Source organism: Myroides sp. DW712 (assembly GCF_046557355.1).
Lineage (GTDB): Bacteria > Bacteroidota > Bacteroidia > Flavobacteriales > Flavobacteriaceae > Flavobacterium.
Map to the genome: position 1 here is coordinate 1 of NZ_JBKFDO010000017.1, position 105,001 is coordinate 105,001.

Consider the following 105,001-nt stretch of genomic DNA (forward strand, 5'->3'; position numbering starts at 1 on the left):
CCCATTTCGAACAGAGAAGTTAAGCCCGCTAGCGCAGATGGTACTGCCACATGGTGGGAGAGTATGTCGTCGCCCTTCTTTTAAAAGCCTGATTACGCAAGTAGTCAGGCTTTTTTTGTTTACAGTTGACAGTGAACGGTTTACGCTAGAGAAGGGAAATGGGAGATGAGTGTTTTCCTCACCTAACCTCACCCAATCTCACCCAATCCTCACCCAATCTCACCTAATCCTCACAAACAACAACTCACCACTTACTATTCACCAATTTCTCCGTTTTCTCTATAATATCCGACATTGCGTATCCCTTGCGGAATAGATAAGCTTGAAATTTCTTTTTCTTCTTTTGGATATCGGAGTCTGTTAATTGATTCCATTTGTTTTCGCTGATACGATCAAAAGTTTGGTAGTATTCTTCGTCGTTGATTTCCGCCAAGGCAATGGTGATTAGTCGACTGTTGATATTTCGAAATTTCAATTCTGAAGTTATTCTGTTTTTCCCCCAAGCACTAAGTCGATGTTTTCCTCTTACAAAACTTTTGGCAAAGCGTTCTTCGTTGAGAAAGTTTTGGGCAATTAAGTGAACGATGATTTCATCGTGAATTTGAGGCGTTATACCCAAAGAAAATAATTTATTGACTACTTCTGCATGACAGCGATCTTGATAAGCACAATAGTGCTCTAATTTGCGTTTAGCGTCATCAAAAGATAGGTAGGTAGAATCTTGCTTCAATTTATTTGTTTTTTACAAAGATAAAAAACCTTAGCGAGAGCGCGTTGTCTATCTTGTGTTCTTTATGGAAAAGACCAAACTATATTCCTTAAATAAATTGATTATATGCGTTTGGTTTTGTAGCTTTCCTAAAAGAAAAATAACAACAAATAGTATGAGTATTAATACAAGTTTTTTAGTGGAGTTGCAACATGAGTTAGCAAGTACCAAAAAGATTATCGCTTGCGTGCCAACAGATAAATGGGATTGGAAACCCCATACAAAGTCAATGAGTTTAGGCGATTTGTCTAAACACATTGTTGAATTGATTATTTGGACTGAGTTTATTACGAAGCAAGGTATATTGGACTTCCATGTGGATTATAAGCCTTTACAAGCAAGAAATACACAAGATTTATTACAATTACTTGATTCGTATGAGAAACGCGTTGTAACGGCTTTAGAAGGAATGACTGATGAAGAGTGGATGCAGACTTGGGCATTGAAAGCTGGAGAACATACCATTATGGAAATGCCAAAGGTAGGGGCAAATCGCTTTGTAGTTAATAACCATATTTATCATCATAGAGGACAACTGTCTGTTTATTTGCGTTTGCTAGATATTCCGATTCCAGGGATGTACGGACCATCTGCTGATGAGGCGAAGTAGGGTGATAGTTAGAAAGAGATGATGAAGTGTTATTTTCTTTCACCTGGTTGATTTTAAAAATTAAATTGAATATAAAAGGCTAACAGATGAAGTTAGCCTTTTCTGTTTTATTGAATGATTAGGTTGTTGTCCTATTTCTCGTATTGAATTTGTATTGATTGTTTCTATAGTGTGCTAACCTCATTTTAAAACCTATTGTGAGGCGTAATAGTAGACAATAGATAACGTAAATTTTGTAAAATTTAACGTTGTATTTTGTCTATTTTCGCAGAATAAAATTTAATGTATGCGATTTAAAAAAATATTTTTTGTTTTTATATGCTTGTGCATGTATATGTCATCTTTTTCTCAAAGTAAGAATAATACAGTTTATGTTACTTTGGGTGGGCAAGGAGTGGAGACTTCTTTTAAAACCCGATTGACGTATGATATTCACCTCGAAGCTTTCGCAGGTATTGGTGCGGGTTATAGCTTAGATGAAACTAGTGGGTATTCTTTTGAGTATGGTTTTATTCCTTTTACGAAGGCCAATTTGAAATGGCATTTTGTCAATGAAGAAGAACGAACGTTTTATCTCGCTACTCAAGTAAAATATTCTTTTGGAAAACCTTCGGATTCAAGCTATAATCAAGTGTTGATTACAGAAGGTCACATTGGTAATGAGCAGTATTTTACTCCTCGACTCATCTTCAATATTCATGTAGGTGGAGGGTATATTCAAGATTTCGATGTTGAAAGAGGAGAGTTCTTATTTACTTTTGGTGTTACCTTGAAGTATGCTATTTTTAAATTTTAAAGCTATAAAATAAAAAACCCCGACTACAATGTAATCAGGGTTTTAGTACCCGGAGTGGGAATCGAACCCACACAAGTAACCTTTAGATCTCTATAAAATGTAATTGACTGATATTTAGGGTTTTTGTATTGAAAATCAACTAGTTGTGTGTTGTTTTTGTATGTGCTTGTGATTGATTTAGATGCAATTAAATCTAATAAGATTGCAATAATGTTGGCTAAATGTTGGCTAAATAAATCTGTTCTATTATTTTTGGACTATTAAATAGGATCACAATATAACTATAATATGGCAAAAATAAGATTTATACTACAAGCCAAAAATGACAATTCACAAATTCATGTTCGTCTTTCCAATGGACGAAATTTGGATTTGAAAAAAAGTACAGGCTTCTCTATCGATGTAAAAGATTGGAGTGATAAGACAGGTTTACCTAAACAAAACAAAGCAGAAAATAAACTGTTGATTCAAAATTTGAATAAGCTTTCAGGGCATTTATTTAGCGCTTTAAACGAAGATTCCTCTAATGGAGTATTGATAAATAGTAGTTGGCTAGAAAATCAAATTAATACGTGTTTTAATCGTGTCAATATTGCGGATCAAGATATATTTGTCAATTATATTCAATACATAATTGATCATGCTTCTACTAGGGAAACAAGAGGAGGGAAAATAGGGTTGAGTAAAGGAACGATTAAAAACTATACTTCATTTAAAAACATTATCATTGGATTTGAACAACATCTAAAAACAAAGATATTATTTAGGGATATTAATAAAGCATTGACAGATAAGTTTAAAACGTGGTTATTGAAAGATAAAGGCTATACAGTTAATTATGCGGGTAAACAATTTGAATTCATTAAGACGGTGTGCCATGATGCACAAAAGAATGATGTGTTTGTTACCCCATATTCCATAACGATAAAACCTTTTAGACAGCAAGATAAGGATCGATATATTCATACGTTATCCTTTGAAGAGATTGATAAAATCTATCACACACCAATGCCAACTCCACATTTAGAGAATGTAAAGAAATGGATTTTGATTGGTTGCTATATCGGTCAACGTGGTGGGGATTTGTTGAAGTTGACTCCAAAAAATCTAAGACCAATTGAAGGTGGAGTTCTTATCGATTTAATTCAAGAAAAAACGGAGAAGGACGTTACGGTTGGGGTAAATAAGGAATATGTATTGAATATTTTGTTACATGATTTCCCTGAAAGCGTTTCAATCAACAAAATAAATACCCATATTCAAAAGGTATGTGAAATTGCGGAAATTAATGAAGAAGTAGAAGGCTACTTTGTGAATGAAGCTACTGGAGTAAAAGAATTGGTTCAGTTGCCAAAATATAACTTTATTACCTCACATTGTTTTAGACGTTCGTTTGCTACTAATTTTTATGGTAAAGTGCCTACACCTATTTTAATGGGAATCACAGGACATTCCGAGGAACGTGTTTTTTTGAAGTATATCAACAAGCGTCGTGATAAGGATGCAAATGCAAGATTGTTTTTGGAGTTTTTAGAGAAGATGAATTAAAAGGCAGATTAAATTAAAAAGCTTGGACTAGCTAAAAAAGACTACTCCAAGCTTTATTTCTTTATGCCTTAAAGCGATAAATATCTCCATTTCGTCTAAACTCTTCTAAGACGTTCATCGCTTCAGTATGAGATAGGCTATAATATTGAATCAGCATTAAATAAACATTGGCATATTCGTTATAGATATTCGTTGCGAAAATCCCAGTATCGTCGCTTCCTATAATGATAGGAGGAATACCGATACCTTCTTTTTTCCACTTAATCCAATTCCAGAGATGATATGTGCTAAAATCTTGATGAAATCCAATGCGGACATTACTCATTGGCAATGTTTCTATGACGATCTCTTTTCTATTCATCATTTCTAACAAAGCTTTCTGGATAATAGGTATGCTATCTAAAGCTATAAATTCGTCGATTTGTACATTAATTTTATGTTCGTATTTTTCTCTATACGTTTTGTTGTGATACTTTTGATAGACCGAAATAGTTTTTTTATTTACATTTTTTTGGGTTTGTTTGTACAAATTAGATTCTTCATCTTGCTCTATAATCAGAGTGCTAACATCATCGCTATTAAATTTAAAGTGTATGGGGCAAAACTTTCTTAACTTCCACCCATCTATGATAATTTCAATCGGTAGATAATCATCATAGATCTCAAAATACAAATGCTCTACTCTGCTTTTAATTAGGTTTAAAGTAGAATAAAACTCTTCTATTTTATACGTTTTAATTACATAAAATAAAAAGGCTAAATCGTCTAAGTATTCACCTTGTCTCATCTTGATGTTTTGCCCTATCACATTACCCCATTGTGATGGATCTAAACCTAGTGCAACAGCATGACCAATTCTATCTCCATAAGTTAAATCACAGAATAGGATAGCTTCATAAATAGCTCTCATCCCAGTGAAAATATGATAGAAGTCTTCTCCAGCGTGATAAGTAAAATAACGAATTCCAGCATTTCTCATCATTCGAAATACTGGTGCAAAAACCTCAGGAGGGGTATCAAATTCACTTGATGCTGCATCTACAGCATTTAGTAATGCCCTATATTTTGGCTTAGCATTAAACACTCCTCGTATTAAATGACCTTGTCGATATAATTCTTTCCGAACAGCGTAATAGCGAATAAAACTATTTGGTTTTTTATCTATTTGTTTAATAAAATGAACAACTAAACGAATATCAGAATCTACTTTAGTTACATCTTTAAATTTATTCCATCCAGCTTGAAGTGATTCTAATGTATCGAACCATTTATCCATTGTTTTTTTTGGAGAGATCCTTCCTTCTATAAATCTCAAATAAGATAAATTATTACCTGCAAATTGCTTGAATCTTCTATCAAACTTTTCTTCACTGAATTCCCTTAACTCATTTAGTGTTATTTTTTGAAATTGTTCAAAGCCGTTTTGGTGTAATTGATGAGATAACAAGCGATTAACTAATCCATAAATCAATAAATAGAAATATAGAAATTCTGCTAACACTTCATTTTGATGTTTTTGCAATTCTTTAAACAGCAAAACAAACATAAAGCACTCCAAAGAAGGATATTGTTCAGTATTAATTTTTACACCTTCTAGTATTGAATCGAAAGGAGAATCATATTTGCTCCAATTTTCCTTACTGTATGAAATTACTTCACTCAGTAAATGTTCCTTGTTAACAAATTCTTTTTCAAATGGTAAAGGCTCTTTTCCCTCCTCTTGGCATGGTTTACTTTGATTGCTCCTGTTCAAATAGGAATAAAAATATTGACGAATACTTTTTGCTATACACAGATAATTAAAAATACTATCGGGAGTTAATAAGAATCCCTCTTGACTAAACTGCTCTAAAGGTTTATCTAGTGTTATCTTTTTTAGGTATGCTCTAATTTTATCTGGATGTTTTAAATAATCTTGCCAAACTTTGTCTACCTCTAGGCTACCATTTAAGTGAATATGTAATTCATCTAGTCCTCCCCATTCTTTTACCTTGTTCTCTAATTGAATAATATGAGGAGATAACAGCATTGTTTGTTCCGTATTTGGAAGAATGAAATCCTTCCAAATACGTACTTTATCTTGGGTACACTCTCTACTTATTTTAGAGGCTATTAAGACGGAGGGGGGAATCAAAGTAATGACTTCTTGCCATTTAAAAAACACATCCTTCTTAATAAAATATTGACTATTCTTTTCTTCAAAAAAATCAACACTAAAATCACCTATACCTTTTAAAAACAAAGTAGAAAAACTCGTGAAATTGTCTTTAATTTCTTCCATTTGCAAACGATATAAATGATCGGGTTTTTTTACATCATTTTTCCTTAACTCTAATAATACGGTTCTTTTAACTTGGCTAATGTTTGGAAATTTGTAATTTAAAAAATCAATAAGAGCTTCATTGTTGTTGAGTATGTACTGTATCATTCTTTGAAATTATTGATTTATTATTTTTCGCTTGACAAATCATCATCTCCTATAGTGTCATCGTCATTTGCAGTAACCTCATTTTCTGTTGTACTATCCTCATCTCCTATAGTGTCATCACTATTTGTTGTAGTATCCTCATCTCCTTTAGTGTCATCGTCATTTGCAGTAACCTCATTTTCTGTTGTACTATCTTCATCTCCTATAGTGTCATCGCCATTTGCAGTAACCTCATTTTCTGTTGTACTATCCTCATTTCCTATAGTGTCATCACCATTTGTTGTAGTATCCTCATTTTCTACTATTTTATCATCGCCTACTAAAGTATGATCTATATTAGCTGTAGCATTATCGCTGTTAATGTTAGGATCATTTTCATTTGGTTGAGTTTCGTTTGCGGAGTATTCAGAACATAAATCTTCATCAATAATATCTTCTCCACATCTTTTGACTGCATATATTACAAAATCTTTTTGTTCATTTTGTTTGAGTTTACTTTGTGCTATTGGAAATTCATCTAAGAACATTTCAATGGCTTTGCTAACATATCTTTTCCTCTTGAAATTGAGATATTTATTATCATGTAAAAGCTCGCATTTAATTTTTTGATAAAGATTTTCATATTTATCTAGTAAAGGTCTCTCTCCTTTTCCACCTTCTAAATAAACATAGTCCAAAATGTTGCCTATGTAAAGGTCATTATATAATTTATCTGATAAAAGTCCGTTTGAAAATTCTGTTTGAGAAACAAAGTCACGAACTTTTAATCTGATCCTATTTTTAGTATAAATAAGTAATAAAGGACATGAAAGCATCCACATTGAAAATTTCATTTGATCCTTTTTATCACTCTGTGTTATGTGATGGATATTATTTATAAAAGCTTTATCGCTGGAGACAATATTATCGTTATTTAAGTTTACAACTATTTCTAATTCTCGCGCTTCCTCAATTATTACTGCATTCATAAATGCAACTATTTGTAAATGAAAAGATTGTCCTAGGTTAATGGATTTGTCAATTCCGATCCTATTTAACGAATAATAAAAACGTGTAAATATTTTACCTAACATGTATGGAGAGACAGCCTTCAAATCCTTATCAAACCATTGTTCTAAGATATCATAAAACTCATTTATATTATTTTCAATAAAAAAGTCATTTTCAAGTTCATATCCAGTATCAAATTCTTCTTCTTCAAAACTCTTGTCTTTTTTCTCAGTAGTAAAAGTTTTAGATACTTCTTCATTTTCACTTGTTGTATAGTATCGTAACTGACCTAATTCAGCTAAAACACTTAAAAAGTTTTCTTTGGTTAGACTTTCTTCATTATATCTTCGTATTAACTCTCCTATTGATGAAAGAAGAGATAGAACTGAATAAAATAGTTTACTAGCGTTTTTAGTTGATGACTGTCCTATAAAACAAGGTAAATATCCTAGATAAGATTGTAGTTGATTGCATTTTACATCTTCTCTACCATTCTCTAATATATAATCAATTCGAAATATTTTTTCCGATGTGTTTTGTTTAGCAATTTTTGCTAGGCCATATAACAAGAGCATTCCAAATTCATTAACTTCTTTTTTGTTGCCAAATTGTCCAAAAAGACTACTCTGTAATTGATTACAACTATCTCTGAAAATATTATCTGTTAGTAGTCCAGAGGTCTTGGTAATGGCTTTTATTAATTCATAATCATTTTCTCTATCAATGAAATTTCTTAAAAAAGCTATTTTGAAAAAATATTCAAAAATGAGAAACTTATGATTTTTATTTATATGATTTGAAAACAGAAGACTACTTGTGAACAATGTAGCATTAAAGCTATTATCTAATGTTGAGGGGATTAATTGATAAGATTCTCTTAATCTTTGCTCTTGTATTAAAACTTGCAAAATAGTTGGTAAAAAATATGTTACAGAATTTTGCAGTGTATTTATATCCACGTGTTTTTCATATAAATCTGATAGAAAAACACTTGTAAAGTCTGTGTTTATATCTGTTGTCTCCTTATTATTTGCTCCTTCAAAATATTGTAAAAAATGTAATACAGAACGTAAAGGTTGGTGTAATAGAAATTCCACAAAAGCAGTACGTTGTAAGTTGCTTTTTATTCCATATATTTTAAATAGTTGTTTTAAAAATTTTTTTAATTTTTTTGGCGTTTGCTTTTTATTTTGGTCATCATTTTTATTTGCAATAAATACTCCCGTCTCTTTATTTATATAATAATCATATAAGGTTGATAAATGAACTCTATATTTTGGTTGCATGATTTTAATCAGATACTGAGAAGTTAAATCTGTAACCATATCGTTATAATGATTCATATTAACGATCCTTCTCGTTTTTTCTTGAAAATCTTGAGAAGTCTCGAACGTAATTAGTTTGGATCCAAAATTATTCCATTTTTTATCTCTCACTAAAGCATCATACAATTTCAAATCTCCACTTAGAAAAGAAATCAACTGATCTGTAACAAAGTATTTACGAATTGTTTCTAGGACTGCGTATCCTTTAGATGAATCTACATCAATGTCATCAAAGAATAATACAAATTGTTTTTTATCTAATATTTTTAAAGATTGTTCTACAAATTCCGCAAAATATTTGGCTAAATTTCGTGCAGAATGTATGGCTTGTAATTCATTTTGCATCACAAATTCCGCATCTTGCCACTCGCCAAATTTTCCATTTCCTATCCCATCGATAGAAGGTAACCCTTTAGCAAGTTTATTCATTGCTTCTTTCCAGTGTTTTCTCGTACACTCTACATCATCAGATTTATTGGCTTCTTCTTTTGCTAGTACTGTTTTTACCTCATCACAAATACTCGAAATAATATTTAGAAAAACATGACCTTTTTCTTCTACTAAAGTAGGATCGATCATATCTAAAAATAATAAATCATCATATTGTTGTTCTTTATTATTTGTAATTAATTCTTTGATAGATAACAAAAATGAAGTTTTACCACTTCCTCTAGTTCCTAGTATAGTAATTGTATTGTGTTTATATGATAATTCTATTTTCCCTTTTTTTTTGAGGGGTCTTTCGGCTAAAGCAATTTTATTGGCTTCTATGAATTGATCAATAAATTCTTTTACTTTTTTTAATGCGTCTTGATGAATTACATTATCTGATTTAAAACTTTTAGCATTGGAACTATTTGCTAAATCAATGTATATTTTTGTTTTTGGTTCTAATTCGGTATTATTCATATTGGTATATAGTTAGTAACCTACAAATCTATCCATTTGGGATAAATTAACACCAATTAAATTTGTGAATGATGAGAATACTTGAGTAAAATATTTAAAACGATAGTTATTTAAAGTTTATTTTTGCAAAAACCTTTTAAATTATGGCAAGCCCATCCAGCGAATCTTTCACTTATCAAAATAAAACAGATGAAGAATACTTTATCTATTTCTATGAAGAAGTTTTAAAAGCATTCTTACCACCAAGATACAAAGCCACAAAATTAAAAGAGTTACCCGAAATTGATCTGAGAAAGGTATTGGATAAATGCTTTTTAGATAAAGAGTTTAATGAAAATATGATTGATCACGATAGCAAAAAAACCGAAATAGCTTTTCGTTTTCATTTGAGAGATCTTTTAGAGTTAATTACTAATATGCAACTTGAAAAGATTAAGATAGATAAGATCACTGTGTCTCATTATATGCACGAAATTATTAAGACGCAATTATTAAAGTTCCATCAAGAGCAGTGCATAAAAATTCTTTACTATATAAAAAATTTTGATTCAATAGAAACGAGAGCTATTACATTGTTTAATAAAAGAAAGAATATTTTTGTTAATGAAGAGGCTAGTAGTTGGTTTTTAAAAACATTGGAACACAAGTTTGACGTAAAAAATGGACGTGTTTGGGGATTGAATGCTTTTGTCAATGCGCTTATTAATAATGATGATGTTAAAAACCATATACTAATAAAGAGTTGTACCCAAAAGAAGGTAGTAGAATATCTAAACGTTTTTTACGAAAAAGAAGTAATTAAAAATAATACTAGATTATCGGATCCTAAGAGATATATTACTGAGGTAAATGAGTTAATAAAAGAGCACCTTAATACCAAGAAATGGCGTTACTAGACGGTTTTTTTTTAATCTAATTAGATTTCGTTTTCAAAAAATGCTTTTTTAATTAGTTTAGTTATTATTTCTTGTTTTGTTTTGATTTTTGCGTTTAAAATTCATTTATTTTATTTTTTATTAGTATAATTATTTGTTTGATTGTTAAAAAAATAATATCGACTATTTTTTAAATTATTTTTTACCGAATGTTTTGCGAATAAATATTGAAGGTACTTGCGACTATAATTTTAAACCAAGAAATCATGGAAGCAGTACAATTCATTACTTACACACCACAACAATTAGAAGATGTTATTATTAAAAGACTTGACGAATTATTAGAATCATATTTCAAAAAGGCGATGCAAAAACAACAAGGGGATTCTTTATTAGGTCGTAGTGAAGTTGCGGATCTTTTAAAGGTAAATTTATCTACTATTCACAATTGGTGTAAGAGTGGGAAACTTAAACCTTATGGAATGGGAAATCGCGTATATTTTCTAAAATCGGATATAGAGAAATCATTGATCCCTCTTCATCTATAATCTCTCTAATAGCAACTACTTTGCGATATAATTTAATCTAGGAATCTATAAATTAGTACCCGCCCCTCCCTCCCCTAAGGCTGGGAGGGGGAGATAGATTTAAGTTTTTTTAAAATTATGTATCCGCTTAGTGCTATTCTTTAGAAAAATTAAGACCCATATTCACCAATCGACCTTGTTTAAAAAATTTTTTAAAATTTTTCATCGCACTTTAAACTGGTAAAGGTAAATCGTTACATTTAGTCGCTATGTGTTGATATTCAATTCGTTGTAGGTGTTGGATAGTTAGTCCTATCCTAGCGAGTTGAACTAATCTCCTTTCATTTCCGAAAATTATTTTTTGAACCTTCTAGTTGTTAGATAGATACTCTACTTTTTACGCAATTTTTTTAGTTGAATGTAAAGAAGATAATGTGTATCGCGATTAGTTTGAAGGGGGTGCATAAGTTTTTCCTTTTAATCCTTGAATTTTATACCTAAAGGATAATTTTTTCTAATTAACTGTATTTTTTTACTAATGCCCTGTAGGGTGTAATCAATTGAAAATAAGTTAATTATTTGTTTTTTGAATTGATCGATTCAAAATAAAAACTCAATCCATCTTTACTTTTTCATCTAATGATACTATTTATAATACAGGTGCTCAAGCTTAAATGGGCGCATTATATATAGTTACTAAATAATACAATATGAAAACAATAAATAATATAGATTATAACATCTATTTACCAATAGATTTTTACATAAGAACTAAAATAATTGATCTTTCAAAAGATACAATTAAACGAAGAATTAGAAAATTAAAAAATAATAGCGGAAGTATTATTAAATTAATGAGAATTAATAAAATTGAGCGTTGGACTATTAATTACAATGGGTTAAAGCACTTCAAACGAATACGTAATCATAAGAAGACAACTATCCCATGTCAGCAGCAGAAAACAAAAGTTATCTCATCTAAAGTAGATAGAAATTATAAATATGAATTTGAATTAACAATCAATTTACTTGATGGGTGTGGTATATCTAATGCTAAAGGAGGATCTTACGACATAGAATATTACAAATATTTAGTAACTAAAATTTATGAGTTAAACCGTAGAGATATGTTTTTTGTTGTTGAAAAGGATAAAAGCAATATTTTTCATCTTCATGTTGGGATCAATGGGAATAAAGGCGAATTACTTGTAATTATTGACCATATTTTACAACAAATAGCTCAAGACAATGACATAAATAGCCTAAACCTCAAGAAAGAGGTTCATTTTTCTAAGGTCATTGATGCATTTTTGTTTAAAGAGTATATGAAGAAAAATGATGGACTAATAGGACAACATGAAACAGTTAGCTTTATTTATGAAGATGAAAACAAGGGTATTTGAGGCTTCAAAAATGTTTTTTAATCCTGAGTTAGGATAAACTATATTTCATTGAATCAGTCGTTTCTATTAACCTTAAAAGCTTTGTCTATTCTCAAGATGGCTTACGTATATGGTAAAAACAAAAAAGAGGTTTTTTATAACCTCTTTCTTATCTATTAATTTGCAATTCCTAATAACGTAAAGGTTTATTTTACTTTAATCCCATCCTTCGGAAAGGCATAACGAACTATGCCCTATTTTTAAACAACCATTGGCTACATATAAAGCGTTATCTCCCATCATCCCTAAGTTTTTCCCTTGTATTACTAGCAATCTATATTTACGTCCATCATATTCCGTTTTGACCGAACCAAGATAGTAGTCGTATGTAGTTGGGGAATTTGACCAGTCGTGTTGTCCAAATTTTTCCCAAACACGTATTTTACTGTCTGTAAGTTCATACCTAACATACCATCTTTCTCCAAGACTATAATATTCTGTACTCCATCGACCTATAATGAATTGTTGTACTTCAGTAGTATTATTTATATCATTTATTGTCTTTCCATTATTGTCTCCAGACCCGAAAGCCAAAAATATAAAGGCACCAACAATTGCCGAAGCACCAATACTTTTAAAAATTTTATTTTTCATATTTACTTAAGTGTTTATTCGTTATAATGATACTTGCTGAAAAACTAATAATTGAAATGATTAAATCAATCCAATCAAAAGTCCCTGGAAAAAGTTTAATGCCTTGTAAGATTTCAACACATATTCCAAGTACGAAAGGGATTATTAACCAATATCTACCAAACTTTAGGTTATCATGCCAATAGATGATCAATGCTGAGGTCAAACTGTAAATCCAAAGACCATCAGGTATTGAATAGTATATCCATTGAGGTAAAAATGCCTTAAAACCTATTAAATGAGCTCGTAATGAATCTAACAAACGATCTAGTTTTAGGTATGTAAACCATTCAAACATTATTAGCGATTTAGATCTAAATAAAATATAGACTAGACCACCTAAGAAGAGCGGTAGAAAGGAATGAATAATAGCGAGATTGAGTAGATGTCTTTTAGTCACTTTGCTTTGAATTATTTTCACTTAACCCAACAGAAGTATTAATTAAATTGCTTTTTAGTAGTTGAAATTCTTCGTTGGAAATTATGCCCTTATCAAGTAAGCTTCTTAGTTCATTTAGTTTTGTATTTATCTTATCTAGATCAAAAACATTGTCTTCCTCTTTTAACCTATTTTGCTCAAAAGAATTGGTGCTAACTTCTTCTAGTTTATATTCAATTAGTTCTTTAGCTTGTTCTAATTCTTCCAGATTGATGTAAAATTCAATGTGTTGACCATTAGATTTATTTTGAATGACAATAAGATATAATTCCTTTCCGAATAGATACTCACAGACGCGTCGATCCCAATTTGTATCAAAGAAAATTGTAGTAAATAGGCTGAAAATAATGGTAATAAAGAAAATCGCACAAGCCAATAATGTGATTAAAAACATTACATATATACTATTGCGCATTATACTTAATACAACATATAAAATGAGGGATATAATACCTATAACCATGGAAATATTTGCATATCCAAGAGGTGTCCGCTTTAGATATATCTGTTTTTGGTAGTTGACCCCTCCGATGAGTTTTCGTTCCATTACTTGATGAGAAGAAGCTATATTTCCTTGATTAATTCCTTGAAACGAAATAGTAGTATCATCGATGTTTATTGTACCACTTTTAAAATTTATTGTTTTCATTATTATTTACAAATTCATTAAACCTTAAACAATCATATATGATTGTATTGATGCAAATATAATAAAAGTCCTTTACTGTCAATCATAAATGATAGTAATATGGATCAAAATGAAATAATAAGAGAAATTGGTAATAAGATTAGAGCACAGAGGGAATTAAAAGGATTAACCCTTATGCAATTCGCAGACAGATTAAATATTGAGTATAATAACTTAATACGAATCGAAAAAGGACGTACAAATCCGACTATTGGAACGCTAATCAATATCTGTAATTGTTTAGATATTAAGTTGAAGGATTTGGTTGATGTTTATTGATAATTATTAAAAATATTGATTTTATTGATTTATCGAAGTGCTGTTTTGTGTCTCGATCTTTAATAATTACTTGTTTTTTAGATTTTGATGAGATTGAGTTTATAGATTTGCGTTATGTTGTAGTAATCAATTATTTGTGTGAAATTTTTTAACTATTCGTTATATTTGAGATTAGTATGAAAATAAATACATATTATGAACGAAGTATATCAAAATAAAAGATTTGTTCTCTACTCAGAAGAGAATATAAACGATGAGGGGGCAAATGAGAATAAATTCTATCGTAAAGATTTAGAGGATGAGGATAAAAATAACCTCATTCATATTTATTCAATTATATGCACTGATCTTGAGTGTTATTGTGAATATTATTTTGAAGGTGATAGTATAAACAAAGTTATTATTGAGCTTTTTATTGAAGAGGGATATGATGTTGAACTTCCTAAATTTATTAGTGACCTTGGATTTGGATTTACTAATCCAAATGTTAATAGATTTTTTAAATATAAATTTCCTATTTATGATATTGATACTTTGGTAATTTCAATTGAAACGGAGTCTAATAAAATTGATAATCAATTAATGATAAATTATGCAGATTTAGATGTTTTATTAGGTAATTTAAATCAAGAAAAACGAGCGCACTCTGATACAAATAAAATTTTATTAAAAAACTTTTTAGTTGAGATATGTCCTGATGTTAGCTTTGAGTATGCTGAAACGAATAATAATAAGGATTTGATCTTTAGGAATCTTAATGATAAAATGATTAGTAATCTCACAGCAGAAGAAGTAGAAAGATTAGGTGATTTTTATGTCAAAGCAATTGCTAAATTTAAGAGGAAAGATATTGTAGATAAATTGAATACAGGTTTATTGAAAAATGCACAATTAATTACTCTAAAAGATATTATAAGGCAATATGAGAAGCATTTGACTAATGATCCATTAGAAAGTGTTTGGCAAGGTTTTTTCGATAAATATATAACCTTGTTTGATAGTCGTTATGTCAATAAAATAGATTTTAAAAATATTGCTACAGGAATTACAAAATATCCCGATTTAGTTTTGATGGATATTTATGGTTATTTAGATTTCTATGAATTGAAAAGATGTGATACTAAATTATTAAGCGAGGATAAAAGTCATAAAACATTTTACCTAAGTACAGAAGTTTCCAAAGTGATTGCTCAAGTATCTGATTATTTGCAAAAAGTTAGAGATAATGCTGTTACTTATGCTAAAACTATTGAGGAGGAAAGTGAAAATGATACTATTTCGGGCTTAGATGTCAAGATTATAAATCCTAGAGCAATTATAGTAATTGGACATTCAAAGGAATTAAATACTCAAAAGAAAAGAAATAGTTTTAAAAGTTTGCGAGAAGGGTTTAAAGATATAGAGTTTGTATTATATGATGAATTATTAGAAAGGTTAAAGAATTTATTAAAAATTATCGAGGAAGATAAGAACTAACACGAAGCAAAATGAAGGAAGAACTTTTGGATTATATAAGTGTATATACTAGACTGAAAAATATAGAAAAAATTACTAGTGATGAGCTTTATTCGATAGAAGAAGGATTAAAAATAGAAAAAGAAACTCTCGAAAATAAGCTTCTTACTTATCAATATGATGATGAAATGAATTGTTTAATTCAGGCTAATCTAATAGATTTCTTTGACACTTATATCCATGTTATAAATGAAATGAAAATTGAACATTTAGGAACAGGCGTTGGTTTAAGTATAAATCAAGGATTATATCAATGGGCATATCTATTAACAGATTTTGGTAATCAAGTATATGGAATTATAGTTAATGGCAATAAAGGGCATGCGTCTAGAACTTTAAAAGTTGATTATGTAGATGTAGTAGATTTCGATGTGTATTTGGAGTTTTTAAGAAAGGAGTATTTTGAATTAAAAAATATGCACTTCAATAATCTACTAGAGGTTATTCAATATTATTTGTTATTAGTGATGCGATTATCTAATCTTAAAGAGCAAGAGAAATAAGTGTGTTTTAAGGATGTGAGTAATGCGTGAAATCACTTGAATCAAAGTGTTTTTAATGTATAAATATTTTTCTATTTTTGGAATATAATTCAATGATTATTATGGCGTTAATAAATTGTTCGGAGTGTAGTAAAGAAGTTAGTGATAAAGCAAGTATTTGTCCTAATTGCGGTAATCCAATAAATGATATTATTGGCGTAAATAAAGAAAAGGGTTCTAGTTGGGGATGTATGAAAACCTTTTTCTTTTTGTTGGTTCTTTTTGGAATAGGTGTTCCTGTTGTTAATTGGCTGACTAGTGATGGTAAAGTAGAATCTTCAACGGTAAATCATTCTGAACTATTAGCATTTATTTATGCTGAGGATTGTGTGAAAAGTAGATTAAAATCTCCTAGTACAGCAAAATTTCCTAATGCAAGAGAGAGAAAATCTAGTACCACATATAAAGGAAATGGAAGTTATGAAATTAATTCTTGGGTTGATAGTCAAAATGGTTTTGGTGCAACAATTCGTTCAAATTTTACTTGTGTAGTTAAATTTGATGGTACTAAGGTGAGATGTGAATCGGTACTAGTTTACTGAAAATGGATGTTATACTTGAAAGGTAAATAAGGATGAACTGCACCTTTCTTTAATATGATAAATCAATTGATTTAATAAAAGGAGTTCTATAAAAATCCAAAATGTCGGCTAATGGTTGGCTAAAATATAAATAAAAAACCCTGACTACTTAGTAATCAGGGTTTTAGTGCCCGGAGTGGGAATCGAACCCACACTCCTAGGAACACGAGTTTGAGTCGTGCGCGTCTACCAATTCCGCCATCCGGGCATTTGGTGTTGAATTGTGAGTGCAAATTTACAGAAAAAAATAAGCTATCAAAGAAAAAAAGCAAAAAAATCGTTCTAGTCAATTAATATTTTATAAATTTGCATCGCGGAATTACAATAAGGAAGCGATAACTAACAACATAACAACTAATTAGAAAAAATGTTAAATCCTGAATCAGAAGCAAAAATTTTTGCTTGTTCGCAAAGTATTGAATTAGCGGAGAAGATAGCAAAGGAATACGGTGTAGAATTGGGGAAAGTTACGCTATCACACTACAGTGATGGTGAATTTCAACCCTCTTTTGAAGAATCTATTCGTGGGAGACGAGTTTTCCTTGTTTGTTCTACCTTTCCATCATCAGATAATTTAATGGAGCTATTGTTGATGTGTGATGCAGCAAAAAGAGCATCTGCAAGACATATTACAGCGGTAATCCCTTATTTTGGATGGGCTAGACAGGACAGAAAGGACAAACCAAGGGTTCCGATTGGGGCTAAATTAGTGGCTAAGTTATTAGAATCAGCTGGAGCAACGAGAATTATGACTATGGATTTACACGCAGATCAAATCCAAGGATTCTTTGAAAAACCAGTGGATCATTTATACGCTTCTACGATATTTTTACCTTATGTAAAAAGTTTAAATATCGAGAATTTAACGATTGCATCTCCAGATATGGGAGGTTCAAAACGTGCTTATGCATATTCGAAGTTCTTAGAATCTGATGTGGTCATCTGTTATAAACAGCGAAAACAAGCGAACATCATTGAGAAAATGGAGCTAATAGGTGATGTTACAGGTCGCAATGTAATCTTGGTAGACGATATGATCGATACAGGAGGAACATTAGCCAAAGCTGCTGATATGATGTTGGAAAGAGGAGCATTAAGTGTACGCGCAATTTGTACGCATGCTATTCTATCTGGAAGCGCTTATGAGAAGATTGAAGAATCTTCGTTAACTGAATTAATCGTAACCGATTCAATTCCGTTGAAAAAGCCATGCAGTAAAATTAAAGTGTTAAGTTGCGCACCTTTGTTTGCAGAAACAATGCACAACGTGCAATCGAATTTATCGATTAGCAAGACATTTGTGATGTAAATTATTAATTAATAAATATTTAAAGTAATGAAATCAATTACAATTAAAGGATCAGAAAGAGAAAGCGTAGGTAAAGTGTCTACTAAAGCCTTACGTAATGCTGGAATGGTTCCTTGCGTAGTATACGGAGGAGAACAATCAGCAATCCACTTCACAGCAGAAGAGAAAGCATTCAAAAGTTTAGTTTACACTCCGAATGTACACACTGTTGTGATTGAATTAGAAGGTGGTAAAAAAATTAATGCAATTTTACAAGATATTCAGTTCCACCCGGTATCTGACAAAATCTTACACATCGATTTCTACCAATTATTCGACGATAAAGAAATCACGTTAGAAGTGCCTATCAAAATTTCAGGTAACTCTAAAGGAGTTATGGCTGGGGGTGTATTAAACATCAACAACCGTAAATTAAAAGTTAGAGCTTTACCAGCAAACTTACCTGACTTCGTAGAAGTAAACATTTCTGACTTAGAAATGGGGAACAAATTATACGTTACAGACATCAAAACGGATAACTATAAATTATTACACCCAGACAACACAGTAGTGTGTCAAGTGAGAATTTCTCGTGCAGCGATGAAAGCAGCTCAAGAAGCAGCAAAAGCAGCAAAAGCTCCTGCAAAGAAAAAATAATTATAGCTCGCTATAGTATATTGGAAAGCGCTTGTATTCGTACAAGCGCTTTTTTTTGTTTGAAATAACCTATGGAATGTCTTGGGTTTGCGTTATTTTTGTACCTTGAAAATTAGTAACATCATACCATGAAGAAGTTTTTAATTGTAGGATTGGGAAATATAGGTGCTGAATATATTCATACGCGTCATAATATTGGATTTAAAATTGTTGATCAAGTAGCTCGTGATTTGGGCGGCGATTGGCAAACGGTTAAATTGGGAAGTTTGGCGGAAGTAAAGATCAAAGGAAGAACCTTGTTATTGTTGAAACCTAATACCTATATGAATTTAAGCGGAAAAGCTGTTCAATATTGGATGCAAAAAGAAAATATTCCATTGGAAAATATTTTAGTCGTTACGGATGATTTAAATATTCCGTTTGGGACGATTCGCATTAAGGCTAAAGGGTCTGATGGAGGACACAATGGGTTGAAGAATATTCAGGCGGTATTGAATAATACCAATTACCCTCGTTTTCGATTTGGAATTAGCGATGAATTTAAGAAAGGACAGCAAGTGGATTATGTTTTGGGTGAATGGGGTGAAGAGGAGAAAGAAAGGCTCGTAGAGCGACTAGAAATGTCTTCTAAGGCGATTCAGGAGTTTGCTTTGGGCGGATTAAACAATGCCATGAATATGTACAACGCGAAGTAAGTCAATTGTACTATAACAATGAAAAAAATACTCGAAACGCCACGTCTCTTTTTAAGGGAATTAGAAACAGCAGATGCATCTTTCTTTTTTGCGTTGAATGCCAATCCCAATGTAATTCGCTATACAGGAAATACGACTTTTACTTCTATTGAAGAAGCTCGATTATTTTTGGAAAATTACAGTGATTATCAGGAAAATGGATATGGCCGTTGGGCTGTTATACTCAAAGATTCTGGACGATTCCTAGGTTGGTGTGGATTAAAGTTTGATGCGGAAACGCAACAAACGGATATTGGTTTTCGATTTTTTGAAGAAGATTGGGGCAAGGGATACGCTACAGAAAGTGCACAAGCCTGTTTAAAAGTTGGATTCGAGACTTTTCAGTTGAAAGAAATTGTAGGGCGTGCGATGAAAGCGAATATTGCCTCGATTAGAGTCTTAGAAAAAGTAGGGCTGCATTATGTAGAAGATATGGTATTAGATCAACAAGAGGCAGTTTTATATAAAATAATGCAATAAAAAAGGAATGAGTTTCATAAACTCATTCCTTTTTTATTTGATCTACTGTTACCTGTACACCGTCAACTGTAAACAAAAAAAGAGCCATTGGCTCTTTTTTTTATGGTTTAATAGCGATGTGTAATTCTTCTAATTGTTCTGGACGGATGGCACTAGGCGCATCGATCATTACGTCTCTTCCTGAGTTGTTTTTAGGGAAGGCAATGAAATCGCGAATCGTTTCTTGTCCACCTAAAATAGCTACTAAACGGTCCAATCCGAAAGCTAATCCTCCGTGTGGTGGTGCACCATATTGGAAGGCATTCATCAAGAATCCGAATTGTTTTTCAGCTTCTTCTTTTGAGAAACCTAAGTGCTTAAACATCAATTCTTGTGTTGCTTTATCGTGAATACGAATAGAACCTCCACCAATTTCATTTCCGTTTAAAACCATGTCATAGGCATTTGCGCGAACCTTTCCTGGATCTGTATCTAACAACGCCATATCTTCCTTCTTCGGTGATGTAAATGGGTGGTGCATGGCAAAATAACGCCCAGATTCTTCATCCCACTCAAATAATGGGAAATCAATTACCCAAAGTGGAGCAAACTCGTCCGATTTTCTCAACCCTAAACGATTTCCTAACTCCATGCGAAGTGCACTTAATTGCGCTCTTGTTTTGTTTGCAGGACCAGAAAGGACAAGGATGATATCTCCCGTTGTTGCTCCAGTGATGTTAGCCCATTGTTTCAAATCTTCTTGATCATAGAATTTATCTACCGATGATTTGAAAGAGCCATCTGCTTCGCATTTGCAGTATACCATGCCCGATGCTCCAACTTGTGGGCGTTTTACCCAATCAATCAAGGCGTCAATTTCTTTTCTTGTATAAGCTGCTCCACCAGGAACGGCAATACCCACTACTAATTCAGCGCTGTTGAAAACACCAAATTCTTTGTGTTGAGCTACTGCATTTAACTCACCGAATTTCATCCCAAAACGAATGTCTGGCTTATCATTTCCATAGGTACGCATAGCTTCTTCATAGGTCATTCTTGGGAATTCTTCAATTTCAACCCCGTGGATTGACTTCAATAAATGTTTTGTCATTCCTTCGAAAGTATCCATTACATCTTCTTGGTCTACGAAAGCCATCTCACAGTCAATTTGCGTAAATTCAGGTTGTCTATCTGCACGTAAATCCTCATCGCGGAAACATCTCACGATTTGGAAGTAACGATCCATACCACCTACCATCAACAATTGTTTGAAGGTTTGTGGTGATTGTGGCAAGGCATAGAATTGGCCTGGGTTCATGCGAGAAGGAACAATAAAATCACGAGCTCCTTCAGGTGTAGAGCTAATTAAATAAGGCGTTTCTACTTCACAGAAGTCTTGAGCAGAAAGGTAATTTCTCACTTCCTGTGCTACTTTATGTCTGAAAAGTAAGCTGTTTTTTACTGGATTTCTACGAATATCCAAGTAGCGATATTTCATTCGAATGTCTTCACCTCCATCTGTTTCATCTTCAATCGTAAAAGGAGGAACACTTGATTCGTTTAAAATAGTTAGTGACTCAACTAATATCTCAATATCCCCTGTTGGCATATTTGGATTTTTTGATGCGCGTTCAATTACCGTTCCCGTTACTTGAATCACATACTCACGACCTAAGTTTTTTGCTGTTTCAAAAACAGTTTTATCTGTTCTTTCCGCATCAAAGATCAATTGTGTAATACCATAACGATCGCGTAAATCAACCCAAATCATAAAACCTTTATCACGGTGTTTGCTCACCCAGCCTGAAAGGGTAATTGTTGTATTTATATCAGAAGCGCTTAATGCTCCACAAGTATGAGTTCTATACATGGTAAAAATTATTTCTGCAAATTTATAAACTTATTGTGAATCGCGGGTCTTTTGCCAGAAGAATGTAGTTCTAAACTACTGAATTTCTTGTGGCAAAGCCGTTTCTCTTTTTTTAAATTGAATAAATAGATAGGCGAGTAAAGCACCGCATAGAGCCATTGCTGCTCCTACCCATTCGGGTGAATTGTATCCCAAGCCCATGGTGATAGGAATTCCCCCTAGAAAAGCTCCCAATGCATTCCCGATATTGAAACACGCTTGTCCAGCAGAGGCGGCTAACATTTCTGAGCCTTTGGCATTTTTTATTAGCAACATTTGTAAGGGTGATCCGATGGTAAAAGCGACTAATCCGGTAACTAGGGACATTACATAAGCCATCCATTGAATGTGTACGGTGTAGTAAACAACAATTAAACATAAAGCCATTAAAGAGAACGAGAAAATAACGGCTTTTGCAGGTGAAAAAGTATCTGCAATTTTTCCGCCTACAAAATTACCTAAGAACATTCCTAATCCTACTAAGGTCATAATTAGGGGAATATTCGACTCTGGAATTAAGGCAATATTGGTCATCATGGGAGCAATATAGCTAATCCAAGCAAAAAGTCCGCCTGTTCCAATGGAAATTAGAGCAACTAAAATCCAAGCAATGGGCGTTTTGAAAAAAGCCAATTGTTTTTTGGTATTCGTTGTAGTATCCGCCTGTAATTTGGGAATCCACAAGTAGATGGCTAGGGTGGTGATCACTCCTAAACAAGCGATGAGCATATACGCTTCTCGCCAGGTATAATGTTGTCCAATCCAGGTACTTAGGGGAACCCCCACGAGGTTCGCTGTGGTTAATCCGGCAAACATAATAGAAACCGCTTGAGCTTCTTTTCCTTTTTGCGCCAATTGTGTGGCTACAACTGATCCCACACCAAAAAAGGCACCATGCGGCAATCCTGACATAAAGCGTGTGGCAATTAAGATGGGATAAGAAGGAGATAGTACAAAAAGAACGTGGAAAACGGAAAATAACAGCATCAAGGCCATTAATGTTTTGTGTGGAGCAAATTTATTGGACGACATGACCAATAAAGGAGCGCCAACCACTACACCTAAGGCATAGGTGGATATAAAGTTTCCTGCTTTTGGAATGGAAATTTGCAAATCTCTTGCGATTTCAGGTAAGAGACCCATCATCGAAAATTCGGTCATACCGATGGCTAATCCACCAACAGCTAAGGCTAATAAGCTTTTATTCATTTATTATTGTGCTAAAAATTTAATTATTCTTTTCCTCTTTCATATTGGGGTGCCCAGGGAATTTCAATATTTAATTCACGAGCAGCTGTCATTGCAAAGTGAGGATCTCGCAAAAACTCGCGGCCGATAAAAATTAAATCGGCTTCACTTTGCTGCAAAATGGCCTCGGCTTGTGTCCCTGTTTTGATTTCTCCTACTGCGCCGACTACCAAAGTTGTATTACTTTTGATTTGTGCAGCAAACGGAACCTGATAGTTCGGTCCAGTTGTAATCTTTTGATGGCGTACCGCTCCACCAGTGCTAACATCGATTACTTCGACTCCTTTGTCTTGTAATATTTTGGCAAGTGCAACACTTTCTTCTGCATTCCAACCTCCTTCAGCCCAGTCTGTTGCAGAGATTCGAACCCACAAGCTTTGAGACGTGAGTAAGGGTTGTATAGCATCTATAATTTCCAGTAAGAATCGAATACGATTTTCGAAACTCCCTCCGTACTCATCGGTTCTATTGTTGATTAATGGAGAGAAGAATTGGTGAATGAGGTAGCCATGAGCCCCGTGTAATTCAATGATTTCATAACCAGCTTGAATGGCACGACGCACCGCTTGTTTAAATGCATCCACTATTTGGGTAATTGCTTCTTTGGTTAGCGCAACAGGCGGATGATCTTTTTCGTTAAAGGGAATCGTTGATGCACCTACTGTTTGCCAACCATTGGGCTGATTGGGAGCGATTTGGTCACGCGTAATCCACGGTTTTTCACAGCTGGCTTTGCGGCCTGCATGCGCCAATTGAATCCCTGGAATGCTGTTTTGACTTTTGATGAATTGGGTAATTAGTTGTAGTTTTTCGATGTGTTCATCACTCCAAATGCCCAAATCACCGTAGGTAATGCGCCCCTCAGGAGCCACTGCTGTTGCTTCTTGAATAATAGCTGCAGCCTGTCCAATGGCAAATTGTCCCAAATGAACCAAGTGCCAATCGGTTGCAAAACCGTCAGCTGCTGTGTATTGACACATGGGAGAAACAACAATTCTATTTTTTAAGGTGTGATTTTTGAGTTGTAAGGGGGCGAATAACTTCGTCATACTATAGTAAGTTTAAAACGTTGATAAAAAAAAGCTTACCGGTTAGAGTAAGCCTTAGGTCTATTTTACTTGTACAAAGAGATTATTGGCAATCTTCTTCGTAATGGTGATTTTAGTTTGGTTGACTTCGATAACGTATGACTGATCGAAAGGTTCAATCTCTAAAATCTCAATTTCACTGCCTAAAGCGATTCTTTGTTTATCTAAATATTGCAAAAATTCTGCTGAAGAGTCTTTAACTCCCACGCAAATCACCGTTTGGTGTACTTTTATTTCTGCTAATAACTTTTTCTTGATTTGTTTAATCTCTCCTTTTGCGTTGGGAATCGGGTCTCCATGCGGATCTTCAGTAGGATACCCTAAATAAGCCTCTAGTTTGTTGATTAATTTTTCTGACTTAATATGTTCCAACTCTTCTGCTACGTCGTGAACTTCGTCCCAGCTAAACCCAAGCTTTTCTACCAAGAAGACCTCCCATAAACGGTGCTTGCGAACAATCATCTTAGCTGCTAACAATCCTTCTGCTGTAAGGCGAACTCCCTGGTATTTCTGGTAAGTAACTAATTTTTTCTCATTCAATTTTTTAATCATATCTGTCACAGAAGAGGCCTTGGTTTCTATTCTTGCCGCAATGGCATTGGTCGAAATACCGTCCTCTTCTCCTTGAGATAAGTGAAATATAGTTTTTAAATAGTTTTCTTCTGAATACGTAAGCATGGAGTTCTTTTTTATAAAATACAAATTTACATCTTTTTTTATTTAAATAATATTTTTAGCTTTGCCTAAATTTTAATTTAATATAATAGTAAATAAATATTTATGCGTGTACTAATAAGTTTTTTGTGCTTCCTGTTTTTTTATGGCGTCAGTGAGGCACAAACAATTCAGGGAAAAATCACTGCTAAAGGTGATATCTTGTCTTATGCCACTGTTTCGGTCGAAAATACCTCGAAGGGAACTACGGCGGATGAGCATGGAAATTATAAAATTGATGGATTAAAACCGGGAAACTATGTGGTTCATGCGGAGTTTGTTGGTTTTAAAAAAACATCGAAAAAAATAAATCTAAAAGAAAATCAAACAGCTACGTTGAATTTTGAACTAACAGAAGATTCAAATTTAGAGGAGATTGTTATTTCGGGGTCTTTAAAACCAGTTTTAAAATCGGATGCGGTTACACCTGTAGAAATTTATACACCTGCTTTTTTTGAAAAAAATCCAACAGCGAGTTTGTTTGATGCGGTACAGATGATTAATGGGGTACAACCTCAATTAAATTGTAATGTTTGTAATACGGGAGACATCCATATTAATGGAATGGAAGGACCTTATACCATGATTTTGATTGATGGGATGCCGATTGTTTCTTCACTTTCAACCGTGTATGGTTTGTTTGGTATTCCGACGAATATGATTGAACGTGTAGAAGTAGTCAAAGGTCCTGCTTCCTCTTTGTATGGGACAGAAGCTATGGGAGGGATTATCAATGTAATTACCAAAGATCCAGAACATGCAGCTAAGCTTAGTGTTGATGCTTTTTCAACTACTTGGTTGGAGAATAACTTAGACTTAGGGGCAGGATATAAATTAGGAAAGAAAGTCAATGGATTATTTGGAGGGAATTACTTCAAATTTGGGGAGCGCAAAGATAAAAATGGAGACGGATTTACGGATGTTACCCAACAAGAGCGCGTGTCTTTATTTAATAAATTCAGCTTGAAGCGCCCAGAAAATAAAGTAGCGAGCTTAGCCTTGCGTTATGTGTATGAGGATCGTTGGGGAGGAGAAACCAACTGGAAGCGCAAGCAACATAGAGGAAGTGAAGAAGTTTATGCGGAAAGTATCTTTACCAATCGCTTTGAGGCCATTGGAATGTACCAATTGCCAACAACAGAAAATATTTACACCCAGTTTTCGTATATCTATCACGGACAAAATTCCATGTATGGACCAGAATCCTATGATGCGAAACAGCAAGTGGCTTTTGCACAAGCCTATTGGGATAAAACAGTTGGGAACCACAGCTTGTTAGTGGGAGGATCGTTTAAATATACCTACTATGATGATAATACAAGAGCAACAGGTATTTACGATGAAAATGGCTTGGTAAAAAATCAACCCGAAGAAACGCCAATTCCAGGACTCTTTGTACAAGATGAATGGTCGTTAAACAAGGCGAATAAATTATTACTTGGCTACCGTTTTGACTATGATAAAACACATGGTGGGATTCACTCTCCTCGTGTTGGATATAAATTTGCACCAAATGCCAACCATGCCTTGCGCGCAAGTTTTGGAACGGGATTCCGCGTGGTGAATGTATTTACAGAAGATCACCGTGCCCTTACAGGAGCGAGAGAAGTGGTTTTTGCAGAAGATTTAGATCCAGAGAAATCGTACAATGGTAACTTGAATTATACGGTAAAAGTACCTACTAATTTTGGGGTATTTAACTTTGATGTAAACGGATTCTATACGTACTTCACCAATAAAATTGATGCAGATACGGATACGGATCAAACAAAAATTATCTATGCCAATTTAGATGGACATGCTATTTCGAAAGGAATTTCACTAAATGTAGATGTGACATTCGATTTTCCACTGAAATTGATGGCTGGAGCTACCTATATGGATGTGTACCGAAAGGAAGAGGGAGAGCGTGAACAAATTTATCACTCACCAAAATGGTCAGGGAATGTATTGGCTTCTTATAATTTCGGACGAGGATTTTCGGCAGATTTAACCGCAGATTGGAAAGGCCCGATGCGATTACCACGTGTTGAAAATGACTATCGACCAGAATATTCACCTTGGACGGTAATTGCCAATATCCAAGTAACCAAGAAATTTGGAGATAAGTTCCAAGTATATGGAGGAGTGAAAAACTTGTTCAATACGCTACCTAAAGAAGATGCAATCGCAAGATGGTGGGATCCATATGGAGAACCAGGTAATGGGGTAACACCACCTCCAGGAAGAACAGATGTGATTTTTGAACCGAATGATTACAGCTATACGGCTTTACAGGGAATTAGAGGTTTTATCGGTGTTCGATACAATATATTTTAAATTAGTTAGTGAAAAATGACTGTTAATTATCGTTATATTCTGTGTTTATTAACGTTGCTTGTCGGAGGATGGGGATTCGCTCAATCGAGTACCAGCACGTTTTCTACTGTAGAACAACAGATGAAACAAGAGCCTAGGCCTCTTGTGGTCTTTCTACATACGGATTGGTGTAATTACTGTGCATTGATGGAAAAGAAAACTTTTTCCAATTCTGCTGTTCAAGACCTGCTAAAGGAGAAAGTCTATTTTATTTCATTCAATGCTGAAACAAAAGAAACGATTACGTTTCAACAGCATCCTTTTGTTTTTAAAAAGAAAGGATTGAATGGAGGTGTTCACGAATTAGCCGAAGCGCTTTCGTCTAAAAATGCTTATCCCGCTTTAGTGGTCTTGAACGAAAAATATGAAATTATGTACCAGCATCATGCCTATGTTGGTCCAAAAGAAATGCTTCAACTTTTGAAAGCATTGTAGGTGACTACGTGTTATTTTTCTTTAAAAGCACTGTAAATCAATACGATTTACGGTGCTTTTTTTATGGTTAAAATAAAAAAATATGCTTTTAAACTAATTTTTTAGTTTGATAACTAATAAATTAGTTATATGTTTGTTTATATAATTATGGAACAAGATGGAAAAGCTTACAAACAAAGAAGAAGAAATTATGCACATCCTTTGGAAGTTAGAAAAAGGATTTGTCAATGATATATTGGCCGAAATGCCAGAACCTAAACCACACTATAATACCTTATCTACTTTAGTTCGCATCTTGGAAGAAAAAGGAGTAGTGGCTCATAAAGCCTATGGAAAATCCCATCAATATTATCCAGTAGTGACGCTAGAAGCCTATCGAGCGATGTTTATGGAGGAAACGATGCACAAATATTTCGATAATTCGTTTAGTAACTTGGTTAACTTTTTTGTGAAGGATAAGCAAGTATCTCAACAAGAGTTAGATGAAATTCTTTCGATTATCGAAAAAAACAAACAAGTGTAACTTTTAAAGTACAAGCGTATGACTCCCTTTATTCTTTATCTCTTAAAAACAAATGGCTTATTGGCTGTAATTTTCATTTTCTACTATCTCTTTCTGAGAAAGGATACGTTTTTTGTCGCCATTCGCTACTATTTTTTACTGGGTATTACCTTGAGTTTACTGCTGCCGTTGTTGCAACTGACAAAGACGGTGTATATAGAACAGCCGCTTGATTGGTCCCGATTCCTCTCTCCCGCTTCGAATGACGCTATGATTGAGAAGTCACAAAGTTTTGTTGAGCGATTTGATCTCATGGCGAAGATTCCTTATGTATTTGGGTTTCTTACTGCTGTGATTAGCCTATTGTTTAGTGGAAGGGTTTTGCGTTTGATTCGCCACGTGAAGCGTTTACCGCATTGGCAATCTAAATCGGAAATCAAAATAGATGCTACCACAAACGAAGCGTACTCGTTTTGGAAGTGGATTGTCTTACCGGTAAACCATCAAGAGGTCAAAGCTTTGGAAACCATCATTCAGCACGAACAAATTCACGTGCAACAAAAACATACCGTTGACCTTTTAGTCATCCACTTCTTGCGTCGCATCTTTTGGTTTAATCCTTTTTTGTTGCTGTTGGAGCAAGCGATTCGCCTGAATCTGGAATATATCGTGGATCAAAAAGTCACCAATCAGCAAAATAGCTACGACTATCAACTGGCATTAGTTCAGTTTGAACAAACCAAAACTACTTCTTTTACGCTAGTCAATTCTTTTGGGGCTTCGGATTTGAAGAAGAGAATCATCATGTTAAACCAACCAAAATCTAAAACGATGAGAAAATCAAAATTTATTTTATGTCTTCCGTTAGCGGTGGGATTCTTTTTGCTTTTTCAAATAAAAACCCAGGCGGAAGTTCGCTTGGTTGAGGAAGAATTGGAGCAAACAGAACAGGAACCAGTAAAAGAACAAAATCAGCCTAGGGTTAATGTTCATACACTAGGTACTATGGTAACGGACGATCATACAACTGCTTTAGCGCAAAAAGAGGAAGCTGGGGTTCCTTCTGAAATGGGAATGAAAATTACGGACGAAGATAAAACCGTACAGTTAATGATGACGAGCGGGACTGGAAAAATGAAAATAATAAAAAACGGCAAGGAGATTACAGCAGAGGAATTGGAGCAATACAAGGTAACCGATAAAACAGCTGGAAAATCTCATACCTATGTTATCCATTCTTCTGGAGCTCAATCTGGAGGTAGTTCATCTGCTAGTTTCATTATTAATGGGAAAGAATATAGCTTAGAAGATCTCGAAAAGCTAGGCGAAAAAAGTATGATTACAAGTACCTCTTACTCCTATTTCCTAGATAACGAAACTTTGTCAGAAGATGTAAAACGACAGATAGAAGAGGCAAAAAGAGCGTTAGAAGACACTAAAAAAGTGAGAGAAGAAGCGTTGAAAGCTTCTAGAGATGCCTTGAAAGCTTCTAGAGAAGCATTAGAAGCATCAAGAGAAGAGCGTGAAAAAGCTATAAAGAATTCAAAGAAAGCACTAGAGGATTCAAGAAAAGCAAGAGAAGAAGCGAAGCGTGATGTTCTTGTGATTACTTCAGGAGATAGACAAATAAAAACGAAGGTGAAAGACGGTAATTTTACGTTCGAGTCAAGTCATGAAACTACTGGATCACTTTTGTATATTGTAGATGGAAAAAGAATTAAACCCAGTGAATTGAATACGATTAAATCAGAAGAGATTGAAAGTGTGAATGTGTTAAAAGGAAAAGAGGGCAAAGAAAAATATGGTAAAGAAGGAGAAAACGGGGTAATTGAAATTAACCGAAAGAAATAAATATTACTTTTTTAAATTGGATACGTTAGTTAGTAAAGGCTTTCAACAGGTGTTGAAGGCCTTTATTTATTAGTATAAGAACTTTCACTTAGAAAGCAAATCGCATAGATGCCATAAGTTGTCTCGGGCGTATGGGTGTGCGCATAACATGGGTCATGATGTTATGAATGATGACTTGGTTATACTGCTTATAGTTAAAAATGTTTGTCAAAGAAAGTTCAAGGTCTATTTTTCGTTTAGGAAAGGTATACCGATAGGTTAAATCCACAAATGTACTGGTGAATGCTTGTTGTTGAATGTGATCTTGTTGATAGGTTAAGGTTGTGAGAATGGTATGTTGAGCCAATGGCAGTATACTTACGGTTGCATCATGGGTTGTTTTAGTGCTAGTGGAAGAGACATCGTTGTTTTTTATGTGTTGATAAGCAAAGGAATAATCGATGTTTAACCAAGTGAGAAATGTATTGGTTAAACTGAATCGATACGTATTTTGATGGGTTCTTACTGTATGGTACTCTTGATTAAGTAACATGGGGCTTTTATTTTGATCATAGGAGAAGTTCCCTTTTAAGGTTGTGTTCATTGGCTCAATCAGTTTGTTTATATTCAGTTCTAAACGTTGGGTTGTTTTAGTGTTATGTTGCTCAATGGCTTGAATAATTTGTTGACCATTCTCGCCAATTTCTTGAGCAAATAAAATAGGATTTTGTTGTTCCCTATATTCTAGATTAAAATAAGCAAACCACCCAGTAAAAGGGTCCTTAAAGTTGGTTTCGATTTTGCTCGTAAAGCGGGAGTTGGATAAAATACGATTCGTATATGCACTAAAATTTAATTCATTGAGTACGGTAGAAGAATACAGTTGATTGAGTGGTGTGAAAACACTCGTATAAGCTATATTCCCTTTGAACGTCCAGTATAAAGAGGCATTATATTGCGCATATAAAGTAGGCGAAAGAAATAATTTACGATTGCGATTACGCTTGTTGTTTTCGTTGTCTACTAACGATACGGTGGTCCAATCTAGCGGAAGGTTGAGATTCAAAGACCAATGCTTAGCTTTGAAATTGATTTTAGAATGTAAGGCATTACTACTCGTTTGATAACGCAGTTGGTTGTGGTAATCTCCAAGGATAGGGATCCAAAAATCGGTTTCACTTCCATATAACTCCGTGTTGAAATGTGTTCGTTGGAAGGTAAAGGTATACTCTTCTGAAAATGTCCAAGCATTTTTTCTCCAAACATAGGCTACCGAATTTTTGGTGTAGAATGATTGATTATCATAGTGTTGTGATAAGGATGTGTAAGGGGCTAAAGCTGGATTTTTTAAATTAAAAAGCGCAGTTGGAGAAGCGAAGTACTCTTCTTTGCTGTTTGAAAAATCTAGGAGTGAGCGAAAATTAATCCAATGTTTTTCGGTTATGGGGACGAGGGTACTCCATGTGTTTTGCAACTGAAAAGCAGGAGCATTGACCTGTTGCTGGATGAGATTTTCAGGGGTATTGACTGTCAGATCTCCCCTTGTTTTATCTTTTGATACGCGGATTGCCGTTTTGTTTTTGGTATAGTTTTGTTTTTTATTTTGTGTGAAGGTAAATTCAGCATTGAAGATTTCTTTTGCTGTATGACTAGAGGTTGTTCTTTGATATGTTATGGACTCAGGTATACCAGATGTTGGATTTAGATCATATAGGGTTGTGATTTGTACTCTATTATCAGCATCACTTTTTTCATTTAAATAATATAGAGCTCCTGCAAGTTCCCAATTGTTTGTGAGTTTTTGCAAAACATTTATATTTCCTAAATGACTGGTATTTAGCCAATACCGTTTTTTATTAATGAGGGGATCAGCATTAGTTGCTAGTTGTAAGAATGGAGAATTTATAGGCGAATATAAAAAAGTGTCATACTCTTGAAACGAGTACAGCTGCTGCATTTTAGTGGTTAGCGTTTGTCCTGTATTGTTGGTTTCATAATTAGCTAACGTTTGAAAATTTGGAGTAAAGAACATAGGAGAAAGAGCAACATCCCAAAGAAAGGGAGCGATTCCTCCTCCAATTTTGGCGGTACCTGTACGACTTACCTTGTTTTTTAACCGAATATTTAAAGCCGGTTTACCTGTTGTAACCTTGCCATCCAACATTTTGATGGGTTGATGATCTTCATATACATCGACCTGACGAATGTCATCGGGGGAAATTGCTTTCGTAATAGCCGTATAGCGCCCTTGCATTAAATCTAGCCCTTCTACATAGAAACGATTGATGTTTTCTCCTTGATATTTGATTTGCCCTGAAGTAGTAATTTCTATTCCTGGTAAACGTTGAAGTACATCTTCTAAGACGCGGTCAGTTTTTGTGGTAAAAGACTCGATATTATAGCTAATGGTATCGTTGCGTTGTACAATTGGTGTTGGTTTGATGAGTATTTCTTCTAAAGTCGTTGTTTGTTCAATCAATGTGATTGGGAGAAAAGAAGGAGAGGAATGTAAAGGTAGTTGGTATTCGGCGTAGTCAAAATGACGAATACTCAATTTAACCCGTTGTGTTGTCGGTAATTCCACTTCAAAATTCCCTGAAGTATTAGATTGTGTATAGGAGATTACTTCGTCGTTGTCACTTTTCAATACAACGACTAAAGCCCCTTCGATGGGGGTGTTGGCAGTAGTAACGATTTTTCCTTTGAGGCGCTGTTGCGCTTTGCTTGAGAAACCTATCAATAGAAGAAGAAAAATAACGAGCGAAAATGGATGTATATTGAACATAAAATAGCATAGAAAATGGGAAAATAGGTACCGTTTATCCGAAATCGATCTTTGAATAATTCACACGAAAAAAGGTGGAATTACTCTACTTTGTAAATAGGATTTGAACGCAGACCAACTCTTTCATCAAATTCAACAGGAAGTGTTGCCGCATTTTTAGGATTGATTTCACTAAAGTTGTCTTTATAAGTTTTATTTAAGTAGACCTTTAGCGCTTTTTCATATTGTACTGGAGTAATTGGCGTGATGAGGTCTTTTGGATTGCGCAAGTCCCAATTGTCGATGATTCGTTGTTCACTGTTTAGAAATTCAAATTCATAGTGCTGTTCTTCATCCCAGGCTTTGACAACAAAACCAGGTAAGTTTTTAAATTTATAAGGTCCTTCGACTAAGGGAATTTCCGAAGTGAAGAGCACATACCATTGACGCCCTTCAAAAAATGTAGTAGCTTTTTGTACGGTATAGCCATGCCATTGTGCCGTGCTAGGTTCAATTTTCCAAGCTAATGTGTTTTTAGGCTGGTCATATTTGTAGTTTGCTCGGTCTATACTTGTTGTGGTCGTCAATATCGTATTAGAAGCAAAAACAGCAAAGTTTGTTTTAGGACGATAGGTGTGAATGAGTTGCATGAATTCTTCTTTGTTTTTTGCCATGACAGCGCCTTTCTTTCGCTCTAATAAGGCCAGTTCCAGAAATCGAGAGGATTGTGTAGCATCAATATCAAGGACAAAAAGGCTCTCATCTATTTTGTCGGGTTGTGTTTTATCCGATGTGATTTTGCCCAAGTAAGTATAACGCATAATTGTTTGCTCTTGGGCTTGTATTTGTAAGGCTAGTAGTAGCAGTAAAAAAGTATAGTATATTCTTTTCATAGTATTTTTTATTTAAATTAAAGAACAGCGTGCGTTTGAAACACGCTGTAGATTTTTATTCACAAATAAAATTATCGATGTCTAGAACATCCTGTGAAATTTGCTCTATGGTATCACCTTCTTGAGGGCAATAATTTACAGATTCCTCACAAGAAAGGTGAACTTCAAAACAAGCAGCAAAACTTGTGTTTGACAGGGCATAAAGCGATAAGATAAAAATTGTCTTTTTCATTTTTATTTTGTTCAGTATTGCTCTCCCTGTTCCCGGTTTTTCGTTGATTATAGGGTGAAAATAAACCGATAAAAAGAGAAATCCTAAGGTGTGTTTGAATATTTAATGCATTAAGTAGTAGGTGTTTGAATGACTTATTTTTAAAAAAAAATAAAGGCTTTCAACTGGTGTTGAAGGCCTTTATTTATTAGTATAAAGCGTGCCATTTTCAAGTTGCACTTGGCGGGTTCGAATTGTGCTTAAGCAGTCGGGAAGATGATTGACAATCAGTATGCCTTTGGTTTTTCTTTTTTCCGTTAAAACGGTACAGAGGCGCTCTTGGAGTAGGGGAGATAATCCAGCGAAAGGCTCATCTAGTAAAATAAACGGTTGAGGTAAGTTCAAGACAAATAGCGTTTGAATCAATTGTTGAATACCCGTTGCAAAGGCGTGGATTTTTTCTTGTCTTTTACCCTCAAATTCGGGCCAATTCCAATAGGCTTTAGGAAGAATATTACCCAAACGAAGTTGCTTAGGGAACATATAAAATTGTGGTTTTAAGGCAAAGTAACGTTGAAAATGACGGGGTTTTCGTATTACCTTTTGATCGATACGCATATAAAGATATTGCGCTTTTTTCGTGCCAAAAAGCACCTGCAAAAAGGTAGATTTCCCTTTTCCATTAGCGCCTATTAACTCGACGATTTCTCCTGTCTCTAGTTGAAAATACAGGTTGTTGAGCAGCGGTTTATGATTGAGTTGGTAGACTAAGCTATCTATGACTAAGGAAGGCATGTTTACATCGTTTTAAGGGTGGTAAGAATAAAAGAAAGCAGCAGGTTGCTGCAGGCTAATACAACTAAAAGACGAGAAGGCTGCCATCTTTTGTTTTTAAAGAAATACAACTCCTGTTTTCTGAAAGTCCAAAAATACAGTAGTGTCAGCAGTACCGCAAAAAATGGAGGTACCCACCACCCAAGCGAGGTTATTAGTCCAAGGAGTAGGGTAACACCAAAGGAGAGTAGGTAATAAGGATATAGGATTCGCAGCGCTATTATCATGTAGAAAAAATTACATCCATCGAAGGTATTTGTTTTTGTGGAGATTATCCTATTTTATTGCGAAATATTTAATTCAAGAAATACTGAGGAAGGACCCTTCTGACTTGCATATTATTCTTGAGATTAACGAAATATACTGAGTTTTTTATACGGAAAAAAGCAATTGATGAGGTAGAATGTAAATCAAATAGTAAAACGGTTATTTTCAATAGTTTTATTTATATTTGTCTATAAACTAATAACAACAATATGTATAAGATGTTACAACCAGCGCACTCAGGCGTTGCATATTTAGCCTTGATTTTCTTGGTTATTGTGGTGATTAATGCTTTTGTAGGACTAAGCGCAAAAAAAGAGTTTACAGAGAAAGACCGTAAATTAGGTTTAATTGGATTAATCTTTACGCACATCCAATTATTATTAGGACTTATCTTGTATTTCGTTTCACCTTTAGTACAAAGTTTCGGTGTAGCCATGAAAGATTCTACCCTAAGATTGTACGCTCTAGAGCACCCATTGATTAACATTATAGCGATTGCGTTGATTACAATTGGATGGTCAAAACACAAGAAAACGACAGATAGCAACAAGAAATTTAAAATGTTTGCTGTTTTCTATACGATTGGATTAGTTTTAATCTTGTCTAGAATTCCTTGGAAAGTTTGGTTTGCATAATTCCAATCTAAAAGATACAAAAGAGAGCTTCTGGCTCTCTTTTTTTGTTTTGGTATACTTCTTGTTTTTGAATTCATGTCTATTTTTTGAAACGTAGAATATGAAATATTTTCAATATATAATTTTTGCACTAGTAATCTTCACTTTATCAAGTTTTGAAGCAGCAGGTAAATTACAAGAAAAGAACAAACTCGTTGCAGTTAGCATGGGGCAAGTAGTAGATACAGTAGCAACGTTAGATGTGAATGTAGTTGAAGAAGATTCTATCATTATGGCAGAAGTAGAAGAGGATTCATTCGAAATGGTAAATGATGAAACAAAAGCATCTTATTATCACGATAAATTCTCTGGAAGAAAGACTGCTAGTGGGGAGATTTTCGATAACTCAAAATACACGGCAGCACACAAAACATTACCTTTTGGGACGAAAATTAAAGTGACAAACTTAAAAAATAAGCGTTCAGTAGTACTCACAGTGACTGATCGCGGACCGTTTACAAAAGGACGATCTGTTGATATCTCGAAACGTGCCTTTATGGACTTAACTGACAATGTTGGTCGTGGCGTTTTAGATGTTAAAGTAGAGCGTATGATTGAAGATATTCAGTAAATAACACACACACCTATTGGAGTAAACAACAAAAATAAAATCAGTTTTTTTTGATTAAGAAAGCCCAGAAAAGTTTAAAAAATAACTTTTTTAAAGAGAGATAGGGAAGACCAAAATGTCTTTACAAAGTAAAAAAGTGTAGAATGGTAGTGTGGAATTTTTCTACAAGTCGAGGATGTGCACCGCACATCTTTTTTTTTGCACTACAATCAAACCTGGGTAGTAATTTTTTTTTAAATAAATTAAATCTTTTCTTTAGTTGAAAATAAGCGAATAATGAGCTGCCTAGCAAGGCACTAAAGTTATTGCAACTAAACAGCTTGTTAAGCCTGTCCGTAGCCAGCAACTAACGCAGACAATCGCTAAATGGCAGGTAAATGAATGTATTTTTTCGCTCTAAGATGGAGTTCAGACAAATATAGTATTTTGTTTTCTGGTGATTTATAAGCTTTTTTAAGAAAAAAACATGCTTTTGAGTTGAATGTCTCTCTTTTTTCTACATTATAAATAAAAGTAAAACGTTAACAGTTTTGTGTTTTATGCCTATAAAAAGATAATTAGCGCCGAAATGCAGCTAAAAATAAGCCATTTTATTATACTTTTAATTTTTTTGATTTAAATCCAACATCACTCTGCTAAAGGAATAGTTCGCTTCTCAATTTGTAATGTTTTAATTGCTATTTATATTTGGTCTAAATTAAAACACAGCAAATATGAGCACGATAAAGGTAAGAAATACCTTGTTAGTAACGTTACATTTTTTTGTTTTGTGGGGCTATGTCCTACGGGCCAATACAACAGTAAATAGCGATCATCTAGAGTCTCGGACGCTAGAAGTTGCTGCAGTTTCTGAAGAGAATAAATACGAGGAAGCTGCTGCATTTGCCTATTGTTATGCACCAGAGTGGTTGCGATTAGGAAGTGTTTCGACCACATCTTATACATTGGAATGGGAGGCGGTTTCAGATGCCAATTCGTATGATTTATTTATAGGTCCAAGAAGTACAGAAAGTACAGGAGGAATGACGCCAACACATACGGCAACAGCATCAACATTGACGATTGATTTACCAGAGAATCAGGTCAACCTGTATGTGTGGGTGCGATGCAATTGTTCGGATAGCTTTTATAATCAGAGTGGTTGGGCTGGACCTTTCGCCATACATTTACCAATGACACCCGTTTCTTTACCTTATGAGGAAGATTTTCAACAAGATCCACTCTATGGTTACAGCAACGATAGAACCAACCAATGGTTCATTGGTGGTGGTGCAAAAAGTAATGCCGATAAGGCGCTATACATCAGTAAAGATGAAGGACGATCCAATGATTATTCCTTGTATTACGATCAGGTATCTCATGTCTATAAAGATTTTACCGTGCCTCAACAGGCTGAAAATATTGCCATTTCTTTTGATTGGCGTTCGGTGGGAGAGCGCGATGAGGATTATCTGAGCGTTTGGTTGGTTCCAGCGAACTATGTTCCTGCAGCTCGTACGGCGATAAATGCCAATCAAGAAGGCGTAAGACAGATCGGATTGCGTTACTACCAAGAGAATACTGTCTTTAAACGTGAAACGATTGTTGTTCCTGTTGGAGAACAAGGGGGACAGGTTTATCGCTTGGTATTTCAATGGAAGCAAGAGAGTGGTGGAGGAGCACAGCCTGCAGCAGCAATTGATAACTTGAAAATTGAGCAGATATCCTGCGCGCCACCTATGGATTTTCACGTGAGTACGATTGGTGCAGAGTCAATGAAAGTAGAATGGATTGCGCAGGCAGATCAACGCTATGAAATTCGTATAGGAACGGATGAGATTCTAGCAAATGCAAATACTTATACATCGACGACCAATAGCTTGATTGTCGATCAATTACAACCTGCAACCAACTATTTTATTTGGGCACGTTCCTTTTGTGAGGATGAAAATAGTATTTGGATTGGTCCCTTAGCGATACAGACCCTACTCGTGGCGAAAACACTTCCCTATCGAGAAAATTTTGAAGGAACTCCGACTTTTATTTTTGTCAATGACGATGTGAATAAGTGGTTTATTGGATCTGCTGTTAGTAATGGAGGAACTAAATCGCTTTATATTTCCAAAGATGGAGGAGTTTCCAATGAGTACAATCCTAATTTGAATCGAAAGCAAGTATCTTTTGTCTATCAAGATCTTGTTATTCCTGCTGATGCCTTGCAGTTGGGTATTGATTTTGATTGGCGATGCGTAGGAGAAGGTTCGTATGATAATTTTAAAATGTGGTTAGCACCTCTTTCATTTACTCCTGAAGCAGGAACAAATATAAATGAAAGAGACCGTACGATGATTCGCGTAGGACAAGCAGCCTATTCTAATTCGGCTAACTTTAAATCAGAACAACTGCTTTTAGATGCGACTTCATTCGCGGGGCAGACGATGCGATTGATTATTGAATGGACGCAAGATACGAGCAGCGGACAGAATCCTGCCGCTGCAATTGACAATTTGCAGATTATTGCAATTAATTGTTTGGCTCCTGCAGATGGGCGAGTATCCAATATCAGAACGGGAGCTTTTGATTTATCTTGGTCCGCAGCAGCGAATACAAGTAGTTATGAGGTTTTTGTAACCGATGACTTGAGTATGCGTCCCGATGAAACAACGACTCCTTTAGCTTCAACTAGTGAAACAACCTATTCTTTTGAAAACTTAAATGAGGTAACAAAATATCATGCTTGGCTTCGATCAAGCTGTAGTGGCAGTGATAAAAGTAATTGGGTAGGTCCTTATTTTGTGGAAACACCTTTGGTTTCTAGTATTGGTTTGCCTTATATGGAAGATTTTGAATCTAATCCAACCCTTGGTTTTACTTATGCCCAACCTAATCAATGGCATGTGGGACAAGCGGTGAACCATGGCGGACAAAAATCGCTGTATATCACTAAAGATCAAGGAGCAACGAATACCTATGATTATGAGCAAACTCAAATTATTCACGCCTATAAAAATATTGATATTCCACAAGGAGTCGATATGTTAGCCGTGAGCTTTGACTGGCGCGCACAAGGGGAGAGAGGATATGATTACAATACGAGCGAATATCGTCCAATGGACTTTTTAAGCGTGTGGATGATTCCTCAGTCCTATGTTCCGCAAGCAGGAGAATCGCTTAGAAATCAACCGCAAGCTTTGGCGATTAACTCTGATATCTTGTATCAAAACAATGATTTTACTTCATTCTCTAAGAATCTAGATGTCAGTCAGTTTCAAGGGCAAACTGTTCGATTTGTTTTCGAATGGCAACAAGATGATGGTGGAGGACGCCAAAATCCAGCGGCAATTGACAATTTAACAATTCAACCAATTTTGTGTAGTGAACCGACCGCTTTTCAGTTAGATGGGCTTACGGCTCATACGCTTGCAGTTTCATGGCAAGAGCGCGTGAATGTTCTAGGATATGAATTATATCTAGGCACTTCAAGTGAAGAACCTACAGCTACTACAACGCCAACACATACAACAACGGAGGTGAATTATACCTTTGAAAATTTAACGCAGGCAACTGCTTATCATATTTGGGTTCGCTCAACATGTGGAACCGAATCTTCAAGATGGATTGGTCCATTAGCGGTACAAACTTCTTTAATTCCAGCGGACTTACCTTTTATAGATGACTTTGAAACAGAACAATATTATGGGGTTAGCAATGATACCATCAACCAATGGTTTATTGGAAATGCTGTGCATAACGGAGGAGCGAAAGCCTTGTATATCTCCAATGATGGAGGACAAACACATGCGTATTCCAACTATGTGCCTGTAGATATTGCTTCACATATCTTTAAAGATTTTATAATTCCAGCAGGAGCAATGGACATGACGCTTACCTTTGATTGGATAGGGGTAGGAGAAAGTCGATATGATAAACTCAGCGTGTGGTGGGTTCCTGTAACATACACTCCTCAAGCAGGTGTGCGCATAACTGCAGCCGCTAGTGGAGGAGTTCAACTGGGAAGAGAGAACTTTTCGGATTCCCGTGTGTTTTCAACAGAAGTTATTACCATCAATGGACAGCTGTATGAAGGCCAAACGATGCGTTTGATTTTTGAATGGATCAACGATCAGCATAGCGGAAGTAACCCTCCAGCAGCTATCGATAACTTGAAACTATCCACGTCATTCTGTGGAGCTCCGACGGCTTTGACAATTAGCAATGAATCGGATCAGGGATTCCAAACACAATGGGAGGGGGGAGCTACAGCCTATGAACTATTCTTAAGCAATGTAGCTACGACCATCCCAGAGGATACTTCAATAGCAACGCATCAGTCGTTAACTACCAGTCATACTTTTGAAGGATTGACGCCAGGTCAAACCTATTGGGTATGGGTGAGATCGGCGTGTTCTGATACCAATCACAGCGATTGGGTTGGTCCACAAGAAATAACCTTGCCTAATACCCCTGTGGCTTTGCCTTATGTGGATGATTTTGAAGCAAATCCTACTTTTGATTTTACAACAGATCGTGCCAATCGTTGGTATATCGGGCAGGCGGTGCATGCGTCAGGAATGCATAGCTTGTATATTAGTGGAGATGAAGGTGTTACCAATACCTATGAAACTGCTAATAGCCAAGTGGTACATGCGTATAAAGATATCGTCATTCCTGCTGATGTAAGAGAATTAGCTATCGGGTTCGATTGGCGCTGTGTAGGAGAAGCGGACTATGATTTTTTCAATGTATGGCTAGTGCCTACAACCTATGCTCCAACAGGAGGAAGAACTATTTCAAGAAATGTGGTAGGAGCCATTCTTGTAGGACGTGAAATGTACGGTCAACAGACTGAATTTAGTAGAGAAAATGTTGTTGTTGGAGTAGAAGCAATACAAGGACAAGTATATCGTTTGGTATTCCAATGGAAACAAGATAATAATGGAGGCTATCAACCTGCTGCGGCAATTGATAACCTGAGTGTTGAAGTAGTAAGCTGTAGTCCACCAAGCAACTTTGTTGCAGGTGAGATAACGAGTAATACGATTGCAACTACTTGGACAGGTAGTGGTGCTGCTTCTTACGAATTGTATGCGTCAACTACAGGCGACATACCTACCGAAGAGACAGAAGCAACCCATCGTTCAACAGATCCTAACTTTGTGTTCACTAACTTAGCAGAAGGAACGTATTATACCCTTTGGGTTCGTTCGGTTTGTGGACGTGACAAGAGTTTTTGGGTAGGGCCTATTGTTGTACAAACACACTTAAATCCTGCAACTTTACCCTATACGGAAGATTTTGAACAAAATCCCGTTTTTGGATACCGCAATGATACTCAAAACAAGTGGATTATTGGCAATGCCGTGAATAATGGAGGAACAAAAGCCTTGTATATTTCTGATGATAATGGCGTTAGCAATCAGTATACGCATGAAGTACCTGGTAGAGGGCAAACTTCCCATGTTTATAAAGATTTTACAATTCCTGCAACGGGAATGGAATTGGTACTGAAGTTTGACTGGCGAAATATGGGAGAAGCAAATTATGACAATTTCCGTATTTGGCTTGTGCCAGCAGATTATACGCCACGTGCAGGGGTATTAGTGCAAAGTGATAACCGACGTGCCGTGCGATTAGGAAGAGAATATTATTCGGGAAGTCAAGATTTTGCACCAGAACAAATTATCATTCCTGCTCAAGAATATTTAGGACGTACAATGCGTATCATCTTCGAGTGGACGCAAGATAACATTAGAGGGAATAATCCAGCTGCTGCGATTGACAATATTGAATTCTTTATCAAAAGCTGTTTGCCACCAACGGATGTAACGGTTGATGCAATGCGAGATAGCGAATTCGATATGAGTTGGACAGGACAAGACGGGCAAAGTAGCTATGATTTAGTGTTGAGTACCGATCAAGCAATTGCGGTGAATGAAGCAACAGTTCCGACCCATACTGCAACGGAATCAAATTACACCTTTACGAATCTAGAGGAAGGAACAATGTATTATGTTTGGATTCGTTCTAAATGTAGCAATGAAGAATCAAGTCTATGGACGGGACCTTTTATTGCAACAACACCTTTAGTAACAGTAACTCCATTGCCTTACTATGAAGATTTTGAAGGAGCTCCTAAAATTGGAGTGACCCATGCGTTGCCAAATCAATGGGTGATAGGAAATGCCGTACATAACGGAGGACAGAAATCCTTGTATATTTCAAATGACAATGGAGTGAATAACAAATACACGGTGAATAAAGCGCAAATTATACATGCGTATAAAAATGTACATATTCCCGCAGACCTTGACCAATTGGAGATTAGTTTTGATTGGCGTTCTAACGGACAACAAAGGTACAATTATGAAACTAGCGGAAACGTGGGCGTAGATTTTGTTAACGTATGGATTGTTCCGATATCCTATACTCCCCAAGCTAATGTGGCGATTACAGCAGCAGATCGAGCGGTTGCAGTAAAAGTAGGTGGGTTTTTTAATAGTTCTACTTTCCAGCGATTCCAAACGCGTATGGATATTGAAGCTTTTGCAGGCCAAGATGTGCGTATCGTATTTGAGTGGAAACAAGATAATTACAGTGGCGATCAACCACCAGCAGCCATCGACAACATATTGATTAAGCCATTTACTTGTAAAGATGTGGCAGATGTAGAAGCTGTTCGAATTTCAAATTCTTCGAATATTGAGATTACCTGGACTCCGCTTGGACAAGAACAACAATGGGAAGTCTATATTGTGGAGTCTAATCAACCGGATCCAACGCCATTAACCGCTGGTATTCGTGTAGAAAACACTCCGCGCTATGTGTTTAGAGAGGCAGCTGAAGGAGCTTTCTATCACGTCTATGTACGTGCTATTTGCTCGGATACGGATCAAGGTACTTGGAGTCCTGCGGTTTTGTTTAACCTCTTTAATCCTCCAGGATGTGCAAATATTGAGGTAGAACCGATTGACCTACCACAAGCCGAGGATGGAAGCTATGTTATTTGTGAGGATGAAAATGTGGAACTAGAACTAATCGCTAGCTACTATGATATCAAAGATACTTCGGAATATACAGTAGAAGCGATTGAATATAAACCTCCTTTCCCTTTTATTGGAGGAAATTTAATTCCATTAACTAAAGATGACCATTGGTCTGAAGTAATTGATCTAGGATTTGATTTCTGTTTTTATGGCAAGTCATATAATAAGGTATTAATTGGTACCAATGGGATGATTACCTTTAGTGTTCGTGGACATGCTGAAAATGGATTGTATACTCCAGATTCTTCTTCTGGCTATTTGATGAATCCAAACATCCAATTGCCTACCAATAGTGCGAGTGGGAATACCATTCCCTACGTTAATAGTATTTTTGGTGTGATGCAGGATTTATTTCCTGATAATTCACCAGCGGATTATTCGATTAATTACCAAGTGTTAGGTACTTTCCCTTGTCGTGCTTTAGTATTTAATATTTATCATTTAGGACTGTATGATAAGGAGAGATGTCCGTATGATGCCAATGATATTGAAGGAACGACACAAACCTCACAAATTGTGTTATACGAAGGAACTAATATTATTGAGGTATATATTAAAAATCGCCCTACATGTACCAATTTCAACGAAGGATTAGGGCTTGTGGGTATTCAAAATGCAACGGGAACAGCAGCAACCGTTCCGCCGAATCGAAATGTAGGAAGCTGGACGGCTGCGAATGAAGCTTGGCGCTTTGTGCCAAGTGGCGAATCTATCGCTGAATTTAGTTGGTTGAAAGACGGTGAATTCTTAACCGAAGAACAAGATATCAAGGTTACAATTGATAAAACGGTAACTTATACAGGACGTATTACCTATATGCATTGTAATGGTACACAACAAGTCATAGATAAGGAGTTTCGCTTTATCAAAGAGAAACACCCGATTACAAAACCTCAGAATAGATCTACCTGCCGTAGAGAGCCTGGATTTGTTTATACCTTTGATTTAACAGAGAGCAATAATCAAGCTGCAGGAAATTTTGATGCCAAAGATTTTATTTTCACCTATTTTGCTACGGAAGAAGATTTATTAGCCAATGAGAATCCTTTATCTACTACGTACACTACGACAGCAGTAGAACCAACGGAAATCTTTATCAAAATGGAGCATAAGAACACCCACTGTTTTACCTATTCAAGTTTTACACTTCAGGTGAATAAGCTTTCAGGAGCAACAAAAGTGGAGCCTATTATCGCTTGTCAAAGTTATGTTCTTCCAGAATTAGCAGAAGGAGAAGCTTATTATACAGAAGCCTTTGGACAGGGAACTCGATTCGAAAGCGGAACTGTCTTTGATCAAATTGGTAAACATCAATTATACGTATATGGCGCCCTAGAAGGTTGTGTTGCACAAAGTAAATTCACTATTGAAATTTTGGAATTTATTGCAGCCCACGAAATAGAAGACCAAGTGATGCATTGTGAACTATATACTCTACCTGTTCTCCCTATAGGAAATCAATACTATACGGAAGCAGATGGTCAAGGAATAGCTTTGCAACCAGGAGAACAGATTATATCAGATCAAGTGATTTACATCTATGCAAATGCAGGCAAAGGAAAGGTCACTTGTGCGGATCAATCAAGCTTCCGTGTAACCTATGAAGAATGTGAACTGCCCAAAGGGTTTTCTCCCAATGGTGATGGTATTAATGATCGCTTGGATTTGTCCAAATACGGGGTGACAAATCTGAAAATTTACAATAGAAATGGAATCGAAGTATTTGCTTTTAGCGGCTTAAAATATACCGATGAGTTTTATGGTAAAGATAAAAGAGGAAATAATTTGCCTTCTGGAACCTATTATTATGTAGTAGTAACTCATGGTAAAATGCGTACAGGATGGATTCAAATAAATAGATAAACGCATCAATAACCGAGTGTTATTTCTTTTTAAATTGTTGATTTTCCATGTGAAAAAGCCCTTTGTTACCTGTGTGGTAATAAGGGGCTTTTTTTGGATTATAGCATATGACCTTGGTTATTGATCGGGATTTATACTTTGCCCTGCTCTAGGTAAATAGGTGCGATTTGCGTGGGATAACTGTTGAGGTAACTTAGCCCAATTGTCTGTTTTTATTGGGTTAATGTTTCAGAATTTGTGCGTTTAGTAAGAAATTTTCTTTCAATTTCAATTCGAGGATATAAAATAAAGACGTAAATTTATGCCAAGTTATAGTTATTTCTATTCAACTGTTAAGGAAAAAATATATTTTTAAATGAAATTAAGATACATATTGCAGTCACCTCAAGGAATTGAGGAGCTTTTTAATAAATATGTAGTTGATGGTAAAATATATACAAGTGAAGATATTTCATTTTTAGTCGATCTTGTACATATTTTTCGACCGCGAAATATAAAAAAAACGAATCGAGTTTCCATCGATTCTTTTACATCTTATCTAAAAACCCATGAAGTTGAACGGCTAGCCTTAATCGAATATTTGAAAGAACTTCTTTCTAATAGGCGTTTTAGTCGCATGATTTCAGATGCGGGAATTTTACAAGATTCTGATTTCTTCTATGAAGTTAAAAAGCGTTTATGGGCCAAAGTATTACCCTATCAACCCGAAAAAGATACCTATGAGTATGTGTTGAATCAAGTATTCCACAAACATACCGATGCGGCGTGGGTAGACTTAATTCCAGAAGAACAGCTATTGGAACTATTCGATCAACTCAATTTTACGGATATTTTTACCAAAATTTCCGACGAGTCAGTTATGGGAGAGTTGTTAAACTCCATCGGATTAATTACCCAACGCATGAGTGGTAGAGCGATGGAGAGTTCTATCATCAGTATGGTCCCTGAATACTCCCATTTTGAAAGTCCTTTCTTGGCTCTAGAAAATGAGTTTATGGAGGTGGCCGAGGGTATCTTAAAAGGCAATATTAGCTATTTAACGCTCGCTGATATTAACTGCAAGCAGATTAAAATATTTCATAAACAGTGTTTGGATTTCGTCAACCAAGCTTTTAAAAACAGCTCCAAGTACGGAATATCCATTAAGGTCAATCAGAGCTTATTGCGTCTAAGACAACAGTTACAGCGCGTGGATGTATTGCTCTCGTTGATTATCATCGAAGGAGAAGATACTGCGTTGGAAAAGAAGAAAAATACCATTCAACTAGCCCGTAAGTTAATTGGATACAATTGTTATAAGTATAATGTATCGGGTTTAATTAAGGAAAGTACGCAACTGATTTCCTATGAAATTACCCAGCATACGGCTAAAACTGGAGAACACTACATTACCAAGACCGCTGGAGAGTATTGGGATATGTTTAAAGGTGCCATGGGAGCCGGAATTATCGTTGGTTTTATGTGTATTCTGAAGTTATTGGCACATAAATTAGATGCCAGTATCTTCGGTCATGCCATGTTGTATAGTTTAAACTATGCCCTAGGATTTTGTTTAATTTACTTGTTGGGCTTTACTTTAGCCACAAAACAACCAGCTATGACGGCTGCTGCAATTATCAAAGCCATTGAAGACGGACAAAAACAGCATGTAGATAGTGTAGATAAACACATTGGTTTTGCTAAGCTTTTTGCTCGATTAGTGCGCTCTCAGTTTATTGCCTTTATCGGAAACGTCATCTTAGCCTTTCCTATTGCCTTGTTGCTGATGTGGGGATTTGATTCTGCCTTTGATGTGAATATTGCTCAAAAAGAATGGAAAGGCATGCTAATTGACGCCGATCCTATTGAATCAAAAGCCTTATTCCATGCAGGAATTGCAGGAATCTTCTTATTCTTGTCTGGGATTATCTCGGGGAATGTATCCAATAGAAATAAACACAACCGCGTTTTTTATCGCATCCAAGAACATCCGTGGTTAAAATACAATTTTGGACTTCAACGCTCTACCAAAATAGCCAATTGGGTGGATACAAAATGGCCTGGAATTGCTTCGAATATCTGCTTCGGTCTATTCATGGGAACCTGTGGTGCCATTGGTACGTTTATTGGTCTAGATATTGATATTCGACACATTACTTTTGTGAGCGGTAATATTGCCATTGGATATTATGGATCGGGATTTGAAGCTCCTACATCCATGCTAGTTTGGGCTTTTATCGGGATGTGGTTGATCGGATTTATGAACTTTATCGTGAGCTTCGGTTTGTCCATTCTCTTGGCATTTCGCTCTAGAAATATACCCTTTAAAGAAACCAGAGAGTTGGCTTGGGCTGTATTGAAATACTTCAAGAGCTTCCCGATGGAATTCTTTATTCCAACAGGAAATACCGTAGTAACACCAGTAGAGAAAACACCAGATAAAAAGTAAAATAAAAATGATATAAAAAAATGGAGACGGCCAGCCGTCTCCATTTTTTTTATCGTTAATCAGTAAAATCTGAAGTGTCTTTTGTTTCTCTTTTGTGGCGCAAGCTATCCTTTAGTAAATTGGATTGTTGCTCAAATTCAAGACGCGATACTGTGATGTAATCTTCTAAATTGTGGATGTTCTTGGCTAATTTTCGCAAAGAAGCACGGTCACTTTTAATAAATAGTTCACTTTGGGTTCTCGCTTCTTCATGGCTCAAGCCCAGTTTCTCTAGCATCACTGATCCCACGTAAACTGCCGTAAAGAAGTTTTCTCGATACACTTCAGTAAAGCCATCTTGTAAATATTCATAAGCATTCTTTCTGTTCTTTGCGCGGATAATCACCTCGACTTCAGGGAAATTCTTGTGTAAAACTTCAACCAAGTGTTGATTCACATCTGGTGGATCCATAGCGGCAATGACATAGTCGGCATTTTCTACTCCAATGGATTTTAAAATATTGATAGAGGTCGCATCCCCATAGTACACATTAAAGCCCAACTTGCGCAAGTGATCCACGCGTTCTGCGTCGTTATCTAATACCAACGTTGGGATGTCATTGGCTTGTAGTAAACGACCAATGGTATTACCAAAATCACCAAAACCAGCAATGATAATTTTCTTGTCTGCACTGATGTGTGATAAATCATCATAGGGTTGGTTAGCTGTTGGCGAAGGGGTTAATCCTAAATAAGGACCAATCCACTTCTCATTCAGTAACATTAGGATAGGCGTCACCACCATCGAGAGTGCAGTGGTTGCCAAGAGATAATCGTACCACGTTTGGTCTATAATATTAATAGTTTTTCCCAAAGCTAGTATGACAAAGGCAAATTCTCCAATTTGCGAAAGCAAAATAGCGAAGAGAAAAGATTGATCTTTAGGAAATTTCTTCCATTTTCCGATAGCAAATAAAACAATCGCTTTAATCGCCATAGAACCCACGAGTAGTGAAAGGATAATTAGAGGCTCTCGGGTGATAATATCAAAGTTAATCGTTGATCCTACTGCAATAAAAAAGATACCGAGTAGCAAAGCCTTGAAGGGCTCAATATCACTTTCTAATTGGTGTTTATACGGGTTGTTTGCTAATACAACACCTGCAATAAACGCACCCAAAGCGGGGCTGAGCCCTACTTGTTGCATCAATAAAGATACTCCAATCACTAAAAGTAAAGCGGAAGCCGTATAAATTTCGCGAATTTGCAAACGTCCTACTGACTTAAACAGGGGGTTTACAATGTAATTTCCCACTAAAAAAATCACAGTAATAGCGCCTAAGATGGCCATGGTTTTCATCAATACTGGTTGTCCATCGAGCATACTGCTGTTCGTGGTGGATATCGGAAGTTTTTTTGAAACCGCAAGTAAGGGAATTAAGGCCATTACCGGAATCACCATAATATCTTGGAAGAGTAGAACAGCAAAACTCGATTTCCCAACATTGGATTTATTGAGTCCTTTTTCGGATATGGTTTGGAGAATAATCGCTGTAGAGGACATGGTAACGACAAATCCAATGGTAATTGACGTTCCCAAGCTCAAGCCAATAGCAAAGTAACAAACAGCTGTGGTGATGATGGTCGTTCCGACAGCTTGTGCCGTACCTAATCCAATGATTTCCTTCCGAATTTTCCAGAATTCTTTAGGGTCGAGCTCCAGTCCAACCAAAAATAGCATCATCACAACACCAAATTCTGTGGCATGCATAATATCGGCTCCGTCTTTTCCAACAAATCCCAAGACAAATGGACCGATTAAAACTCCTGCAAATAGGTAACCTAAGACAGAACCCATCCCTAATTTCTTCGAAATGAGCACACAAATTACTGCGGCAAATAAAAAAATAAACGCCTGTGCTAAAAAATCATTCATTTTATGCTTGTATTTTCTTGAATTAAATAACAGTATAGTAGAGTGAACGTTTTTTAGGTATAAAAAACATATACTTACTCAAAAAGTATTTAAAATACATACAAATTTAAGTAATAGCACTTGGATATACATCGAAAAGTTAAAAAAAAACGATACTTTTTTTTGGGAATGTAAACTAAATTTTTTCAACTATTTTTGAACCAAATAGCCGAAGGATGAATCGAAAGATCATACATATTGATATGGATGCGTTTTACGCTTCAGTAGAGCAATTGGATAATCCCGAATTAAGAGGGAAGGCTATTGTTGTGGGGGGAAGTAGCGAAAGAGGAGTTGTGGCTGCGGCGAGCTATGAAGCCCGTCAATATGGCGTGCGAAGTGCAATGAGTGGAATATTGGCGCAAAAGAAATGTCCCCATCTTATTTTTGTTCCGCCGCGTTTTGATCGCTATAAGGAAGTATCCAGACAAATTCGCGCCGTGTTTCATGAATATACAGACCTAGTAGAACCCTTGGCATTAGATGAGGCTTTTTTAGATGTGACAGAAAATAAAATGGGCTGCCCAAGTGCGACATTAATTGCACAGGAAATCCGACAAAAAATTTTTGAACGCACACAGCTAACGGCATCTGCAGGGATATCCATTAATAAATTTCTCGCTAAAGTGGCCAGTGACTACAATAAACCCAATGGACAGAAAACCATAAACCCCGAAGAAGTAGCATCTTTTCTTGAAGCCCTAGAAATAAAAAAGTTCTTCGGTATTGGCAAGAAAACGGCCGATCGTATGTATCACTTCGGTATTTTTACAGGGAAAGATTTGAAAGCAAAATCGCTGGAGTTTCTAGAAGAACATTTCGGTAAAGGAGGGACTGCTTATTACTATATTGTCCGTGGAATTCACAATTCGCCTGTGAGTCCCGATCGATTGATTAAGTCCGTGGGAACGGAGCGCACCTTTGATGAAAATTTGAGTTCCGAGGTATATTTAGAAAACAAATTAGTACACATTGTTGAGGAGTTGAGCTTGCGAATGAAAAAACAAGGTTTAGCTGGTAAAACGGTAACCTTAAAATTAAAATATGCCGATTTTGTCCAACAAACTCGAAGTATAACTTTTCCATATTTTATTGCAGATGCAGGTATTATCCTCAATTGTGCGAAAGAATTGCTCTATCAAGAAAAATTGCAAAACTCTGTACGTCTGATTGGCGTATCTTTGAGTAACCTAAACAATAAAAAAGTAGCGAAAAAACCCGTAGCTGTACAGCTGCGATTTGATTTTTAATTTCAATCTAGTTAACTATGAATTATATCCTCCCTCCTTATTTAAAACCAGGCGATAAAGTAGCTATCGTGTGTACTGCTCGAAAATTTTCTGTACAAGAAGCGCAACCTGCTATAGCGTTGTTGGAATCATGGGGGTTAGAGGTAGTGTTAGGACAGACAATAGGCTTGGATAATTTTCAACTAGGAGGAACAGATGCGGAGCGTATAGCCGATTTCAATACACAGTTAAAAGATCCTCAAATCAAAGCCATTTGGTGTGCTAGAGGGGGATATGGTACGGTGCGCATCATTGATTCAATTGACTTTACTTTATTGCAGCAACAACCCAAGTGGATTGTTGGATTCAGTGATGTGACAACCCTCCACAGTCATGTGCATAACCTCGGTATTGCAACCATTCACGGTATTATGGCCTTTAGTGTACCTCTAGCGAAAGAAGAGTCCAAGGAATCACTACACAAAGCGCTATTTGGGGAGTGTCTTTCTTATACCCTTACAACCGATTCTGGTAATAGAAACGGAAAAGCCAAAGGCGTTTTAGTGGGAGGAAATCTATCGATTCTCTATAGCTTGTTAGGCTCGGTTTCGAGTATAGATACCAAAGGAAAAATTCTCTTTATTGAAGATCTAGATGAATATTTATACCACGTGGATCGCATGATGCACAACCTCAAGCGCAATGGGATGTTGGCGGATTTAGCAGCACTCATTGTAGGAGGAATGACGGATATGCACGATAATTCCATCCCTTTTGGATATAATGCACAAGAGATTATTCTCGATGCCGTAAAAGACTATAACTACCCTGTGGTATTCCATTTTCCTGCAGGACACGGATTATCTAATCGAGCGTTAAAATTAGGCACTATTGTTGAACTAGATGCACAAGACCATCAGGTGACGGTCTCCTTTAGTTAAATCAAATGCATGAGTAATCCCCGCGATTTAGGAAAACTAGGCGAAGAATTAGCCGTTGAATTTTTACAAGAGAAAGGCTATCGCATTATCGCCAGAAATTGGACGTACAGAAAAGCAGAAGTTGACATTATTGCCGAAGTGGATGCTTTTCTAGTTTTTATAGAAGTGAAAACCAGAAGCTCCACCGATTTTGGGCAGCCTCAAGAGTTTTTAAAGAGCCCTCAAATCAGGCGATTAGTTGCCGCAGCTGATGCTTTTGTACGGCAATCTCGACGAAGGGAAGAAGTTCGTTTTGATATAGTAGCTATTAGTATAAAAAATTCTGTCCCTGATATAGAACACATTGAGCAAGCTTTTTATTGGTTTTAAATACGATATTCTTTTTTTTTAGCTGATATTTTAGTTTTTATTAAAAATAAATGGACAGAAAGTGAATTTTATTAAAATTCGCTATATGCAAAAAGTCTAAATAAAAGTTGTAGATTATTTGGAATCACTTTACATTTGTGGCGTTTTTAATAAGTCTAAATAACACAGATTCAGTATGAAGACGTATACTACATTGTTCGTTACTCTTTGTGGCGTGATGGTAAGCTTTGCTCAAAACATCACGATCAAAGGAAGAGTTGTAGATGAGGTAAATAAACCCTTGCCTTTTGCAACCGTTGTTTTGGGTGAAGGACAAACAGCTGTTCAAACCAATGAGAACGGAGAGTTTAAATTACACAATGTTCAGAAAGGAAAGCAAATCATGAAGGCTTCTTTTGTTGGATATTCAACTTCTCAACGTGAAATTACCCTCGCTAAAAACGAAGAAATTGTCAATTTCCTTTTAGTAGCAGATAGTCAATTAGAGAATATCACCGTTTATGGTAGAAGTAATAAAAATGTAAAAAACCTTCAGTATATCACGCGTTTACCACTTGGATTACAAGATCAGGTGCAATCTATCAGTATTGTTTCGGAACACGTAATCAAAGAACAAGGGGCGTTGACGATTACAGATGCAGCGCGTAACGTGGCTGGGGTAACTCAGTTCTCTACGTACGGTGGACCTGCAGAAAGTATGTCAATGCGCGGATTTAGAGGTACTCCTGTATTGAGAAATGGTGTTGGAATGGATTCTGACTTTAGAACCGCATCAGCTATCGCTGATATGCAGGGAGTTGAAAGTGTGGAGGTAATTAAGGGATCTGCTGCAGTATTACAAGGAATCGGAAACGGTTTAGGGGCTGCTGGTGGGGTGATTAACTTAGTGACAAAAACGCCAAACTTTAAAAATCACAGAGAGGTAGGATTCCGAACAGGAAGCTATGGTCAAGTTCGACCAACAGTAGATTTCGAACAAGTTTTAGATAAAAAAGAAACCGTTTCTTTCCGTTTCAATGGAGCTTATGAAAGAAATGACGGATGGAGAACGTATGTCAATGACGAACATTTCTATATCAACCCATCCTTAACTTGGAAGATCGATAGCAAAACCAAGGTAACGGTTGAAATGGATTACCTTAATGGGGACTATGTAACGGACAAAGGAACCGTAAACTTAGGACCAGATTATGCGAATAAGTTATATGATATGCCGCATAATAAGTTTTTAGGATTTAAAGGAGATACCAAGAAAATCACGATGCAAAACTACGTGGCGCGTTTGGAAAGACAATTAACAGAAAAATTGAGCTTTAGAGCGTCTTATACAGCATCAATCTATAACGAATATGGTCGTTCAACGAACGTAGCAACAGTTACGCCTAAAAAGGAAATTGGCGATGACTGGAGTAAATATGGCAATATCAAACGTACAGTGTCTAAAGGACAATCCGATGATTATAACTCAGTATTCCAAGCCGATTTAATCGGAAAAGACATCTTTACCGGTATTTTAAAACACACCTTCCAAGTTGGATTTGATTACAGACAAACGAAAACAATTGCAGGTTCTACAACAGGTAAAGTATGGGGAAAAGATAAAGAAGGAAATGATGCCTTAGTAGATTTTAGAAGTGATATCAATGTATTAGAACCGATTGATAATCATTTACCAGACAACCTAATTTATGGCGATATTGCTACAACAAGAACCATGTCACCAACCATCGGATTTATGGCACAAGATTATATCGCGATTGGAGAAAAATTAAGTGCCATGTTAGGGTTGCGTTACAGCCGTTTGAATGGTAATACAACAGAAAATGCAACAGTAGATCGTTGGAATCCAATGTTGGGATTAATCTTCAAACCACAAGAAAATATCAGCACTTTTGCTTCCTATACCACAACAAGTAGCTTGAGACAATCAAACAAATTGTTACACGGCGGAGGATATGCAGGAGCATCTGATATCAAACAAGTTGAATTTGGTTTCAAATCAAACTGGTATAACGATCATTTAGGAGTGAATTTCACCTACTTCTTTATCAATCAAAATAACTTAGTTGCACCTTATATCAATCCAGAAACAGGTATACAATCTCCAACAGAGAGTATCTTAGCTGGAGATTTAAAACGCAATGGATTTGAGTTAGAAATCAACGGTAAAATTACCAACAACTTAGAGGTAATGTTAGGTTATGCAAACCTGTATGCAAGATACCAAGATAGCCCACAATATGTAGATGGTTCTGCGCCAATGAATGCACCAGAGCACACGGCAAATGGATGGGTGAACTATAAATTTGATCAAGGTATATTAAATGGATTATCGGTAGGAGCTGGCGTGTATTTTGTAGGAAAACGCCCAGTAAATGAATACAGCATAACAGTAGACTCGGGTCATAATACAAATACAAATGTTCGTCCTTTTGATATGCCAAGCTATACGACAGTGAATGCACAAGCAGCTTACACATACAAAAACGCAACCTTAAGTGTGTTTATGAATAATATCTTTAACGAAAGAGGATACACCTCGTACTTTAGAGGAGGATATATCAATGAGATTTCACCAAGAAATTTCGCCGCACAATTGACATACAGATTCTAGAATTGCCCTTTAATTAGTGTCATTATAATTGAAATAATAATAATAAGTACAAACACGGTTTTATGCTATAAAATCGTGTTTGTTCGTTTTTGAATCCCTATATGAAAGAAAAAAAGACTTCTCCTTTTCGAAAATTGATGAATGACCTACACTTGTGGTTAGGTATTGCAAGTTCGCTTGTCCTTTTTGTGGTTTGTTTAACAGGTACAATCTACACCTTCAAAACGGAAATCCAAGGTTGGATGGAACCAACACGCTATGAAGTAACTGATCGTGGTACAGGGCAAAGTAAACCCATCGAAGAATTGGTGCAGGCAGTTGAAACCGCAACCCAAGGGAAAGTGCAACGCGTAATGCTAGTGAGCAAGGAAAACAAACCCTATGTGTTTTCTGTGCGTAGTGGAGAAGAAGGGAAACGCCCTGATGCGGTTCACGTCAATCCTTATACGGGTGAAATTTTAGGAACAGGCAAAGGTCCTGGAGATGAATTTTTCATGACGGTATTTAAATTGCACCGTTGGTTGTTACTCGATTCGTCCATTGGAAGACCCATTGTCGGAATTGCTACGATTATCTTTTGTTTTCTATCTATTTCAGGACTTATCTTGTGGTTTCCTAAGAAAATAAAGGGATGGAAGAGCCTTAAACCTGGATTCAAAATTAAGTTTAATGCCAACTGGAAACGCATCAACCATGATCTACATAATACCCTTGGGTTTTATACCTTGTTACTTGTGTTAATTCTGTCATTAACGGGATTATGTTGGTCTTTTGAGTGGTATAGAAATGGTTTAAGTGCGGTATTGGGAACCAAAGTATTTGGAGGACGGGACGAAGTAAAACCAGAATCGGTAATCCAAGATAAGAATACTATTACCCTACAGGAAGCTGTGGATATAGCAAATAAAGAAATGGATTATCCGTATCGTACGCTATCTGTGAGCTTACCAAAAGACGAAGCAGGCGCCTATGAAATCAATAAGAATGAACTTGCACGATGGAATGAGACGGTGAATGATCGCGTGTTTATCGATCAATACTCCGGAGGAGTAATCAAGAAAGAAATCTTTGCGGATAAATCAGTAGGCGATAAAATTGCCAGTTCAATTCGGGCCTTACACTTTGGAGATATTTATGGCTTGTTTTCGAAAGTGATTTACTTTATTACTTGTTTGATTGCAACTTCTTTACCTATCACGGGAATCTTCATTTGGTTGAATAAGATGAAAAAGAAACCTAAGAAGAAGGTATAATGCATCTTGGGAATACTTTAGCATTCAAAGTGGACAAAATAAGAGAAAAAGTGTAACTTTGTTATTACAATTTTTAATTAAAGGTAATAGTATGTATCCAGAAGAAATAGTAAAACCAATGCGTCAAGAATTAGTTGATGCAGGATTTTCAGCATTATATACAGCAGACGAAGTAGAAGCTGCGTTAAGCAAAGAAGGAACTACACTAGTAGTGGTAAATTCAGTTTGTGGATGTGCAGCACGTAACGCACGTCCAGGAGCAATTATGAGTTTAAGAGGAGAAAAAAAACCAGCACAAATTGTAACCGTTTTCGCAGGTGTGGATAAAGACGCGGTTGATGCAGCACGTCAACATATGTTCCCTTTCCCTCCTTCTTCTCCTTCAATGGCTTTGTTTAAAGACGGAGAATTAGTTCACATGTTAGAAAGACATCATATTGAAGGACATCCTGCAGAGATGATTGCTGAAAATTTGATCGACGCATACAAAGAATATTGCTAAAAAGACACCACCTTCTATAAGGTGGTTTTTTTTTAAAGTGTATATTTGCTCAAGATATACATTGAGCTCATGCAAAAAATAATTTCATATCCCTTATCTGTACTATTCGTTATCTGCTTGTTACTCGTACTCCTGTTTTTTCATGGATTACAATGGTTAGCTTTAAATCTTTTTGGGTATCAAGCCCATAAAAAAGTAGTGGATGCCATGGTTTGGTGGATTATGTTATGCACGGGAATTCTCGGGACGACCTATCGCGTATCCAAAGAGGAAGAGCTCCCCAAAGACAAACCTGTTGTCTTTGTTGCTAATCACCAGAGTATGTTTGATATACCGATGATTATTTGGTTCTTTAAACCACAACATCCCAAATTCGTTAGTAAAAAAGAATTAGGTAGTGGTATTCCAAGTGTATCCTACAATTTAAAACACGGCGGGTCAGTACTCATTGACCGTAAAGATGCCAAACAAGCCTTAACCGTAATTCGCGGGTTAGGTCAATATATCTCGAAATATAACCGCTCGGCTGTCATCTTCCCAGAAGGAACAAGAAGCCGTGACGGTCAACCTAAACGTTTTTCCGAAAATGGGGTTAAAATGTTATGTAAGTTTGCACCAGATGCTTACCTTGTACCCTTGACGATTAATAATTCATGGAAATTGTTCCGATTTGGAAAATTTCCGTTAGGATTAGGAGCCAATATTAGTCTTTATGCACATAAACCCATGAAAATTAGCGATTATTCTTTTGATGAACTTTTCGCTAAAACTGAGGCTATCGTAAAGTCTAAAATAGAATAAACAAATACTAATTCTCGCAGTTACTCCCAAAACAAACTAAACCAAACCGAAGAGCTAGTTGCGAAGCAAAAACCAATTGACATGTCAACACACAATGTTCGTTTAGAAGTGATGCACTTCTTGGAAAAAAATATAGATAGCTTTGTTGATGATTATCTCATTCCTGTGGAGAAAATTTGGCAACCTTCTGATTTACTACCGAATTCGGAAAGTGAATCCTTCTTAGAAGACGTCAGAGAATTGAGAGAATTTGCCAAAGAATTACCTTATGATTTTTGGGTAGTTTTGGTTGGAGATACCATTACGGAAGAAGCCTTGCCTACGTATGAATCATGGTTGATGGATGTAGATGGAGTGAACCAAAGAGAAGGCGAAAGCGGAAACGGTTGGGCCAAATGGATTCGTCATTGGACGGGAGAAGAAAACCGACATGGAGACTTATTGAATAAATACTTATACCTTTCTGGACGCGTAAATATGCGAGAAGTTGAAATTACCACACAATACCTCTTGAATGATGGTTTTGACCCTGGAACAGATCGCGATCCATATAAAAACTTTGTTTTTACTAGTTTTCAGGAGTTAGCTACGTATATTTCACACAACCGTGTAGGAAAACTAGCGAAACAATATGGAGATCACAAATTAGCGAAGATTTGCCGTTTAATTGCAGGGGATGAAATGCGTCACCACCATGCCTATTCTGAATTTGTCGATCGCATTTTTAAAGTAGACCCAAGTGAAATGCTCTTGGCTTTTGTCGATATGATGAAACGCAAAATCACCATGCCTGCGAATCTGATTCGTGAATCAGGTGGAAAAATGGGAGATGCCTTTGAACTGTTTTCGGATTCCGCACAACGCATTGGGGTTTATACTGCCATTGATTACGTGGAAATCATGCAAAAATTAATTGATCGTTGGGAAATAGCTAAACTAACGGGATTGAATGACGAGGCAGAAAAAGCACGAGAGTATCTGATGAAATTACCTGCACGTATGCTCCGTATTGCTGAGCGTATGAGCATTGGAAAAGAACAACATATTTTTAAATGGGTACAGCCCGCGATTATTAAATAGTTTACGGTTAACAGTTCACGGTTTACAGGGAGTGAACCGTGAACTTTAAACTGTCAACTGTCAACTGCAAAACATGGATAAAAGAATTGAAGCAACAATTGCCTATGTGAAGGAAGAGCTACAGCAGGCAGAAGGAGGACACGATTGGTTCCATATCGAACGGGTACATCGCAATGCGCTTCATATTCTGAAGTTTGAATCGGAGGCAGATGCAGAAATTGTGCAGCTGATTGCTTTATTACACGATATTGCAGATAGTAAATTCCACAATGGAGATGAGACTGTGGGGCCACGAAAGGCGAGAGCCTGGTTAGCATCGTTAGATTATGAACCAGCTGTAGTGGAACACGTGGTTAAAGGAATTGAAAATATCTCGTATAAAGGAGGAAATTTCGATCAGAAATTTACCTCTAAGGAATTAGAAATTGTACAAGATGCGGATCGATTGGATGCTATTGGAGCAATTGGGATTACACGCGTATTTAATTATGGCGGATTCCAAAATAATCCCATTCACGATCCAGAACAAACCCCACGGTTTGGTATGACTAAAGAAGAATACAAGGCGCATAAAGGGACATCTATCAATCATTTTTATGAGAAGTTACTGCTACTGAAAGATTTGATGAATACAGAAGCAGGAAAGCGAATCGCTGCCGAAAGACACCGTTATATGGAAGGATTTTTGGCGCAGTTCTATGCGGAATGGGAAGGGGAGGCGTAATAGAGTTAACGATTTACAGTTTACAGCTTACAGTTTATATGGTAGCTGTGAATTGTCAACCGTCAACTGTCAACCGTCAACATAAAAAATCGAGGGAATCATAGTATGATTCCCTCGATTTTTTTATTGGTAACTCATCTCCAATACTATCTATTTAATTTCTGAAATTCTCAAGGTATTTACCATTCCTTTTTCAACGATTGGCATCGCTGCTAAATTGATGACCATATCTCCCTTTACGGCATGTTTCTTTTCTACTACCATATTGTTGATATCTTCAATGGTTTCGTCTGTACTTACGTATTTATCGTAATAGTAAGCCTGAACTCCCCAAAGGAGGTTTAGCTGCGTCAAAATGCGTTTATTCGACGTAAAAACAAGGATATCACTGTTTGGACGCCAAGCAGAAATTTGAAAGGCTGTATAACCACTATTCGTTAAGGTACAAATTGCTTTTGCTTCAATATCGTTCGCCATTAAAGCCGCGTGATAACAAATGTTTTTGGTGATATAACGGTTTGTTTTGATTGTTGGTGGACTTTGAGGTACATTAATCAAAGCAGAGTTCTCTACACTTTGAATAATTTGAGTCATTTTCTCAATAACTTGTACAGGATAGCTTCCTACTGAAGTTTCTCCTGATAACATAACCGCATCCGCTCCATCCATCACGGAATTCGCTACGTCGTTTACCTCTGCTCTTGTTGGCGTTAAGCTTGAAATCATCGTCTCCATCATTTGGGTAGCGATAATTACTGGAATTCGAGCGTTTTTAGCTATTTGAACCAATTGTTTTTGAATCAAAGGAACCTCTTGTGCTGGAATCTCTACACCTAAATCTCCACGAGCTACCATCAATCCATCACAGTAGGCCACTAATTTGTGGATGTTTTTCACTGCTTCTGGCTTTTCGATCTTCGCTACAATTGGAATTTTGTGTTCTGAATGTTGTTTCACGATTTCTTGTAAGTCCAACAAGTCCTCAGGTGTACGGACGAAAGATAGAGCCAACCAATCCACTTGTGCTTTAATGGCAAAAATAGCGTCATTGATGTCTTTCTCCGTTAAAGCAGGTAATGAAACTTTCGTCATCGGTAAGTTGACTCCTTTTTTAGATTTTAGGGGCCCACCTTGAATCACCTTTGCTACCACTTCATCTGTATTATTCGTCGATAGCACTTCAAAGATTAGTTTTCCATCGTCTAATAAAATAGTTTCTCCTGCATTAACATCATTGGGAAACTGCTTATAGTTCATGTATACACGTTGTGCATCTCCTTTGAATTCTTCTTTTGTTGAAAAGGTAATCGTGTCTCCAGGATGTACAACTACATCCTCTGCCATAATTCCTACACGTAGTTTAGGTCCTTGTAAATCACCTAAAATTGAGGTTGTATAGCCATATTCTTTATTTAATTCACGAATGATGTCGATTTTCTCTTGTACATCGGCGTAATCGGCATGAGAAAAATTAATTCTAAATACATTTACACCTGCTTTAATCATGTTGTGCAACACTTCTTTTGTCCCTGATGCAGGTCCTAACGTTGCTACAATTTTTGTTCTTTTTTTTGCTACCATATTTTTAAAAAATTAGGTTGTTTTTTGATTTAATCGCTTCTACTCGGATTTCGTATGCAGTAGAAATTACTTTTATTGATTTTAATTTTTCAATGACTGTGCCAATTTCAAATTGCTCATCTGTATTTTCAACTTTCAGGAAGTAATCTACCGTTTTGTGTTCTGGTAAGAGATACCCTTGTTTGCTAATGGTTGAAACGACGTATTGAAAAAGGGGAGAAGCCATTTGTGACTCGGGAAGTATAAAAGCTTTATTTGATACTAATTTCCATAATACATGATAATCTGGATCATCATATTCAAATAAAGAGAAGGAAGCTAAGCCTTGATCGGTTTCAATTTCAACATCAAGCGTTGTACGCTCTAAATAAAGGCCTAGAATGGTGTTAATAAGATAGGTAACTTTAAAATCCTCCTTGCGCGAGGAGTGAATCGCTATCAGACTATAGTTTTCAGCTTCAAAATCTTCTAATCTTAGAACTACTGGTCCCATTTGTTTATTCGTTAGATACAAAGATACAACTTTTATAATTCAAATAATATGTAGGTATTTAGAAGAAAGATTAAGTAAATGTTAATTGATTCCCCAAATTAATGGTTTATTTTTTCTTGCAAAGCGAAATATGCGCGTTGCGAAGCTTTTTCTTCCGCTTTCTTCTTGGAAGTAGCCCTTCCTTTTGCTATTAGTTTGTTGTCTATGAATAACTTAACGCCAAAATATTTCACTTCTTCATTGGAGGCTTCTTCATAGGCATCAAATTTAAAGGAGTGTTTTGTTTTTTGGCACCATTCGATCAGCAGGCTCTTATAGCTCGTAATCTTAGTTTCTAAAACATGGATATCAGAAATAGTAGATATCAAGCGTTGATGGATGAATTTCTCGCAAGCAGGATATCCCTGGTCTAAGTAGATCGCACCAATAAGGGCTTCTAAGATATTGCCGTGAATGTTTTCGCCAAACTGTTGATTACCCATTTTACTGGCTACAATATCGATCAAACCTAAACTCTTGCCAATGGTATTTAAGTTTTCTCTACTAACTATCTTTGAGCGCATCTTGGTTAAATAGCCTTCATCTCCACTAGGTACTTCCAAATACAAATGAGAGGCAATGACCGCATTGAGCATGGCATCACCCAAAAACTCTAAGCGTTCGTAATTAATGGGATGTCCCTGATTGTCAACAAGATTCATTGAACGGTGGGTAAACGCCAACGTATAGTAGGAGATATCCAAAGGCTTAGTCGTAGTGATTTGAGATATCTTACGACAAAAATTCCCGTCCTTTGGATTTGAACGGGAATTTTTAAATATTTTATTTAATACATGACTCAACATTACGTTGTGCGATTAAATATCTAACTTTTTTACTAGTACACAAGCATTGTGTCCTCCAAAACCGAAGGTATTACTCATTCCTACTTTTACGTCTCTTTTTTGTGCCGTATTGAAGGTAAAGTTTAGTTTCGCATCTACTTGATCATCATCTGTAAAGTGATTAATCGTTGGCGGAACAATTCCATGTTCAATCGATAAAATAACAGAGATAGCCTCTATCACTCCTGCAGCTCCCAAAAGGTGACCTGTCATGGATTTGGTCGAGTTTAAATTCATTGAATACGCGTGATCACCAAAAACATTTAAAATAGCTTTTGATTCAGCAATATCTCCTAATGGAGTAGACGTTCCGTGTAAGTTAACCACGTCAACATCTTTTGGCTCAAGTCCAGCGTCTCTTAAACAGTTTTTCATTACGTTGGTTGCGCCTAATCCTTCAGGATGTGGTGCAGTCAAGTGATGTGCATCTGCAGACATTCCGCCTCCGCCAATTTCACAGTAGATTTTTGCTCCACGTGCAACTGCATGTTCGTATTCTTCTAACACTAATGCTCCAGCACCTTCACCTAGTACAAAACCATCGCGGTCTTTGTCCATAGGTCTCGATGCAGTCTCAGGACTATCGTTTCTTGTAGATAAAGCATGCATGGCATTGAATCCTCCCACACCTGCAATCGTAACTGCAGCTTCAGAACCTCCTGTTACCATGATGTCAGCCATACCTAAACGGATATAGTTGAACGCATCGATAATAGCATTCGTAGAAGAAGCACAAGCCGATACTGTTGTGAAGTTCGGACCTCTCAACCCGTATTTAATAGAAATGTGTCCCCCTGCAATATCAGCAATCATTTTTGGAATAAAAAAAGGATTGAATCGCGGTGTTCCATTTCCATTCACGAAGTCGGTAACCTCATTTTGGAATGTTTCTAATCCGCCAATTCCTGAACCCCAAATAACCCCAGCTCTATCTTTATCTATATGCTCTAAGTCTAATTTAGAATCTACAACAGCTTCATCAGCACTAACCATGGCTAATTGAGCGTATCGATCCATTTTACGTGCTTCTTTGCGATCAATAAAATCTTCTACATTGAAATTCTTTACTTCGCACGCAAATTGGGTTTTGAAATTTGTAGCATCAAAATGTGTAATCGGAGCTGCTCCACTTACGCCATTAATAAGACTGTTCCAATACTCTTGGATATTATTCCCTATGGGAGTAAGAGCACCTAAACCTGTTACAACAACTCGCCTTAATTTCATAAAGTAAATATTATGGTTTAATAAGTTAAAAAAACCCAATTTTTCACTTTTGTAAAAGGAAACATTGGGTAGCTTTATATTTGTTTATCAGATCACTATACGTGTGAATCTGTCCTTTTGTCTATTCTAAAAAGTAGGTATGTCAAAAAAATAATAACGCCCACGTGTTTTAAAACACGTGGGTTATTAGTTATTACTTCTTAGCTTCTTCGATGTAAGAGATAGCTTGACCAACTGTAGCAATGTTTTCAGCTTGATCATCTGGAATTTGAATATCGAATTCTTTTTCGAACTCCATGATAAGCTCAACAGTGTCTAGTGAATCAGCTCCTAAATCATTAGTGAAGCTTGCTTCTGCTACAACTTCGTTCTCGTCAACTCCTAATTTGTCAACGATAATCGCTTTTACTCTTGATGCAATGTCTGACATAATCTTTAATTTTAAAATTTAATTTCCTAGGGCAAAAATAAAAAACTTTATTTTATATCCTGATTATACATGTTAATTGTCAGTGCGAAATTATAAAAATAATTAATACTTAATACTATTTTTCTGTTTATTGTCAGTAATTATTCTTTTTTTTGTACTCGAATAAAGTGTTTTACCACCTTAAATACTGTTTATAACATGAGAAAAATTGCGCTATTCGCTTCTGGTTCAGGTACTAATGTTGAAAATATTATCAATTACTTTGAAAATAATTCAATTGTCAATCAATACCTCGTTTTGGTTAATAACCCTCATGCTAAAGTAATAGAAAAAGCGGAAAAAAGAAAGGTGCCTGTTTATATTTTTGATAAAAATAAGCTGAATAACGGCGAGTTAGCAGAAAAATTGGAATTTTTTCAACCGGATTTAATCGTTTTGGCGGGGTTCTTGTGGAAGTTTCCTGAAGATTTGGTAAAAAAATATCACAATCAAGTCATTAACATCCATCCAGCCTTATTGCCTAAATATGGAGGAAAAGGAATGTATGGCCATTTTGTACATGAAGCTGTTTTAGCCAATAAAGAAGCAGAAACCGGAATTACCATTCACTACGTCAATGAAAATTACGATGAGGGGGCTGTTATTTTACAAGCTACTACACCTGTAGAATCACATTATACTGCGGAAGACATCGCTAAAGCGGTGCAAGCTTTAGAATACAAACATTTTCCAATTGTCATTGAACAGTTGCTAGCGAAACAATAAAAATGAGTCAATCTTTTCAAGTTATCCTCTATACTGACGGATCTGCACAAGGAAATCCTGGGCCAGGAGGATACGGTTTGGTACTAGAATGGGCCGGTCACCAGGTGTTTAAGGAATTTTCGCAAGGATATCGATTAACGACCAATAACCGTATGGAGTTACTCGCGGTCATTGTTGGGTTAGAAAAATTAAAAAATCCTCAAACGCGGGTATTAGTTGTTTCTGACTCTAAATATGTGGTAGATGCGGTAACCAAAGGTTGGGTATTTGGCTGGGAAAAGAAAAATTTCAAAGACAAAAAGAATCCGGACCTCTGGATGCGATTTCTACGCATTTATAGACGCCATCAAGTTTCCTTCCAATGGGTAAAAGGACACAACAACCACCCCATGAATGAACGTTGCGATTTCTTAGCAGTACAAGCAGGAAAACAAAAAGACTTGTTAGTGGATGAGTATTACGAGCAAAACAAAGAATAGCAGTTTAAAGAATACAATCGAAAAAGGTTCAGCTTAGCAGCTGGACCTTTTTTTGTGCTGTACAAAGGTACTAGTTTGGAGAAGAGAATGCGGGCTGTATAAAAAGGTGATATAGTGTTTGATCTGAATGTAGACAAAGAATACGTAAGGGCCTCTCCAACAATTCTCCAACCATCCTTCGAGTTTACTTTGGCTCAAGGCGTTTTTGTCGAAGCATTGTTGGAGTACACTCGCACCAATCTTGGAGAAACTAAGGGCAAAAGTATAAGGAAATGCGGAGGATGGATCCGAGTATTAGCTAGAGGAATAGGGGTATGGGGAAATCAACAAAGAGGAGATATGTGCTTCACTACTAGAAAAATAAGTTGATTTTCGTCTGATGTTTGCCGTAGTGTTTTCCTATATCTAAAAATGTAAGGGCTTGACTGTAAGTTAATTTTAGAATAAAGAAGATTAATTTTTGTTCTAAAATTAGGAAAGCTCTATATTTGCATCTTATTTCTTTTCCAAAAATATGAACAAGTTATTGATCGTCGGAACAGTGGCGTTTGACACGATAGAAACACCATTCGGGAAAACGGACAAAGTATTAGGAGGTGCTGCTACATATATAGGATTGTCTGCTTCTCATTTTGAAGTAGAATCAGCGATAGTCTCTGTAGTAGGGGATGACTTTCCGAAAGAATATATTGCCTTACTAGAAAGTAAAAATATCAATACAACAGGTATTGAAGTGGTGCCAGGAGGAAAAACTTTCTTTTGGAGTGGTAGATACCACAACGATTTGAATGCTAGGGACACCTTAGATACTCAATTAAATGTATTAGAAAACTTCAATCCAGTAGTTCCAGCTGATTTTAAAGAGGCAGATGTGGTGATGTTAGGGAATTTACACCCCGTTATTCAGCAATCCGTATTGAATCAATTGGAAAAGAAACCTAAACTCGTGGTGTTAGATACCATGAATTTTTGGATGAATTGCGCCTTAGAGGAACTTAAATCAGTATTGACGCAAGTCGATGTGATTACCATTAACGATGAAGAAGCGCGTCAGCTATCAGGAGAATACTCCTTAGTTAGAGCAGCTGAAGTCATTCACGAAATGGGTCCTCAATATGTCGTAATTAAAAAAGGAGAACACGGCGCCTTGTTGTTTTCAGGGAAAGATGTTTTCTTTGCACCAGCCTTGCCGTTAAAAGAAGTCTTCGATCCAACTGGAGCGGGAGATACTTTTGCTGGAGGATTTGCTGGGTACTTAACAGAAAGAGGAAGTATATCCTTTCAATGTATGAAGAATGCCATTATTTTTGGATCCAATCTAGCTTCCTTCTGTGTGGAAGAATTTGGAACACAGCGCATGGAGCAGCTCGAAGAAGCCGAAATGAAAAAAAGATTAATGCAATTTAAAATGTTAACACAGTTCGACATTGAACTCAAATAAACATGCAACATACTAAGCCTCGTCGTGGGGCTTTTTTTAATGATAACACACAACACAACACACTATGAGCGACGCACTACAACACGAATGTGGAATTGCTTTTTTACGACTAAAGAAGCCATTATCCTACTATAAAGAGAAATACGGGAGTGCCTTTTATCCCATCCAAAAAATGTACTTACTATTGGAAAAACAACACAATAGAGGACAAGATGGAGCAGGTTTGGCGAGTATTAAGCTCGATATGGAACCTGGAGAACGCTATATTAGTCGTGTGCGTTCAAATAAAGCACAACCGATTCAAGATATTTTTGCTCAAATCAACGGACGCATTAATGCAGAAATGGAAGAACATCCAGAATATGCAGCGGATGCGGCTTTGCAAAAAAAACACATCCCTTATTTAGGCGAGGTGTTCTTAGGTCACGTGCGTTATGGAACTTTTGGAAAAAACAGCATCGAAAGTGTACATCCTTTTTTGCGTCAAAACAATTGGATGCACCGCAATTTAATCGTAGCAGGAAACTTCAATTTAACGAATGTTAGAGAGTTGTTTGACGATTTAGTGCGCTTAGGTCAACATCCGAAAGAAATGTCAGATACCATTACCGTAATGGAAAAAATCGGTCACTTCTTAGATGATGAAATCGATGACCTATACTATAAAATCAAGCAAGAAGGATTCTCGAAAAAAACAGCATCGCCTATTATTGGAGAGCGTTTAGATATTGCTCGTATCTTGAGAAGAGCTTCGAAAAACTGGGATGGTGGATTCACCATGGCAGGAATGTTAGGACATGGAGATGCGTTTGTGTTCCGCGATCCAGCGGGAATTCGCCCAGCATTCTACTATGAAAATGACGAAATCGTTGTGGTAGCAAGTGAGCGTCCTGTGATTCAAACCGCCTTGAATGTGCCATTTGAAGATATTAAAGAACTAACACCTGGACAAGCTATTATCGTAAAGAAAGATGCAAGTGTACACTTTGAGCAAATCTTAGAGCCGCTTCCATTAAAAGCGTGTTCGTTTGAGCGTGTCTATTTTTCAAGAGGGAATGATGCCGATATCTATCAAGAACGCAAAGACTTGGGTAAACTTATCTTTCCACAAGTGTTAGATGTGATTGAAAATGACACGGATAATTCCGTTTTTTCTTATATTCCGAATACGTCTGAAACCTCTTTCTTCGGTATGATTGAAGGTGCACAGGATTTCTTGAACCAACGCAAGATTTCGGATATCTTGAAGAACAAAGAAGCCTTGACAGAGGAGAAATTACAAGAAATATTATCGGTTAAATTACGCACGGAAAAAATAGCCATTAAAGATGCAAAATTGCGTACGTTTATTACCGATGACAGCAGTCGTGATGATTTAGTAGCTCATGTCTATGACGTGACGTATGGCGTGATTAAACCTACGGATAACCTAGTAATCATTGACGATAGTATCGTTCGTGGAACCACGTTGAAGAAGAGTATCATCCGCATGTTGGATCGTTTAAATCCGAAGCGTATTGTCGTAGTATCAGCAGCGCCTCAAGTACGTTACCCAGATTGCTACGGTATCGATATGGCAAAGTTAGAAGGATTAATTGCTTTCCAAGCGGTAATCGAAATGTTGAAAGAACGCAACATGTATCATATCGTAGAAGAAGTATATCAAAAATCGAAAGCGCAACTAGGCTTGAAAGATGAAGAGGTCATCAACTACGTAAAAGAGATTTATGCTCCTTTCACAGACGAAGAGATTTCAGCTAAGATTGCACAAATGGTAACAGAAGAAGGGACTAAATCGGAAATCCAAATTGTGTTCCAATCGATTGAAAACCTACACAAAGCGTGTCCAAAAAACCTTGGAGACTGGTACTTCACAGGAGACTACCCTACAAAAGGAGGAAATCGTGTAGTAAACCGCGCCTTCATCAACTACTTTGAAGGTAGAGACGAGAAACCGTATTAATAAAAAAACTGTTTAGATACTGAAAAGCACTGATCGAGAGATTGGTGCTTTTTTTGTGAATTTAATTCGTTTGAATTACCCCAACCAAAAAAAGTAAGCCACCACAGCGATAATCACTGCACAAAATATATTGAGGATAAACCCTGCTTTCATCATTTCCTTTTGTTGAATGTCACCGGTGCCGAATACAATCGCATTGGGTGGTGTGGCTACAGGGAGCATAAAGGCACAAGAAGCACCGAGTCCGATAATCATGGATAGCCCTAGTGGATGCATACCTAATTCCTGAGAGATTGAGAAGAAAATAGGAACCAAAAGTGCCGCACTAGCGGTATTGGAGGTAAATTCTGTCAAGAACACAATAAAGAAGGCAACGATTAGGCTGATGATAAAAAATGAACTGTCGTGAATCAGCGCAACGAGTAAATCGGCCATTACTTTACTCGCTCCTGATTCTTTGAGTACCATGCTTAAGGTTAATCCTCCTCCGAAGAGCAGTAAAACACCCCAATCGACGTTGTGTTGCAATTCTTTCCATCGGGACACCTGACTAATACAGATGAGTATAAACGCCCCTAGAGCAATAAAGGTATCAAAATTCTTGAAGCTGCCGTCAAATCCAACCAAAGCAGCAAATAAGGGATTGATTTGGTTGCTTAGAATCCAACAAATAGCTGTTAATAAAAAGATACCCAGGGTAATCCAGCGGTCTGTATTCATGGGAATCACGTCCATTTGATGTTCGAATCGCAGGTTGAGCTTAGGTTTAAAGACAAAATAGATGACAGCAATCATCAGGGGAAGAAGGATAATCACCATGGGAAAACCCATTTTCATCCATTCCGCAAAAGATAGATTGAGTTGAGAGGCAACAATGGCGTTGGGTGGACTTCCTACGATGGTTCCCATTCCACCAATGCTCGCGCTATAAGCAATTCCCAGTAAAACAAAGACATAGGTATTGCGGTGTTGGGATTTATCCAATTGACTTAAAATTCCTGTGACTAAGGGAAGCATCATGGCTACAGTAGCCGTATTGCTAATCCACATGGATAGAATTGCCGTAGCGAGAAACAAATAAAAGATGGCATGTGCGAGTCTTCCTTTGGCTAGGTACATAATCTTGCCGGCGATAATCAAATCTAATTTTTGTACATGTAAAGCGCCAGCGAGGACGAATCCTCCCAAAAATAAAAAGATATTAGGATCTGCAAAAGAGACAAGGGCAGGTTGCACATCCGTTAACCCTAAACCTATAGCGAGTACGGGAACAAAAACAGCAGTAGTCGTTACGTGTAGGGCTTCCGTCAACCAAAGAACGGCTACAAAAGCAAGTAAAGCGAGTCCTTTATTGACTTGAGGCTCATAAGGGAGAAAGTGAATCAAGCTAAAGAGCATGACAATATTTAATCCAATGATGAGGTAATTCCTTTTCGATTTATGTCTTAGGCTTTCTGGTTCGTAGTCTAGTTGCATGTGGAACAGATTAAGAGTAATAGAAGGGGAAATTACAAAAAAATAGAGTAGGGAGGGGGTAAAAAAAAGGATAACATTAGAAGGAAAACGAGTGAATTTTTATTTATTCAAATAAAAAAAGGAAAGTATCCGCGATACTTCCCTTTCATTATTAAAAGAGTTTACTCTTTATGTCTTATTTTGCTGCTGCATATCGTTTAGCAACTTCAGCCCAATTGATTACGCTGAAGAAAGCAGAAATATAGTCAGGGCGTCTGTTTTGGTAGTTTAAGTAGTAAGCATGTTCCCAAACGTCCATTCCTAAGATTGGAGTTCCACCACAAGCAACACCTGGCATAAGTGGGTTGTCTTGGTTTGGAGTACCACATACTTCTAACTTACCATTTTTCACGCATAACCAAGCCCATCCTGAACCAAATTGCGTAGCACCTGCTTTTGCGAAAGCTTCTTTGAAGTTTGCAAATGAACCAAAATCCTTAGCAATAGCATCTGCTAATTCTCCTGTTGGTTCTCCACCACCATTCGGGCTCATTACAGTCCAGAATAAGTTGTGGTTATAGAAACCTCCACCGTTGTTGCGAACTGCACCATTTGTCATATCAAGGTTTGCTAAAATATCCTCGATTGTTTTTCCTTCTAATTCAGTACCAGCGATTGCTGCATTTAAATTAGTCGTATAAGCATTGTGGTGTTTCGTATGGTGGATCTCCATTGTACGTGCGTCAATATGTGGTTCTAATGCGTCGTACGCATAAGGTAATTGCGGTAATTCGAAAGCCATAATTCGTATTATTTAAAGATTAGTGTTATTTTTATTCAAATTTAGGGATTTTCTATGGAATATAAAAAATCTTAAGGGTTAATAAAAGTTAAGGGATAATTGAATGGTTAAAGCGGAAACAGCTTCATTTTCAGTGTATAATGCCTCTGCGGGCTCAGGAAAAACACATACATTAGTAAAAGAATATTTGAAAATTGTCTTAGTTGACCGATCAGATGATGCGTATCGAAAAATTTTGGCAATCACCTTTACCAATAAAGCAGTGGCAGAAATGAAAAATCGAATTCTTTCCTGCCTCTATGCGTTTTCACAAGTGGATACTGGGTCCAAGTTTCAGTCTATGTTGGATCAATTGGTGGAAGAAACTGGAATGAAAGAGACGGAAATTAAAGAGAAGTCAGAACGCATCATGAAGCATATCATTCACAATTACGCTTCCTTTGATATTTCAACCATTGATAAATTTACTCATAAGGTGATTCGTTCCTTTGCGTTTGACCTGAATTTACCCATGAGTTTTGAAGTATCCCTAGATTCAGATGAACTGCTGAAAGAAGCGGTAGATTCTGTCATTGCCAAAGCTGGGACAGATGAGGAATTGACCAAAGTATTGATTGATTTTTCAATTGATAAAGCGGATAATGACAAGAGCTGGGATATCACTCGAGAGTTAAAAGAAATGGGGGCTTTGTTGCTCAATGAAAACAATCGAGAGGAGATTGCGTTATTTGATCAAAAGACTCTCCAAGATTTTGTCGTAACGCGAGATTATCTGCGCAAAAAGATTGAAGAAATTACCCAAGATACCCAGCAAAGAGGAAAAGCCATTTGGGATTTGTTAATCGACAAAGGGGTAGATATGAAATCCTTTTCCAGGGGGACCTTTCCGAATCACCTTTTAGCCATTATAAATGATACCGATAAAAGTACACAACGCAAATATGTTGAATTTGAAGAGGTGACTATTCTGAAGGCAGCCAAAGATCGAGATACGATTGAAGCACTATTACCTGATGTACTCCATCAATTGGCGACAATCTATCAACTGTTTGCCAAACGCTTGTTTTATCAAGCTTTTTTAAAAAATATTACACCGCTGTCGCTTTTGAATATTTTGGGTATTGAAATGCAGCAGATTCAAGACGAAAAAAATATGCTGTCGATTAGCCAATTTAATGCGATTATTCACAATGAGATTCAGCATCAACCAGCGCCATTTATTTATGAACGCTTGGGAGAGCGTTATCGCCATTTCTTTATTGATGAGTTTCAGGATACGTCAGTCATGCAATGGGACAATCTAGTACCGTTGATTGATAATGCGCTGGCGGGTGAAGACTTTGGAGTAAAGGGAACGTTGATGTTAGTAGGAGATCCCAAGCAATCCATTTACCGCTGGCGAGGAGGAAAAGCAGAACAGTTTATCGCTTTGAGTAAAGAGGTGAATCCGTTCTCTAATCCCGACAAAGAAGTCGTGGTATTAGGCAAAAATTACCGAAGCTATTCGGAGGTGATTCAATTTAACAATACGTTTTTTAACGGTATTTCTTCTTTCTTTACCCAAGAGGATTACAAGCATATCTATGAACACCAGAGTTATCAGGAAATCAATTCCAAGGTGGGAGGTTATGTCAACTTGCAATTTCTCGATGAGAGTTTGGTGGATAAAGAAAATGAAATTGATAAAGAACAGCTGTATTTACAAGCAACTTTAGCAAGGATACAAAGTTGCAAAGAACAGGGGTTTCCGTATAGTGATATGGTGGTGTTGACGCGTAAACGCGCCCATGGGATTGCATTAGCCAATTATTTGACCGAACAAGAAATTCCCATTTTATCTTCAGATTCGCTTCTCATTAGTCATGCTACGGAAGTGCGTTTAATTATGGATGTATTGCGCTACATCCGCAACAAAGAAGATAAGGAATCTAAATCGATGATACTGTACTATATCGCAAACAAGAGACAGCAAGAAGCGGTTCATGATTTTATTGAAGAAGGATTGTCCTTCGGGGTCGATTCGGCCTTTGAAGCGTGGTTACAGACCAAGGATGTTGTGATTTCCTTTGATCAATGTCGAAAGAAATCCTTGTATGAGGCAGTAGAAATTATTATTCGCGCCTTTTTCCCTGCGAAGGCGACCAGCTCATATGTCTTGTATTTTTTGGATATTGTCTTAGAGCGCACTAGCAAGAATCAATATGGTATTGGAGATTTTATTCTGTATTGGGAGGACAATAATCATAAATTTAGTATTCCAACCCCAGAGGGAAAAGAGGCTGTGCAATTGATGACGATTCACAAATCCAAAGGATTGGAATTTCCTGTGGTTATTTTTCCTTTCGCTGAAGAAGATTATGATCGTTCCAATCGCGATAAATTATGGGTGGAATTCGACGCACTTGATGTGGGGATTGAATTGCCCAAAGCCTTAGTCGATGCAAAAAAAGAGGTGAAGGACTATGGAGCGTATGCTGAGGCGTTGTACGCGGAAAAAGAACAAGAAGAGCTTCTGGACAATATTAATGTATTGTATGTTGCCTTAACGCGAGCAGAAGAACAATTGTATATTATTACAACCCGTGATTTGAAAGCGGATGGAGAGTACAAAAATAATATGTCGCGCTTCTTTATTCACTATTTGCGCCAACAAGGTTTATATCAAGAAGAGCAATTCGTGTATGAATTCGGACAACCCGAACGATTGTCTAAGCAAAGGGAAGGAGGGACTACTCAAACGAAATTAATTGAAAGTGTGGCTACTCTCTTTGATTTTAATGCTATTAAAATTGCCGAACGTGAAGCCTTGATGTGGGATACTCAAGTAGGAGAGGCGATTGCGTATGGAAATATTACGCATAAAATTATGTCTTTTATTCAGACCGCCACCGATATTGATATGGCTATTGAACGGGCCTTAGAGGAAGGACTAATTGTAGCAAGTGACAAGGCGAATTTTACACAAGCGATTCAACAAATCGTTAATCATCCAGACCTACAAGTATTCTTTGCTGGAGGTGAGGTGTATAATGAACGCATGATTATCGGAAAGAATAAAAATAACTTAATTCCCGATCGTGTAGTAATCCAGGGGGAAAAAGCCTATTTATTGGATTACAAAACGGGAAAACCAGAAGAAAAATATGTCAAGCAATTGGAAAAATATGAAGAATCACTGCAAGAGATGGGCTATGAAGTAGCTAAAAAAGTTATTTTATATATGGGAGTGGATGATTTAAATATAATACATTTGTAAAAGAGTATAGTTAACGCTTAAAAAGAGTAAGTATGTACGGAAAAATTAAAGACCATTTACAACAAGAGTTGAAGTCGATTGAAGACAATGGTTTATTTAAAAAGGAGAGAATTATTACGTCGCCACAAGGAGCAGAGATTACAGTTTCTACGGGAGAAAAAGTATTAAATTTTTGTGCAAATAACTATTTAGGATTATCCTCACATCCAGAAGTCGTGCAAGCAGCGAAGGATGCTTTGGATACGCATGGTTTCGGAATGTCATCGGTTCGTTTTATCTGCGGAACACAGGATATTCACAAACAATTAGAAGCAACGATTGCGGATTTTTATGGAACAGAAGACACAATCTTATACGCGGCAGCTTTTGATGCGAATGGCGGGGTATTCGAACCTTTATTGGGTGCGGAAGATGCTATTATCTCAGATAGCTTAAATCACGCGTCTATTATTGACGGAGTTCGTTTGTGTAAAGCAGCGCGTTACCGTTATGAAAATAACGACATGGCTGATTTAGAACAACAATTAATAAAAGCAAATGAGGCGGGACACCGTTTCAAGATTATCGTAACAGATGGAGTATTCTCTATGGACGGATTAGTAGCGCCCTTAGATAAGATTTGTGATTTGGCAGATAAATACGATGCTTTAGTTATGGTGGATGAGTGTCATGCTGCTGGATTTATCGGAGCTACAGGAAAAGGAACAATGGAGGCTAAAAATGTAATGGGCCGTGTAGATATTATCACAGGTACATTAGGAAAAGCTTTAGGAGGAGCAATGGGAGGATATACAACAGGTAAAAAAGAAATTATCGAGTTGTTGAGACAGCGTTCACGTCCTTATTTATTCTCTAACTCTTTAGCGCCGATGATTGTTGGAGCTTCATTGAAAGTGTTTGAGTTGTTGAAAAAAGATACAAAATTACGCGATCAATTGGAGTGGAATACCAATTATTTTAAAGCAGGTATGAAAAAAGCAGGATTCGACTTTATTGATGGAGATTCGGCTATTGTTCCAGTGATGTTATATGATGCAAAACTCTCTCAAGAGATGGCTGATCGCCTATTGACGAAAGGGGTTTATGTGATTGGATTTTTCTATCCAGTCGTGCCACAAGGAAAAGCGAGAATTCGCGTTCAATTATCTGCTGCACATACACAAGAACACCTAGATAAGGCTATTCAAGCCTTTATTGAGGTAGGAAAAGAGCTAAATGTAATCTAAATATTAGGTTTTTTTAGTAAATCATAATAATTGTTAAGAATAAAATTTGTTAACTACACATATAATTGTATTTTTGTTTTAACATTACAATAAATAGAAAAATAAAGTTATGAAACATCTCAACAAATTAATTGCAGCGGCAATACTATGTGCGGGGCTTTCGACTCAAGCGCAGGATGCCGACCATCCGTGGGCTGTAACTATTGGTGCGAATGCTGTAAACACTAAAGTTAGTTCAGCTAAAGGGTTTTCACACAGAATGGGAGGTTATTTCCAAACTTCGGATTGGAATATTTTACCATCAATCTCTTATTTAAACGTATCTAGATACCTAGGAGACGGATTTTCTTTGGGTGTAGTAGGATCTGTAAATAAAATTGAAAAATTTATTGCAAAAGAATCTGAAGGATACTTAAAGTACAACCCTGGAGATTTATCATACTACGGTATTGATGCAGAAGTTAAATATAGCTTCAAAGAATTATTAAACACAAAAGTAGTTGACCCATTCTTATTAGTAGGTGGAGGTTATACTTTTATGGGTGATGCAAGTACAGGTACTGTGAATGGAGGTTTAGGGTTAAACTTTTGGTTTACTGAAAACATCGCGTTAACAGTTCAATCGACGTACAAACATTCATTTGACGATACAAGAACGCCAGATGTAGATGTAGCATCTCATATGCAACACTTCATGGGTATTCGTTTCCAATTTGGTGGATCGGATAGAGATGGAGATGGAATCCTAGACAAATATGATGAGTGTCCAGATGTTCCAGGTTTACCAGAATTCAACGGATGTCCTGATACAGACGGAGATGGTATTCCAGATCATTTAGATGAGTGTCCAGATGTTCCAGGTTTACCAGAATTCAACGGATGTCCTGATACAGACGGAGATGGTATTCCAGATCATTTAGATGAATGTCCAGATGTTCCAGGTTTACCAGAATTCAACGGATGTCCTGATACAGACGGTGATGGTGTGCCAGATCATTTAGATGAGTGTCCTGAAGTTCCTGGTCCAAAAGAAAACAAAGGTTGTCCTTGGCCAGATAGAGACGGAGACGGAGTGCCAGATCATTTAGATGAGTGTCCAGATGTTCCTGGTCCTGCTTCAAACAGAGGATGTCCAGAAATCAAAGAAGAGCAAGTGAAACAATTGAACGAATATGGAAAAACAATCTTATTCCATACTGGTAAGTTCACATTCCAAGATGCTTCTTACGCTGTGTTAGATAACATCGTGAAAATTATGAAAGAATACCCAACTGCTAAATTCCACATCGCTGGATATACTGACAGTACAGGATCTGACAAAATTAACGTTCCATTATCTGATAACAGAGCTAACGCTGTAAAAGTATACTTAGTAGAGCAAGGTGTTGATGCTAGCCGTTTAACTTCTAAAGGTTACGGTTCTGAAAACCCAATCGCTTCTAACAAAACAGTTAAAGGACGTGAGTTAAACAGACGTGTTGAAATTCAATTACAAAAATAATTGAACCACATCATAAGATAGAAAAGGGCTTCGAGTAATCGAAGCCCTTTTTTTAGTACCTTTATTCACATGAGTCAACAACGTTTTTTACACCAATTCTGCGCAGAAATAAAGAAGGATTTTCCACTAACGATGGACGGCTTAGTAGTCGTGTTGCCCAATAAAAGAGCGAAGGTATTCTTGTTAGAACAGCTAAAGTTGTTTTATGATACGCGTGTTTTTGCTCCAACCATTATTAGCGTAGAAGAATTGGTTGAGGATATTGCTCAATTAAGAGGAATTGATTCGATTGAGCTGTTATTTGAGTTTTACCTCGTTTATAAGCAACTTTTGAAAGAGAAAGCTGAAGACTTCGATTATTTTGTCAATTGGGCGCGCATGCTCCTGCAAGATTTTAATGAAGTGGATCGCTATTTGTTGAATCCGCAGCATGTTTTTAGCTATTTAAAAGATATAGAAGATATCAATCACTGGGCTGTCGATGTTAATCAGCAGACGGATATTGTCAAGAATTACCTGCAATTTTGGGAACAAATACCAGGATATTATTCCGCCTTATATGAGCATCTAAAAACGAAGAAAATTGGCTATCAAGGGATGGTTTATCGCGAGGCTGTAGCCGTGCATCAGACGTTTTTGAGTGCTAGTGATAAAAAATATTATTTTGCGGGTTTCAATGCTTTGAATGCGGCAGAGGAAGTGATTATTCAGCATTTTTTAGTTGAAGGTAAAGCCCGTGTTTTTTGGGATATTGATGAGGTTTTTTTACTTGATCCTTATCACGATGCAGGCTTATTCTTGAGAAGAATAAAACAAAAATGGCCATACTATCAAAATCATCCATTTGAATGGATTACCACGTGTTTTAGTGAGGAAAAAAAGATTGAAATTATTCAAACGCCTAAAAGTGTGGGGCAGGCAAAAATAGTTGGAGCTCTTGTAGATCAAGTGCTCGCTAAGGGAACTTCACTGGATGAAATTGCTGTGGTTTTAGGGGATGAAAATTTGCTTCAACCAGTACTGTACGGACTTCCAGATGCAGTTAGTAGTTTGAATATTACCATGGGATACAGTGGTAACAGTAGTCCAGTGCAATTGTTTTTGAATAAGATTTTCAAAATGCATCTAGCAGCTGTTCGCCGCGGCGGTAAACAGTACGTATTCTATTATCGCGATGTGTTGGAAGTGTTGACAAGTCCAGTGATGGAAGGGTTATTTGATGTAGATGCAGTGGTGACTGAAATACAGAAAAAAAACTTGACGTTTTTCTCTTTTGACCGATTTGAACCTTGGATAAAAAATGCAGATGAAGAAGCTAAACGTTTGGTTTTTGATAGCTGGAAAGAAAAAGCGCCAGCAGAGATATTAAAGCGTTTGATCGCATTGGTCATTCGCGTAAAAAATAAATTAGCTGTGGATAGTCAGCAAAATCGCTTGATGAAAGCATTTTTGTTTTCTACCTATAACTTATTAAATCGCCTGCTGTCCTATTGTGAGAATTATCCGTTTATCCACTCCCTTGAATTACTTCAGGTATTATATAAACAGGTAATGGAAATGAGTGAAGTTTCTTTTGAAGGAGATCCGTTAGAAGGATTGCAAATCATGGGAATCTTGGAAAGTAGGGTGTTGGATTTTGAAACGGTTATTTTGACTTCGGTCAATGAGGGAAAATTTCCTTCCGGAAAAAGTCAGAATTCCTTCATTCCCTATGATGTGAAAAGAGAGTTGGGATTGCCTACCTATAAAGAGAAAGATGCTATTTATAGCTTTCACTTCTATCATTTACTGTTGCGAGCAAAACAGGTATATTTGATATACAATTCACAAGCAGAGGGAATAGATGCGGGAGAGAAGAGTCGCTTTTTCGCTCAATTGGAGATGGAACCCCAACCTAAACACCAATTGTCTACGGTGACGTATTCAGCCTATTTACCTGATAAAGCGTATGAACCTATTGCCATTGCTAAATCGGAGGCTTTACGAACAAAGCTTCAAGAAATCGCAACGATTCGAGGATTTTCGCCTTCCGCTTTAACCACTTATTTGCGCAATCCGTTGCAGTTTTATATTCAACAGGTGTTGCGTATACGCGAAGTGGATGAGGTAGAGGAAAGCGTGGCTTTGAATACGTTGGGAACCATTATTCACAATGCCTTGGAATATCTCTATCAGCCGTATATTGGACAGCTATTAGAGGTTTCGATGATTAAAGAAATTCAACGGAAAGCTGATGTAGAAGTTCAGCGGCAGTTTGAAGAAATTTACAATAGTGATAAAGAGAAAATGGGGAAGAATCTCTTAGCTTTTGAAGTGGCGAAACGCAACGTCTTTCATTTTTTACGTGAGGAAATAAAGGGGTTGGAACAAGGAGATGAAGTAGAGCTATTAGCCTTGGAGACGCGTTTAGAACATGTATTGGACGATCATCGCCTGCCCTTTCCAATTAAATTGTTTGGTTTTGTAGATCGCATTGAGCGCCGCAATGGAAAAGTACGCGTAATTGATTATAAAACGGGAAAAGTAGAATCCAATCAGGTGAAATTATTCCAATGGGAAGGATTGACAGAACAGTTGAAAAATGACAAAATCATTCAGCTCTTGTGCTATGCCTTGATGTATGCTGAACAACATCAGTTGGATACATTGGAAGCAGGTATTTATTCCTTTAAGAACCGACGAGAGGGATTCTTGTTTTTCGGTGTTCGAGAAGGACGATCTGTAAATCACGAGATTACTCCTGTTGTTTTGGATGCCTTTAAAGAAGAATTAATTAAATTAATTTTGGTTATCTTGGATCAAGAAACTCCTTTTGTGGAGACCTTATAAAAAAAGCGAGTATCACACTCGCTTTTTTGTTTATTCATTTTTAAGTAATTCACTAATTTGCTGTTTAAGGGCTTCTTTTTGTTCAATGTGAAGCATATGACCTCCATCGAGTGTGCTTAAACTAGCCTTCGTGTTTAGGATTTGTTCCACAGTTTCTTGACACGGCATAACGGGATCGTCTTTTCCTAAGATAAAGGAGATTGAATAGGGAGCAAAATGCAACAAGACTTCTCGATCAACGCGCGTTTTCATCCCTTCTAAAGCGGCAATAACTCCCTGAGTTGAGGTTTTTAATGCCTCTTCTCGTGTATTGTTTATTTCTTGTGCATGTAAGGGTCTAATGTGATCGGCAAATAAATTGTTAATCGCCATCGCGATAAACATGGGTGCATTTTTCTTGATGAGTTCAATTGCTCGATCTCTATTTAGGACGCGTTCCGGACTATCGGCACGAGCGGTGGAGTTGACTAAGATGAGGTTTTTAACGTAATCAGGATATAGTTCTGCAAAGGCTAAGGAGACATATCCCCCCATGGAATGACCAATCAAGGTTATGCGCTTTAGCTTTAACTGGGTGATTACCGCATGAACCGCATCTGCCATATCTTCCATACTGTGGATATAACCCAAACAATCCGTATCACCATGGCCTAATAAGTCTATGCTGATGACGCGGTACTTGTTTGAAAAGTGTTTCATGTAATCGGTCCACATCTTGGCATTTTCCAAGAAACCATGTAAGAAAATAACAGCATGTCCTTTGCCTTCCTCGTAGTAATTGATTTGTATATTTTTATAGCGTAGCGATTTTGAAATCATTAGATAAATTTTGTAAAGCAAAAGTACAGGTTGCTACACGAAAAAAAAACTTTCTCTCTTAGAATTGCCATTTCGAACTGGGATTTCTATTTTTATTTATTCTAAATTATTCAAATAGAAGTATCTTTGAGGCTTATAAAACAGTGTAAACATGAAATATATCTATAGCGTATTATTCGCTTTATTAGTAGGAACCGTTTTTGCCAGCAATGGACAACCCTATCAGATTTACAATGCGAAAGGGAAGAAGGTAACATATAAACAAATGATTAAAACTTTGGCTAAATCGGAGGTTGTTCTATTTGGAGAGTATCACAATAACTCCTTGGGCCATTGGCTGCAACTCAAAGTGACGCAAAGTTTAGGGGAAACGAATCAACTGATACTTGGTGCAGAAATGTTTGAAGCAGATAACCAACTGGGGCTATCGAAGTATGTCTCAGGCGAAATTTCGGAAGAAGATTTTGAAAAAGAGGTGCGTTTGTGGAATAATTATAAAGGAGATTATCGTCCGTTAGTTGAATATGCGAAACAAAATCAGCTTCCATTTATCGCGACTAATGTGCCTCGTCGTTATGCGAGCTTGTTGTATAAAGGTGGAATGGAGGCTCTAGATACTCTAAAAGTGGAAGAAAAAGCATGGATAGCGCCGCTTCCTTTTCCATATGATCCCGAATTACCAGGGTATAAAGAAATGTTGACGATGTTTGAGGGCGATCACGTTAATGAGAATTTGCCTAAAGCACAGGCGATTAAAGATGCAACAATGGCGCATTTCATTCAATTGAATCATAAGGCAGGTCGCGTGTTTGTACACTATAATGGTTCGTACCACAGCAATAACTATGAAGGTGTTTTTTGGTACTTGAAACAGTATGCTCCTCAGTTGAACGTAGCGACAATTACAATGGTTGAAGCGGATCAAGTAGGCAATTTCGAAAAACTCAATCTAGGTTTGGCTGACTTTATTCTTGTTATAGATGCGAATATTTTAAAGTCGTTTTAGAATCTTTTGAAATAATATACTATTTGGTCTTAAATCTAGTTTCATTCTACTTTTTTTTTAAGTAAAATAAGATAAAAAACTTTGTTTATATTCAATATAAATAAACGCTCATACATTGTGGATAACGTTAATTAGGTGTATTTTTGAGAGATTTTTTCAAGAAAAACAATTAAAATTACATTATGGCAAAATCTGCACTTTTAAAGTCATCCATTGCAAAGAAATATTGGATGGCTCTTACAGGGTTATTTTTATGCTTGTTTTTAGTTGGTCACTTGATAGGGAATCTTCAGTTGATTTTTGGGGATGCGTCAAAATTCAATGAGTATGCCTTATTCATGACAACTAATCCAGCTGTAAAAGTATTATCTTACGTAACGTATATCTCAATCCTTTTCCACGCGATTGATGGTATAGTTCTAACGGTTCAAAACAAAAAAGCTCGTCCGATTGGATATGCGAAGAACAATGCTGGAGCAAACAGCAAATGGGCTTCTCGTAACATGGCGGTATTGGGAACTTTATTGTTGGTTTTTATTGTAACGCACATGGTTAATTTCTGGGCGAAAATGCACTTTTCGGCTATGCCTTTGCAAACAATAGAAGTTACAGTTGAAGGTCAAGAAGAACCGATTACAATTTACAAAACAGTTCAAGAGCAACCCATTGATGTAAGAGCGGTTGAGTCGGGACAATTGGAAATTAAAGGAACTGCATTTTACCAAAAAGGAATGGATTTAAAAATTGCAGATGGTTACAAAGATTTACATAAAATTACAGTTGAGTTTTTCAAAGATCCTTCTACAGGATTGATTAGCACAATTTTATATGTAATCGCAATGATTGTTCTTGGATTCCATTTATCTCATGGTTTTGCAAGTGCATTCCAATCTTTAGGGATAAATAATCCAAAGTACAACTGTTTGATTAAAGGTCTTGGGTATGCATTCGCTTACTTAGTGCCCGCTTTATTCGCGATCATTCCATTGTACATTCACTTTATTAAATAGTCCTAAAGAAATTGATTATGAAATTAGATTCAAAGATACCTCAAGGACCAATCGATAAGAAATGGTCTGATTATAAAAACCACATTAAATTAGTGAACCCTGCGAATAAACGTAACATTGATGTGATCGTTGTAGGAACAGGATTAGCTGGTGGATCAGCGGCTGCAACATTAGCAGAGCTTGGTTATAATGTAAAAGCTTTTTGTTATCAAGATTCACCTCGTCGTGCGCACTCTATTGCTGCACAAGGAGGGATTAACGCTGCAAAAAACTATCAAGGGGATGGTGACTCGATTTACAGATTATTCTATGATACTGTAAAAGGTGGAGATTACCGTGCACGTGAAGCAAACGTTCACCGCTTGTCTGAAGTTTCAGCGAATATTATTGACCAATGTGTGGCGCAAGGTGTGCCATTAGCACGTGAGTACGGCGGTTTATTAGACAACCGTTCTTTTGGAGGAACACAAGTTTCTCGTACCTTCTACGCAAAAGGACAAACAGGTCAACAATTATTATTAGGAGCATACTCTGCGATGAACCGTCAAATCGGTCGTGGTAAGATCCAAATGTACAACCGTCACGAAATGCTTGATTTAGTATTAGTTGATGGAAAAGCAAGAGGAATTATCGCTCGTAACTTAATAAACGGTGAGATTGAACGTCATTCAGGACACGCAGTAGTGATTGCTACAGGTGGGTATGGAAACGTATTCTTCTTATCGACAAACGCAATGGGATCTAACGTGACTGCTGCTTGGAAAGCACATAAACGCGGAGCCTTCTTTGCTAACCCATGTTTTACACAAATTCACCCTACATGTATTCCTGTTACAGGAGACCACCAATCAAAATTAACATTGATGTCTGAGTCTTTGCGTAATGATGGACGTATCTGGGTGCCAAAAAACATGGAAGATGCAGTTGCAATTCGTGAAGGTCGTTTAAAACCAACACAAATTGCAGAAGAAAATAGAGATTACTACTTAGAAAGAAGATATCCATCATTCGGTAACTTAGTGCCACGTGACGTTGCTTCTCGTGCTGCAAAAGAAAGATGTGATGCTGGATATGGAGTTAACGCAACTGGTGAAGCAGTTTACTTAGACTTCGCTTCTGCTATTGAGCGTTACGGTAAAGAACAAGCGCGTATTCACCATTTAGATGAAAACGATGCGAAGTTAGTGTATAAATTAGGAAAAGAAGTGGTAGAGAATAAGTATGGTAACTTATTCCAAATGTATGAGAAAATCGTTGATGAGGATCCATACACAACACCAATGATGATTTACCCTGCGGTTCACTATACGATGGGTGGAGTTTGGGTTGATTACAACTTAATGTCTACAATCGAAGGATGTTATGTAATTGGTGAAGCGAACTTCTCAGACCACGGAGCAAACCGTTTAGGAGCTTCTGCATTGATGCAAGGATTGGCAGATGGATATTTCGTATTGCCTTATACTATCGGGGATTACTTAGCGGACGATATTCGTACGGGTGCTATTCCAACTGATTTACCAGAATTTGACGCTGCGGAGAAAAATGTACAAGACATGATTGATCACTTAATGAATAATAAGGGATCTCATTCGGTAGATTATTTCCACAAGAAATTAGGTAAAATCATGTGGGATAAAGTAGGTATGGCTCGTAATGCACAAGGTCTAAACGAAGCGATGGACGAAATTGCTGCATTAAGAGAAGAATTCTACAAAGACGTGAAAGTTTCTGGAATTGCAGAAAGCTTTAACCAAGAATTAGAAAAAGCGCTTAGAGTAGCTGACTTCTTAGAGTTAGGTGAATTATTCGCGAAAGATGCTTTACACCGTGAAGAATCTTGTGGAGGTCACTTCCGTGAAGAACACCAAACAGAAGATGGAGAAGCACAACGTGATGATGAAAACTTCGCGTACGCTGCAGCTTGGGAATATAAAGGAAACCCAAGAGACGCTGTTCTTCACAAAGAAGACTTGGTGTATGAGAATATTAAGTTGGTAACTCGTAGTTATAAATAATATTGAGGTATTGATTCTTGAATCATATCTTGTTGTAAAAATTCGATGCAGATGAATCTTACATTAAAAATATGGCGTCAAAAAAACGCTAAAGAACAAGGAAAAATCGTTGAATATAAAATCAACAATATTTCTCCTGATATGTCTTTCTTAGAAATGCTTGATGTGTTAAACAATGAGCTGATCGAGAAAGGTGATGATCCCGTAGCATTTGACCACGATTGTCGTGAAGGTATTTGTGGAATGTGTTCGTTATTTATTAATGGACAAGCGCACGGACCAGATAGAGGAATTACGACTTGTCAGTTACACATGAGAAAGTTCAAAGATGGGGATACTATTTATATTGAACCATTTAGAGCGAAAGCCTTCCCTGTAATTAAAGACTTAGTTGTAGACCGTACCGCTTTTGATAAAGTTCAACATGCCGGAGGATTTATTTCGGTAAATACTTCTGGAAATACACAAGACGCTAACGCAATTCCTATTCCTAAGCACGATGCTGACCGTTCATTTGACGCGGCTACTTGTATCGGATGTGGAGCATGTGTAGCAACGTGTAAAAACTCCTCAGCCATGTTATTCGTCTCGGCTAAAGTTTCTCAATTTGCTTTGTTGCCACAAGGTAAAGTAGAAGCAGCGGATCGTGTAATGAACATGGTTGCTGAAATGGACGCTTTAGGCTTCGGTAACTGTACAAATACAGGTGCTTGTGAGGTTGAATGTCCAAAAGGTATTTCATTAGAGAATATCGCTCGTATGAATAGAGAATACCTTAAAGCTGCCTTATAGTAGATTTTAATATTTTTTTGAAAAAGGAAAAAGCAGAACATCGCGTTCTGCTTTTTTTATTTATATCTTTTTTCTTGCGTTCCCAGCAGCAGCAGGCATGGCAACTCCTACTTGGTGAGCGGGAGGTGTACCAATTATATTTTGTATTTTTGAATACTTAGTTAAACCAATATGAAAATAGCATTAATTCAAGCTCCTTTAGTTTGGGAGGATGTGGAGCAAAATAAGAACTACTTTAAAACTCAATTACAGCAAATTGAAACAGGAACAGATTTGGTGGTTCTACCTGAGATGTTTACCTCAGGCTTTACCATGCATCCTGAGCGCGTTTTTATGACGATGGAGGATAAGTTTATTGAAGAATTGCAATCGTGCTGTAAATCGCTTCATTTTGCCTTAACGGGAAGTATAGTTATCAAAGAAGAGGGGCAGTTTTATAACCGGTTGTTTTTTATTTTTCCTACTGGAGAGTACAAAACGTACGACAAACGTCATCTGTTCTCTTTAGCGGGAGAAGAAAAAGTATATACTCCTGGAAAGAAACGCATAGTTGTCGAATATAAAGGATGGAAGATTTGTCCGTTGGTGTGTTACGATCTGCGTTTTCCTGCTTTTGCTCGTAATGTTGGTGAAACTTATGATTTGTTGCTGTATGTGGCTAGTTGGCCAGATCAGCGTATTTATGCTTGGGACTCCCTCTTAAAAGCCAGAGCCATTGAAAATATGAGCTATGTGATTGGGGTCAATCGCTGTGGAGAAGATCAAAATAACAATGTTTATTCTGGCCATTCACAACTTATAGATTATATGGGACAATATCTCGTTGAACCTTTTGAAGGTGAACGTATCGTATATGCTGCTTTGGATCAAGCAGCTCAAGACCAAGCACGACATCGATTTGCTTTTTTGAAAGATGCAGATGAGATTGAACTAAAATAAAGAGAACAAGAAGCATCTAGGATTTTCCTGAAAGAAAAAAAGAGCTACCTCACATGGGGTAGCTCTTTTTGTATAAAGAGTAGTACGCTTTATTTTTTATCGTCTGCCAGGCTGTTTTCCTGGTTTTATCGTCTGATTTATTGCAGGTTTCTCTTTGGGAATCGCTAATACATCTAGGTCTTGATTAATATCCCAATTGGCACGTACATCAATAGGTTCATCTGAATAAAAGGTCTCTTCAGGTTGACGTTTATCCCAATAATATCCTGTATCCCATTTGCCATTTTGGTTGTCATCATAAATAATGCGAACATAATATTTCCGCGGAGGTAATAGGTTAAAATTAACCACCTGTGGCTCTTTGATGATTTGCGTCGCATAGATTTTTTCTTGTTCGTCAATAAGCTCCACAATAATAGGATAACGTTTAACAGAAGCTAACGTCAGATTTAAGTTTCCGTAGTCTGTGTGTTTAGTTGTTTTTAGCGCATAGCTTAAGGTGTCATTGGTATAACCAAAGAAATCGGTTAGGGCTTGCGGTAAAAGCTGAATGCGATACAATTCTTCTTGATTTTTTTCAAATCGCAGTTCAATCTTCTGTTCCGTTAGTATTTCCTCCACTTCAAATGAAACAGGAAGAGAATCTTTGTTGATAATTTGAATCAAATTTTTATTGACTGTAGCAATAGGTGTAGTTGATTTCAATGAAAAGTTTTCGTTGAAATCAATGTTGTTGTTCTTTGCTGTAATACTTAGCGTGTCAATTTCTTTCATTTTCACACGAGGACGCACCGTAAAGGTCTCCGAATAATCCTCTTTGCTTACTGCAATATGTAGAGAATCCGCTATAACTTTAGGAAACCACAGTTGAAGAGAATCTTTTCCTATAAGTGGGGTATAAATACTTGGGACTAAACTGTCATTTTTTGACACTTTAACGATAACCCCCTCTTTATTTCCTTTATAGGGTAAGTACCATTTGTTCTCCGAGATTTGAGCGGGGCGTTTTGCACCAAATTTCTCTTCTGATTTAAATAAAACAAGATTGTACTTTTTATCTGTTGGAATGACTATCGTATCCTGAATGAAAGCAATTTTATCTTGATCTGGATTGAACATATAGTTGTTGGTCTTTTGTTTTAAAGCAACAGCATAGTATGTTCCCGCCTTGATGTTCTCAATAGAAAAAGTCGTTAATGAATCCAACGTATTCGTGATATACAGCGGTTTCTCTTTGTAAACTGTCGAATCTTTAAAGGTGGTGGCATCATACAACATTACATTGACAAAGTTGTCCGTTTTCAATTGATGTGCCGATTGTATAGTGCCTTCCAATTTCAATGAATCAATATAACTCCCTGTAGAAAAGATATATTTAAACTGTGGCAATACATTTCCTTCATTATTATCAGTGATGGCATCACCAAAATTGAAACTATAGGTAGTATTGGGATGTAAGGTGTCGTTTAATTTAATCGTCATCACTTTTTTAGGACTTCCCATAGGCGAAATGTCCGGATTGTTCTTCAACGGAGGAGAGACAATTAAATTTTGATTGGCATTTTTTAATTTAATAAACTCATCAAACTCAATTTTAATCTCATTCTTGTCAAAGTTAATCGAATAATTCTCCGGATAACTTTTTAACACAACAGGAGGCAGGGTATCCATAGGACCACCAGAAATATAACCTCTTTTTGCACAATTCGAAAAACAAGTGATACATAAAACGAGTACACAAGTAAATAAATAAAGACGAAACTTCGACATAGTTTTGTTTTGAAAAGGCAAAGTAACAATTATATTTTTTACTTAGAAAATATCAGCCCTTAAAAACTTTATTTTGTGTAAGCTAAACACAAAATACTCACCTTGCTTTCAGGGATTTGGAGCAATAAGCGCGCACAAGTTTCCAAGGTGCTTCCTGTAGTTAGAATATCGTCGAGCAATAGAAAGTGCTTTCCGTTATAATCAGGCGAGGGTTGTAGTTGAAAAACAGCAGGTTTGGATTGTATGCGTTCTCGAAAGCTTTTGGTGGTTTGCGAAGCTGTTGGTTTGTTTTTGAGGAGTATTTTCTTGTTTATAGGAATTTGAAAGCGTTCAGCTAAGGCTTGCGCAAAACCATCTACTTGATTGTAACCGCGTTGCCGTTGTTTTTTGCGGTGTAATGGAACAGGAACTAAGAAATCTACAGAAGGGTATACCCGATCTTGGGCGAGTAGTTCTGCGTACATTTCTCCAAGAAAAAAACTCAGTCGGGGTTGGTGGTTGTATTTTAATTGATGCAGAAGATGGGCTACTATTCCGTTTTTGGTATAGTAAAGCAAACAACTGGCCTGTTGTATTTTGACTTTTCCATAAAATTTACCCAAGGCCTCATTTGGAGCTTTGAGATGTTGATTCGTAAAAGGTAAAGCTACGCGACAACTTGTACACAACCATTCTTCTTGGGCAAGGAGAATCACGGTACAACCCATGCAACTTTTTGGAAAGAGGAGGTTAAGGAGGTTTTTAAGCATAAGAAAAAGAATTCGTTTGCTTAAAAATAAACTGAAATCTCAGGAATAAAAAATTACTTTAAATGAAAGCAACCGATATCTTTGTATAGTATAAGCAAAAAGTAAAAAAGCATGGAAAAGTTAATAATCATTCTCCAGCAAATGGTGAAGCAAGGAAAAATGGATGAGGCACGAAGATTAGCAACCGACATCATGTCTCGGTTTCCGCAATTAATAGATCTCGCTAAAACGGATGAAGAATTGGTTCGTTTAGCCAAGATGCAAAAAATTGTAGCAGATGTTCAACAACAAATAGCCTAAGGAGATGGAGTGTCCTTGTGGAAGTGAATATACCTTAGAACAATGTTGCATGCCCTTGTTGAAAGGAATGCAACAACCCGCAACGGCGGAAGCTTTAATGCGATCAAGATATACGGCTTACGTTTTAGCAAATGCCAATTACCTCCTTGATACAACGCATCCCCGTATGCGTCATTTATATAGCAAGAAGTCAATTTTACAATGGGCCAAGGAAAATCAATGGTTGCGTTTGGAAATTGAATCGGCTACAGAATTAGCGGTTGTGTTTCGCGCTTATTTTAAAGATTCCAGTGGACAAGAGCATCAGCATTATGAACATTCAATCTTTGCTTTGTTGGGAGAGAAGTTATACTATGTTTCAGGAACTTTTGAAGATTAGCATTTTCTTGAAACAACCAAGGGGGAAAAATAAATAAAAGTAGTGTAAGAAAAGAAAAACGATGAAAAAAACAAGAATTGAAAGTGATTTACTAGGGGAAATCGAAGTTCCCTTAGCAGCATATTATGGGGTACAAACCCAAAGAGCGATGGATAATTTTGCTATTTCTAAACAGAAATTAGCCGATTATCCTGATTTTATTAAAGGATTGGCCTTGGTTAAATGGGCTGCAGCCAAAACCAATTGGAAGTTGCAAATCTTAGATCAAACTATTTATCAAGCGATTGAAACAGCGTGTAAAGAAATTCTTGCGGGGCAGTATCATCAGGACTTTCCTATTGATATGATTCAAGGAGGAGCGGGAACTTCTACGAATATGAATGCCAATGAAGTTATTGCCAATCGTGCATTGGAAATCTTAGGACATGCCAAAGGAGAATATCAGTATTGTTCACCCAATGATCATGTGAACTTATCTCAATCCACCAATGATGCTTATCCAACAGCATTTAAAGTGGCACTGTTTGAGATGAATCAACGCGTAGTAAAGAGCTTAACTACATTAGTTGCCGCTTTACGTATAAAAGAAACGGAGTTTCAAGATATTTTAAAAATGGGGCGCACACAATTGCAAGATGCTGTTCCGATGACCTTAGGACAGGAGTTCGGCGCTTTTGCTTTTACGTTGGAACGCGAGATTAAAAAGTTGGAAGAGGCAAGTGTAGCCTTTTTGGAAATTAACATGGGAGCAACGGCTATTGGTACAGGTTTAAATGCGGTTCCTGGCTACGCAACCCTTTGTGCGCAACATTTAGGAGAATTGATGCAACAACCGGTCATTTCAGCAGAAAACCTTATCGAAGCAACTTCGGATACAAGTGGCTTAGTGGCATATTCTAATGCACTTAAAAAGGTAGCGATTAAGTTATCCAAAATGTGTAATGATTTTCGTCTCCTTTCTTCAGGGCCACGTACGGGATTAGCTGAAATTCAGCTCCCTGCAATGCAACCAGGTTCGTCAATCATGCCAGGAAAAGTGAATCCCGTGATTCCAGAAGTGGTGAACCAAGTGTGTTTTAAAGTAATTGGAAATGATATGACGATTACCATGGCTTCCGAAGCAGCTCAGCTGCAATTAAATGTAATGGAACCTGTATTGGTACATAGTTTAATGGAATCTATCGAGTGGATGATCAATGCGATGGATACGTTAAAAGATAAATGTATTACGGGTATCCAAGCGAATGCAGAACATACAAAGGAACAAGTTTTACAGAGTATAGGTATTGTTACCGCATTGAACCCCTATATCGGATATAAAGCGAGTACCAAAATTGCCAAAGAAGCATTAGAAACAGGCCAGGGTGTATATGATTTAATCTTAGCTCATCAATTGATGACGAAGGAGCAATTAGATGAATTATTGGATCCTAAACACATGCTTGCTCCTCATGCAGTCGCGAAATAAGAAGGACAACAACTAAAAAAAGATAGCATAGGTTTTATTTTTTTCGTAATTTACTGTTATGAGAGCTGTTATAATTGGCGCTACGGGAGCCGTTGGAAAAGTATTAGTTCGTCAACTGTTGTGTGACGAACGTTACCAGTTTGTTGAAATTTTTGTGCGAAACCCTTGGGATATCCAACATCCCAAGCTGATTTGTCATGTTGTTGATTTTGAAGAAATGGACAAATGGTACCATCTTATTGAAGGAGATGTAGCGTTTAGTTGTTTGGGAACCACTAAAAAACAAGCGGGCGGAAAGGCTAATCAATGGCATATTGATTACGATTATGTGATTCAATTTGCTAAATATTGCAAGGCTCAATCGGTACAAACTTTTGTATTGGTCTCCTCAAAAGGGGCAGATTACCGCAGTAAGGTATTTTATTTGTATCTCAAAGGACGCATTGAACAGGCAATTGCACAACTACATTTTAATCGTACCATTATCATACGTCCAAGCTCTTTAATTCGACCAAATTCTAGTCGGACGGGTGAAAAGCTAGGGGTGAAAATCTTAACTTTCTTCAATCGCCTAGGAATGTTTCGATCCTATCGCCCAGTAGCGGTGTCTAAAGTAGCGGATTGCATTCGAAATGATGCTGTTAAACCCGTTGCCTATACCTTAATTGTGATTGAAAATGATGAAATATAAAAAGGGCTTGCTAATTTTAGCAAGCCCTTTTTAGTTAAAAATATATAAAGGATTAGTTAGCTTTACTGAATTCTAAATTCACCGTCAAATCAACATTTTTTCCAATCGCTTGTCCAGTTGGATCATAGGCTACATCAAAGTCAAAACGGTTAACGGTTGTGGTGGCTTGAAACCCAATTTTCGTATTTCCATTTCCATCATCTGCTAATAAACCACCATAGGTTAATTTAAACGTAACAGGTTTGGTGATATTTTTAATCGTTAGGTTTCCTACTAACTCATATTTATCTTTTCCTGTTTTTTTCATCGATGTACTCTCAAATTTCATGGAACCGAATTTTGCCGTATCAAAAAAGTCAGCTGATTTTAAGTGGTTGTCACGCATTTCAACTCCTGTATTGATGCTGTTTACATCAATCGTAAAGTTGAAGGTTCCTTTCGTTAAATCTTCTGGATTTCCAGTAAATGTACCTTCGTATTTGTCCATTCTACCATCAACGAATGAAATACCTAAGTGTTTTACGGAGAAGTTTAAGAACGAGTGCATCGGATCAACATTCCATTTTGTTTGTGCAAAGGAAGTAACTGAAAATAAGGCAGCTACTACGAATAAAGCTATTTTTCTCATATCTTTTATATTTTGTGATTATCAATAGTACAAAGATACGAAGTTCTGATAGCGAAGCACTTAACCTACATTAAGAAAATAGTAGAATAAAAAAACCTCTCAAATCTATTGAGAGGTTTTGTATGGGAAGTAATGCAAAGATTACATCATTTTTTTTAACCAGTTTCGCATAGAAACTTCTTCGTTGATGATAGAACGAAGATCGGCAATTGCCACGCGATCTTGTTTCATCGTATCTCTGTGACGGATGGTAACCGTTTTGTCTTCTAATGTTTGGTGATCCACGGTAATACAGAATGGCGTTCCCAAAGCATCAGCACGACGGTAACGACGTCCCACAGCATCTTTTTCATCATAAGCCACGTTGAAATCCCACTTCAAATCTTCCATGATTTCTTGCGCAACTTCTGGTAATCCATCTCTTTTGATTAGAGGGAAAATAGCGGCTTTCGTTGGTGCTAAAACTGCAGGTAACTTCAGTACGGTTCTGGAAGATCCGTCTTCTAGAGTTTCTTCTTGTAGCGATTTGGCAAACACGGATAGGAACATACGATCCAATCCAACCGACGTCTCCACTACGTATGGAACATAAGAAGAATTTGTTTCGTTGTCAAAGAACTGCAATTTCTTCCCTGAGAATTGTTCGTGTGCTTTCAAGTCAAAATCAGTACGCGAGTGAATTCCCTCTAATTCTTTAAATCCGAATGGGAAGTCGAATTCGATATCAGTTGCCGCATTGGCGTAGTGAGCCAATTTTTCGTGATCGTGGTAACGGTAGTTTTCCGCTCCCATTCCCAAGGATAAATGCCATTTCAAACGCGTGTCTTTCCAGTACTCGTAATATTTCATCTCCTCACCTGGTTTCACAAAGAATTGCATTTCCATTTGTTCAAATTCGCGCATGCGGAAGATAAACTGACGAGCAACAATCTCGTTACGAAAGGCTTTTCCTGTTTGAGCAATACCAAAAGGAATCTTCATACGTCCTGTTTTTTGAACGTTTAAGAAGTTGACGAAAATACCTTGTGCTGTTTCAGGACGAAGGTATAAATCCATCGCTGTATCAGCAGAAGCGCCTAATTTAGTTCCGAACATCAAGTTGAATTGACGAACTTCAGTCCAGTTTTTAGAACCTGTATCTGGATCAGCAATTTCCAACTCTTCGATTAGTGCTTTTACATCCGCTAAATCACCTGTATCTAAACCGTGAGCCATGCGCTCTAAAATCTCTTTTTTCCTTGCGTAGTATTCTACGACACGTGGATTAGTGGCAATGAATTGCTCCTCATCAAAAGCTTCTCCAAAGCGTTTTTTCGCTTTTTCAATCTCTTTTAATGCTTTTTGGTGTAGTTTTTCACAGTAGTCTTCAATTAAAACGTCTGCTCTATATCTCTTTTTACTGTCTTTATTGTCAATTAAAGGATCATTGAATGCATCAACGTGACCAGAAGCTTTCCATGTGGTTGGATGCATAAAGATTGAGGCATCAATTCCTACAATATTTTCGTGCATTTGTACCATGGATTTCCACCAGTACTCTCTAATGTTTCTCTTTAATTCTACACCGTTTTGAGCATAGTCATATACTGCGCTTAAACCATCGTATATTTCGCTAGATGGAAAAATGTATCCATACTCTTTCGCATGCGAAATAACATTCTTAAAAATATCATCTTGTTTTGCCATAGTGCAAAAGTAATAAAAGACTTTAAGATTTAAAAACCACTAACCAAGCATTTTTACTGAAAATGTGAATTGTTTAACCTCCTTGTCTTAAAATAGTTAGTTGTTGTAAATTCACCGTTTGTTTTATTCTTCCTCTTCTGTATTTTTCAATTTCATTAACAGGGTATAAGCGCCTTTCGAAACGATGGTTTTATTGGCTAGGATAGTTGCATTGCGAATTGCTGTGAAACCGTTTTCAGTTTCTCCTACCTCTACAGGCGTTAATTGAAACGTTTGTTTTCCAACTTCAATAAAAACAAAGTGTTTTTTCTCAAAGTACACGATACTTTCTTCAGGAAGTGCTTGAGTTAAAGTAGCGTGAGTATCAATTTCGGCATTCATATACATCCCTGGTAAAAGGTTTTTTTCAACATTCTCAAAGTGACAGTGGACTTCGGAGGTTCCTTCTGTGTTGACATCCATGCTGATTAATACAATTTCGCCTTCGTACTTTTTTGATGGATTGTTATTGGTGTAACTCACCACGCGTTGACCCACTTCCAATTTATCCAAATCTTTTTCATATACGTTGAGAGTTAAGTGAATGTCCGATGGATCAATGAGTTCAAACATGACATCTGATGGGGTAACATATTTCCCGATGTTGACATAAGTATTACTTACAAAACCATTGATTGGGCTGTAAATGGCGATAGATCGACTAATGGAATTGTGGGTTAAGGTCGAGGGATTGATGTTAATCAAACTCAACTGTTGCCCTAAGGCATTCATCGCAATGCGTTGAACATTCATTTCTGCTTGGGCTTGTTGCATGACTTTATCACTGCTGGCTTGACTTGCATTGAGCTCTTTCTGACGTTGGTAGTCTAATTGAGCAAATTCATACTTGTCTTTAGCGATGAGGTAATTTTGTTGTAAATCAATATAACGCGGATCCTCCATAATGGCAATTTGCTCGCCTTTTTTGATGTGCATACCAGGCATGAGCTTAGTTTGCTTGATATAGCCTCCTAGTGGATTGGTTACTGAAATTAAATTTTGTGGGGGAACATCTATTTTTCCGTTTAATTTTAGTACAGAAGCGATGATATGCTCTTGAAATTTTGTGGTTTCTATCTCTACATGTTTGAGTTGAGCATCGGTTAATTGCACAAGATCTGTTTCTTCCTGTACGGTTATTTCTTCTGTAGTTGTTTCTTTGTCTTTGCATTGAATGAACATAGTAGACAGGGAAAAACCTACCAGTACAATAGAAATTCGACGAATAGTTTTATATAAGATAGACATAAGGCTAATTATTTGAAGTTAGATAATTGATTTGGATGACTGTGTCATTGTATGCTTTCAACGAGTCGAAGTAGTTACTTAGCAGTTCTAAGGCTTGATTGATTAGCATTACATATTCAAGATAGTTAATCTCCCCATTGACGAATTGCAATTCTGCCGTTTGCATAATCACATCAGCGCCTTTTGGAGCCTGTTGTTCATAACTTGCTACTATTTGTTGATTGCTGCTGAGGGTTATCAACAATTGTTGATAACGATTTACGATAGTTTGTTTGGTCATCGTTAATTCCGCTTCTGCTACTTTCTCTGCTTCTTTAGCAGCGCGTATTCTTCCTTTTTGGCCAAAATCAAAGAGCGGTAAGGTTAAACTGACTTGAAAAGCATGAAAACGATCCTTGCGAGTGTAATACACCTCATTGGCTGCTAATCCCATAAAACTGCTATTGTTATAGACTAACTGAATCGTAGGTAATAACTTTGATCGTTCTAATTGGGTTTGTGCCTGTGCAATTACGCTGTTTTGTTCTGCTATTTTTAGCTGTGGATTAGAATCAAAGTCTTGTTCTAATCCCAATAACTCTACTTTGTTTCCTTCTACTACGGGAAGTAAATCTTCTACTGTGTTGAGTAAATAGTTCAATTGTAATTTAACTAGGCTCTTCGCTTGTGCTATTTCACTTAGTTGCATTTGGATCTTAATCAATTGATTTTTAGCTGTGGTTTGTTCTAATATGGTGCTTTCTCCTTTTTGAAAGCGCAAAGTCGCCTTGTTGTAAAAAGAGGTGTACAGGCTATCTGCTTGCTGTAATAGCTGCTCTTTTTCATTCCAATAGAAGTAATCGAAGAAACTTTGTGTCACTTCTCTTTTGATTTCAAGGGTCTTGAGATGTAAATCGAAAATACTTTTTTGCCATGTTTTCTGATACACCTTTTTTTGTTTGTTGTACATCGTTGGAAATGCAATATCCTGACTGATACTAAATTTGTTATCCGTATATGGACCGTTAATTTGCCCAAATTCACTGGCCACTGTTGCTTGTGGAACGTCAGTTGCTGTATGAATAAACGCTTTGGCGAAGGCCGTACGCAATTGTTCGGTTCGAATGGTTTGGTTGTTGGTCATGGCACGATCCAGGGCTTCTTCCAAAGTTATTGGAGTTTGAGCAAAGACAGGAGTACTTGTTCCAAACAACAGGACAATGACTGCTGTTAGGCTGCTGACTTTTTTCTTTTTAAAGAAAGAAAAGTTCAGTTTCTGTTCAAAAGTAATATATAGTAAAGGCAAAATAAATAAAGTTAAGAAAGTGGCGAGAATTAATCCTCCAATGACAACGGTGGCCAACGGGCGTTGTACTTCGGCTCCTGCACCGTTACTCAAGGCCATCGGAAGGAATCCAAACGATGCAACAGAAGCTGTCATCAATACAGGACGCAGACGACTTTTTGCCCCGCGAACTACTACGTAAACGATGTTGGTAATGCCCGACTTTTGTAAGCGGTTGAATTCAGCAATCAATACAATACCGTTTAACACGGCTACCCCAAATAAGGCAATAAAACCAACCCCTGCACTGATACTAAAAGGCATACCTCGTAAAGCAAGTAAGAAAACACCACCAATGATTGACAGGGGAATAGCGGTAAAAATCATTAAACATTCCTTGATATCGCGGAAGGCAAAAAACAGCAAAACAAAGATTAAGACTAAGGCCAATGGAACGGCAATGGCTAAGCGTTCTTTGGCTTCGTTTAGGTTTTCAAATTGTCCGCCATAGGTAATGCGATAGCCTGTAGGTAATGTAACTTTAGCCTCTACTTTTTGTTGTAATTCTTCTACAATACTCTGTACATCGCGACCTTTAACATTGAACCCAACAAAAATACGACGCTGTGCATTTTCACGTTGAATTTGATTCGGGCCTTCTTTGATTTCTACTTTTGCCAATTGATTCAACGGAACTTGAGCACCTGACGGAGTAGGAATTAAAATGTTGCGGATTTGTTGGATGTCTTGTTTGCTCTTTTCACTCATACGTACAACAAGGTCAAACCTATTTTCTCCTTCATATACCTGACCTGCACTTTGTCCGGCTAAAGAGGTATTGACAATGCGATTGACAGTGCTAATGGACAAGCGATGGCGCGCAATAGCAGAACGATCATATTCGATTAACAGTTGAGGCATTCCCGTAATAGGCTCAACATATAAATTTGCTGCTCCTGGAATGGTGTTGATAATTTGTCCAATTTGATTGGCAGTTGTTGCAAGTGTATCCAAATTATCACCAAATACTTTGACTACAACATCTTGTCTCGCACCTGTCATCAACTCATTGAATCGCATTTGCACTGGAAATTGGAAACCAACGGTAATACCTGGCACTTCTTCTAAGGCCTGTGTCATTTTTTCGGCTAATTCAGGAAAGGTAGAAGCCGATGTCCATTCTTTTTTGTCTTTTAGAATGACCATCATATCTCCCGCTTCCATCGGCATAGGGTCGGTAGGGATTTCACTATTTCCAATTTTAGTGACGACTTTCTCTACTTCTGGAAATTGAGCCAGTAAGATATGAACGGCTTTTTGGGTGCTTTCTATAGTTGTTGATAAGTTGCTCCCATTGAGTACTTTGGTATCTACAGCAAAGTCTCCTTCTTCCAAAGACGGAATAAACTCACCTCCTAAAGTTGATAAAATATAAAGTGCACTGATAAATAATAAGGCAACAATAGCATAAATGGTTTTGGGAATTTCCAATACTTTAACCAAGGTATTTTGGTATATTTTTTCCAACTTCGCCATAAAACGATCGGCAAAATTTGGTTTGCTGCTTACTTTTCTACTCAAGATAAGCGAACTCATCATGGGAACGTAGGTCAAGGAAAGTAAAAAGGCTCCCAATAAGGCAAACGCTACGGTTTGAGCCATGGGTTTAAACATTTTTCCTTCAATACCTTGTAAGGTTAGAATTGGAATGTAAACGATAAGGATAATGATCTGTCCAAATACCGCACTATTCATCATCTTAGAAGCGGATTGTACTACGGTTCGATTCATTTCCTCTTGTTGGAGGAGTACTTTTTCTTTGTACTTATGGTTGTGACTGAATTGATGGAGAACGGCTTCTACAATGATGACGGCTCCATCGATAATCAAACCAAAGTCTAAGGCACCTAAACTCATGAGGTTTCCACTTACACCAAAGAGATTCATCATGGAAATGGCAAATAGCATGGCTAATGGAATGATAGAGGCAACTAATAAGCCAGCGCGAATATTACCCAAAAACAACACCAGTACTAAAATAACAATTAAAGCCCCTTCTAGTAAATTTGTTTCTACGGTTCCAATGGCGTTGTTGACCATTTTGGTGCGATCCAAGAAAGGCTCAATGACAACGCCTTTAGGAAGTGATTTTTGAATTTCAGCAACACGTGCTTTGACCTCTTGAATGACGTTATTGCTGTTCTCTCCTTTTAACATCATGACAATTCCTCCTGCTACCTCTCCTTGGTCATTATAGGTCATGGCACCATAGCGCGTGGCATGTCCAAGTTGGACTTTAGCAATATCGCGAATGAGAATGGGATATTCACTGTTTTTTGAGGTAATAGCGATATTCTCTATGTCCTCGATCGTCCCGATTAAGCCTTCGGAACGAATGTAGAGTACAGTCGGTCCTTTTTCAATATAGGCTCCTCCTGTGTTTTCATTATTTTTATTCAAGGCGTCAAAGACATCAGTAATTGTTAATCCGCTCGCATCAAGTTGGTTGGGGTTGATGGCAATTTCATACTGTTTTAGCTTTCCACCAAAACTACTCACTTCTGCAACCCCTTTCACTGAAATCAATTGACGGCGAACAATCCAATCTTGAATGGATCGCAATTCTGTTAAATCAAATTGCTTTTCATAACCCAGTTCTGGGCGAACAACGTATTGATAAATTTCGCCTAATCCTGTTGAAATAGGCCCTAATTCGGGCTGTCCTACTTCTTTTGGGATATCATTTTGCACCTGTTGGAGGCGTTCGCCTACTTGTTGTCGAGCCCAATAAATATCCACATCTTCTTCAAAGACAATAGTAATTAAGGACAACCCAAAGCGAGAAAAGCTTCGAATGCTTTTCATCCCTGGAATATTGCTATTGGCTTGTTCAATTGGAAAGGTAACTAAACGCTCAATGTCAGTAGCGCCATAGTTAGGGGCAACGGTAATGACTTGTACTTGGTTGTCTGTAATATCGGGTACTGCATCAATGGGTAATTTGGTCAGCTGGAAAAGACCTATACCGATTAGGCCGAGTACCAATAGGCCGATGATTAATTTATTCTTTACGGAATATTCAATTATTTTATTTAGCATAATACAACTGTTAGGCACAACAGTAGCAGGGAGTCCTCTGGTGAAATACACAAGAAACCACGGGAATATCACGCCCAAAAACGAGGTTTTTGAAGCGCATAAAGTATCAGGTGATTTGATAATTTCATGAGAAATCAGGCTGCAGTTGAGCTTGATACATAAATACGATAAGACCATGTCATCTAAGAATTTAGATGCATGGGGAAAGGGTAATTAGGTATTAACAGTATTTGGGCGGTTGCCAAATAGAGGATAAGAAACTACTTTCAAAAATAGCATCGTGAAAACGTTCTACTGGAGTATTATTCGTTGGAATTTTCACGCGATCAATTTTGAAAATTGTCGGTGGTGTTGTGGCCACAAGATGGATAATGGGAGCGTGAGAAAGAAAAGGAAGCTTCTCATCCGTAGGATCCCCATCCTCTTTGTGGTTGTTGTCATAGTGGATTTGTAAAAATCCCCAGATACTCAAATCGGGATTCAGTCCCTTGTGTTCAATATAGTGCTCTACAAGTAAAGGAAATTTCAACAGCTGACCAAATTCAGTTGTTGATATCAGAAACATAAGCATTAAAAAAACGGCTATTTTTCTTTTCACAATCCTTGTTATGAGTTAATTAGATAGTACAAAATTAAGTAATCTTTTCGATTTGATGGGTGCAAGGTAGTAATTTGTTTATATTCAAAATAAGCTACAGGATAATTCTAATAAAAATCTAATGATTTCTTAACAAAAAAAGCAAGACTAAACAGTCTCGCTTTTTAGTTGCTTATTGTAATGCATTCCAGCCTTTCGCTTTGATTGGAATTTTGGTATTGTCTCTTGTGATGAGGTGAACCCCTTCACTTTCTTGTGTCATATGCCCAATAATGGTCAAATTCGGATTGCCTTTAATCTTGTCATAATCTTCCATTTTTACGGTAAATAACAATTCATAATCTTCTCCACCATTGATGGCAATTGTAGTAGAATCAATATTGAATTCCTCACAGGTATTGATAAATTGAGGGTCTAGTGGTAGTTTATCTTCAAATAAATTACAACCCACTTTCGATTGGGTGCATAAGTGCATAATCTCAGAGGATAATCCATCAGAAACGTCAATCATACTTGTTGGTTTTACATCTAGCTCTGCCAATAATTGCTTGATATCTGTACGGGCTTCTGGTTTTAATTGTCTTTCGATAATATAGTCGTATAGCGAAAGATCCGGTTGGTTATTTGGATTAACGAGATAGACTTGTTTTTCGCGTTCTAGCACTTGTAAACCCATATACGCCCCTCCGATATCTCCAGTAAGAACCAACAGATCGTTGTCCTGAGCAGTATTGCGATAAACCAATTCTTCCTCTTTGGCTTTCCCTAAAGCGGTTACACTGATAATTAACCCTTTTTGAGAAGAAGTAGTATCCCCACCTATAAGATCTACCTTGTAGTAGTTACAAGCCAAGGCAACTCCTTCGTATAGCTCTTCTAAAGCTTCTAAAGGAAATCGATTGGATACGGCAATAGAAACGGTAACTTGAGTTGGAACCGCATTCATCGCACAAATATCAGAAAGATTGACTACAATTGCTTTGTATCCCAAATGTTTCAATGGGGCATATGCCAAGTCAAAATGTACGCCTTCAATGAGTAAATCCGTTGAGACTACTACTTTATCTGTGGTAAAGTCAAGTACAGCTCCGTCATCGCCAATGCCCTTTACAGTGGAAGGTTGTGTCGTTGCAAATGTTTGCGTTAAGTGTTTGATTAAGCCAAACTCTCCTAGTTGCTCTACTTGTGTTTTACTTTGATTTTTATTTTCAATCATAATGGTGATTCCTTTTGAAGGACAAAGTTAAGAAGAAAACTCAACCATGCCTAAATGAATTGTTTTTTGCTGCTGTTTAGAAACGACAAAAGCCTTTATTATGCGAAATAAAGGCTTTTGTTTATGTAATCGTTGAGCATTATTCTGTCAGTTCTTGATCTTCTGTTTCTCCTGCTCCTTGGTATTGTCTAAATAAATAATTGAATTGAGTGAAATAACCGTTGAAATCGTTTTTAAAGTCATCGATAAATTTCGCGTCTTTGTCTTCTGTATCCACAATAGACACTAGATTTCTCCAAATTTCTAATTCGGATAAAATTTCATACGCATAGTAGTTTTGATCTTCTAACGGGAGATTTTTGTAGTAAAACAATTTCTCATTCGATTTTTGTGCTAACTCTTTGGCGTATTCTTGTGCTACTTTCGTTTCACCAATTTTGTAATAGCCTTCAACATAAGGAATGACTAATTGGTAATACCCATAGTATTTAATCGGCATATTGGTCATAGCCATATCGAGAATTTCTTTGGCTTTTGCATTTTTGCCCTCTTCGATTAATTGCTCCGCTAAACGGCTCAAATTAATACGGTAGCTCAAAGCATTTCTGCGCGTTTGTGGGTCATGGTAAATTTTGTCACTGCCCATATTACCCCAATACCACGTTTTTACCGTTTCATACATGCGATCCGAATCAATAATACCCAAATCTAATGGATGTGCATTCTGACCTGGAGACTTGATCGGTACTAATTTGTAAATCAGTCCTTGCAGTTGCAAGTAGTCTTTCATCCAAACAAAGTCATCATTGTTGAAGCTCCCTCCAGAGAAATAAACCGGACGCTCCCAATTGTTGTTGGCAATAATGTCCAACATAATCAAACGGTGCTTGTAGATGGCTTGATCTGTAATATCAATATCCAACTGAGGAAGTACTTGATCTCTTAAATGAGGCGATACAATATTGTTTTTTGCAATAATAGTTGAATCTACAGGAAGACTGAACTTATTTGTTGGAATAAAGTAAAGGGTAGTTCCTGCCTCTGTTATTTGCTTGGTTCGTTGATCATCTGAACGAACCACATCTAATAATAACGACAAATCAAAGCGCTGCTCTGTTTGTGGATTAATTAAAATGGCATCGCGTTTATTTCCCACATATTGATCGTGGGTAAATTTGATCGGTAAAGGCTCAGAGTCATAGGCCTTGGCTTTCATCTGGTCGATATACCAATCTTGTGTTAATAAACTTGTACATACCACGCGGACATCCGTACGGTATCCTTCAATCTCTTGTAGGTACCAAAGCGGGAAAGTATCGTTATCTCCAATGGTGAAGATAATAGCATTTGGATCACAAGAATCTAAATACGCTCGCGCGTTAGCTAAAGCAGTATAACGATTAGAGCGATCGTGATCATCCCAGTTTTGTTGTGCTAATAATAAAGGTCCAGCTAGGGTACAAGCCGTTAGTACAAGCCCAGCAGCTAGTTTAGGCGAAAGATATTTCTGTACCCCTTCATAGATGGAGTATACCCCAAATCCTAACCACATCGCAAAAATATAGAAGGAAGGAACAACGGCATAATCGCGTTCCCTTGGCTCAAAAGGACGCTCATTCAAGAATACTTTTAACGCCAAACTCGTAAATAAAAAGAGTACCAATAAGACCCAAAACATCTTTGGATCTTTGCGATAGTTGAATACAATTCCTATAATTCCCAAGATAAACGGCAAGAAGAAATAAGTGTTTCTTCCTTTGTTATTGAGCACGTCAGACGGAAGGTTGTCTTGAGAACCTAGGCGAATTTCATCTAAGAATTTCACTCCGCTCAACCAGTTTCCGTGTTCTAAATCCCCTTGTCCTTGGATGTCATCTTGACGCCCAACAAAGTTCCACATCAAGTATCGCCAATACATATACCCAAATTGGTAGGTAAACATATAAGACATATTGTTGCTGAAAGATGGAACTTCAATATCTAAATATTGACCATATTGACTAAAGAAATTATCTAACTCTTCTACACCGAATTCGCCGCTAGCTAGTTTTTGTTTCATCCCTTGATTCAAGTATAGTAACTTCTCATTTTGGGTATAACCTGATGCAATTTGGAAGTCGAGTGGCTTCGTATAACGCATATAGTTGATGCGGTGATTCTTATCTGTACTCCACATACGCGGCAAAAATCCTTTGTGTTTTTCATCAAAGTTTTGTCCTGCGTTTTTCCATTCATTAACTACAACGTATTTTCCTGTTTTGTAATCTCGTTCGTAATTGGGTTTGTCGTCCTTCCATGGATTATTTTTATCTAACCCAACATAGGCCTTGGTAAAGTATGAATCATAGTAAATACTTTCATCCCCATATTGTTCCCTTTGGTAGTAGGCCAATAGCTCCGCCGCATCGGAAGGGGTGTTTTCGTTAATAGTCACATTGGCATTTGCGCGGATAGGCAACATCAACCAAGCGGTTAATCCAACACAGACAAATACTAAAGATAAAATCAGTGTATTAGCAGTTACATATCCTTTTTTACGGGTATACCATAAACCGAATACAGTCACTCCAAGTAAAATCAAGAAAGCGAGGATGGTTCCACTGTTGAAGGGAAGTCCAAGTGTATTGATGGCGAAAATTTCCGTTTTTCCAAAGAAAGCCAAGAGCTTAGGGAAGAAAAAGGCAAACAAAAAGAATAGCGCAACTACCGCTGCGATATTGCCAATAATGAAGTTTTTAACCGTTACTTTCTCATATTTTTTGAAGAAGTAGAGTAATCCAATCGAAGGGATCGTTAATAAAGCCATTAAGTGCACCCCAAAGGAACATCCTGCTACAAGTCCAATCAATAACAACCAGCGGTTTCCACGTGGTTGATCCATGTCATCTATCCATCTCAATCCTAAATAGAGTAGAAGAGCAGTAAGCACCATAGCTGAAGCGTACACTTCTGATTCCACAGCATTAAACCAAAAACTATCGGTAAAACTAAAAGCTAAAGAACCAATCGCAGCACTCCCTAAAACGGCAATCGCATTCATGGTATTCCATTCTGATGTCTTGGTTACCATTTTTTTCAAGATATTAGTCATCGACCAAAACATAAAGAGAATGGTAAAAGCACTAGAAAAAACCGCTACCATATTCACTGCTAAGGCAATGTGTTGCGGTGAAATAGCAAAAAGCGAAAACAAAGCACCTAACATTTGATAGAAAGGAGCACCTGGAGGGTGTCCTACTTCAAGTTTAGCAGAAGTTGCAATGTATTCTCCTGGATCCCAGAAACTAACGGTAGGTTCTACGGTCAAAGTGTAAGTGATTAATGCAACGAGGAAGCAAAGCCATCCTCCGATTATATTCCACTTTTTGTAGTTGAATGTTAACATATAAGAATATTCTTGGTATTTTTAATCATTATATACAAAGAAAGTCTTTTTTTATTAGATACATGCCACATTAAAAAAAAATAATTTTGTGTTTTGTTTTTGGATAATATAAAAAAAGTGTTACTTTTGCCTCCGCAATGCAGAAGTAGACACTACTTCTACAAGTAAAAGTGGTACTGGCCTATGGTGTAATGGTAACACAGCTGATTTTGGTTCAGTCGTTCTAGGTTCGAGTCCTAGTAGGCCAACAAGAGCTCCTTGAGAAATCAAGGAGCTCTTTTGTTTGGTGAATCGTAAGATGTGAGTAATTTGGTGAGGATGAGATGAGGTTTGGGATCAGGTGCAAAAGTTGGGGACTATGTAAAAAAATCGTTTTTTTTCTATCTAACTTTTCCAGTCCGTATGTCACCCTGAAAAATAAAAAAATCTCTTCTATTTTGTCATCCTGACGGA

The 105,001-nt window shown here is 36.8% G+C and carries 79 protein-coding genes and 2 tRNA genes; 49 read left to right on the forward strand and 32 right to left on the reverse strand.

Translation table 11 applies throughout. The features are described 5' to 3' along the window. Positions 1–244: 244 nt before the first annotated feature. On the reverse strand, positions 245–730 hold the full coding sequence (locus tag ACLJX0_RS12555) for a regulatory protein RecX (protein ID WP_410880887.1): 486 nt from the start codon (positions 728–730) through the stop codon (positions 245–247). A gap of 154 nt (positions 731–884) precedes the next feature. Between ACLJX0_RS12555 and ACLJX0_RS12560 the strand changes: the two genes are divergently transcribed. From ACLJX0_RS12560 to ACLJX0_RS12570, 3 genes are all read left to right on the forward strand, one after another. Then, positions 885–1,379 carry a DinB family protein gene (locus tag ACLJX0_RS12560; RefSeq protein WP_410880888.1) on the forward strand — a complete coding sequence of 165 codons (495 nt, stop codon included), beginning with the start codon at positions 885–887 and terminating at the stop codon, positions 1,377–1,379. A gap of 334 nt (positions 1,380–1,713) precedes the next feature. After that, the gene (locus tag ACLJX0_RS12565; RefSeq protein WP_410880890.1) at positions 1,714–2,175 is read left to right on the forward strand and encodes a hypothetical protein; all 462 of its coding nucleotides are present in this window, start codon (positions 1,714–1,716) and stop codon (positions 2,173–2,175) included. A gap of 288 nt (positions 2,176–2,463) precedes the next feature. Beyond that, positions 2,464–3,723, forward strand: coding sequence for a phage integrase SAM-like domain-containing protein (locus ACLJX0_RS12570; RefSeq protein ID WP_410880892.1), 1,260 nt, complete (start codon positions 2,464–2,466; stop codon positions 3,721–3,723). A 61-nt stretch (positions 3,724–3,784) separates the two neighbouring features. On the opposite strand, the gene ACLJX0_RS12575 is transcribed toward ACLJX0_RS12570, so the two are convergent. Both ACLJX0_RS12575 and ACLJX0_RS12580 read right to left on the reverse strand, forming a co-directional pair. Further along, on the reverse strand, positions 3,785–6,151 hold the full coding sequence (locus tag ACLJX0_RS12575) for a hypothetical protein (protein ID WP_410880894.1): 2,367 nt from the start codon (positions 6,149–6,151) through the stop codon (positions 3,785–3,787). Positions 6,152–6,171: 20 nt separating this feature from the next. Next, complete coding sequence (locus ACLJX0_RS12580; protein ID WP_410880896.1) at positions 6,172–9,375, reverse strand: hypothetical protein; 3,204 nt, start codon at positions 9,373–9,375, stop codon at positions 6,172–6,174. A 143-nt stretch (positions 9,376–9,518) separates the two neighbouring features. On the opposite strand from ACLJX0_RS12580, the gene ACLJX0_RS12585 reads away from it, so the two are divergent. The 3 genes from ACLJX0_RS12585 (at position 9,519) to ACLJX0_RS12595 (ending at position 12,180) form a co-directional block, all read left to right on the forward strand. After that, the gene (locus ACLJX0_RS12585; protein WP_410880897.1) at positions 9,519–10,271 is read left to right on the forward strand and encodes a hypothetical protein; all 753 of its coding nucleotides are present in this window, start codon (positions 9,519–9,521) and stop codon (positions 10,269–10,271) included. Positions 10,272–10,516: 245 nt separating this feature from the next. Then, positions 10,517–10,798, forward strand: coding sequence for a helix-turn-helix domain-containing protein (locus ACLJX0_RS12590; RefSeq protein ID WP_410880899.1), 282 nt, complete (start codon positions 10,517–10,519; stop codon positions 10,796–10,798). Between the two features lie 689 nt (positions 10,799–11,487). Beyond that, positions 11,488–12,180, forward strand: coding sequence for a hypothetical protein (locus ACLJX0_RS12595; protein ID WP_410880901.1), 693 nt, complete (start codon positions 11,488–11,490; stop codon positions 12,178–12,180). Positions 12,181–12,375: 195 nt separating this feature from the next. Here the strand turns inward: ACLJX0_RS12595 and ACLJX0_RS12600 are convergent, their stop codons facing one another. Then, a complete protein-coding gene (locus tag ACLJX0_RS12600) occupies positions 12,376–12,813 on the reverse strand; it encodes a hypothetical protein (RefSeq protein ID WP_410880903.1) in 438 nt (145 codons plus the stop codon). A gap of 431 nt (positions 12,814–13,244) precedes the next feature. Then, positions 13,245–13,940, reverse strand: a complete 696-nt coding sequence (locus tag ACLJX0_RS12605) for an SHOCT domain-containing protein (protein ID WP_410880905.1) — start codon at positions 13,938–13,940, stop codon at positions 13,245–13,247. A 99-nt stretch (positions 13,941–14,039) separates the two neighbouring features. Here ACLJX0_RS12605 and ACLJX0_RS12610 point away from each other — a divergent pair, with 99 nt between their 5' ends. From ACLJX0_RS12610 to ACLJX0_RS12625, 4 genes are all read left to right on the forward strand, one after another. Next, the gene (locus ACLJX0_RS12610) at positions 14,040–14,258 is read left to right on the forward strand and encodes a helix-turn-helix domain-containing protein (RefSeq protein ID WP_410880907.1); all 219 of its coding nucleotides are present in this window, start codon (positions 14,040–14,042) and stop codon (positions 14,256–14,258) included. 195 nt (positions 14,259–14,453) lie between these two features. Beyond that, entirely contained in the window at positions 14,454–15,734 is a 1,281-nt protein-coding gene (locus tag ACLJX0_RS12615) for a Shedu immune nuclease family protein (RefSeq protein WP_410880908.1), read from the forward strand. Between the two features lie 11 nt (positions 15,735–15,745). After that, positions 15,746–16,276 carry a hypothetical protein gene (locus ACLJX0_RS12620; RefSeq protein WP_410880910.1) on the forward strand — a complete coding sequence of 177 codons (531 nt, stop codon included), beginning with the start codon at positions 15,746–15,748 and terminating at the stop codon, positions 16,274–16,276. A 77-nt stretch (positions 16,277–16,353) separates the two neighbouring features. Continuing rightward, entirely contained in the window at positions 16,354–16,857 is a 504-nt protein-coding gene (locus ACLJX0_RS12625; RefSeq protein WP_410880912.1) for a hypothetical protein, read from the forward strand. 167 nt (positions 16,858–17,024) lie between these two features. Here ACLJX0_RS12625 and ACLJX0_RS12630 read toward each other — a convergent pair. Next, positions 17,025–17,104: transfer RNA gene (locus tag ACLJX0_RS12630), tRNA-Leu, on the reverse strand. Between the two features lie 159 nt (positions 17,105–17,263). On the opposite strand from ACLJX0_RS12630, the gene ACLJX0_RS12635 reads away from it, so the two are divergent. From ACLJX0_RS12635 to ACLJX0_RS12650, 4 genes are all read left to right on the forward strand, one after another. Continuing rightward, the gene (locus ACLJX0_RS12635) at positions 17,264–18,205 is read left to right on the forward strand and encodes a ribose-phosphate pyrophosphokinase (RefSeq protein WP_410880913.1); all 942 of its coding nucleotides are present in this window, start codon (positions 17,264–17,266) and stop codon (positions 18,203–18,205) included. A gap of 27 nt (positions 18,206–18,232) precedes the next feature. Then, positions 18,233–18,841 carry a 50S ribosomal protein L25/general stress protein Ctc gene (locus ACLJX0_RS12640; protein WP_182628640.1) on the forward strand — a complete coding sequence of 203 codons (609 nt, stop codon included), beginning with the start codon at positions 18,233–18,235 and terminating at the stop codon, positions 18,839–18,841. 128 nt (positions 18,842–18,969) lie between these two features. Next, on the forward strand, positions 18,970–19,536 hold the full coding sequence (gene pth, locus ACLJX0_RS12645) for an aminoacyl-tRNA hydrolase (RefSeq protein ID WP_410880914.1): 567 nt from the start codon (positions 18,970–18,972) through the stop codon (positions 19,534–19,536). An 18-nt stretch (positions 19,537–19,554) separates the two neighbouring features. Beyond that, positions 19,555–20,055, forward strand: coding sequence for a GNAT family N-acetyltransferase (locus tag ACLJX0_RS12650; protein WP_410880916.1), 501 nt, complete (start codon positions 19,555–19,557; stop codon positions 20,053–20,055). Positions 20,056–20,155: 100 nt separating this feature from the next. Here the strand turns inward: ACLJX0_RS12650 and aspS are convergent, their stop codons facing one another. From aspS to ACLJX0_RS12670, 4 genes are all read right to left on the reverse strand, one after another. After that, positions 20,156–21,904 (reverse strand): aspartate--tRNA ligase, encoded by a 1,749-nt coding sequence (gene aspS, locus ACLJX0_RS12655; RefSeq protein WP_410880918.1) that lies wholly within the window; start codon positions 21,902–21,904, stop codon positions 20,156–20,158. A gap of 75 nt (positions 21,905–21,979) precedes the next feature. Beyond that, positions 21,980–23,152, reverse strand: coding sequence for an MFS transporter (locus ACLJX0_RS12660; protein ID WP_410880920.1), 1,173 nt, complete (start codon positions 23,150–23,152; stop codon positions 21,980–21,982). A 23-nt stretch (positions 23,153–23,175) separates the two neighbouring features. Beyond that, on the reverse strand, positions 23,176–24,240 hold the full coding sequence (locus ACLJX0_RS12665) for an NADH:flavin oxidoreductase/NADH oxidase (protein WP_410880921.1): 1,065 nt from the start codon (positions 24,238–24,240) through the stop codon (positions 23,176–23,178). Between the two features lie 60 nt (positions 24,241–24,300). After that, the gene (locus ACLJX0_RS12670; protein ID WP_410880922.1) at positions 24,301–24,957 is read right to left on the reverse strand and encodes a metal-dependent transcriptional regulator; all 657 of its coding nucleotides are present in this window, start codon (positions 24,955–24,957) and stop codon (positions 24,301–24,303) included. A 102-nt stretch (positions 24,958–25,059) separates the two neighbouring features. Between ACLJX0_RS12670 and ACLJX0_RS12675 the strand changes: the two genes are divergently transcribed. The 4 genes from ACLJX0_RS12675 (at position 25,060) to ACLJX0_RS12690 (ending at position 30,139) form a co-directional block, all read left to right on the forward strand. Then, positions 25,060–27,312 carry a TonB-dependent receptor gene (locus ACLJX0_RS12675; RefSeq protein WP_410880924.1) on the forward strand — a complete coding sequence of 751 codons (2,253 nt, stop codon included), beginning with the start codon at positions 25,060–25,062 and terminating at the stop codon, positions 27,310–27,312. Between the two features lie 15 nt (positions 27,313–27,327). Then, positions 27,328–27,786 carry a thioredoxin family protein gene (locus tag ACLJX0_RS12680; RefSeq protein ID WP_410880926.1) on the forward strand — a complete coding sequence of 153 codons (459 nt, stop codon included), beginning with the start codon at positions 27,328–27,330 and terminating at the stop codon, positions 27,784–27,786. 157 nt (positions 27,787–27,943) lie between these two features. After that, positions 27,944–28,309 carry a BlaI/MecI/CopY family transcriptional regulator gene (locus ACLJX0_RS12685; protein WP_410880927.1) on the forward strand — a complete coding sequence of 122 codons (366 nt, stop codon included), beginning with the start codon at positions 27,944–27,946 and terminating at the stop codon, positions 28,307–28,309. Between the two features lie 18 nt (positions 28,310–28,327). Continuing rightward, a complete protein-coding gene (locus ACLJX0_RS12690) occupies positions 28,328–30,139 on the forward strand; it encodes a M56 family metallopeptidase (RefSeq protein WP_410880929.1) in 1,812 nt (603 codons plus the stop codon). A gap of 88 nt (positions 30,140–30,227) precedes the next feature. On the opposite strand, the gene ACLJX0_RS12695 is transcribed toward ACLJX0_RS12690, so the two are convergent. From ACLJX0_RS12695 to ACLJX0_RS12710, 4 genes are all read right to left on the reverse strand, one after another. Next, positions 30,228–32,903, reverse strand: coding sequence for a carboxypeptidase regulatory-like domain-containing protein (locus ACLJX0_RS12695; RefSeq protein ID WP_410880931.1), 2,676 nt, complete (start codon positions 32,901–32,903; stop codon positions 30,228–30,230). Between the two features lie 80 nt (positions 32,904–32,983). Further along, positions 32,984–33,775, reverse strand: a complete 792-nt coding sequence (locus ACLJX0_RS12700) for a GLPGLI family protein (protein ID WP_410880933.1) — start codon at positions 33,773–33,775, stop codon at positions 32,984–32,986. Positions 33,776–33,830: 55 nt separating this feature from the next. Continuing rightward, positions 33,831–34,007, reverse strand: a complete 177-nt coding sequence (locus ACLJX0_RS12705; RefSeq protein ID WP_410880934.1) for a hypothetical protein — start codon at positions 34,005–34,007, stop codon at positions 33,831–33,833. A 180-nt stretch (positions 34,008–34,187) separates the two neighbouring features. Then, complete coding sequence (locus ACLJX0_RS12710; RefSeq protein ID WP_410880935.1) at positions 34,188–34,781, reverse strand: ABC transporter ATP-binding protein; 594 nt, start codon at positions 34,779–34,781, stop codon at positions 34,188–34,190. 515 nt (positions 34,782–35,296) lie between these two features. On the opposite strand from ACLJX0_RS12710, the gene ACLJX0_RS12715 reads away from it, so the two are divergent. The 4 genes from ACLJX0_RS12715 to ACLJX0_RS12730 all read left to right on the forward strand — a co-directional run bounded on the left by ACLJX0_RS12715 (position 35,297) and on the right by ACLJX0_RS12730 (position 47,645). Further along, a complete protein-coding gene (locus ACLJX0_RS12715; RefSeq protein WP_410880936.1) occupies positions 35,297–35,722 on the forward strand; it encodes a hypothetical protein in 426 nt (141 codons plus the stop codon). 100 nt (positions 35,723–35,822) lie between these two features. Beyond that, positions 35,823–36,332 carry a septal ring lytic transglycosylase RlpA family protein gene (locus ACLJX0_RS12720; protein WP_410880937.1) on the forward strand — a complete coding sequence of 170 codons (510 nt, stop codon included), beginning with the start codon at positions 35,823–35,825 and terminating at the stop codon, positions 36,330–36,332. Between the two features lie 713 nt (positions 36,333–37,045). Beyond that, a complete protein-coding gene (locus tag ACLJX0_RS12725) occupies positions 37,046–45,217 on the forward strand; it encodes a fibronectin type III domain-containing protein (protein ID WP_410880938.1) in 8,172 nt (2,723 codons plus the stop codon). 355 nt (positions 45,218–45,572) lie between these two features. Next, positions 45,573–47,645: a site-specific recombinase gene (locus ACLJX0_RS12730; protein WP_410880940.1), complete on the forward strand. Its 2,073-nt coding sequence runs from the start codon at positions 45,573–45,575 to the stop codon at positions 47,643–47,645. Positions 47,646–47,700: 55 nt separating this feature from the next. Here the strand turns inward: ACLJX0_RS12730 and ACLJX0_RS12735 are convergent, their stop codons facing one another. Continuing rightward, on the reverse strand, positions 47,701–49,560 hold the full coding sequence (locus tag ACLJX0_RS12735) for a monovalent cation:proton antiporter-2 (CPA2) family protein (RefSeq protein ID WP_410880941.1): 1,860 nt from the start codon (positions 49,558–49,560) through the stop codon (positions 47,701–47,703). 215 nt (positions 49,561–49,775) lie between these two features. Here ACLJX0_RS12735 and dinB point away from each other — a divergent pair, with 215 nt between their 5' ends. The 9 genes from dinB to ACLJX0_RS12780 all read left to right on the forward strand — a co-directional run bounded on the left by dinB (position 49,776) and on the right by ACLJX0_RS12780 (position 59,112). Continuing rightward, the gene (gene dinB, locus ACLJX0_RS12740) at positions 49,776–50,849 is read left to right on the forward strand and encodes a DNA polymerase IV (protein WP_410880942.1); all 1,074 of its coding nucleotides are present in this window, start codon (positions 49,776–49,778) and stop codon (positions 50,847–50,849) included. A gap of 17 nt (positions 50,850–50,866) precedes the next feature. Then, on the forward strand, positions 50,867–51,769 hold the full coding sequence (locus ACLJX0_RS12745; RefSeq protein ID WP_410880943.1) for an LD-carboxypeptidase: 903 nt from the start codon (positions 50,867–50,869) through the stop codon (positions 51,767–51,769). Positions 51,770–51,778: 9 nt separating this feature from the next. Further along, positions 51,779–52,138, forward strand: coding sequence for a YraN family protein (locus ACLJX0_RS12750; RefSeq protein ID WP_410880945.1), 360 nt, complete (start codon positions 51,779–51,781; stop codon positions 52,136–52,138). Positions 52,139–52,313: 175 nt separating this feature from the next. Continuing rightward, positions 52,314–54,752 (forward strand): TonB-dependent siderophore receptor, encoded by a 2,439-nt coding sequence (locus ACLJX0_RS12755; RefSeq protein WP_410880947.1) that lies wholly within the window; start codon positions 52,314–52,316, stop codon positions 54,750–54,752. A gap of 101 nt (positions 54,753–54,853) precedes the next feature. Beyond that, entirely contained in the window at positions 54,854–56,005 is a 1,152-nt protein-coding gene (locus ACLJX0_RS12760) for a PepSY-associated TM helix domain-containing protein (protein WP_410880948.1), read from the forward strand. A gap of 91 nt (positions 56,006–56,096) precedes the next feature. Continuing rightward, positions 56,097–56,507 carry a BrxA/BrxB family bacilliredoxin gene (locus ACLJX0_RS12765; protein ID WP_182628662.1) on the forward strand — a complete coding sequence of 137 codons (411 nt, stop codon included), beginning with the start codon at positions 56,097–56,099 and terminating at the stop codon, positions 56,505–56,507. Between the two features lie 69 nt (positions 56,508–56,576). Beyond that, a complete protein-coding gene (locus tag ACLJX0_RS12770; protein ID WP_410880950.1) occupies positions 56,577–57,308 on the forward strand; it encodes a lysophospholipid acyltransferase family protein in 732 nt (243 codons plus the stop codon). Positions 57,309–57,389: 81 nt separating this feature from the next. Further along, the gene (locus ACLJX0_RS12775) at positions 57,390–58,388 is read left to right on the forward strand and encodes an acyl-ACP desaturase (protein ID WP_410880952.1); all 999 of its coding nucleotides are present in this window, start codon (positions 57,390–57,392) and stop codon (positions 58,386–58,388) included. A 73-nt stretch (positions 58,389–58,461) separates the two neighbouring features. Further along, complete coding sequence (locus ACLJX0_RS12780) at positions 58,462–59,112, forward strand: HD domain-containing protein (protein WP_410880954.1); 651 nt, start codon at positions 58,462–58,464, stop codon at positions 59,110–59,112. Between the two features lie 150 nt (positions 59,113–59,262). Here the strand turns inward: ACLJX0_RS12780 and pyk are convergent, their stop codons facing one another. The 5 genes from pyk to ACLJX0_RS12805 all read right to left on the reverse strand — a co-directional run bounded on the left by pyk (position 59,263) and on the right by ACLJX0_RS12805 (position 63,727). Further along, positions 59,263–60,693 carry a pyruvate kinase gene (gene pyk, locus ACLJX0_RS12785; protein WP_410880955.1) on the reverse strand — a complete coding sequence of 477 codons (1,431 nt, stop codon included), beginning with the start codon at positions 60,691–60,693 and terminating at the stop codon, positions 59,263–59,265. Between the two features lie 4 nt (positions 60,694–60,697). Further along, positions 60,698–61,186, reverse strand: coding sequence for an IPExxxVDY family protein (locus ACLJX0_RS12790; RefSeq protein ID WP_410880957.1), 489 nt, complete (start codon positions 61,184–61,186; stop codon positions 60,698–60,700). Positions 61,187–61,284: 98 nt separating this feature from the next. After that, entirely contained in the window at positions 61,285–62,031 is a 747-nt protein-coding gene (gene rnc, locus ACLJX0_RS12795; RefSeq protein ID WP_410880959.1) for a ribonuclease III, read from the reverse strand. A 12-nt stretch (positions 62,032–62,043) separates the two neighbouring features. Continuing rightward, positions 62,044–63,297 (reverse strand): beta-ketoacyl-ACP synthase II, encoded by a 1,254-nt coding sequence (fabF, locus tag ACLJX0_RS12800; RefSeq protein ID WP_410880960.1) that lies wholly within the window; start codon positions 63,295–63,297, stop codon positions 62,044–62,046. Between the two features lie 193 nt (positions 63,298–63,490). Further along, positions 63,491–63,727, reverse strand: coding sequence for an acyl carrier protein (locus ACLJX0_RS12805; protein WP_002988156.1), 237 nt, complete (start codon positions 63,725–63,727; stop codon positions 63,491–63,493). A 198-nt stretch (positions 63,728–63,925) separates the two neighbouring features. Here ACLJX0_RS12805 and ACLJX0_RS12810 point away from each other — a divergent pair, with 198 nt between their 5' ends. The 4 genes from ACLJX0_RS12810 to ACLJX0_RS12825 all read left to right on the forward strand — a co-directional run bounded on the left by ACLJX0_RS12810 (position 63,926) and on the right by ACLJX0_RS12825 (position 68,375). Then, positions 63,926–64,492: a phosphoribosylglycinamide formyltransferase gene (locus ACLJX0_RS12810; protein ID WP_410880961.1), complete on the forward strand. Its 567-nt coding sequence runs from the start codon at positions 63,926–63,928 to the stop codon at positions 64,490–64,492. 2 nt (positions 64,493–64,494) lie between these two features. Further along, the gene (rnhA, locus tag ACLJX0_RS12815) at positions 64,495–64,971 is read left to right on the forward strand and encodes a ribonuclease HI (RefSeq protein ID WP_410880962.1); all 477 of its coding nucleotides are present in this window, start codon (positions 64,495–64,497) and stop codon (positions 64,969–64,971) included. 514 nt (positions 64,972–65,485) lie between these two features. Continuing rightward, the gene (locus ACLJX0_RS12820; protein WP_410880963.1) at positions 65,486–66,412 is read left to right on the forward strand and encodes a PfkB family carbohydrate kinase; all 927 of its coding nucleotides are present in this window, start codon (positions 65,486–65,488) and stop codon (positions 66,410–66,412) included. Between the two features lie 64 nt (positions 66,413–66,476). Beyond that, positions 66,477–68,375 carry an amidophosphoribosyltransferase gene (locus ACLJX0_RS12825; RefSeq protein WP_410880964.1) on the forward strand — a complete coding sequence of 633 codons (1,899 nt, stop codon included), beginning with the start codon at positions 66,477–66,479 and terminating at the stop codon, positions 68,373–68,375. A 75-nt stretch (positions 68,376–68,450) separates the two neighbouring features. Here the strand turns inward: ACLJX0_RS12825 and ACLJX0_RS12830 are convergent, their stop codons facing one another. Both ACLJX0_RS12830 and ACLJX0_RS12835 read right to left on the reverse strand, forming a co-directional pair. Continuing rightward, entirely contained in the window at positions 68,451–69,851 is a 1,401-nt protein-coding gene (locus tag ACLJX0_RS12830) for an SLC13 family permease (RefSeq protein ID WP_410880965.1), read from the reverse strand. A gap of 175 nt (positions 69,852–70,026) precedes the next feature. Beyond that, positions 70,027–70,632, reverse strand: coding sequence for a superoxide dismutase (locus ACLJX0_RS12835; protein ID WP_410880966.1), 606 nt, complete (start codon positions 70,630–70,632; stop codon positions 70,027–70,029). Between the two features lie 103 nt (positions 70,633–70,735). Here ACLJX0_RS12835 and ACLJX0_RS12840 point away from each other — a divergent pair, with 103 nt between their 5' ends. The 4 genes from ACLJX0_RS12840 (at position 70,736) to ACLJX0_RS12855 (ending at position 79,444) form a co-directional block, all read left to right on the forward strand. Then, the gene (locus ACLJX0_RS12840) at positions 70,736–73,888 is read left to right on the forward strand and encodes a UvrD-helicase domain-containing protein (RefSeq protein ID WP_410880967.1); all 3,153 of its coding nucleotides are present in this window, start codon (positions 70,736–70,738) and stop codon (positions 73,886–73,888) included. A gap of 32 nt (positions 73,889–73,920) precedes the next feature. After that, positions 73,921–75,114, forward strand: coding sequence for a glycine C-acetyltransferase (gene kbl / locus ACLJX0_RS12845; RefSeq protein WP_410880968.1), 1,194 nt, complete (start codon positions 73,921–73,923; stop codon positions 75,112–75,114). A gap of 109 nt (positions 75,115–75,223) precedes the next feature. Beyond that, positions 75,224–76,615, forward strand: coding sequence for an OmpA family protein (locus ACLJX0_RS12850; protein ID WP_410880970.1), 1,392 nt, complete (start codon positions 75,224–75,226; stop codon positions 76,613–76,615). Between the two features lie 69 nt (positions 76,616–76,684). Next, the gene (locus ACLJX0_RS12855) at positions 76,685–79,444 is read left to right on the forward strand and encodes a PD-(D/E)XK nuclease family protein (protein ID WP_410880971.1); all 2,760 of its coding nucleotides are present in this window, start codon (positions 76,685–76,687) and stop codon (positions 79,442–79,444) included. 30 nt (positions 79,445–79,474) lie between these two features. Here the strand turns inward: ACLJX0_RS12855 and ACLJX0_RS12860 are convergent, their stop codons facing one another. Next, the gene (locus tag ACLJX0_RS12860; RefSeq protein ID WP_410880973.1) at positions 79,475–80,263 is read right to left on the reverse strand and encodes an alpha/beta fold hydrolase; all 789 of its coding nucleotides are present in this window, start codon (positions 80,261–80,263) and stop codon (positions 79,475–79,477) included. Positions 80,264–80,414: 151 nt separating this feature from the next. Here ACLJX0_RS12860 and ACLJX0_RS12865 point away from each other — a divergent pair, with 151 nt between their 5' ends. The 5 genes from ACLJX0_RS12865 to ACLJX0_RS12885 all read left to right on the forward strand — a co-directional run bounded on the left by ACLJX0_RS12865 (position 80,415) and on the right by ACLJX0_RS12885 (position 86,028). Further along, positions 80,415–81,269 carry a ChaN family lipoprotein gene (locus tag ACLJX0_RS12865; protein ID WP_410880975.1) on the forward strand — a complete coding sequence of 285 codons (855 nt, stop codon included), beginning with the start codon at positions 80,415–80,417 and terminating at the stop codon, positions 81,267–81,269. Between the two features lie 182 nt (positions 81,270–81,451). Beyond that, on the forward strand, positions 81,452–82,279 hold the full coding sequence (locus tag ACLJX0_RS12870) for a succinate dehydrogenase cytochrome b subunit (RefSeq protein WP_410880977.1): 828 nt from the start codon (positions 81,452–81,454) through the stop codon (positions 82,277–82,279). Positions 82,280–82,296: 17 nt separating this feature from the next. Further along, entirely contained in the window at positions 82,297–84,297 is a 2,001-nt protein-coding gene (locus ACLJX0_RS12875; RefSeq protein ID WP_410880979.1) for a fumarate reductase/succinate dehydrogenase flavoprotein subunit, read from the forward strand. A 51-nt stretch (positions 84,298–84,348) separates the two neighbouring features. After that, complete coding sequence (locus ACLJX0_RS12880) at positions 84,349–85,089, forward strand: succinate dehydrogenase/fumarate reductase iron-sulfur subunit (RefSeq protein WP_410880981.1); 741 nt, start codon at positions 84,349–84,351, stop codon at positions 85,087–85,089. A gap of 171 nt (positions 85,090–85,260) precedes the next feature. After that, the gene (locus ACLJX0_RS12885) at positions 85,261–86,028 is read left to right on the forward strand and encodes a nitrilase family protein (RefSeq protein ID WP_410880982.1); all 768 of its coding nucleotides are present in this window, start codon (positions 85,261–85,263) and stop codon (positions 86,026–86,028) included. A gap of 96 nt (positions 86,029–86,124) precedes the next feature. Here ACLJX0_RS12885 and ACLJX0_RS12890 read toward each other — a convergent pair whose 3' ends face one another. Continuing rightward, positions 86,125–87,798 carry an Ig-like domain-containing protein gene (locus tag ACLJX0_RS12890; RefSeq protein ID WP_410880984.1) on the reverse strand — a complete coding sequence of 558 codons (1,674 nt, stop codon included), beginning with the start codon at positions 87,796–87,798 and terminating at the stop codon, positions 86,125–86,127. Between the two features lie 68 nt (positions 87,799–87,866). Then, on the reverse strand, positions 87,867–88,547 hold the full coding sequence (locus tag ACLJX0_RS12895) for a ComF family protein (protein WP_410880986.1): 681 nt from the start codon (positions 88,545–88,547) through the stop codon (positions 87,867–87,869). 111 nt (positions 88,548–88,658) lie between these two features. On the opposite strand from ACLJX0_RS12895, the gene ACLJX0_RS12900 reads away from it, so the two are divergent. The 4 genes from ACLJX0_RS12900 (at position 88,659) to ACLJX0_RS12915 (ending at position 91,385) form a co-directional block, all read left to right on the forward strand. Next, positions 88,659–88,847 (forward strand): hypothetical protein, encoded by a 189-nt coding sequence (locus ACLJX0_RS12900; RefSeq protein ID WP_410880988.1) that lies wholly within the window; start codon positions 88,659–88,661, stop codon positions 88,845–88,847. A 4-nt stretch (positions 88,848–88,851) separates the two neighbouring features. Beyond that, on the forward strand, positions 88,852–89,226 hold the full coding sequence (locus tag ACLJX0_RS12905; RefSeq protein WP_410880989.1) for a YchJ family protein: 375 nt from the start codon (positions 88,852–88,854) through the stop codon (positions 89,224–89,226). Between the two features lie 61 nt (positions 89,227–89,287). Then, on the forward strand, positions 89,288–90,694 hold the full coding sequence (gene aspA, locus ACLJX0_RS12910; RefSeq protein ID WP_410880990.1) for an aspartate ammonia-lyase: 1,407 nt from the start codon (positions 89,288–89,290) through the stop codon (positions 90,692–90,694). Positions 90,695–90,752: 58 nt separating this feature from the next. Beyond that, positions 90,753–91,385, forward strand: coding sequence for an NAD(P)H-binding protein (locus ACLJX0_RS12915; protein WP_410880991.1), 633 nt, complete (start codon positions 90,753–90,755; stop codon positions 91,383–91,385). Between the two features lie 52 nt (positions 91,386–91,437). Here the strand turns inward: ACLJX0_RS12915 and ACLJX0_RS12920 are convergent, their stop codons facing one another. From ACLJX0_RS12920 to ACLJX0_RS12950, 7 genes are all read right to left on the reverse strand, one after another. Beyond that, entirely contained in the window at positions 91,438–92,013 is a 576-nt protein-coding gene (locus tag ACLJX0_RS12920; protein WP_410880992.1) for a YceI family protein, read from the reverse strand. A 141-nt stretch (positions 92,014–92,154) separates the two neighbouring features. Continuing rightward, the gene (locus tag ACLJX0_RS12925) at positions 92,155–93,699 is read right to left on the reverse strand and encodes a glycine--tRNA ligase (RefSeq protein WP_410880993.1); all 1,545 of its coding nucleotides are present in this window, start codon (positions 93,697–93,699) and stop codon (positions 92,155–92,157) included. Positions 93,700–93,822: 123 nt separating this feature from the next. Further along, positions 93,823–94,980: an efflux RND transporter periplasmic adaptor subunit gene (locus ACLJX0_RS12930; protein WP_410880998.1), complete on the reverse strand. Its 1,158-nt coding sequence runs from the start codon at positions 94,978–94,980 to the stop codon at positions 93,823–93,825. Positions 94,981–94,990: 10 nt separating this feature from the next. Next, on the reverse strand, positions 94,991–99,349 hold the full coding sequence (locus ACLJX0_RS12935) for a CusA/CzcA family heavy metal efflux RND transporter (RefSeq protein WP_410880994.1): 4,359 nt from the start codon (positions 99,347–99,349) through the stop codon (positions 94,991–94,993). Positions 99,350–99,569: 220 nt separating this feature from the next. After that, positions 99,570–99,914 (reverse strand): hypothetical protein, encoded by a 345-nt coding sequence (locus ACLJX0_RS12940; RefSeq protein WP_410880995.1) that lies wholly within the window; start codon positions 99,912–99,914, stop codon positions 99,570–99,572. 205 nt (positions 99,915–100,119) lie between these two features. Continuing rightward, positions 100,120–101,163, reverse strand: a complete 1,044-nt coding sequence (gene thiL / locus ACLJX0_RS12945) for a thiamine-phosphate kinase (RefSeq protein ID WP_410880996.1) — start codon at positions 101,161–101,163, stop codon at positions 100,120–100,122. Between the two features lie 139 nt (positions 101,164–101,302). Continuing rightward, entirely contained in the window at positions 101,303–104,548 is a 3,246-nt protein-coding gene (locus tag ACLJX0_RS12950; protein ID WP_410880997.1) for a DUF2723 domain-containing protein, read from the reverse strand. Positions 104,549–104,725: 177 nt separating this feature from the next. Here ACLJX0_RS12950 and ACLJX0_RS12955 point away from each other — a divergent pair. After that, positions 104,726–104,796, forward strand: a tRNA-Gln gene (locus tag ACLJX0_RS12955). The last annotated feature ends 205 nt before the right edge of the window (positions 104,797–105,001 follow it).

Bases quoted from the DNA above. Each gene is read 5' to 3' on its own strand.
- ACLJX0_RS12905 (WP_410880989.1), top strand. From the start codon at position 88,852: ATGGAGTGTCCTTGTGGAAGTGAATATACCTTAGAACAATGTTGCATG.
- pth (WP_410880914.1), top strand. From the start codon at position 18,970: ATGAAGAAGTTTTTAATTGTAGGATTGGGAAATATAGGTGCTGAATAT.
- ACLJX0_RS12880 (WP_410880981.1), top strand. From the start codon at position 84,349: ATGAATCTTACATTAAAAATATGGCGTCAAAAAAACGCTAAAGAACAA.
- fabF (WP_410880960.1), bottom strand. From the start codon at position 63,297: ATGAAATTAAGGCGAGTTGTTGTAACAGGTTTAGGTGCTCTTACTCCC.
- ACLJX0_RS12730 (WP_410880940.1), top strand. From the start codon at position 45,573: ATGAAATTAAGATACATATTGCAGTCACCTCAAGGAATTGAGGAGCTT.
- ACLJX0_RS12745 (WP_410880943.1), top strand. From the start codon at position 50,867: ATGAATTATATCCTCCCTCCTTATTTAAAACCAGGCGATAAAGTAGCT.
- ACLJX0_RS12620 (WP_410880910.1), top strand. From the start codon at position 15,746: ATGAAGGAAGAACTTTTGGATTATATAAGTGTATATACTAGACTGAAA.
- ACLJX0_RS12635 (WP_410880913.1), top strand. From the start codon at position 17,264: ATGTTAAATCCTGAATCAGAAGCAAAAATTTTTGCTTGTTCGCAAAGT.
- ACLJX0_RS12900 (WP_410880988.1), top strand. From the start codon at position 88,659: ATGGAAAAGTTAATAATCATTCTCCAGCAAATGGTGAAGCAAGGAAAA.
- ACLJX0_RS12585 (WP_410880897.1), top strand. From the start codon at position 9,519: ATGGCAAGCCCATCCAGCGAATCTTTCACTTATCAAAATAAAACAGAT.
- ACLJX0_RS12840 (WP_410880967.1), top strand. From the start codon at position 70,736: ATGGTTAAAGCGGAAACAGCTTCATTTTCAGTGTATAATGCCTCTGCG.
- ACLJX0_RS12925 (WP_410880993.1), bottom strand. From the start codon at position 93,699: ATGGCAAAACAAGATGATATTTTTAAGAATGTTATTTCGCATGCGAAA.
- ACLJX0_RS12735 (WP_410880941.1), bottom strand. From the start codon at position 49,560: ATGAATGATTTTTTAGCACAGGCGTTTATTTTTTTATTTGCCGCAGTA.
- ACLJX0_RS12605 (WP_410880905.1), bottom strand. From the start codon at position 13,940: ATGAAAACAATAAATTTTAAAAGTGGTACAATAAACATCGATGATACT.
- ACLJX0_RS12580 (WP_410880896.1), bottom strand. From the start codon at position 9,375: ATGAATAATACCGAATTAGAACCAAAAACAAAAATATACATTGATTTA.
- ACLJX0_RS12675 (WP_410880924.1), top strand. From the start codon at position 25,060: ATGCGTGTACTAATAAGTTTTTTGTGCTTCCTGTTTTTTTATGGCGTC.
- ACLJX0_RS12680 (WP_410880926.1), top strand. From the start codon at position 27,328: ATGACTGTTAATTATCGTTATATTCTGTGTTTATTAACGTTGCTTGTC.
- ACLJX0_RS12915 (WP_410880991.1), top strand. From the start codon at position 90,753: ATGAGAGCTGTTATAATTGGCGCTACGGGAGCCGTTGGAAAAGTATTA.
- ACLJX0_RS12775 (WP_410880952.1), top strand. From the start codon at position 57,390: ATGTCAACACACAATGTTCGTTTAGAAGTGATGCACTTCTTGGAAAAA.
- kbl (WP_410880968.1), top strand. From the start codon at position 73,921: ATGTACGGAAAAATTAAAGACCATTTACAACAAGAGTTGAAGTCGATT.
- ACLJX0_RS12770 (WP_410880950.1), top strand. From the start codon at position 56,577: ATGCAAAAAATAATTTCATATCCCTTATCTGTACTATTCGTTATCTGC.
- ACLJX0_RS12855 (WP_410880971.1), top strand. From the start codon at position 76,685: ATGAGTCAACAACGTTTTTTACACCAATTCTGCGCAGAAATAAAGAAG.
- ACLJX0_RS12810 (WP_410880961.1), top strand. From the start codon at position 63,926: ATGAGAAAAATTGCGCTATTCGCTTCTGGTTCAGGTACTAATGTTGAA.
- thiL (WP_410880996.1), bottom strand. From the start codon at position 101,163: ATGATTGAAAATAAAAATCAAAGTAAAACACAAGTAGAGCAACTAGGA.
- ACLJX0_RS12665 (WP_410880921.1), bottom strand. From the start codon at position 24,240: ATGACGAAGTTATTCGCCCCCTTACAACTCAAAAATCACACCTTAAAA.
- ACLJX0_RS12750 (WP_410880945.1), top strand. From the start codon at position 51,779: ATGAGTAATCCCCGCGATTTAGGAAAACTAGGCGAAGAATTAGCCGTT.
- aspA (WP_410880990.1), top strand. From the start codon at position 89,288: ATGAAAAAAACAAGAATTGAAAGTGATTTACTAGGGGAAATCGAAGTT.
- ACLJX0_RS12920 (WP_410880992.1), bottom strand. From the start codon at position 92,013: ATGAGAAAAATAGCTTTATTCGTAGTAGCTGCCTTATTTTCAGTTACT.
- ACLJX0_RS12755 (WP_410880947.1), top strand. From the start codon at position 52,314: ATGAAGACGTATACTACATTGTTCGTTACTCTTTGTGGCGTGATGGTA.
- rnc (WP_410880959.1), bottom strand. From the start codon at position 62,031: ATGTTGAGTCATGTATTAAATAAAATATTTAAAAATTCCCGTTCAAAT.
- ACLJX0_RS12725 (WP_410880938.1), top strand. From the start codon at position 37,046: ATGAGCACGATAAAGGTAAGAAATACCTTGTTAGTAACGTTACATTTT.
- ACLJX0_RS12575 (WP_410880894.1), bottom strand. From the start codon at position 6,151: ATGATACAGTACATACTCAACAACAATGAAGCTCTTATTGATTTTTTA.
- ACLJX0_RS12670 (WP_410880922.1), bottom strand. From the start codon at position 24,957: ATGCTTACGTATTCAGAAGAAAACTATTTAAAAACTATATTTCACTTA.
- ACLJX0_RS12780 (WP_410880954.1), top strand. From the start codon at position 58,462: ATGGATAAAAGAATTGAAGCAACAATTGCCTATGTGAAGGAAGAGCTA.
- rnhA (WP_410880962.1), top strand. From the start codon at position 64,495: ATGAGTCAATCTTTTCAAGTTATCCTCTATACTGACGGATCTGCACAA.
- ACLJX0_RS12835 (WP_410880966.1), bottom strand. From the start codon at position 70,632: ATGGCTTTCGAATTACCGCAATTACCTTATGCGTACGACGCATTAGAA.
- ACLJX0_RS12595 (WP_410880901.1), top strand. From the start codon at position 11,488: ATGAAAACAATAAATAATATAGATTATAACATCTATTTACCAATAGAT.
- ACLJX0_RS12940 (WP_410880995.1), bottom strand. From the start codon at position 99,914: ATGTTTCTGATATCAACAACTGAATTTGGTCAGCTGTTGAAATTTCCT.
- ACLJX0_RS12705 (WP_410880934.1), bottom strand. From the start codon at position 34,007: ATGAAAAAGACAATTTTTATCTTATCGCTTTATGCCCTGTCAAACACA.
- ACLJX0_RS12650 (WP_410880916.1), top strand. From the start codon at position 19,555: ATGAAAAAAATACTCGAAACGCCACGTCTCTTTTTAAGGGAATTAGAA.
- ACLJX0_RS12710 (WP_410880935.1), bottom strand. From the start codon at position 34,781: ATGCCTTCCTTAGTCATAGATAGCTTAGTCTACCAACTCAATCATAAA.
- ACLJX0_RS12565 (WP_410880890.1), top strand. From the start codon at position 1,714: ATGTCATCTTTTTCTCAAAGTAAGAATAATACAGTTTATGTTACTTTG.
- ACLJX0_RS12715 (WP_410880936.1), top strand. From the start codon at position 35,297: ATGTATAAGATGTTACAACCAGCGCACTCAGGCGTTGCATATTTAGCC.
- ACLJX0_RS12600 (WP_410880903.1), bottom strand. From the start codon at position 12,813: ATGAAAAATAAAATTTTTAAAAGTATTGGTGCTTCGGCAATTGTTGGT.
- pyk (WP_410880955.1), bottom strand. From the start codon at position 60,693: ATGGTAGCAAAAAAAAGAACAAAAATTGTAGCAACGTTAGGACCTGCA.
- ACLJX0_RS12640 (WP_182628640.1), top strand. From the start codon at position 18,233: ATGAAATCAATTACAATTAAAGGATCAGAAAGAGAAAGCGTAGGTAAA.
- ACLJX0_RS12895 (WP_410880986.1), bottom strand. From the start codon at position 88,547: ATGCTTAAAAACCTCCTTAACCTCCTCTTTCCAAAAAGTTGCATGGGT.
- ACLJX0_RS12615 (WP_410880908.1), top strand. From the start codon at position 14,454: ATGAACGAAGTATATCAAAATAAAAGATTTGTTCTCTACTCAGAAGAG.
- ACLJX0_RS12825 (WP_410880964.1), top strand. From the start codon at position 66,477: ATGAGCGACGCACTACAACACGAATGTGGAATTGCTTTTTTACGACTA.
- ACLJX0_RS12820 (WP_410880963.1), top strand. From the start codon at position 65,486: ATGAACAAGTTATTGATCGTCGGAACAGTGGCGTTTGACACGATAGAA.
- ACLJX0_RS12760 (WP_410880948.1), top strand. From the start codon at position 54,854: ATGAAAGAAAAAAAGACTTCTCCTTTTCGAAAATTGATGAATGACCTA.
- ACLJX0_RS12865 (WP_410880975.1), top strand. From the start codon at position 80,415: ATGAAATATATCTATAGCGTATTATTCGCTTTATTAGTAGGAACCGTT.
- ACLJX0_RS12660 (WP_410880920.1), bottom strand. From the start codon at position 23,152: ATGAATAAAAGCTTATTAGCCTTAGCTGTTGGTGGATTAGCCATCGGT.
- dinB (WP_410880942.1), top strand. From the start codon at position 49,776: ATGAATCGAAAGATCATACATATTGATATGGATGCGTTTTACGCTTCA.
- ACLJX0_RS12860 (WP_410880973.1), bottom strand. From the start codon at position 80,263: ATGATTTCAAAATCGCTACGCTATAAAAATATACAAATCAATTACTAC.
- ACLJX0_RS12805 (WP_002988156.1), bottom strand. From the start codon at position 63,727: ATGTCAGACATTGCATCAAGAGTAAAAGCGATTATCGTTGACAAATTA.
- ACLJX0_RS12695 (WP_410880931.1), bottom strand. From the start codon at position 32,903: ATGTTCAATATACATCCATTTTCGCTCGTTATTTTTCTTCTTCTATTG.
- ACLJX0_RS12935 (WP_410880994.1), bottom strand. From the start codon at position 99,349: ATGCTAAATAAAATAATTGAATATTCCGTAAAGAATAAATTAATCATC.
- ACLJX0_RS12830 (WP_410880965.1), bottom strand. From the start codon at position 69,851: ATGCAACTAGACTACGAACCAGAAAGCCTAAGACATAAATCGAAAAGG.
- aspS (WP_410880918.1), bottom strand. From the start codon at position 21,904: ATGTATAGAACTCATACTTGTGGAGCATTAAGCGCTTCTGATATAAAT.
- ACLJX0_RS12590 (WP_410880899.1), top strand. From the start codon at position 10,517: ATGGAAGCAGTACAATTCATTACTTACACACCACAACAATTAGAAGAT.
- ACLJX0_RS12765 (WP_182628662.1), top strand. From the start codon at position 56,097: ATGTATCCAGAAGAAATAGTAAAACCAATGCGTCAAGAATTAGTTGAT.
- ACLJX0_RS12790 (WP_410880957.1), bottom strand. From the start codon at position 61,186: ATGGGACCAGTAGTTCTAAGATTAGAAGATTTTGAAGCTGAAAACTAT.
- ACLJX0_RS12690 (WP_410880929.1), top strand. From the start codon at position 28,328: ATGACTCCCTTTATTCTTTATCTCTTAAAAACAAATGGCTTATTGGCT.
- ACLJX0_RS12850 (WP_410880970.1), top strand. From the start codon at position 75,224: ATGAAACATCTCAACAAATTAATTGCAGCGGCAATACTATGTGCGGGG.
- ACLJX0_RS12570 (WP_410880892.1), top strand. From the start codon at position 2,464: ATGGCAAAAATAAGATTTATACTACAAGCCAAAAATGACAATTCACAA.
- ACLJX0_RS12950 (WP_410880997.1), bottom strand. From the start codon at position 104,548: ATGTTAACATTCAACTACAAAAAGTGGAATATAATCGGAGGATGGCTT.
- ACLJX0_RS12700 (WP_410880933.1), bottom strand. From the start codon at position 33,775: ATGAAAAGAATATACTATACTTTTTTACTGCTACTACTAGCCTTACAA.
- ACLJX0_RS12890 (WP_410880984.1), bottom strand. From the start codon at position 87,798: ATGTCGAAGTTTCGTCTTTATTTATTTACTTGTGTACTCGTTTTATGT.
- ACLJX0_RS12720 (WP_410880937.1), top strand. From the start codon at position 35,823: ATGAAATATTTTCAATATATAATTTTTGCACTAGTAATCTTCACTTTA.
- ACLJX0_RS12685 (WP_410880927.1), top strand. From the start codon at position 27,944: ATGGAAAAGCTTACAAACAAAGAAGAAGAAATTATGCACATCCTTTGG.
- ACLJX0_RS12885 (WP_410880982.1), top strand. From the start codon at position 85,261: ATGAAAATAGCATTAATTCAAGCTCCTTTAGTTTGGGAGGATGTGGAG.
- ACLJX0_RS12870 (WP_410880977.1), top strand. From the start codon at position 81,452: ATGGCAAAATCTGCACTTTTAAAGTCATCCATTGCAAAGAAATATTGG.
- ACLJX0_RS12875 (WP_410880979.1), top strand. From the start codon at position 82,297: ATGAAATTAGATTCAAAGATACCTCAAGGACCAATCGATAAGAAATGG.
- ACLJX0_RS12560 (WP_410880888.1), top strand. From the start codon at position 885: ATGAGTATTAATACAAGTTTTTTAGTGGAGTTGCAACATGAGTTAGCA.
- ACLJX0_RS12610 (WP_410880907.1), top strand. From the start codon at position 14,040: ATGGATCAAAATGAAATAATAAGAGAAATTGGTAATAAGATTAGAGCA.